This window comes from Streptomyces sp. NPDC005803, from assembly GCF_040630435.1.
Classification (GTDB): domain Bacteria; phylum Actinomycetota; class Actinomycetes; order Streptomycetales; family Streptomycetaceae; genus Streptomyces.
The window spans coordinates 57,454-171,448 of record NZ_JBEXXO010000001.1; the positions used below are offsets into that span (position 1 = coordinate 57,454).

At 70.7% G+C, this 113,995-nt stretch carries 101 protein-coding genes, 1 tRNA gene and 3 pseudogenes (1 of these 105 cut by a window edge); 43 read left to right on the forward strand and 62 right to left on the reverse strand.

The window, feature by feature from the left end:
- The first annotated feature begins 32 nt into the window (after nucleotides 1–32).
- Both ABZ454_RS00255 and ABZ454_RS00260 read left to right on the forward strand, forming a co-directional pair.
- Nucleotides 33–998, forward strand: coding sequence for an ROK family protein (locus ABZ454_RS00255; RefSeq protein ID WP_359535171.1), 966 nt, complete (start codon nucleotides 33–35; stop codon nucleotides 996–998).
- 446 nt (nucleotides 999–1,444) lie between these two features.
- Complete coding sequence (locus ABZ454_RS00260; RefSeq protein ID WP_359535173.1) at nucleotides 1,445–2,800, forward strand: cellulase family glycosylhydrolase; 1,356 nt, start codon at nucleotides 1,445–1,447, stop codon at nucleotides 2,798–2,800.
- 87 nt (nucleotides 2,801–2,887) lie between these two features.
- Here ABZ454_RS00260 and ABZ454_RS00265 read toward each other — a convergent pair whose 3' ends face one another.
- Entirely contained in the window at nucleotides 2,888–3,919 is a 1,032-nt protein-coding gene (locus ABZ454_RS00265; RefSeq protein ID WP_359535175.1) for a LacI family DNA-binding transcriptional regulator, read from the reverse strand.
- Between the two features lie 439 nt (nucleotides 3,920–4,358).
- Entirely contained in the window at nucleotides 4,359–5,663 is a 1,305-nt protein-coding gene (locus ABZ454_RS00270) for a sensor domain-containing protein (protein ID WP_359535177.1), read from the reverse strand.
- A gap of 436 nt (nucleotides 5,664–6,099) precedes the next feature.
- Between ABZ454_RS00270 and ABZ454_RS00275 the strand changes: the two genes are divergently transcribed.
- The gene (locus ABZ454_RS00275; RefSeq protein WP_356321453.1) at nucleotides 6,100–6,726 is read left to right on the forward strand and encodes a precorrin-8X methylmutase; all 627 of its coding nucleotides are present in this window, start codon (nucleotides 6,100–6,102) and stop codon (nucleotides 6,724–6,726) included.
- 12 nt (nucleotides 6,727–6,738) lie between these two features.
- On the opposite strand, the gene ABZ454_RS00280 is transcribed toward ABZ454_RS00275, so the two are convergent.
- On the reverse strand, nucleotides 6,739–7,494 hold the full coding sequence (locus ABZ454_RS00280; RefSeq protein WP_359535179.1) for a cobalt-precorrin-6A reductase: 756 nt from the start codon (nucleotides 7,492–7,494) through the stop codon (nucleotides 6,739–6,741).
- An 11-nt stretch (nucleotides 7,495–7,505) separates the two neighbouring features.
- Here ABZ454_RS00280 and ABZ454_RS00285 point away from each other — a divergent pair, with 11 nt between their 5' ends.
- Nucleotides 7,506–8,621 (forward strand): cobalt-precorrin-5B (C(1))-methyltransferase, encoded by a 1,116-nt coding sequence (locus ABZ454_RS00285; RefSeq protein ID WP_359535181.1) that lies wholly within the window; start codon nucleotides 7,506–7,508, stop codon nucleotides 8,619–8,621.
- Nucleotides 8,622–8,888: 267 nt separating this feature from the next.
- Nucleotides 8,889–9,683, forward strand: coding sequence for an SGNH/GDSL hydrolase family protein (locus ABZ454_RS00290; protein ID WP_359535183.1), 795 nt, complete (start codon nucleotides 8,889–8,891; stop codon nucleotides 9,681–9,683).
- Between the two features lie 182 nt (nucleotides 9,684–9,865).
- On the opposite strand, the gene ABZ454_RS00295 is transcribed toward ABZ454_RS00290, so the two are convergent.
- Nucleotides 9,866–10,255: a nuclear transport factor 2 family protein gene (locus tag ABZ454_RS00295; RefSeq protein ID WP_359535185.1), complete on the reverse strand. Its 390-nt coding sequence runs from the start codon at nucleotides 10,253–10,255 to the stop codon at nucleotides 9,866–9,868.
- Between the two features lie 75 nt (nucleotides 10,256–10,330).
- On the reverse strand, nucleotides 10,331–11,179 hold the full coding sequence (locus tag ABZ454_RS00300) for a methyltransferase domain-containing protein (RefSeq protein ID WP_359535187.1): 849 nt from the start codon (nucleotides 11,177–11,179) through the stop codon (nucleotides 10,331–10,333).
- A 62-nt stretch (nucleotides 11,180–11,241) separates the two neighbouring features.
- Here ABZ454_RS00300 and ABZ454_RS00305 point away from each other — a divergent pair, with 62 nt between their 5' ends.
- Together ABZ454_RS00305 and ABZ454_RS00310 are read left to right on the forward strand one after the other, a co-directional pair.
- A complete protein-coding gene (locus ABZ454_RS00305; protein WP_359535189.1) occupies nucleotides 11,242–13,089 on the forward strand; it encodes a prolyl oligopeptidase family serine peptidase in 1,848 nt (615 codons plus the stop codon).
- A 104-nt stretch (nucleotides 13,090–13,193) separates the two neighbouring features.
- Complete coding sequence (locus tag ABZ454_RS00310) at nucleotides 13,194–14,048, forward strand: SURF1 family protein (protein WP_359535190.1); 855 nt, start codon at nucleotides 13,194–13,196, stop codon at nucleotides 14,046–14,048.
- 225 nt (nucleotides 14,049–14,273) lie between these two features.
- On the opposite strand, the gene ABZ454_RS00315 is transcribed toward ABZ454_RS00310, so the two are convergent.
- The 7 genes from ABZ454_RS00315 to ABZ454_RS00345 all read right to left on the reverse strand — a co-directional run bounded on the left by ABZ454_RS00315 (nucleotide 14,274) and on the right by ABZ454_RS00345 (nucleotide 20,887).
- Nucleotides 14,274–15,467: a hypothetical protein gene (locus ABZ454_RS00315; RefSeq protein WP_359535191.1), complete on the reverse strand. Its 1,194-nt coding sequence runs from the start codon at nucleotides 15,465–15,467 to the stop codon at nucleotides 14,274–14,276.
- A gap of 98 nt (nucleotides 15,468–15,565) precedes the next feature.
- Nucleotides 15,566–16,141: a SigE family RNA polymerase sigma factor gene (locus tag ABZ454_RS00320; RefSeq protein ID WP_323178042.1), complete on the reverse strand. Its 576-nt coding sequence runs from the start codon at nucleotides 16,139–16,141 to the stop codon at nucleotides 15,566–15,568.
- A gap of 359 nt (nucleotides 16,142–16,500) precedes the next feature.
- A complete protein-coding gene (locus ABZ454_RS00325) occupies nucleotides 16,501–17,565 on the reverse strand; it encodes an aspartate-semialdehyde dehydrogenase (RefSeq protein WP_359535193.1) in 1,065 nt (354 codons plus the stop codon).
- Nucleotides 17,562–18,833 carry an aspartate kinase gene (locus ABZ454_RS00330; protein ID WP_356321473.1) on the reverse strand — a complete coding sequence of 424 codons (1,272 nt, stop codon included), beginning with the start codon at nucleotides 18,831–18,833 and terminating at the stop codon, nucleotides 17,562–17,564. Before ABZ454_RS00330 ends, ABZ454_RS00325 begins: the two co-directional genes overlap by 4 nt.
- 257 nt (nucleotides 18,834–19,090) lie before the next feature.
- Nucleotides 19,091–19,750, reverse strand: coding sequence for a DUF5063 domain-containing protein (locus ABZ454_RS00335; protein ID WP_359535196.1), 660 nt, complete (start codon nucleotides 19,748–19,750; stop codon nucleotides 19,091–19,093).
- Between the two features lie 101 nt (nucleotides 19,751–19,851).
- Nucleotides 19,852–20,451 carry a recombination mediator RecR gene (recR, locus tag ABZ454_RS00340; protein ID WP_266780167.1) on the reverse strand — a complete coding sequence of 200 codons (600 nt, stop codon included), beginning with the start codon at nucleotides 20,449–20,451 and terminating at the stop codon, nucleotides 19,852–19,854.
- Nucleotides 20,452–20,551: 100 nt separating this feature from the next.
- Nucleotides 20,552–20,887, reverse strand: coding sequence for a YbaB/EbfC family nucleoid-associated protein (locus tag ABZ454_RS00345; protein ID WP_356321499.1), 336 nt, complete (start codon nucleotides 20,885–20,887; stop codon nucleotides 20,552–20,554).
- Between the two features lie 376 nt (nucleotides 20,888–21,263).
- Here ABZ454_RS00345 and ABZ454_RS00350 point away from each other — a divergent pair, with 376 nt between their 5' ends.
- Nucleotides 21,264–22,058: an SLATT domain-containing protein gene (locus ABZ454_RS00350; RefSeq protein ID WP_356321478.1), complete on the forward strand. Its 795-nt coding sequence runs from the start codon at nucleotides 21,264–21,266 to the stop codon at nucleotides 22,056–22,058.
- A gap of 188 nt (nucleotides 22,059–22,246) precedes the next feature.
- Here the strand turns inward: ABZ454_RS00350 and ABZ454_RS00355 are convergent, their stop codons facing one another.
- The 3 genes from ABZ454_RS00355 to ABZ454_RS00365 all read right to left on the reverse strand — a co-directional run bounded on the left by ABZ454_RS00355 (nucleotide 22,247) and on the right by ABZ454_RS00365 (nucleotide 25,310).
- Complete coding sequence (locus ABZ454_RS00355) at nucleotides 22,247–22,897, reverse strand: hypothetical protein (protein WP_356321480.1); 651 nt, start codon at nucleotides 22,895–22,897, stop codon at nucleotides 22,247–22,249.
- Between the two features lie 177 nt (nucleotides 22,898–23,074).
- Nucleotides 23,075–23,866, reverse strand: coding sequence for a GntR family transcriptional regulator (locus ABZ454_RS00360; RefSeq protein WP_359535198.1), 792 nt, complete (start codon nucleotides 23,864–23,866; stop codon nucleotides 23,075–23,077).
- An 82-nt stretch (nucleotides 23,867–23,948) separates the two neighbouring features.
- Nucleotides 23,949–25,310, reverse strand: coding sequence for an aspartate aminotransferase family protein (locus ABZ454_RS00365; protein WP_359535200.1), 1,362 nt, complete (start codon nucleotides 25,308–25,310; stop codon nucleotides 23,949–23,951).
- Between the two features lie 286 nt (nucleotides 25,311–25,596).
- Between ABZ454_RS00365 and ABZ454_RS00370 the strand changes: the two genes are divergently transcribed.
- The 3 genes from ABZ454_RS00370 to ABZ454_RS00380 all read left to right on the forward strand — a co-directional run bounded on the left by ABZ454_RS00370 (nucleotide 25,597) and on the right by ABZ454_RS00380 (nucleotide 29,112).
- Entirely contained in the window at nucleotides 25,597–26,190 is a 594-nt protein-coding gene (locus ABZ454_RS00370; RefSeq protein WP_359535203.1) for a DJ-1/PfpI family protein, read from the forward strand.
- Nucleotides 26,187–26,681 carry a MarR family winged helix-turn-helix transcriptional regulator gene (locus ABZ454_RS00375; protein WP_359535205.1) on the forward strand — a complete coding sequence of 165 codons (495 nt, stop codon included), beginning with the start codon at nucleotides 26,187–26,189 and terminating at the stop codon, nucleotides 26,679–26,681. Before ABZ454_RS00370 ends, ABZ454_RS00375 begins: the two co-directional genes overlap by 4 nt.
- A gap of 109 nt (nucleotides 26,682–26,790) precedes the next feature.
- Complete coding sequence (locus ABZ454_RS00380; RefSeq protein WP_359535207.1) at nucleotides 26,791–29,112, forward strand: protein kinase; 2,322 nt, start codon at nucleotides 26,791–26,793, stop codon at nucleotides 29,110–29,112.
- A 99-nt stretch (nucleotides 29,113–29,211) separates the two neighbouring features.
- On the opposite strand, the gene dnaN is transcribed toward ABZ454_RS00380, so the two are convergent.
- A complete protein-coding gene (gene dnaN / locus ABZ454_RS00385; RefSeq protein WP_359535209.1) occupies nucleotides 29,212–30,336 on the reverse strand; it encodes a DNA polymerase III subunit beta in 1,125 nt (374 codons plus the stop codon).
- Between the two features lie 338 nt (nucleotides 30,337–30,674).
- Between dnaN and ABZ454_RS00390 the strand changes: the two genes are divergently transcribed.
- The gene (locus ABZ454_RS00390; protein ID WP_359535211.1) at nucleotides 30,675–32,321 is read left to right on the forward strand and encodes a helix-turn-helix domain-containing protein; all 1,647 of its coding nucleotides are present in this window, start codon (nucleotides 30,675–30,677) and stop codon (nucleotides 32,319–32,321) included.
- A 73-nt stretch (nucleotides 32,322–32,394) separates the two neighbouring features.
- Here the strand turns inward: ABZ454_RS00390 and ABZ454_RS00395 are convergent, their stop codons facing one another.
- Both ABZ454_RS00395 and ABZ454_RS00400 read right to left on the reverse strand, forming a co-directional pair.
- Nucleotides 32,395–33,291 carry a glycoside hydrolase family 19 protein gene (locus tag ABZ454_RS00395; RefSeq protein ID WP_359535214.1) on the reverse strand — a complete coding sequence of 299 codons (897 nt, stop codon included), beginning with the start codon at nucleotides 33,289–33,291 and terminating at the stop codon, nucleotides 32,395–32,397.
- A gap of 116 nt (nucleotides 33,292–33,407) precedes the next feature.
- Nucleotides 33,408–34,310: a glycoside hydrolase family 19 protein gene (locus tag ABZ454_RS00400; RefSeq protein ID WP_359535733.1), complete on the reverse strand. Its 903-nt coding sequence runs from the start codon at nucleotides 34,308–34,310 to the stop codon at nucleotides 33,408–33,410.
- Nucleotides 34,311–34,543: 233 nt separating this feature from the next.
- Between ABZ454_RS00400 and ABZ454_RS00405 the strand changes: the two genes are divergently transcribed.
- Complete coding sequence (locus tag ABZ454_RS00405; RefSeq protein ID WP_359535217.1) at nucleotides 34,544–36,079, forward strand: substrate-binding domain-containing protein; 1,536 nt, start codon at nucleotides 34,544–34,546, stop codon at nucleotides 36,077–36,079.
- A 189-nt stretch (nucleotides 36,080–36,268) separates the two neighbouring features.
- Here the strand turns inward: ABZ454_RS00405 and ABZ454_RS00410 are convergent, their stop codons facing one another.
- Nucleotides 36,269–37,552 (reverse strand): adenylosuccinate synthase, encoded by a 1,284-nt coding sequence (locus tag ABZ454_RS00410; RefSeq protein ID WP_356325533.1) that lies wholly within the window; start codon nucleotides 37,550–37,552, stop codon nucleotides 36,269–36,271.
- A gap of 185 nt (nucleotides 37,553–37,737) precedes the next feature.
- Between ABZ454_RS00410 and ABZ454_RS00415 the strand changes: the two genes are divergently transcribed.
- Nucleotides 37,738–38,598 carry a diacylglycerol kinase gene (locus ABZ454_RS00415; RefSeq protein ID WP_356325535.1) on the forward strand — a complete coding sequence of 287 codons (861 nt, stop codon included), beginning with the start codon at nucleotides 37,738–37,740 and terminating at the stop codon, nucleotides 38,596–38,598.
- Nucleotides 38,599–38,731: 133 nt separating this feature from the next.
- Here ABZ454_RS00415 and ABZ454_RS00420 read toward each other — a convergent pair whose 3' ends face one another.
- Nucleotides 38,732–39,307 (reverse strand): MarR family transcriptional regulator, encoded by a 576-nt coding sequence (locus tag ABZ454_RS00420; protein WP_359535220.1) that lies wholly within the window; start codon nucleotides 39,305–39,307, stop codon nucleotides 38,732–38,734.
- A 197-nt stretch (nucleotides 39,308–39,504) separates the two neighbouring features.
- Here ABZ454_RS00420 and ABZ454_RS00425 point away from each other — a divergent pair, with 197 nt between their 5' ends.
- On the forward strand, nucleotides 39,505–40,419 hold the full coding sequence (locus tag ABZ454_RS00425; RefSeq protein ID WP_359535222.1) for an ABC transporter ATP-binding protein: 915 nt from the start codon (nucleotides 39,505–39,507) through the stop codon (nucleotides 40,417–40,419).
- Nucleotides 40,416–42,041, forward strand: a complete 1,626-nt coding sequence (locus tag ABZ454_RS00430; RefSeq protein WP_359535224.1) for an ABC transporter permease — start codon at nucleotides 40,416–40,418, stop codon at nucleotides 42,039–42,041. Before ABZ454_RS00425 ends, ABZ454_RS00430 begins: the two co-directional genes overlap by 4 nt.
- Before the next feature lie 126 nt (nucleotides 42,042–42,167).
- On the opposite strand, the pseudogene ABZ454_RS00435 reads toward ABZ454_RS00430, so the two are convergent.
- The 16 genes and pseudogenes from ABZ454_RS00435 to ABZ454_RS00510 all read right to left on the reverse strand — a co-directional run bounded on the left by ABZ454_RS00435 (nucleotide 42,168) and on the right by ABZ454_RS00510 (nucleotide 59,265).
- Nucleotides 42,168–43,404: pseudogene (locus ABZ454_RS00435) on the reverse strand (cytochrome P450).
- Nucleotides 43,405–43,718: 314 nt separating this feature from the next.
- A complete protein-coding gene (locus ABZ454_RS00440) occupies nucleotides 43,719–44,396 on the reverse strand; it encodes a response regulator transcription factor (protein ID WP_359535226.1) in 678 nt (225 codons plus the stop codon).
- Nucleotides 44,393–45,697, reverse strand: coding sequence for a histidine kinase (locus tag ABZ454_RS00445; RefSeq protein WP_359535227.1), 1,305 nt, complete (start codon nucleotides 45,695–45,697; stop codon nucleotides 44,393–44,395). The genes ABZ454_RS00440 and ABZ454_RS00445 overlap by 4 nt, the downstream gene beginning before the upstream one ends.
- A 107-nt stretch (nucleotides 45,698–45,804) precedes the next feature.
- Nucleotides 45,805–46,680: an alpha/beta hydrolase gene (locus ABZ454_RS00450; protein WP_359535228.1), complete on the reverse strand. Its 876-nt coding sequence runs from the start codon at nucleotides 46,678–46,680 to the stop codon at nucleotides 45,805–45,807.
- 354 nt (nucleotides 46,681–47,034) lie between these two features.
- A complete protein-coding gene (kynU, locus tag ABZ454_RS00455; protein WP_359535231.1) occupies nucleotides 47,035–48,231 on the reverse strand; it encodes a kynureninase in 1,197 nt (398 codons plus the stop codon).
- Nucleotides 48,224–49,072, reverse strand: coding sequence for a tryptophan 2,3-dioxygenase family protein (locus ABZ454_RS00460; protein WP_359535234.1), 849 nt, complete (start codon nucleotides 49,070–49,072; stop codon nucleotides 48,224–48,226). The genes kynU and ABZ454_RS00460 overlap by 8 nt, the downstream gene beginning before the upstream one ends.
- Before the next feature lie 158 nt (nucleotides 49,073–49,230).
- On the reverse strand, nucleotides 49,231–49,644 hold the full coding sequence (locus tag ABZ454_RS00465) for a DUF3151 domain-containing protein (protein WP_356322280.1): 414 nt from the start codon (nucleotides 49,642–49,644) through the stop codon (nucleotides 49,231–49,233).
- 65 nt (nucleotides 49,645–49,709) lie between these two features.
- Nucleotides 49,710–51,215, reverse strand: coding sequence for an MFS transporter (locus ABZ454_RS00470; RefSeq protein ID WP_356322281.1), 1,506 nt, complete (start codon nucleotides 51,213–51,215; stop codon nucleotides 49,710–49,712).
- 172 nt (nucleotides 51,216–51,387) lie between these two features.
- Entirely contained in the window at nucleotides 51,388–52,554 is a 1,167-nt protein-coding gene (locus tag ABZ454_RS00475; RefSeq protein ID WP_359535238.1) for a MalY/PatB family protein, read from the reverse strand.
- Nucleotides 52,555–52,648: 94 nt separating this feature from the next.
- Nucleotides 52,649–53,671 (reverse strand): class II fructose-bisphosphate aldolase, encoded by a 1,023-nt coding sequence (gene fbaA / locus ABZ454_RS00480; protein WP_356322283.1) that lies wholly within the window; start codon nucleotides 53,669–53,671, stop codon nucleotides 52,649–52,651.
- Between the two features lie 200 nt (nucleotides 53,672–53,871).
- On the reverse strand, nucleotides 53,872–54,411 hold the full coding sequence (gene pyrE / locus ABZ454_RS00485) for an orotate phosphoribosyltransferase (protein ID WP_311311598.1): 540 nt from the start codon (nucleotides 54,409–54,411) through the stop codon (nucleotides 53,872–53,874).
- A 128-nt stretch (nucleotides 54,412–54,539) separates the two neighbouring features.
- On the reverse strand, nucleotides 54,540–55,337 hold the full coding sequence (locus tag ABZ454_RS00490) for an aldose 1-epimerase (protein ID WP_359535241.1): 798 nt from the start codon (nucleotides 55,335–55,337) through the stop codon (nucleotides 54,540–54,542).
- Between the two features lie 21 nt (nucleotides 55,338–55,358).
- Nucleotides 55,359–56,354, reverse strand: coding sequence for an SRPBCC domain-containing protein (locus ABZ454_RS00495; protein ID WP_359535243.1), 996 nt, complete (start codon nucleotides 56,352–56,354; stop codon nucleotides 55,359–55,361).
- Nucleotides 56,355–56,438: 84 nt separating this feature from the next.
- Nucleotides 56,439–58,037 (reverse strand): polyamine aminopropyltransferase, encoded by a 1,599-nt coding sequence (locus ABZ454_RS00500; protein WP_359535246.1) that lies wholly within the window; start codon nucleotides 58,035–58,037, stop codon nucleotides 56,439–56,441.
- Between the two features lie 84 nt (nucleotides 58,038–58,121).
- Nucleotides 58,122–58,646, reverse strand: coding sequence for a DUF2617 family protein (locus ABZ454_RS00505; protein WP_359535249.1), 525 nt, complete (start codon nucleotides 58,644–58,646; stop codon nucleotides 58,122–58,124).
- A 334-nt stretch (nucleotides 58,647–58,980) separates the two neighbouring features.
- Nucleotides 58,981–59,265, reverse strand: coding sequence for a hypothetical protein (locus ABZ454_RS00510; protein ID WP_356322288.1), 285 nt, complete (start codon nucleotides 59,263–59,265; stop codon nucleotides 58,981–58,983).
- 137 nt (nucleotides 59,266–59,402) lie between these two features.
- Here ABZ454_RS00510 and ABZ454_RS00515 point away from each other — a divergent pair, with 137 nt between their 5' ends.
- Entirely contained in the window at nucleotides 59,403–60,581 is a 1,179-nt protein-coding gene (locus ABZ454_RS00515; RefSeq protein WP_359535251.1) for a pyridoxal phosphate-dependent aminotransferase, read from the forward strand.
- A gap of 66 nt (nucleotides 60,582–60,647) precedes the next feature.
- On the opposite strand, the gene ABZ454_RS00520 is transcribed toward ABZ454_RS00515, so the two are convergent.
- On the reverse strand, nucleotides 60,648–61,208 hold the full coding sequence (locus ABZ454_RS00520; protein ID WP_356322290.1) for a YbjN domain-containing protein: 561 nt from the start codon (nucleotides 61,206–61,208) through the stop codon (nucleotides 60,648–60,650).
- 151 nt (nucleotides 61,209–61,359) lie between these two features.
- Nucleotides 61,360–63,954, reverse strand: coding sequence for an ATP-dependent chaperone ClpB (gene clpB / locus ABZ454_RS00525; protein ID WP_359535253.1), 2,595 nt, complete (start codon nucleotides 63,952–63,954; stop codon nucleotides 61,360–61,362).
- A gap of 243 nt (nucleotides 63,955–64,197) precedes the next feature.
- Here clpB and ABZ454_RS00530 point away from each other — a divergent pair, with 243 nt between their 5' ends.
- Nucleotides 64,198–64,602: a pyridoxamine 5'-phosphate oxidase family protein gene (locus ABZ454_RS00530; protein ID WP_356322292.1), complete on the forward strand. Its 405-nt coding sequence runs from the start codon at nucleotides 64,198–64,200 to the stop codon at nucleotides 64,600–64,602.
- Here ABZ454_RS00530 and ABZ454_RS00535 read toward each other — a convergent pair.
- The 6 genes from ABZ454_RS00535 to ABZ454_RS00560 form a co-directional block, all read right to left on the reverse strand.
- The gene (locus ABZ454_RS00535) at nucleotides 64,571–65,692 is read right to left on the reverse strand and encodes a caspase family protein (RefSeq protein WP_359535256.1); all 1,122 of its coding nucleotides are present in this window, start codon (nucleotides 65,690–65,692) and stop codon (nucleotides 64,571–64,573) included. The genes ABZ454_RS00530 and ABZ454_RS00535 overlap by 32 nt on opposite strands.
- Nucleotides 65,693–66,055, reverse strand: a complete 363-nt coding sequence (locus ABZ454_RS00540; RefSeq protein ID WP_359535258.1) for a hypothetical protein — start codon at nucleotides 66,053–66,055, stop codon at nucleotides 65,693–65,695. It lies immediately after the preceding gene.
- A gap of 109 nt (nucleotides 66,056–66,164) precedes the next feature.
- Nucleotides 66,165–67,349 (reverse strand): hypothetical protein, encoded by a 1,185-nt coding sequence (locus tag ABZ454_RS00545; protein ID WP_359535260.1) that lies wholly within the window; start codon nucleotides 67,347–67,349, stop codon nucleotides 66,165–66,167.
- Entirely contained in the window at nucleotides 67,346–68,218 is an 873-nt protein-coding gene (locus ABZ454_RS00550) for a hypothetical protein (protein ID WP_359535262.1), read from the reverse strand. The genes ABZ454_RS00545 and ABZ454_RS00550 overlap by 4 nt, the downstream gene beginning before the upstream one ends.
- 202 nt (nucleotides 68,219–68,420) lie before the next feature.
- A complete protein-coding gene (locus tag ABZ454_RS00555; protein WP_136326604.1) occupies nucleotides 68,421–68,741 on the reverse strand; it encodes a (2Fe-2S)-binding protein in 321 nt (106 codons plus the stop codon).
- Nucleotides 68,738–68,992, reverse strand: coding sequence for a hypothetical protein (locus ABZ454_RS00560; RefSeq protein ID WP_356322298.1), 255 nt, complete (start codon nucleotides 68,990–68,992; stop codon nucleotides 68,738–68,740). The genes ABZ454_RS00555 and ABZ454_RS00560 overlap by 4 nt, the downstream gene beginning before the upstream one ends.
- Before the next feature lie 131 nt (nucleotides 68,993–69,123).
- Here ABZ454_RS00560 and ABZ454_RS00565 point away from each other — a divergent pair, with 131 nt between their 5' ends.
- Entirely contained in the window at nucleotides 69,124–70,107 is a 984-nt protein-coding gene (locus ABZ454_RS00565) for a helix-turn-helix transcriptional regulator (protein WP_356322299.1), read from the forward strand.
- Nucleotides 70,108–70,288: 181 nt separating this feature from the next.
- The gene (locus tag ABZ454_RS00570; protein ID WP_359535265.1) at nucleotides 70,289–71,269 is read left to right on the forward strand and encodes a LuxR C-terminal-related transcriptional regulator; all 981 of its coding nucleotides are present in this window, start codon (nucleotides 70,289–70,291) and stop codon (nucleotides 71,267–71,269) included.
- 118 nt (nucleotides 71,270–71,387) lie between these two features.
- Here ABZ454_RS00570 and ABZ454_RS00575 read toward each other — a convergent pair whose 3' ends face one another.
- From ABZ454_RS00575 to dnaK, 4 genes are all read right to left on the reverse strand, one after another.
- Nucleotides 71,388–71,834, reverse strand: a complete 447-nt coding sequence (locus tag ABZ454_RS00575) for a helix-turn-helix domain-containing protein (protein WP_356322301.1) — start codon at nucleotides 71,832–71,834, stop codon at nucleotides 71,388–71,390.
- A gap of 1 nt (nucleotide 71,835) precedes the next feature.
- Entirely contained in the window at nucleotides 71,836–73,023 is a 1,188-nt protein-coding gene (dnaJ, locus tag ABZ454_RS00580; protein WP_356322302.1) for a molecular chaperone DnaJ, read from the reverse strand.
- Between the two features lie 69 nt (nucleotides 73,024–73,092).
- Nucleotides 73,093–73,743 (reverse strand): nucleotide exchange factor GrpE, encoded by a 651-nt coding sequence (gene grpE, locus ABZ454_RS00585; RefSeq protein ID WP_356322303.1) that lies wholly within the window; start codon nucleotides 73,741–73,743, stop codon nucleotides 73,093–73,095.
- A complete protein-coding gene (gene dnaK, locus ABZ454_RS00590; RefSeq protein ID WP_356322304.1) occupies nucleotides 73,740–75,602 on the reverse strand; it encodes a molecular chaperone DnaK in 1,863 nt (620 codons plus the stop codon). The genes grpE and dnaK overlap by 4 nt, the downstream gene beginning before the upstream one ends.
- 339 nt (nucleotides 75,603–75,941) lie before the next feature.
- On the opposite strand from dnaK, the gene ABZ454_RS00595 reads away from it, so the two are divergent.
- From ABZ454_RS00595 to ABZ454_RS00610, 4 genes are all read left to right on the forward strand, one after another.
- Nucleotides 75,942–76,640: a sugar transferase gene (locus tag ABZ454_RS00595; RefSeq protein ID WP_359535270.1), complete on the forward strand. Its 699-nt coding sequence runs from the start codon at nucleotides 75,942–75,944 to the stop codon at nucleotides 76,638–76,640.
- 104 nt (nucleotides 76,641–76,744) lie between these two features.
- The gene (locus ABZ454_RS00600; protein WP_359535271.1) at nucleotides 76,745–79,012 is read left to right on the forward strand and encodes a (Fe-S)-binding protein; all 2,268 of its coding nucleotides are present in this window, start codon (nucleotides 76,745–76,747) and stop codon (nucleotides 79,010–79,012) included.
- A gap of 224 nt (nucleotides 79,013–79,236) precedes the next feature.
- Complete coding sequence (locus ABZ454_RS00605) at nucleotides 79,237–80,406, forward strand: VCBS repeat-containing protein (protein ID WP_359535734.1); 1,170 nt, start codon at nucleotides 79,237–79,239, stop codon at nucleotides 80,404–80,406.
- Nucleotides 80,407–80,539: 133 nt separating this feature from the next.
- A complete protein-coding gene (locus ABZ454_RS00610; RefSeq protein ID WP_359535274.1) occupies nucleotides 80,540–81,460 on the forward strand; it encodes a Yip1 family protein in 921 nt (306 codons plus the stop codon).
- 139 nt (nucleotides 81,461–81,599) lie between these two features.
- On the opposite strand, the gene ABZ454_RS00615 is transcribed toward ABZ454_RS00610, so the two are convergent.
- Nucleotides 81,600–82,100: a phosphoribosyltransferase gene (locus ABZ454_RS00615; protein WP_356322308.1), complete on the reverse strand. Its 501-nt coding sequence runs from the start codon at nucleotides 82,098–82,100 to the stop codon at nucleotides 81,600–81,602.
- 6 nt (nucleotides 82,101–82,106) lie between these two features.
- Nucleotides 82,107–82,682, reverse strand: coding sequence for a dCTP deaminase (gene dcd, locus ABZ454_RS00620; protein ID WP_356322309.1), 576 nt, complete (start codon nucleotides 82,680–82,682; stop codon nucleotides 82,107–82,109).
- 530 nt (nucleotides 82,683–83,212) lie between these two features.
- Here dcd and ABZ454_RS00625 point away from each other — a divergent pair.
- The 3 genes from ABZ454_RS00625 to ABZ454_RS00635 all read left to right on the forward strand — a co-directional run bounded on the left by ABZ454_RS00625 (nucleotide 83,213) and on the right by ABZ454_RS00635 (nucleotide 84,882).
- Nucleotides 83,213–83,283, forward strand: a tRNA-Gly gene (locus tag ABZ454_RS00625).
- Between the two features lie 314 nt (nucleotides 83,284–83,597).
- Entirely contained in the window at nucleotides 83,598–84,338 is a 741-nt protein-coding gene (locus tag ABZ454_RS00630) for a hypothetical protein (RefSeq protein WP_359535277.1), read from the forward strand.
- A 46-nt stretch (nucleotides 84,339–84,384) separates the two neighbouring features.
- The gene (locus ABZ454_RS00635; protein WP_359535280.1) at nucleotides 84,385–84,882 is read left to right on the forward strand and encodes a hypothetical protein; all 498 of its coding nucleotides are present in this window, start codon (nucleotides 84,385–84,387) and stop codon (nucleotides 84,880–84,882) included.
- A gap of 438 nt (nucleotides 84,883–85,320) precedes the next feature.
- Here the strand turns inward: ABZ454_RS00635 and ABZ454_RS00640 are convergent, their stop codons facing one another.
- The 3 genes from ABZ454_RS00640 to ABZ454_RS00650 all read right to left on the reverse strand — a co-directional run bounded on the left by ABZ454_RS00640 (nucleotide 85,321) and on the right by ABZ454_RS00650 (nucleotide 87,836).
- Complete coding sequence (locus ABZ454_RS00640; RefSeq protein WP_359535282.1) at nucleotides 85,321–85,881, reverse strand: hypothetical protein; 561 nt, start codon at nucleotides 85,879–85,881, stop codon at nucleotides 85,321–85,323.
- A 27-nt stretch (nucleotides 85,882–85,908) separates the two neighbouring features.
- Nucleotides 85,909–86,364 carry a hypothetical protein gene (locus tag ABZ454_RS00645; RefSeq protein WP_359535284.1) on the reverse strand — a complete coding sequence of 152 codons (456 nt, stop codon included), beginning with the start codon at nucleotides 86,362–86,364 and terminating at the stop codon, nucleotides 85,909–85,911.
- Between the two features lie 794 nt (nucleotides 86,365–87,158).
- Complete coding sequence (locus ABZ454_RS00650) at nucleotides 87,159–87,836, reverse strand: hypothetical protein (RefSeq protein WP_359535287.1); 678 nt, start codon at nucleotides 87,834–87,836, stop codon at nucleotides 87,159–87,161.
- A gap of 666 nt (nucleotides 87,837–88,502) precedes the next feature.
- Between ABZ454_RS00650 and ABZ454_RS00655 the strand changes: the two genes are divergently transcribed.
- The gene (locus ABZ454_RS00655; RefSeq protein WP_359535289.1) at nucleotides 88,503–90,179 is read left to right on the forward strand and encodes a hypothetical protein; all 1,677 of its coding nucleotides are present in this window, start codon (nucleotides 88,503–88,505) and stop codon (nucleotides 90,177–90,179) included.
- Nucleotides 90,180–90,181: 2 nt separating this feature from the next.
- On the forward strand, nucleotides 90,182–90,562 hold the full coding sequence (locus ABZ454_RS00660) for a DUF5955 family protein (RefSeq protein ID WP_359535292.1): 381 nt from the start codon (nucleotides 90,182–90,184) through the stop codon (nucleotides 90,560–90,562).
- A gap of 54 nt (nucleotides 90,563–90,616) precedes the next feature.
- Here the strand turns inward: ABZ454_RS00660 and ABZ454_RS00665 are convergent.
- Nucleotides 90,617–91,285, reverse strand: a pseudogene (locus tag ABZ454_RS00665) (tyrosine-type recombinase/integrase); the annotation flags it as partial.
- Between the two features lie 90 nt (nucleotides 91,286–91,375).
- Between ABZ454_RS00665 and ABZ454_RS00670 the strand changes: the two are divergent.
- Together ABZ454_RS00670 and ABZ454_RS00675 are read left to right on the forward strand one after the other, a co-directional pair.
- Nucleotides 91,376–91,933: a hypothetical protein gene (locus ABZ454_RS00670; protein WP_359535294.1), complete on the forward strand. Its 558-nt coding sequence runs from the start codon at nucleotides 91,376–91,378 to the stop codon at nucleotides 91,931–91,933.
- On the forward strand, nucleotides 91,930–92,718 hold the full coding sequence (locus tag ABZ454_RS00675) for a hypothetical protein (protein ID WP_359535296.1): 789 nt from the start codon (nucleotides 91,930–91,932) through the stop codon (nucleotides 92,716–92,718). The genes ABZ454_RS00670 and ABZ454_RS00675 overlap by 4 nt, the downstream gene beginning before the upstream one ends.
- Before the next feature lie 537 nt (nucleotides 92,719–93,255).
- Here ABZ454_RS00675 and ABZ454_RS00680 read toward each other — a convergent pair.
- Nucleotides 93,256–94,662, reverse strand: a complete 1,407-nt coding sequence (locus ABZ454_RS00680) for a RelA/SpoT domain-containing protein (RefSeq protein WP_359535298.1) — start codon at nucleotides 94,660–94,662, stop codon at nucleotides 93,256–93,258.
- A 1,141-nt stretch (nucleotides 94,663–95,803) separates the two neighbouring features.
- Between ABZ454_RS00680 and ABZ454_RS00685 the strand changes: the two genes are divergently transcribed.
- Both ABZ454_RS00685 and ABZ454_RS00690 read left to right on the forward strand, forming a co-directional pair.
- Complete coding sequence (locus ABZ454_RS00685) at nucleotides 95,804–96,553, forward strand: SDR family oxidoreductase (protein ID WP_358672615.1); 750 nt, start codon at nucleotides 95,804–95,806, stop codon at nucleotides 96,551–96,553.
- A 289-nt stretch (nucleotides 96,554–96,842) separates the two neighbouring features.
- Nucleotides 96,843–96,986 carry a hypothetical protein gene (locus ABZ454_RS00690; RefSeq protein WP_359535300.1) on the forward strand — a complete coding sequence of 48 codons (144 nt, stop codon included), beginning with the start codon at nucleotides 96,843–96,845 and terminating at the stop codon, nucleotides 96,984–96,986.
- Nucleotides 96,987–97,541: 555 nt separating this feature from the next.
- Here ABZ454_RS00690 and ABZ454_RS00695 read toward each other — a convergent pair.
- Nucleotides 97,542–98,825, reverse strand: coding sequence for an FG-GAP-like repeat-containing protein (locus tag ABZ454_RS00695; RefSeq protein ID WP_359535302.1), 1,284 nt, complete (start codon nucleotides 98,823–98,825; stop codon nucleotides 97,542–97,544).
- A gap of 338 nt (nucleotides 98,826–99,163) precedes the next feature.
- Entirely contained in the window at nucleotides 99,164–99,865 is a 702-nt protein-coding gene (locus tag ABZ454_RS00700; protein WP_359535304.1) for a hypothetical protein, read from the reverse strand.
- 309 nt (nucleotides 99,866–100,174) lie between these two features.
- Here ABZ454_RS00700 and ABZ454_RS00705 point away from each other — a divergent pair.
- A pseudogene (locus ABZ454_RS00705) lies at nucleotides 100,175–100,400 on the forward strand (NUDIX hydrolase); the annotation flags it as partial.
- Nucleotides 100,401–100,418: 18 nt separating this feature from the next.
- Here ABZ454_RS00705 and ABZ454_RS00710 read toward each other — a convergent pair.
- Nucleotides 100,419–100,892 (reverse strand): hypothetical protein, encoded by a 474-nt coding sequence (locus ABZ454_RS00710; RefSeq protein WP_359535306.1) that lies wholly within the window; start codon nucleotides 100,890–100,892, stop codon nucleotides 100,419–100,421.
- Nucleotides 100,893–101,178: 286 nt separating this feature from the next.
- On the opposite strand from ABZ454_RS00710, the gene ABZ454_RS00715 reads away from it, so the two are divergent.
- From ABZ454_RS00715 to ABZ454_RS00725, 3 genes are all read left to right on the forward strand, one after another.
- A complete protein-coding gene (locus tag ABZ454_RS00715; RefSeq protein WP_359535309.1) occupies nucleotides 101,179–101,463 on the forward strand; it encodes a hypothetical protein in 285 nt (94 codons plus the stop codon).
- 526 nt (nucleotides 101,464–101,989) lie between these two features.
- Complete coding sequence (locus ABZ454_RS00720; RefSeq protein ID WP_359535311.1) at nucleotides 101,990–102,565, forward strand: hypothetical protein; 576 nt, start codon at nucleotides 101,990–101,992, stop codon at nucleotides 102,563–102,565.
- Nucleotides 102,566–102,837: 272 nt separating this feature from the next.
- Complete coding sequence (locus ABZ454_RS00725) at nucleotides 102,838–103,089, forward strand: DUF6243 family protein (RefSeq protein ID WP_359535313.1); 252 nt, start codon at nucleotides 102,838–102,840, stop codon at nucleotides 103,087–103,089.
- A 221-nt stretch (nucleotides 103,090–103,310) separates the two neighbouring features.
- Here ABZ454_RS00725 and ABZ454_RS00730 read toward each other — a convergent pair whose 3' ends face one another.
- Nucleotides 103,311–105,506, reverse strand: coding sequence for a VCBS repeat-containing protein (locus ABZ454_RS00730; RefSeq protein WP_359535316.1), 2,196 nt, complete (start codon nucleotides 105,504–105,506; stop codon nucleotides 103,311–103,313).
- A 137-nt stretch (nucleotides 105,507–105,643) separates the two neighbouring features.
- Nucleotides 105,644–107,305: a serine/threonine-protein kinase gene (locus tag ABZ454_RS00735; RefSeq protein WP_359535318.1), complete on the reverse strand. Its 1,662-nt coding sequence runs from the start codon at nucleotides 107,303–107,305 to the stop codon at nucleotides 105,644–105,646.
- A 323-nt stretch (nucleotides 107,306–107,628) separates the two neighbouring features.
- Between ABZ454_RS00735 and ABZ454_RS00740 the strand changes: the two genes are divergently transcribed.
- On the forward strand, nucleotides 107,629–108,471 hold the full coding sequence (locus ABZ454_RS00740; RefSeq protein ID WP_359535321.1) for an EamA family transporter: 843 nt from the start codon (nucleotides 107,629–107,631) through the stop codon (nucleotides 108,469–108,471).
- Between the two features lie 285 nt (nucleotides 108,472–108,756).
- Complete coding sequence (locus ABZ454_RS00745) at nucleotides 108,757–109,590, forward strand: PIG-L family deacetylase (RefSeq protein ID WP_359535323.1); 834 nt, start codon at nucleotides 108,757–108,759, stop codon at nucleotides 109,588–109,590.
- Nucleotides 109,591–109,729: 139 nt separating this feature from the next.
- On the opposite strand, the gene ABZ454_RS00750 is transcribed toward ABZ454_RS00745, so the two are convergent.
- Nucleotides 109,730–110,518, reverse strand: coding sequence for an SDR family oxidoreductase (locus ABZ454_RS00750; protein ID WP_359535326.1), 789 nt, complete (start codon nucleotides 110,516–110,518; stop codon nucleotides 109,730–109,732).
- A 99-nt stretch (nucleotides 110,519–110,617) separates the two neighbouring features.
- Nucleotides 110,618–111,532: an SDR family NAD(P)-dependent oxidoreductase gene (locus ABZ454_RS00755; RefSeq protein ID WP_359535329.1), complete on the reverse strand. Its 915-nt coding sequence runs from the start codon at nucleotides 111,530–111,532 to the stop codon at nucleotides 110,618–110,620.
- 150 nt (nucleotides 111,533–111,682) lie between these two features.
- Here ABZ454_RS00755 and ABZ454_RS00760 point away from each other — a divergent pair, with 150 nt between their 5' ends.
- From ABZ454_RS00760 to ABZ454_RS00775, 4 genes are all read left to right on the forward strand, one after another.
- Nucleotides 111,683–112,306 (forward strand): TetR family transcriptional regulator, encoded by a 624-nt coding sequence (locus ABZ454_RS00760; protein ID WP_359535332.1) that lies wholly within the window; start codon nucleotides 111,683–111,685, stop codon nucleotides 112,304–112,306.
- Nucleotides 112,307–112,565: 259 nt separating this feature from the next.
- Nucleotides 112,566–113,066 carry a hypothetical protein gene (locus ABZ454_RS00765; protein WP_359535335.1) on the forward strand — a complete coding sequence of 167 codons (501 nt, stop codon included), beginning with the start codon at nucleotides 112,566–112,568 and terminating at the stop codon, nucleotides 113,064–113,066.
- Nucleotides 113,067–113,216: 150 nt separating this feature from the next.
- On the forward strand, nucleotides 113,217–113,801 hold the full coding sequence (locus ABZ454_RS00770) for a TetR/AcrR family transcriptional regulator (protein ID WP_359535337.1): 585 nt from the start codon (nucleotides 113,217–113,219) through the stop codon (nucleotides 113,799–113,801).
- A gap of 183 nt (nucleotides 113,802–113,984) precedes the next feature.
- Nucleotides 113,985–113,995, forward strand: partial view of an SDR family oxidoreductase gene (locus ABZ454_RS00775; protein ID WP_359535340.1) — the beginning only. 748 nt of this gene lie beyond the right edge of the window; the window shows 11 of its 759 coding nt (coding positions 1–11); the start codon lies at nucleotides 113,985–113,987; the stop codon falls past the right edge of the window.

Genomic DNA, 113,995 nt, shown 5'->3' on the forward strand with positions numbered 1-113,995 from the left:
GAACCCGCCTCCTTCCCGAAAGGTGTGGTGACGTGACGGTGTACGGAGCACTGGACATCGGCGGCACGAAGATCGCCGGCGCGCTCGTGGACGACGCGGGCACCGTGGTGGTGCGCGCGCAGCGGCCCACTCCGGCGCGGGAGTCCGCGGCCGTGCTCATGGCGGCGGTGACCTCGGTCCTCGGCGAACTGGCAGTCCACCCGATGTGGGACCGGCTGACCTGCCTCGGCATCGCCAGTGCCGGGCCGGTCGACACCGCGGCCGGCACCGTCAGCCCGGTCAACATTCCCGCATGGCGGCGCTTCCCCCTGATCGCGGAAGTGGCGGCGCATCCCCGGCTGCCCGCGGGGCTTCGCCCGGTGCTCGTCGGCGACGCGGTGGCCATGGCCGCGGCGGAGCACTGGCGGGGCGCGGCGCGGGGGTTCGAGAGCGCGCTGTGCATGGTGGTGTCCACCGGTGTGGGGGGCGGACTGGTCCTCGACGGCCGGCTCCGCACCGGCAGAACGGGAAACGCCGGCCACATCGGGCACATCACGGTCGACCTGCACGGTTCGGTGTGTCCGTGCGGAGCTCCGGGGTGCGTCGAAGGACTCGCCAGCGGTACGGCGATCGCCGCGCACGCCCGGGCGGCCGGGTGGTCCGCGCCGCCCGGGGTGGCGCCGACGGCGGCAGCGGTCGCGGACGCGGCACGGGCGGGCGACCCGCGGGCCCAGGGGGCGTACGAGCGGGCCGCCCAGGCGCTGGCCGCTGCCATCGCCGCCACGGCGGCACTCGTCGAACTCGATGTCGTGGTCATCGGCGGAGGGGTGGCACAGGCCGGCGACACGCTCTTCGATCCCCTGCGCCGCCACTTGGCCGACTACGCCGTTCTGGACTTCACCCGGGGGCTGCCCGTCGTGCCGGCGCTCCTGGCCCTCGACGCCGGGCTCATCGGCGCGGCCGCCGTCGCCTCCTCACGGGCCGGCGCTCCCCCGCTCGCTGCGGTGATCCCCTCCTGAGCCTTGCGCCTGGCGTTTCAGCCCTGCCGTCGAGAAGGCAGGGGGTCAGGGTCAGGCGTACTGCGTCCCCGTCCATTAAACGGCTACTAAACTTAACCGGTTTGGTTCCCATGGTTGTCTCCTGGTTTCCTTGCCCCTAATCTCTCTCCCAGTCGCCCGCACCGAATGTGAACCGGTCGCGCTCACCACCCCATTGAGCGCGCGTCAACGCGGGGCGACGCCTGTCCTCGTCGACCGGCCAGAGCCGCGATCCACTTCCGGCCGACGAGCATTTCCCTCACCCCGGCCGCCTTTCTTTCTTCGTGGAACACACCTCGAAAGGCACACGTTCGTCACGCCTTCCGGCGGCACGGGGCGGAGGGAAACCGCCACATACGGCAGAGCGTGACGCGCCGGACGGCCATCCGTTCCGGTCCGTGGGCACGCCACCACACTGGGAGCGACAGATGAGAAGGATTCTGGCCACCGCCGCGGGAGCGCTGCTGGCCGTCACCGCCGCCGTGCTCACCGCACCCCACGCGGCCCAGGCCGCGGCGGCCTCGCCGGGGTTCCACGTCAGCGACGGCCGCCTGCTCGACGCCAACGGCGACGACTTCGTCCTGCGTGGCGTCAACCACGCGCACGCCTGGTACACGGCCAGGACACCGCAGGCCCTCAAGGACATCAAGGCCCTCGGTGCCAACTCGGCGCGGGTGGTGCTGAGCACCGGCGACCAGTGGACCAGGAACGACGCCGCGGACGTCGCGGCCATCGTCGAACAGTGCAAGGCCAGCCGGCTGGTCTGCGTGCTCGAGGCCCACGACACCACGGGGTACGGCGAGGCCGGCGCCGCGGTCCCCCTCTCGCGCGCGGTGGACTACTGGAAGGGAATCAAGAGCGCGGTCGAGGGACAGGAAAAGTACGTCATCCTGAACCTGGGCAACGAGCCGTACGGAAACACCGGATACGCGGACTGGACCTCCGGTACCACCGAGGCAATCAAGAGCATGCGGTCGGCGGGATTCAAGCACACGATCATGGTGGACGCCCCGAACTGGGGACAGGACTGGTCCTTCACCATGCGGGACAATGCGGCAGGAGTATTCGCCGCCGACCCCGACAGGAACACCGTCTTCTCGATCCGCATGTACGGCGTCTATGACACGGCCGCCGAAGTGCAGGATTACCTGAACCGGTTTGTATCGCAGAAACTGCCGATCGTCGTCGGTGAATTCGGTGATGCGCATTCGGACGGCAACCCGGACGAGGACGCGATCATGGCGACCGCCCAGCAGCTGAAGCTCGGCTACCTGGGGTGGTCCTGGAGCGGCAACGGCGGCGGGGTCGAGTACCTGGACCTGGCCACTGGCTTCGATGCCGGCCGGCTGACGGCGTGGGGCCAGCGCCTCTTCAACGGCGCCAACGGGATCAAGGCGACCGCGCACGAGGCCGGCGTGTACGGCAGCGGCAACCCCGGCGGTGACGGCGATGGCGAGGGCCAGACCGGCACCTGCCAGGTGACCTACCGGCTCAGCGACTGGGGCAGCACCTTCAACGCGGACGTCACCATCGGCAACACCGGCACCACAGCGGTCAAGGGCTGGAAGCTCCAGTTCTCCTTCCCGGGGGACCAGAGGGTCAACTCCGCCTGGAACGCCAAGGTGAGCCAGCAGGGAAAGACGGTCACCGCGACGCACGAGTCCTGGACCGAGACCATCGGGGCGGGCGGTTCGGTGAGCTTCGGCCTCAGCGGTTCCTCCGCCTCCGCCAACAGCGCACCCAGCACCTTCGTCCTCAACGGCGCTTCCTGCACCAAGGCCTGACCCGCACGGCATCCTGCCCACCTGCAAGAAGCGCGGCCTCTCCGCCCGGTCGGGCGGAGAGGCCGCGTCGCCTGCCGACCGCGTCGTTCAACCGCGGCGCGGAGCCTGGGCGGTGGAACCGCGCGGGGTGAGGGACGGAGTCGGCACCTGCACGGAACCGGTGTACCGCCCTTCTATGACCGAGAACAGCGTGCGGGCCACCTGCGCACCGAAGTGGTGCACATCGTGGCTCATGGCGGAGAGCGTGGGGTGAGTGATCCGGCAGAGCTGCGAGTCGTCCCAGGCGAGCAGTGACACGTCGTCGGGGACCACCAGGCCCATCTCGGCGGCGACCCCGGCTCCCGCGACGGCCATGATGTCGTTGTCGTAGACGATGGCCGTCGGACGGTCGGCCGACGCCAGGAGGGAGCGGGTGGCCCTGGCGCCCTCGCTGCCGTCGAAGCCGGTCGCGACCTGCCGGCCCTCCTCCAGCCCCAGTTCCCGCATGGTGGCCGCGAAGGCCGCGGCCCGGATGGCGCTGTGCCCGAGGCCGACCGGACCGCCGACGCGGGCGATGCGCCGGTGCCCGAGCGCCGCCAGATAGCGGACGGCCTCGGCCGCGGCCGTGGCGTCGTCGGTCCACACGGCGGGAAACGAACCGGTGAGGGACGGATGCCCGACGGCCACCGCGGGCAGCCCGATGGACTGCAGCGACGGGATCCTCGGATCGTTCTCCTGGAAGTCGACCAGAATGGCGCCGGCGATCGTCTGGCTGCGCCACCAGGACGTGTACTGCTCGGTCTCCTCGTCGAGATCCCGCACCAGCCTCAGGAGCAGGGAGTACGACCGGTCGGCCAGGACGCTCTCGATCCCGGAGATGAAATCCATGTAGAACGGTTCGAGCCCGAGCAGTCGGGCGGGGCGGCACAGGGCCAGGCCGATGATGTCGACCCGCTGGCTGGAGAGGCTGCGCGCGGTGAGGTTCGGCGCCCAGCCCAGTTCGTTCGCGGCCTCGAAGATCCGTCGGCGGGTGGCATCCGAGACGCCCGGCTTCTGGTTGAACGCCAGCGAGACGGCCCCCTTGGAGACGCCGGCGCGGGCGGCGACGTCCCTGATCGTCACACGTGCGGGAGTGTTCACCTCGCGTCCGCGCGGAAGCGGGCCGACCGCGCCCTCCTCGCGTCAACGGAACCGCGGCCGGTCACGCGGAACCGGGCCTGCTCGCCGGGCAGCAGCGTCCGCAGGCCCTGATCGGCCGCGGCGGGCGGGGCCAGGCGGTCGGCGTGAAGGAGGGGGTCAAGGAGGGGGTCTCTCAGCAGAGTGTGCGCACTTACCACGACGCCGACTGTATCTCTCCTGCCCGCCCCTGCCTCCGCGGTGACGTAGTACGCCGGCCGCGGAGGAGGCGAAGTCCTCGTCCGGCACGGGGAAGTGGAGGGCCCGCGGGCCCTCCGCCTCCGCGACGAGGAGCACCTCGGCGGACAGCCCGAGGGGACCGACCGGCTACGGAGACCGCAGAACGACCGAAGCGGCCGGCCTGCCCGAGCCGGCCGAGCAGGTCCTCCCGGAGCAGCCCGCCTCACCCCGGCCTCGACTGCGCGGGGCGCTCCGCCGCCTCGCACGGGATCTCCACGCGCAGCAGGGTCGGCCCGCCGGCGGGGCTGGACAGGGCGAGCGTTCCGTCGAGCACGGACACCCGGTCCGCGAGCCCCGTGAGGCCACTGCCCCGTCCGGCGTCGGCGCCGCCGCACCCGTCGTCCCGCACCTCGAGGACGAGCCGCCCCTCCGCGTGGCGGCCGGCCACCTCGGCACGTCGCGCCCCGCTGTGCTTCGCGACGTTCGCGAGCGCCTCGCAGACCACGAAGTAGGCGGCGGCCTCGACCGCTTCGGGCAGCCGCTGCGGCAGGTCCACCGAGACGTCCACCGGCACCGCCGACCGGTCGGCGGCGTCGGCGACGGCCGCGCCCACGCCGAAGTCGGCGAGGACCTTCGGGTGGATGCCCTGGATCAGCTCCCGCAACTCGGCCAGCGCCTTGCCGGCCTCGTCGTGGGCCTTGGCGAGCTGGTCGGCCAGGGCGCCGGGCGGGGCGTCGAGACGAGCCAGGCCGAGCATCATGGTCAGGGCGACGATGCGCTGCTGCGCGCCGTCGTGCAGGTCGCGCTCGATCCGGCGGCGTTCCGCCTCGAAGGCGTCGACCAACCGGGCTCGGGAGCGCACGAGTTCGGTGACCTCCCGCCCCGGACCGGTCTCGCGGGGTGCGAGGAGGAGCCGGGTGAGTCCGGCGCGGGCCGCCGCCACGGCCCCGATCGCGTACCCGCTGACGGCGAAGAGCAGCAGGCCGGGGACGGCGGTGGCGAGCGCCTCGGGCCAGCTGGTCGCCGTCCACATCTTCAGCACCGGCGCCTCCTCCCCGTCCCCGACCGTCGCCATCATGACCGGAGTCGCCGCCAGCCCCACCGGCACGACGAGCGCCATGCCGAGCGCCAGCAGGTCGAGCGGCCACAGCACCGTGGCGAACGCCAGCGTGTAGCCGAGCTCCCGCCAGGTCGCCTGCTCCCGGAAGCGGGTCCGCCCCCAGGCCAGCAGCCCCGGCTCGTCCGGCACCCGGTGCGGGGTGGAGGCCGGACGCCGGTCGACGATCCGCAGCCGCCGCCGTTCCACGGCCGCCACCGGCAGCCCGGACAGGGCGATCAGCGCGAGCAGTGGCAGGCCGATCAGCGCGACGGCCAGCACACTGCCGACCGCGGTCCCGAGGACGATCACCAGAAGCACCACGACGCCCACGGGGGCACTGCTGAGGAGGTAGCCGGCGGCCCGCCAGGGCCAGTGGGAGAGCAAGTAGCCGGAGCGGGTCAGGGCTTGCCACACGTGGTGTGAGCGCATGGCCTCACGGTAGAAGGCCGCTCTCCCCCGGAGCCACCCTCCTGGACCGAGCGCGGGAGCCGGTGCTGCCTCGCCGCCGGCCCTCGTTCCGGGACCGGGCCCCCGCCCCCCGCCCCCGACCCTCGTTTCAGGTCCGGGCCCGGGCCCCCGGTCCCCGACCCTCGTTTCAGGTCCGGACCCGGGCCCCCTGCCCCCGGTCCGAGACTGCACTCGCCGCCCTCGGTCCGGGATCGCGCCCACCGCCGGCCCTGGTTCCGGACCGGCCCTGCCCCCCGCTCTCGGTCCGGAGAACTGCCGGGTCGCCGCTCCGGGGATACTGCCGGTGCGGTGTCCCTTCGGTGCGCGCGGGGACGGTGCGGTTCGCGGGGCTCCAGGGGCTCGCGGCCACGCCCGTACGGCCGTTCCCCGACGCAGAGACGAAGAGAGCGACAACACGGTGCACCAGTACGAGAAGGACGGACCGGCCATCTATCGCCAGTCCTTCGCCACCATCCGGGCGGAGGCGGATCTGACAGGCCTGCCGGCCGATGTGAGTCAGGTCGCGGTCCGGATGATCCACGCCTGCGGCATGGTCGACCTGGTGCGCGATCTCGCCTTCACCCCGGACGTGGTCGGCCGGGCCCGGGCGGCACTGCGGGGCGGTGCGCCGATCCTGTGCGACGTGGCGATGGTGGCCAGCGGCATCACCCGGCGGCGGCTGCCCGCGGACAACGAGGTGGTGTGCACCCTGTCCGACCCGGCCGTTCCCGGCCTCGCCGCGGAACTCGGTACGACCCGCAGCGCCGCCGCACTGGAGCTGTGGCGCGACCGGCTGGACGGTGCGGTCGTCGCCGTCGGCAACGCGCCCACCGCCCTGTTCCGGCTGCTCGAACTGATCGAGGAGGGGGCGCCGCGTCCCGCCGCCGTCATCGGGGTGCCGGTCGGGTTCGTCGGCGCGGCCGAGTCCAAGGACGCCTTGGCCGCGCACCCGTCGGGGCTCGCGCACCTGATCGTGCGGGGCCGCAGGGGCGGCAGCGCCATGGCCGCCTCGGCCGTCAACGCCCTGGCCAGCGAGGAGGAGTGAGCCGTCGGCCGGTCAGCGCGCGTGCCCGAGGTGTGCGCGCAGCCAGGTGACGGCCTCCTCCGGGGAGCCGGCCACCGCCACGCCTTCGGGGACCGGCGGGCGGCGCACCACGACCACCGGGATCCGTGCCTCGCGGGCCGCGGCGAGCTTGGGGGCGGTGGCGGCCCCGCCGCTGTCCTTCGTGACGAGGACGTCGACCCGGTGGCGGCGGATCAGCTCACGCTCCCCGTCGAGGGTGAACGGCCCCCGGCCCAGCAGCGTCTCCATCCTGGCCGGGAACGGCGGTTCGGGTGCGTCCACCGACCGGGACAGGAACCACAGACCGTCCAGCCCTGCGAACGCCGCCAGGCCGAGGCGTCCCGTCGTGAGGAACACGCGCCGGCCCAGGGCGGGGAGCACCGCCGCGGCCTCTTCCAGGGAAGCGACCGGGCGCCAGTCGTCGCCCGCGCCGGGCACCCAGCCGGGGCGGCGCAGAGCGAGGAGAGGAACATGGGCGGCAGCGGCACCGGCGGCCGCGTGGAAACTGATCGTCCCGGCGAAAGGATGGGTGGCGTCGATGAGCGCATCCACCCGGTGCGTGCGCAGCCATGCGGACAGGCCGTCGGCTCCGCCGAAGCCTCCGACGCGCACCTCACCGGGCGGGAGCCGGGGGCCGGCCACCCGCCCGGCCAGCGAGCTGGTCACCCGGGCGCCCGCGGGCGACTCCGCCACCAGCAGTTCGGCCAGCCGGCGGGCTTCCGTCGTGCCGCCGAGTACGAGCACGTGCATCGGGTCCCTCCATGGGTGAGGCGGCGGGCGGGCGCAGCGCCCAACTCAAACACACCGGTCTGCGCCCCGGCTGGACCACCGGCGCCTGCGCGACCGCGGCCGCCACGGCCGCGTACACGGCCCTGCTGACCGGCGACTTCCCCGACCCGGTGACCATCGCCCTGCCCGGCGGGCAGACCCCGGCGTTCGCGCTCGCGGTGGAGGAGTTGCACGACGGGCGGGCCACGGCCGGCATCGTCAAGGACGCGGGCGACGACCCCGATGTCACGCACGGGGCTCTCGTACGGGCCACCGTGCGGGTTCTGCCGCCGGGTTCGGGTGTGGTGTTCAGGGCCGGGCCCGGCGTGGGCACGGTCACGCTGCCCGGTCTCCCGCTCGATGTCGGTGAGCCCGCGGTCAACCCCGTGCCGCGCCGGATGATGCGCGAGCACGTCGAGCGTGTCGCGGCGGCGCACGGGGGCGCGGGGGACGTGGAGATCACGTTGTCCGTCGACGACGGCGAGGAGATCGCCCGCTCCACCTGGAATCCGCGTCTGGGCATTCTGGGCGGCCTGTCCATCCTGGGCACGACCGGTGTGGTGGTGCCGTACTCCTGTTCGGCGTGGATCGACTCCATCCGCCGCGGTGTGGACGTGGCGCTGGCCGACGGGCAGACCCATGTGGCGGGCTGCACCGGGTCCACCTCGGAGAAGACCGTGGTGGCCGAGTACGGACTGCCGGAGATCGCCCTGCTGGACATGGGCGACTTCGCGGGCGCGGTACTCAAGTACGTACGCCGTCATCCGGTGGAACGGCTGACTGTCTGCGGGGGGTTCGCCAAGCTGTCGAAGCTCGCCGCCGGTCATCTCGACCTGCACTCCGGGCGTTCCCGGGTCGATCCGTCGTTCCTGGCCGGGCTGGCCCGGCAGGGCGGGGCCGACGAGGCTCTGGTCGCCGAGGTGGCCGCGGCCAACACCGGGCTCGCCGCGCTCCGGTCCTGCCTGGCGCGCGGGGTCCCGCTGGGGGATCTGGTGGCCCGTGCGGCGCGGGACGAGGCGCTGTCGGTGCTGCGGGGCGCCCCGGTCGCCGTCGACGTCCTCTGCATCGACCGGGCGGGCGTGGTGGTCGGGCGCAGCAGCGTGCGCTGAGGTCGCGCGAGGGCGCCCCGGCGCATCCGTTCACCTCGCAAAGGCCGCGCCCGTACCTGCGAAGTGATGAGCTCTGCACTCTCAAACCTTTGTTTCAGGGGGAGTTAGAGGTTTATCTACGCGCGGAGCTATGCCTACCGAACGATCATTCAGGCAATTCCGGCGCGTTCCCGCATGGCTATTACCGGTGGGTACCGGGAGCTGCTACAACAGGTGACGCCTCATCAACCCCCCACCCACCCGCCACACTTCGGAGGGCTGACAGTGATGTCAGTACGGAGATTCTGGGCGTCCGCATCCACTCTGCTCCTCGCCGCCGCGGCTGCTCTCGGCATGGCACATCCGGCCTCGGCCGCCACGGGCGGATACGTCGCCCTGGGCGACTCGTACTCGTCCGGCGTCGGCGCCGGGAGCTATCTGTCCGACAGCGGTGACTGTCGCCGCAGCACCAAGGCCTATCCCTACCTGTGGGCGGCGGCGAACTCCCCTTCGTCGTTCGCCTTCGCCGCCTGTTCCGGGGCCACCACGAGCTCCGTGGCGAGTGGCCAGCTCGGTGCGCTGAGCTCGTCCACCTCGCTGGTCAGCGTCACCGCGGGCGGCAATGACGTCGGGTTCGCGGACGTCATGCAGGACTGCGTGCTGTCCAGCGAGGCCACGTGCGTCGCCGGTGTGAACTCCGCCGTCGGGCAGATGAACACCGCCCTGCCCTCCCGGCTCGACTCGCTCTACGCGTCGATCCACTCCAAGGCCCCGCAGGCACGCGTCGTGGTGCTGGGCTACCCGCGCTTCTACAAGATCGGCGGCAGCTGTATCGCCGGCCTGACGGAGAAGGAACGCACCGCCATCAACGACGCGGCCGACGTGCTGAACGGCGTCGTCGCCAAGCGGGCGGCGAATGCCGGATTCGCCTTCTCCGGCGTCGCGGACGAGTTCACCGGGCACGAGCTGTGCTCCGGTGACCCATGGCTCAACAGCGTCACGATCCCGGTGTACAACTCGTACCATCCCAAGGCCGTGGGACAGTCGAACGGCTACCTGCCGGCCTTCCGTTCGGCCGTGTAACGCCTCCCCCGCCCGCCTGCCGTTCGGCCGTGTAAACGGCTCCCCGCCCGCCTGCCGTTCGGCCGTACAAGGTCCGGTCCGCAGGGCAGCGCAGGCGCGGCATCGCCTCGGAGTTCCCGGCTCCGGAGCGGTGCCGCGCGCCGGTGCGCGGGCCGGGGCCACGGCCGGGCCACAACCGCCTCTCAGTACCGCTCGACCAGGTGCTCCCGGCCTGTCGGCGGCTCGTACGGCTCGGGCCAGAAGTCGGTGATCTCGCTGATCCGCCCCTGCGCGTCGAACGTGAAGAAGTGCACCGCGTGCGACTCCTGGCCGCCGTCCGTGAACAGCGTCCGTACGGCGACCTGCCGGCCGTCCTGGTCGGCCACGATCCGCTCGACGCGCACCCGCCATCCGCCCGGGTATGCGCGGTTGAACGCGGTGTACCGCTCCTTGCCTCGGATGCGCTCACGGGTCTGCGGCAGGTCGTACAGCACCTCGTCGGCGAGTGTCGCCGCGAAGGCGTCCCAGTCACGGAGGTCGGCGGCGGTCCAGTAACGCTCGACGGTGGCGCGCAGATCAGCAGTCGTGGTCATGGGGCGAGTCTGGACCCGGCCACTGACAATCGGCCCCGGCCTGGGGAAACGGCCCCGGCGGACCATTCCGTCGCGCTAACGGCCCCTGCCCGGGACATCCGGCCGGGTCGCCTTGACCGAGTACATCAGCGGGATCCGCGGGCGATCCGCCGGGAAGCGGTAGTAACCGTCCGCCTGCCGCTCCAGCACCGGGAAGCGGGCGAAGAGCGAGGCGTCGTGCTCGTGCAGGAACTCGATCCGCAGACCGGCCGCGGCCAGCGCCGAGACCACGCTGCCCACCGGGTGCTGCCACTCGACGCTGCGGTTGTGGACGGTCGGCGCGTCGAAGTCCGCGTACGTGCCGGGTGTCTCGTCCACCCACGCCTCGCGGCTGAAGTAGTCGTGCACGATCTCCGCACCGGTCGCGTCGTCGAGGCAGTCGGTGAGCGGATGGAACTCCGCCAGGTAGAGGAAGCCGCCGGGCGCGACGAGCGAGGCCGCCGTCTCGGCCCAGCGGTCGATGTCGGGCAGCCAGTTCAGCGCGCCCAGGCCGGTGTAGACGATGTCGTACGAGGAGTCGGGCACGGCTTCGGCCGCGTCGTGGACGTCCGCGGCCACGAACGCCGCCCGGTCCGGGCCCAGGCCCAGCTCCCGGGCCAGCGAGCGGGCGGTGTCGACGGCCGGTTCGGAGAAGTCGAGGCCGACGACCTGCGCGGCGCCGCGCCGGGCCCACGAAAGGGTGTCGACCCCGATGTGGCACTGCAGGTGCAGCAGCGTGCGGCCGGTCACGTCCCCGACCTCCGCCAGCTCGAAGTCCCGCAGGGAGTCCTTGCCCGCGCGGAAGGAGTCGAGGTCGTAGAAGTCGCTTTCGGCATGGATGGGCACACGCTCATCCCACATCGCGCGGTTGGCTTCGCGCCAGTCGGCGGGCATCGGAGCATACATGCCGGCGAGGTTATCCACAGGCTGCGGACGACGCGAACGGATTGTCGGCGGCCCGGCGCAGAATGGGGGACATGACTGAGACCACTGGTTCGACCACCGATTCCGTCCCGGCGTGGGAGCAGCGTTTCCGGGCTCCCCGGGTGTCGCTGCCCGACTGGGCGGAGGACGCGCCGGACCGCGCGCTGTTCGTCTCCAACGCGACCGGGACGTACGAGCTGTACGCATGGGACCGGTCGACGGGTGAGCAGCGCCAGGTGACCGACCGGCCGAACGGGACGACGGACGGCGTGCTGACACCGGACGGCGAGGCCGTGTGGTGGTTCAGCGACACCGACGGGGACGAATTCGGGGTGTGGATGCGTCAGCCGTTCCGTGCCGAGGGCGAGGAAGCGGGGGACGAGCCGGCGGCGCCGGGGCTCGACGCCTCCTATCCGGCCGGGCTCGCGATCGGCCGCGACGGGACCGCGGTGATCGGCCGTTCGACGGACGAGGACGGGACGACGGTCCACGTCGTACGGCCCGGGGCGGCGCCCGTGGAGATCTACCGCCACCGCGAGTCGGCGGGGGTGGGCGACCTGTCGCACGACGGTTCGCTGATCGCGCTGGAGCACACCGAGCACGGCGACGCGATGCACTCCGCACTGCGCGTGGTGCGGCCCGACGGGACCACGGTCGCGGAGCTGGACGACACCGAGGGGGGCACGAAGGAGCTCGGCCTCGCGGTCCTCGGCTTCGCGCCGGTCGCCGGGGACACCCGGCTGCTGGTCGGCCACCAGCGGCGCGGCCGGTGGGAGCCGATGATCTGGGACCCGGTGGCGGGCACCGAGACGGACCTCGCCATCGACCTGCCGGGCGATGTGGGCGCCGAGTGGTATCCGGACGGTTCGGCGCTGCTGATCGAGCACGGCTTCGAGGCCCGCAGCGAGCTGTGGCGGTACGAGCCGGCCACGGCCGGCGGGGCCCTGGTGCGGGTGGAGACGCCCGCCGGTTCGGTCTCGGGAGCCACGGCCCGGCCGGACGGCACGGTCGAGTACCTGTGGTCGTCGGCCGCCGAGCCGCCCGTCGTCCGCTCCACGACCGGTGCGGTGGTGCTCGATCCGCCCGGCGCGAAGGCTCCGGTGTCGGTCCCGGTCGAGGACGTGTGGGTGGACGGGCCCGGGGGCCGTATCCATGCGCTCGTCCAGCGCCCCGCCGCTCCGGCCGAGGGCCCGTTCCCGACCGTCTTCGAGATCCACGGGGGACCGACCTGGCACGACAGCGACGCCTTCGCGGCCGGACCGGCCGCCTGGGTGGACCACGGCTACGCCGTGGTCCGGGTCAACTACCGCGGCTCGACCGGATACGGGCGGGCGTGGACGGACGCGTTGAAGCACCGGGTCGGCCTGATCGAGCTGGAGGACATCGCGGCCGTGCGGGAGTGGGCGGTGAAGTCCGGTCTCGCGGACCCGGCGAAGCTGGTCCTGGCCGGCGGCTCCTGGGGCGGCTATCTCACCCTGCTCGGTCTCGGGACGCAGCCGGGCGACTGGGCCGTGGGCCTGGCCGCCGTCCCGGTCGCGGACTACGTCACGGCGTACCACGACGAGATGGAGGCCCTGAAGGCGATGGACCGCACCCTGCTGGGCGGAACCCCCAAGGAGGTGCCCGAGCGGTTCGAGGCCTCGTCGCCCCTGACGTACGTCGACGCCGTGCGCGCTCCCGTCTACATCTCGGCGGGCGTCAACGACCCGCGCTGCCCGATCCGCCAGGTGGAGAACTACGTCGACCGGCTCAAGGGCCGCGACGCCGTGCACGAGGTCTACCGGTACGACGCCGGACACGGCTCGCTCGTCGTGGAGGAGCGCATCAAGCAGGTGCGGCTGGAACTCGACTTCGCGCGCCGCCACCTGGGAGACCCGGCGGGAGGCGCGTAAGGCCGGGCCGAGGGCCGCGCGGCCCTGCGTAGGAGCCGGATAAAGGGGGCTTCCCGGGTGCCCCCGCTCCGGAGGGCCGGAGCGGGGGACCGTACCGTGGAGGGGTGTACCGGTTCCTGCTGACCCCGCGATGGTGGGGGATCAACCTCTTCGTCGTGCTGGCCATCCCGTTCTGCGTGTTCATGGGCACCTGGCAGCTCGGCCGCTTCGAGGACCGCGTGCAGACGCACGAGGCCGCGGAGAAGCGGCCCGCACCGGGCACGATGGCCGCCGAGCCGCTCGACGCGCTGCTGCCCGTCGACACGGTGACCTCCGGCCGTCCGGCGACCGCGAGCGGCCGGTACGCCGACCAGTTCCTGGTGCCCGGCCGGGAGCTGGACGACCGCAGCGGCTTCTACGTACTGGACATGCTGCGCACCGACAGCGGCAAGGCCCTGCCGGTGGTGCGCGGGTGGCTGCCCGGGAAGGCCGGACGGACCCCGGTCCCGGCCGCGCCCGCCGGCCGGGTCACCGTGACCGGCGACCTCCAGGCGTCCGAGACCGCGGGCACCGCCGGGGTCGACGCGAAGGGCGGCCTGCCGGACGGTCAGGTCGGCATGATCAGCGCGGCGTCGCTGGTCAACCTCGTGCCGTACGACGTCTACGACGCCTGGGTGACGCTCCAGGACACCGACGCCCACACGGGTGCGTCCGGGACCGACGCGTCCGGGACCGCCGGCGCCGCCCTCACCGATACCCCGGGCCAGGGCGGCGGTGCGCTGCGTCCCGTACCGGCCGCCGCGCCCCAGGGCAGTGGGCTCGACCTGAAGGCGTTCCAGAACCTCGGCTACACGGGTGAGTGGTTCGTCTTCGCCGCGTTCGTCGTCTTCATGTGGTTCCGGCTGCTCCGGCGCGAGGCCGAAGCCGCCCGCGACCTGAAGCTCGGTCTGATCGCCGACGAGGGCGCCCCCGCGAGCTGACCGCCCGCGCCCCGCGGCGCGTGGCCGCCCGAGCGGACGCTCCGGCCGGAGCGCCCGGAGCGGCCCGGCGGTACTCCGCCGCACCGCGCCCTGCCCCGTTCCTACGACGCCGCACCGCGCCCTGCCCCGTTCCTACGACGCCGCACCGCGCCCTGCCCCGTTCCTACGACGCCGCACCGCGCCCTGTCCCGTTCCTGCGAGGCTGCACCGGGCCCCGCCCCGTTCCTACGACGCCGGTTCGAGCACGCCCGTCCGGTAGATCGTGCCCGCGCAGGCGTTGGAGATCGTCGTCGCGGCGACCGGCGCGCCCGGCTCCGGTGTGTGCGTCACGGACACGGTGCCCTGGGCCGCGCCGTTGCCCTCCGCGCTGCCGAGCTGCGTCTCCGTACCCGCCTCGTTGTCGCCGGTCCCCGTGCCGGTCGTGGACCCGGCCGCGCCCCCGCCGCCGGCCACCGCGTCCGTGGGGGTCGGGGACGGTGAGCCGCCGGTGGTCGGGCAGGTCTCCTGGGGCACCCAGGCAAACCGCACCTCATAGGCCATGGCCGGCTTCAGGAGCACCGTCCCCTCCTCCCGGGCAGGGTCGGGCAGTCCGGACGCCGGGTCCCCGTGGGTGTGCCGGACGACCACGATCCTGGCCGGGTCGGCCGCACCCGCCGCCGCGAAGCCCACCGTGCCGCCGCTGCTCACCGAGCAGTTCTTGCCGGACACGTTGGCGATGCGGAAGCTTCCGTACACCGTTCCGTCGGCACCCGCCGCGCCGGTGCTCGCCGAGGCGACTCCGAGCTGCTCGGGGGAGCAGGCCGGCACGGTCGTCTGGGCGCTGGCGCTCGCGTCGTCCGAGGAGCCGCCGACGACCTCCTCGTCCGCGCCCTGGCCGCTGCCGTCGGACGGGGTGGCCGTGCTCTCCGGGAGCCCCTGCACACCGCTCGGCTGCCCGTCGCCGTCGCCGGTGCCACCCCCGTTGCCGGTTTCCGCACCGGGGTCCTCGCCGTTGCCGCCCTGCGCCTGCTCGCCGTGACCGGCGATGGCGGGGCTGGCGGTGCTGGAGCCCTCGGAGTTGGCGACGTGGACGAAGGCGGGGACCGCGGTGCCGATGAGCAGCGCGGCCGCCGCCATCCCGACGAGGGCCTGGCGACGACGCGCCCGCCGGGCGGGCACCGCGCGGTACAGGTGGTCGAGGGTGCCGTCGCTCGGTTCGAGACCCCGCACGGCGCCGAGCATCATCCGGCGCAGCGCGGCCTCGTCGAGGGGGTCGCCGCCGAGGGGGCCGGGGCCCGGTCCCGAGAGGCCCCGGGCACCACCGGAGGAAGCGGCGCCCTCAGCACCATCAGTCCCGCCGGCGCCCGCCTCGCCACCCAGGTGGGCGCCCTCCCGCGCGTCGCGGTCCGTGGGCGGGGTGTTCTCCGGGCCGTGGTTCACAATTCCGTTTCCAGTCCGGTCAGGTCGATGTCCGCGAGCAGGCCGGCGCCGGAATCCGCTCCCGTCCTCGCGCCCGTGATCGTCGTCGTGGCGCCTGGTCATGCCTGCGCCTCCATCACCACGCGCAGTGCCGCGATGCCGCGGGAACCGTACGCCTTCACCGAGCCCAGGGATATCCCCAGCGTCTCGGCTACCTGCGCCTCGGTCATGTCGGCGAAGTAGCGCAGCACCAGCACCTCGCGCTGGCGCCGTTGCAGACCCCGCATCGCCTTGATCAGCGCGTCCCGCTCCAGCTGGTCGTACGCCCCCTCCTCCGCGCTCGCCATGTCCGGCATGGGCTTGGAGAGCAGCTTCAGTCCGAGGATGCGGCGGCGCAGCGCGGAGCGGGAGAGGTTGACGACGGTCTGGCGCAGGTACGCGAGCGTCTTCTCGGGCTCCCGGACGCGGTTGCGTGCCGAATGCACGCGGATGAACGCCTCCTGCACGACGTCCTCGCAGGAAGCCGTGTCGTCCAGCAGCAGGGCGGCGAGGCCGAGCAGCGAACGGTAGTGGGCGCGGTAGGTCTCGGTGAGATGGTCGACGGTGGTTCCGGCTGCCACGCTCTCCTCAGCGCCCTCGCGCTGTGACGGCAGCCCCGCAGGCCGCGCTGCGGGCATGGGCGCGATCACCGGCATACCACCGGTCGCGCGGGGCCGTCTGAGCGGTAGCACCGAAGCGCCGCGCAAGGGGCCCACCACTGTGATATCGAGAACCTCTGCCACGCCAGTTGGACACGTTTCCCCCCGTCAGGGTTGTACGCATCCGGCACCGCGTTCGACACCCTGCGATATGCCGTCATGCGTACCCGTTCTTCCCCGAATGCCCCGAATATGCGCCCCGCCGCGCAAGAAGTGACCGCTGAGACGCCCGCCGGCCGGCCGGCGGTTGCAAAGGGCCGAAGGTTCATCGTCGGCCACCGCGATACCCCAGCTCAAGAGGTTCAGACCAGCAACTTGCTCACAGGGCATTCACAGAGCGTACAAAACAGGTTCGATCAGGACCGGGGAAATTCGGCGGCCACCGTTTCGGCGATCTGAGCCACGTTCAGCGCCGCCCCCTTGCGGAGGTTGTCGCCGCAGACGAAGAGTTCCAGCGCCAGGGGATCGTCCATCGAGCGACGGACCCGGCCGACCCAGGTCGGGTCGGTGCCCACCACATCGGACGGGGTGGGGAAGTCGCCGGCTCCGGGGCTGTCGTAGAGGACCACGCCCGGCGCGGTGGCCAGGATCTCGTGGGCCCGGTCGACCGCGACCTCGTTCTCGAAGCGGGCGTGCACGGACATCGAGTGCGTGGCGATCACGGGCACGTACACGCAGGTCGCCGACACCTTCAGGGCAGGCAGATCGAGGATCTTGCGGCACTCGTCGCGGATCGCCAGTTCTTCGGACGACCAGCCGTCGCCCGCGTCCGTGCCGGCCCAGGGCACGACGTTGAGGGCGACGGGTGCGGCGAACGGGCTGCCCTCCGTATCGCCCACGACCCGGCGCACGTCGCCCGGCTTCGTACCGAGTTCGGTGCCGGCCACCATCGACAGTTGTTCGCGCAGCACGGCGACGCCGTCGCGCCCGGCCCCGCTCACGGCCTGGTAGGACGAGACGACCAGTTCCCGCAGGCCGAACTCGGCGTGCAGGGCCCCGACGGCGACGATCAGCGAGAGGGTCGTACAACTCGGGCTCGCGACGATGCCGCGCGGCCTGATCCGTACGGCATGGGGGTTGATCTCGGGGACGACCAGCGGGACGTCGCCCTCCATCCGGAAGGCGGAGGAATCATCGATGACGACGGCGCCCTTGGACGCGGCGATCGGCGCCCAGCGTGCGGACACCTCGTCGGGCACCAGGAAGAGCGCCACGTCGACGTCGTCGAAGACGTCCTCGGTGAGTTCGAGGATCTCCGCCTCCTCACCGCGCACGACCAGCTTGCGGCCGGCGCGGCGCGGTGAGGCGATCAGCTTCACCTCGCCCCAGACGTCCGCGTGTTCCGAGAGGATCTGGAGCATGACGCCGCCGATCGCCCCGGTCGCGCCGACGACCGCGAGCGAAGGGCGGCGTGCGGTCATCGGCCGGTGCCCCCGTACACGACCGCCTCGTCGGAGTCGCTGTCGAGACCGAAGGCGGTGTGCACGGCGCGCACGGCCTCGTTGACGTCGTCGGCACGGGTGACGACCGAGATGCGGATCTCGGACGTCGAGATCAGCTCGATGTTGACACCGACGTTGGAGAGCGCTTCGAAGAAGCCCGCGGTGACGCCGGGGTTGGTCTTCATACCCGCGCCGACCAGGGAGATCTTGGCGATCTGGTCGTCGTAGCGCAGCGACTCGAAGCCGATGCCGGCCCGGCTGCGCTCCAGGGCGTCGATGGCCTTGCGGCCCTCCGTCTTGGGCAGCGTGAAGGTGATGTCGGTCAGACCGGTCGCCGCGGCGGAGACGTTCTGCACCACCATGTCCATGTTGATCTCGGCGTCCGCGATCGCACGGAAGATCGCTGCCGCCTCGCCCGGCTTGTCGGGCACGCCGACGACCGTGACCTTGGCCTCGGAGACGTCGTGGGCGACTCCGGAGATGATGGCGTGCTCCACCTGCTGGTCCCCTTGCGGCTCGTTGCTGACCCAGGTTCCGCGCAGCCCCGAGAAGGACGAACGGACGTGGATCGGGATGTTGTAACGGCGTGCGTACTCCACACAGCGGTGCAGCAGCACCTTGGAACCGGACGCGGCCAGCTCCAGCATGTCCTCGAAGGAGATCCAGTCGATCTTCCGGGCCTTCTTCACGACCCGCGGGTCGGCGGTGAAGACACCGTCCACATCGGTGTAGATCTCACAGACCTCGGCGTCCAGCGCCGCCGCGAGCGCCACCGCGGTGGTGTCCGACCCGCCACGGCCGAGGGTCGTGATGTTCTTGCCCTCCTGGCTGACTCCCTGGAACCCGGCGACGATGGCGATGTTGCCCTCGTCGATCGAGGTCCGGATGCGGCCGGGCGTGACATCGATGATGCGCGCCTTGTTGTGGACCGAGTCGGTGATGACACCGGCCTGGCTGCCCGTGAACGACTGGGCCTCGTGGCCCAGGTTTTTGATCGCCATCGCCAACAGGGCCATGGAGATCCGCTCTCCGGCGGTCAGCAGCATGTCGAACTCACGCCCGGCCGGCATCGGAGATACCTGCTCGGCGAGATCGATCAACTCGTCCGTCGTGTCACCCATCGCCGACACCACGACAACCACCTGGTTGCCGTTCTTCTTGGCGTCGACGACTCGCTTGGCGACCCGCTTGATGCCTTCGGCATCGGCTACGGAGGAGCCTCCGTACTTCTGCACGACAAGGCCCACGTGCGCTCCTCGCTCAATCCAATATCGCGGTCAGCTCAGTTTAACGAGCAGTCCGGAAACGCCCTGTCGAAATCACATGCTGAGATGTCCTGCTCAGCAGGTGATCAGCGGCGCGGCGTCCGGGCTGCTCGTACGAGGCTGCTGCCCGGCGATCGCCCGCCCACTCCCAATGTGCTCCAGCCCACATGCCGCCCGGAGCCGGGGCCCGCCGACTCGTACGAGGGCTTCGCGAGCGGCCCCGTACCGGCGCACAGGCCCTATTTCACCGGACGCAGCCCGAGCGGGCCCGCGATCTCCGCGACCATGACGCGGCCCGCCTCCTCGGCCAGGTCGTCGTCACCGGCGTCCTGGTCGGTGTCCAGGCCGTCGAGCTCCTGGAGCGGCTGGTTCAGCCGGATGTGCGCGATCAGGGACTGGAGGGCGCGCAGGGCGGCGGAGGCGGTGGAGCCCCAGTTGGAGAAGTAGGAGAACTGCCACCACCACAGGGCCTCCGTGGTGCGGCCCTCCTCGTAGTGGGCCAGCCCGTGGCGCAGGTCCGTGACCAGGTCCGCCAGGTCGTCGGAGATGCGGGCCGCGACCGGGGCCTTGCGGGGCTCGTACGGGTCGAAGACCTCGGAGTAGACGTCGATCGGCTCCAGCAGGGCCGCGAACCGCTCGCGCAGGCCGTCCGCGTCCGGCTCGGCGCCCAGGTCCGGCTCGTAGCGCTCGTCGGGAAGGATGTCCTCGTACGCGCCCAGCCGGCCGCCGGCCAGCAGGAGCTGGGAGACCTGGAGGAGCAGGACCGGGACGGCCTCCTCCGGCTCCTCGACCTTGGACACCTCGGCGACCGCGACGATGAACGTCTTGATCTGGTCGGCGATCTGGACCGCGAAGTCGTCGGGATCCTGGGTGACAGAGTTCAGCGTGGCGTCAGACATCGAGGAGACCTCCCGTGGGCACGGTCGCAGACGGTGGGTAGAAGATAACGGCGCTGAACGTAAAGCCGTCGTGAGACCGCCGGACGGCGGAGCGGGGACGATCAGACATCGAGCAGACGCCTCCCCTCGAAGGCGCGGCCGAGGGTCACCTCGTCCGCGTACTCCAGGTCGCCGCCCACCGGCAGGCCGCTGGCCAGCCGGGTGACGCGCAGGCCCATCGGCTTGACCATCCGCGCCAGGTACGTCGCGGTGGCCTCGCCCTCCAGGTTGGGGTCGGTCGCCAGGATCAGTTCGGTGATGGAGCCGTCGGCGAGACGGGCCAGCAGCTCGCGGATGCGCAGATCGTCCGGGCCGACGCCCTCGATCGGGCTGATCGCCCCGCCCAGGACGTGGTAGCGGCCCCGGAACTCCCGGGTCCGCTCGATCGCCACGACGTCCTTCGGCTCCTCGACCACGCAGATGACCGTCCGGTCGCGGCGCGGATCGCGGCAGATCCCGCACTCCTCCTGCTGCGCCACGTTGCCGCAGACCGCGCAGAAGCGGACCTTGTCCTTGACCTCGAGGAGGGCGTGGGCGAGGCGGCGCACGTCCGTGGGCTCCGCCTGCAGGATGTGGAAGGCGATCCGCTGCGCGCTCTTGGGACCGACGCCGGGCAGCCTGCCCAACTCGTCGATGAGGTCCTGAACCACGCCTTCGTACAACGGAACGCCTTTCGGGCCGGGTCGGCTGCGTCGTGGTACGTACCGTAGGGGGTACGTACGGTCTTGGGTACGGCCGCGGACGTGCGCGGTACGTCCAGGGTCAGAAGGGGAGGCCGGGCATGCCGCCCAGGCCCTGGGTCAGCGGGCCCAGCTTCTGCTGCTGGAGCTGCTGGGCGTTCTCGTTCGCCGCCTGCACGGCCGCCACCACGAGGTCCGCGAGCGTCTCGGTGTCCTCCGGGTCCACCGCCTTGGGGTCGATCACCAGACCGCGCAGTTCGCCGGAGCCGGTGACCGTCGCCTTCACCAGGCCACCGCCCGCCTGGCCGTCGACCTCGGTCCTGGCCAGTTCCTCCTGCGCCTGGGCGAGGTCCTGCTGCATCTTCTGAGCCTGCTGCAGCAGCTGCTGCATGTTGGGCTGCCCACCACCGGGAATCACGGTCACTCCAGGCATTTCGACGACAAATGTTTCGGTAAGCCGAGCCTACGTGTTCCCCGGGCGGCTCGCCCCACCCACTGGTGAGCAACTCTTTCGAGTGAGTTCGAGCGAACCGTGGCGAGGCTCCTATACCTGACCAGAGGCCCTGTGCACCCAGGAATACTGCGATTTCGACCCCACGGCCCACCATTCGGCGGTAGGAAGGGGTACGCCCCGGTACGCGCAGCGCAACTCCCGTCACGCAAGGTTACGTCCGGGGTCTGCGGGTCGTACCGAGGCCACTGAGCAGCGAGTGCCCAGAGAGCAGAGATCCGCCCACCGTCGAGTACGCGGTCGAGAACACGCGTCGCTATGCAGCATGCAGAGGAGTACCCCGGTGAGTCAGCCGGAGATGCAGCCCGAAGGGCCGCCCCGCAACGAATCCGGTGCGCCCGGTCCGGCCGTCTCTTCCGGTGCGGGCTCCGGCGCTCGAAGTCCGGAGGCGCAGGGCAGAGACCTGACCGGGGCCCCCTTCCCCCTCGGCGACTGGGGCGAACCCGCCCAGCGGCTCGACGAGCTGTACCGATGGGTCGAGGCCGACGCGCTGCGCACCGCCGACTGGTATCTGGGCGACCGGGTGTGGAAGCGGCGCAGCGCCAGGGCGCTGCGGGTGGGGACCGCGGCCGGGGCGGTCGCGGGCGCGGCGCTGCCGCTGCTGGACCTGACGGGGGCGCTGCACGGCGCGGCCGGCTGGGGGTATCTGTCGCTGCTGCTGGGCGCCGCGTGCATGGCGTGCGACCGGTACTTCGGCCTGACGTCGGGCTGGATAAGGAATCTCGCCACGGCGCAGGCGGTACAGCGGAGGCTTCAGGCGCTCCAGTTCGACTGGGCCTCGGAGTGCGTGCGCGAGGTGCTCGGTCCGACGGAGGGGACGGCGAGCGAGGCGGCCGAACGGTGCCTGGGGGTGCTGCGGCGCTTCTCGGAGGACATCACGGAGCTCGTACGGTCGGAGACCGCGGACTGGATGGTGGAGTTCCGGGCCGGTCCCGCGCCGATGGGGATGCAGGCGCTGATCTCCGGCGGTTCGGGCGGCGGGCGCGCGGAGGCCGGGGCCCAGCAGGGGAGGTTCCCGCTGCAGTCGATGGGCCGGCCGAACATGCCCCGGCAGCGGCCGCCGGAGTCCCCGCGGTGACCGGCCACCGGTGAGCACCGCGGGGGCGTCGGGCCTGCGGACGCGGGAGGCTGCCGGGTGGCCTCGGGCCGGACGCCCGCGCTCCTGACGCGCACGCTTCCCGATCCGAGGCCGCCGACCGCCGGACCCCGAGCGCCGGACGCCGACTGCCGGCTGCAGGGGTGCGGCAGCCGGACGCCGGACGCCGCTCAGCTGAAGATGATCATCGAGCCCTGGGCGAGACTGCGGGTGGCCGCCGCGTGCAGGCCGAGCCAGACGTGGCGCTCCCGGGCGAACGGGCTGTCGTCGTACGGGATCGGCCCCGCGGGTTCTTCCAGCGAGGTGGGCGCGACGGGCGGCAACGGGGCGGGCGGAGGGTTGGCCGGGTCGATGCCGATGGACGGGGCGACGAACTGCAGCTCCCGCAGCAGTCCGTGTGCCGAGCCGAGCGGGCCGCCGCCCTCCAGCAGCGCGTCGGTGGACAGCGGCACGGGGAAGTCCAGGGGGACGTACGCGCCCGCGTGGTCGTAGTGCCACACCAGGTGCGACTGCTGGGCCGTCGGTTCGAACATCTCCAGCAACTGCTCGTAGTCCCCGCCCAGTTCGTCGACCGGGGTGACGGCGAGGCCGCTGAGGTGGAGGAGGTGGGCGCGGCGCAGGAAGTGCAGCGCGTCGTAGTCGAAGCCCGCGACCGGGGCCACGTCACCGGTCAGCCCGGGCATGTACGCGTAGACGGGCACGGGCGGCAGCCCTGCCTCGCCGAGCGCTTTGTCGTAGACGGCTATCTCTTCGGCGAAGGGGTTGTCGGGGCTGTGGCACAGCACATCGACGAGGGGGACCAGCCACAGGTCACAGGCCACGAAGTCTCGCTCTCATGCGGGGATGCGTGCGGTGGTGCGATGGTCGGAACAGCGTAATGCGGCCGGGACGTCGCGGACAGTGGCCTCTCATGACCGGCTCGCCCGGCCCGTGCCGGCTCGGCCGCTCGCCCGGACGTCAGGAGCGGGATGGGGGCCGGTCGAGACCGGCCGGGCCGGTCAGGGCTTCGTACGCGACCGGGCCGCGGGGCCGTTCGGCTCGTCCGGTCCGTCCGGTCCGTCCGGTCCCTCCGGCCGGGCTGCGTGGCCTGGGTGGGCCGGGTCTCCGGCCGCCAGTCGGTCCGCCCAGCTCAGGGCGTGGTTGTTGTAGTCCTCGACGGCTCTGAGCAGGGCGTCGCGGTCGCGGTGGCTGATCGCGGCGACGATGTCGGGGTGCCCGTTCCACAGCCAGTCCCGTACGTCGGCGTCGCCCCGCAGGTACGGCACCGCGAACACCCAGGCCTGGACGCGCAGCCGGTGGAGGAAGTCGGTGATGTAGCTGTTGCCGACGAGAGCGCCCAGTTCCCGCCAGAAGCGCAGGTCGTAGCCGATGAGGATGTCCAGGTCGCCGGCGCGGGCGGCCCGGGAGGCCTCCTCGGCCCTCCGGCGTACGGAGACGAGCGCGTCCCGGTGGGCGGCCTGCTGTACCGGTCCGGGGGGCGGCCCTGCGAAGACGTCCCGGATGACGCCGTTGATGACCAGGGCGCGGGCCTCCACGATCGCGCGGTAATCCAGCACGGTGAACTCGTAGACCCGGAAGCCGCGGTGCTGGTCGGATTCGAGCAGACCCTGCGCGGAGAGGTCGAAGAGCGCCTCGCGGACGGGCGTCGCGGAGACGCCGTACTGCTCGGCGATCTGTTTGACGGTGAACTCCCGTCCCGGCTGCAAACGCCCGGCGAGCACCTCGTCGCGCAGCGCGTCCGCGATCTGCTGCCGCAGCGTACTGCGGGTGACAGCTCCGCTCGCGCGCATGGCGCCCCTCCCCATTTCGGCCTCGGGTCACCTTAGACGAGGGGGAAGGGGAGGGGCGGCGCGCCGTCGCGCGCGGACGGCGTTACGCGGTGTGCCGGTCGGCCACCGACAGCGCTGCGTCGAGCGCGGCCAGGCCCTCCTTGGCCTCGGCCTCGGTGACGTTGCAGGCAGGAACGGCGTGCGTGCGGTTCATGTTGATGAAGGGCCACAGGCCGTTCTTCTTCGCGGCGGCGCCGAAGGCGGCCATCGGCGCGTTGGCCTCGCCCGTCGCGTTGTACGGGACCAGCGGCTCGCGAGTCTCCTTGTTGCGGACGAGCTCCAGCGCCCAGAACGCGCCGAGGCCGCGGACCTCCCCGACCGACGGGTGGTTCTCGGCGAGTTCACGCAGGCCGGGACCGAGGACCGTCTCGCCGATGTGGGCGGCGTTCTCGATGACCTTCTCGTCCTCCATCACGTGGATGGTGGCGACGGCGGCGGCGCAGGCCAGCGGGTGGCCGGAGTAGGTGAGGCCGCCCGGGTAGGGGCGGGTGTCGAAGGTGGCGGCGATCTCGGCGGAGATGGCGACGCCGCCGAGCGGGACGTATCCGGAGTTGACGCCCTTGGCGAAGGTCATCAGGTCGGGCGTCACGCCGAAGTGGTCGGCGGCGAACCACTTGCCGGTCCGCCCGAAGCCGGCCATGACCTCGTCGAGGACGAAGACGATGCCGTACCGGTCGCAGATCTCGCGGACACCGGCGAGATAGCCGGGCGGCGGCGTCATGATGCCGGCCGTGCCCGGGATGGTCTCCAGGATGATCGCGGCGATGGTCGACGGGCCCTCGTAGGCGAGGGTGTCCTCCAGGTGCTGGAGCGCGCGGGCGCACTCCTCCGCCTCGGTCTGCGCGTAGAACGGCGAGCGGTAGAGGAACGGGGCCCAGAACCGGACGACGCCCGCCGAGCCGTTGTCGGACGCCCAGCGGCGCGGGTCGCCGGTCAGGTTGATCGCGGTGGAGGTGGCGCCGTGGTACGAGCGGTAGGCGGACAGCACCTTCGTACGGCCGGTGTGCAGCCGGGCCATCCGGACGGCGTTCTCGACGGCCTCGGCGCCGCCGTTGGTGAAGAAGATCTTGTCCAGGTCGCCGGGGGTGCGCTCGGCGATGAGGCGTGCGGCCTCGGAGCGCGACTCGATCGCGAAGGCCGGCGCGAAGGTCGTCATCTTCGCCGCCTGCTCCTGGATGGCGGCGACGACGGTGGGGTGCTGGTAGCCGATGTTGGTGTAGACGAGGCCACTGGTGAAGTCCAGGTAGCGGTTGCCGTCGTAGTCCCAGAAGTACGCCCCCTCGGCGCCGGCGACGGCGAGCGGGTCGATCAGGCCCTGGGCGGACCAGGAGTGGAACACGTGCGCGCGATCGGCGGCCTTCACGGCCGCCCCGGCGGCGGAGTCGGGCGTGGGATGAGGGGTCATGCGACGAGCGTAGGCGGCGGTGGGAGGCCCCCGGTATGGCCATCCTGTATGGCGTGGGGCGCGCGAATCGGCAGGGTGTCGGGTCATGACGGGACTGCCCGGTGCGGGGGGTGGTACCGGGGTGCGCGGAAGGCCACGCGGAGTCGCAGGAGGCCGCAGCGGGGCACGGCGGGAGCAGCCGTACCACCAGGGAGCCGGGACACGCGTGCACGAGCAGCCCTTTGACAACATGCTGTCGAAATGACAGCATGTTGTCATCAGTGTTCTGCTCGCCGAGGAGGCCGCCATGACCCGCGGGACCGCACACCTGGCCGTGTACGACACCTTCGCCGACTGGGAGACCGGGCACACGACCGCCCACCTCACCCGGAACGGCTTCGCCGTCCGGACGGTCGGCCTCACCACCACGCCCGTCACGAGCATGGGAGGACTGACCGTCCGCCCCGATCTGGCTCTCACGGAGCTGCGCCCCGAGGACAGCGCGCTGCTGGTCCTGCCGGGCGCCACGCAGTGGGACGCCGGCGACGAACTCGCCCCCTTCGCCCGCACCGCGCGCGCCTTCCTGGACGCGGGTGTGCCGGTCGCCGCGATCTGCGGGGCGACGGCGGGGCTGGCCCGCGAGGGGCTGCTCGACGACCGGGCGCACACGAGCGCTGTCTCCTTCTACCTGGCGGCCACCGGCTACGCGGGCGGCGCGCACTACACCGACGCCGATGCGGTCACCGGCCGCGACCTGATCACCGCGGGACCGACCGAACCGGTCGCGTTCGCCCGCGAGGTCTTCGGCCGCCTCGGGGTGTACGACGAGAAGAAGCTCGACGCCTGGTACCGCCTCTTCCACGACTCGGACGCGTCCGCGTACGAGGTGCTGCAGGGATGAGCCACGCGGACCAGGACAGGCTGAGCCGGACCGCCCTCGGGGTCTTCCACCTCAACGGCCGCTTCCTCGCCGTGGCGGACAAGCTGGCCGCTCCGGCCGGGCTGACCGCCGCGTGGTGGCAGGTGCTCGGCGCGGTGATCAGCGAGCCGCTGCCGGTCGCCGGAATCGCCCGGTCGATGGGCATCACCCGGCAGGCCGTGCAGCGCATCGCCGACCTGCTGGTGGACAAGGGCCTCGCGCAGTACGCCCCCAACCCGGCCCACCGGCGCGCGAAACTGCTCCGACCCACGCAGGAGGGCCGCACCGCGATGTCCCGGATCGGTCCGGGACACGCGGCGTTCGCGGCCCGGCTGGCACGGGAGTTGGGCGACGAGGGCTTCACGGAGACGGTACGGGTGCTGGAGCGCCTGTCCCGGGCGATGGAGACCCTCGGGCTCCCGGATCCGTCCGACGCCCCGGCCCGGCCCGGCTCCCGGGCCGCGGGGACATGACCCACGCCCCGCGCTGACGGCCCCCGCCCACCGGCCCGCGCCCGGCCGGCCCCGCGCGGCTATTCTCGACCCGTCCGGCGTGTCGTCGTACGGGGGAGGACTGCACACCATGGAGAAGCTCGGGTCCGTCGACCCGCAACGCATCGGCGCCTACCGCCTGCTGGGCCGGCTCGGCGCGGGCGGCATGGGCCAGGTGTACCTGGCCCGTTCGGACCGCGGCCGCGTGGTCGCGCTCAAGCTGGTCCGTGAGGAACTCGCCGAACAGCAGGAGTTCCGCGACCGGTTCAGGCAGGAGGTGCGGGCCGCCCGCCGGGTCGGCTCCACCTGGACCGCTCCCGTGCTGGACGCCGACACCGAGGCCGCCGTGCCGTGGGTCGCCACCGGTTACGTCGCCGGCCCCTCCCTCCAGGCCACCGTCTCGGGGCGCGCGAGCACTTCGGCCGGTCCGGCCCCGGGGGCGTACGGACCGCTGCCCGACCGCTCGGTCCACATCCTGGGCGCCGGCCTCGCCCACGCCCTGCGGGCCATCCACGCCGCCGGCCTCATCCATCGCGACCTCAAACCGTCCAACATCCTGCTGACGATCGACGGCCCGCGCGTCATCGACTTCGGCATCGCCCGGGCGCTCGACACCATCGTCGACGGCGGCCTCACCCGCACCGGCGCTCTGGTCGGCTCCCCCAGCTTCATGGCGCCCGAGCAGGTGCGCGGCGAGCGCGTGACCACCGCGTGCGACGTGTTCTGTCTGGGGTCGGTACTGGCGTACGCGTCGACCGGGCGGCTTCCGTTCGGCGCCGCGACCAGCGGGGTGCACGCGCTGATGTTCCGGGTCGCGCAGGAGGACCCGGACCTGACGGGGGTGCCGGTCGATCTCGTGGAACTGGTCCAGGACTGCCTGCGCAAGGACCCCGGCGCCCGTCCGTCGACGGACGAGATCCTGGAACGGCTGGACGAGGGCGACGCCGCTGAGCCCTGGCTGCCGGGTGCCCTCATCGCCCAACTCGGCCGCCATGCCGTCGGCTTGCTGGACTCGGAGGACCCGATGGACGCGATCCCGGACGACGCGGCTCCGGATGACGCGGCGCCGACCGACGCGGTTCCGGCCGACGCCATGCCGGGTGACGCCGTGCCGGGTGCTGCGGCGCCGAGCGATGCGACCCCGCGCGATGCGGTCCCGGACGACGCGACCCCTGTCGCCGTACCGCCGCAGGACGCGGCACCCGGCGACGCGACCCCTGTCGCCGTACCGCCGCAGGACGCGGCACCCGGCGACGCGGCCACCGGGCACACACCACCGCCCCCCGCCGCGCCGACGTCCGCGCCCGCCCCGGTGGCGCCGCCGACGCCCCCCGTCCCCCCGCAGTACCCCGCGGCCGGCACCGCGCCCGCGGCCCCCACCCTGGTCGGGCCCCCCGCGCCCACGCCCGCCCCCTCCCCGGCCGAACCGCCCGCTCCCGGGACGCCCTCCGGTCCGTACGGCTCTCCGCACCCGCCGGCCCAGCCGCATCCGGGGCAGGCGTACGGCTACCCGCAACAGCCCGCACCCCACCAGGCGTACCCGTACGGCGCGCCCCAGCAGCCGGACCCCAACCAGGCCTACCCGTACGGCTATCCCCAGCACCCGGACCCCCATCCCGGTCACCCCGGTGGCCATCCCCAGCAACCCGCACCCCACCAGGGCGACGGGTACGGCTATCCGCCGCAACCAGCACCCGAGAGCTACCCCTCCGGCCAGCAGCAGCCCATCTCCCCTCAGGGTTACGCGTACGGCTACCCGCAGCAGCCCGGCTTCGGCCCCACGTCCCCGTCCGGCGCCCAGATGCCCGCCCCCGCGCCCACGCGCCGCAGCGCGGGCTCGACCGTCTTGCTCGTCGTCATCGCGGTGCTCGTCGCGATCGGGGCCGGCGGGTCCGTCTACGCCCTCATGAACGACCGTGACACGAACGCCACGGCCTCCCCCACCGACTCGGCCGACTCCTCCCCGGCGGACGACCCCTCCCGCTCCCCTTCCTCCGACAGCTCCACGGACCCGTCGCCCGCAACCGACGAGGGACAGGAGCAGAACGGCGACGGCGTCATCCCGGAGGCCTACGTGGGCACCTGGTCCGGCAGCATCGACAACGCCACCGGCCACTCCACCCGTGAACTCGTCATCCAGCAGGGCAAGGTCGGCGACGCCGTCCTCACCCTCACCGCGGAGGGGCCGCTGGACACCGGCGGCACCTACCACTGCGTCTTTGAGGCGGACCTCGCGTCCGAGCCCTCCGACGGCGAACCGGTCAGTCTCGGCCCGTCCACGGTGACCCGGGGCGAACCGATGACGTCCTGCACCCCGGGCAGCGCCACCACGCTCACCCTGCTCCCGGACGGCACCCTGAGCCGCGTGAACACGGACTCCGGCGAGAAGCTCACGTACACGAAGACCGGCTGACCCCCACCGGCCGGAACGGACGGGGCGGGCCGGGGCCGAAGGCGCCGGCACAGGCCCGCCCCCGCGCCCTCCCCTGCACCCCGCCCCCGCACCCCGCGCTCACACCAACGGCTTGACCGACATGAGCAAGTGCTGGTGGTCCCCCTCGGCCGGGCCCACCGCGTCTTCCCGGTCCGGGTGCCCGGTGAGCATGGCGCGCTGCCCCGGGCCCATCATCCTGAACCGGACGACCGGGGAGTCGAAGGAGGCCAGCGCGTCCATCAGGTAGGAGGGGTTGAACGCCACCGTCAGCTCGCCGGGGCCCCACAGCTCCGCGGGCAGCCGCTGGGACGCCACGTCGTCCTCGTAACCCGCCTGGAGGAGCACCGAACCGTCGGCGAAGGCCAGTTGGAGCGGGCTGTCGCCGTCGGCCACCACCGAGACCCGCTTCACGGCCTCGGCCAGCGGCTCGCGGCCGGTCACCGCCGTGACCGGGTCGGTCAGGGTGAACAGCTTGTCGTGGCGCGGCAGTCTGCCGTCCAGAAGCCGGACGGTGGTGCGCATGCCGTCCATCTCGAAACCGGCCGACCCGCTGTCCAGGGCCAGCTGGACGGTGCCCCCGCGGCCGAAGGAGCGGGCGATCTCGGTGAGCCGGCGAGCCGAGACGACGACATCCGCCGCGACGTCCGCCGCAGCCGGCTTCCAGGCGAGACGTCGGACCGCGAAGCGGTACCGGTCCGTGGCCGCCAGGGTCATCCGGTCCCCGTCGAGCCCCAGCCGGATGCCGGTGAGCGTCGGCAGGGTGTCGTCCCGGCCGGCGGCCACCGACACGTCGGCGACGGCCTCCGCGAACTCCTGGCCGTCCACCGTCCCGAGCACCTCGGGCAGCGGCGGCAGGGCCGGATAGTCGTCGAGCGGCAGGACCGACAGCCCGAATCCCGCGCCACTGCCCGTCACCGTGAAACGGGACCCCTCGACCGCGCACTCCACCGCCCCCTCGGGCAGCACCCGGCACACGTCCAGCAGCCGGCGGCCCATGACCAGCACCCTGCCGGGCCGTACGGTCTCGGCCGGCACCTCGATGCGGGCGGACGCCTCGTAGTCGAGGCCGGAGATGCGCAACCGGCCGTCCGCCGCCTCCAGCAGCAGGCCGCCCAGCACAGGAACGGGTGACCTCGTCGGCAGCACCCGGGCCGCCCAGGCCACGGCGTCCGCGAGTTCGCCGCGTTCGATCCGGAACTCCATCGTGGTGACCTCTCCCCGTGCGTCGACCGTCTCTGGTCTCCGACGCTACGGGTCACCACTGACAACGCTGAGGACAGTGGCGGTTGCGGCGACGACAGCGGCCACCCCCGTGAGCCGATGCCGTCGTCCCCCGCACCTCTCCCCCGAAAGGCCCGCAACCGCGTTCGGACTGTAGGTCGCGGGGTAGGTGAACGAAAGCTTCAGATCGCACGGTGTGGCCGGGCGGAGGTATCAGTGCGCACAGCCGCACTCGATACGCTGCACGCCGGTTTCCGGCAGGAGCGGCGGACGGGGGCGCAGGAGTGCACGCGCGGGGGCGGGCGGACGATGTCATACGGATGCACGGCCTTGCCCGGTCGGGTGGCTCTCAAGAGCTGCTGCGCTGGTTGTCGGGGCGTGCGGACGGCTGGGCGGGGCTCCTGAGCCGCGACGGCACCGTCCTGTACGGCGTCGCCCGGGCAGCCCCTGACTCCACGGGCGGCGGACCCGCTGCGCTCGCGGCCGCGTGCGCCAAGGAGCTGACCGCGCTCGGGGCCCACTCCTCGGCCTTCGACAAGGGGGCGCACACCGCGCTCCTGTTCTCCCTGGACGCGCCGTCGGACGCCCCCGCGCCGGTGCTCGGCGTGGTCGGCCGGCGCCCGCTGCCCGACGGGCTGTCCACGCTTCTCGCCGACGCGGCCCTGCCGCTGGCCATGTGCTGGGCGGCCGAGACCGTCGAGCGCAAGCGCCGGCGCGTCGACCTGGCGGAGTCGCGCGGCAGGGAAGCGGTGCTGCACCTGTTGATGACCGGCCAGCTGTCGATCGCCCACCAGGTGGCGGGCGCCCTGAAGCCGAGCCTGCCGGACCCGGTCCGGGTCTGCGTCGTCGAGTGCTCGGGCCGCGACCGGGACGCGGTGGCCCGCGTCTGCATGGAGTTGTCCGACGGCCGCTCCTGGGTCGTGCGCTGCCCGGTGTACGCACGCCATCTGATCCTCGTCGTGCCCGCGAAACCCGGGCAGGCGGACGGGCGGCTCGGCCCTCGGGTGGCGTCGGCGGTGGACGACTGCGTCGTCGGCATCAGCGAGGACGTGACGCTGGCCGACACCGCGACCGCCTACCGCCAGGCGTTCCACGCGCTCGCCGTGGCCCGCGGGCTGCCCCAACGGCACGCCCACTTCGGCGCGGCTCCCGAACTCGCGCTGGTGGCCGGAGCCGAGGGCGCGCGGTGGGCGGACGCGCTGCTGGCACCACTGCACGCCTACCGACCCCGGCGCGGCCAGGACCCGGGCAGCCAGGAACTCGCGGCGACCCTCGCCTCCTGGCTGGCGTTCTCCTCGCACGCGACCGACCACCTGAAGATCCACCGCAACACCCTGGCCGCGCGGCTGCGGCTGACCGGCGAGCTGCTGGGTCTGGACCTGGCCGTGCTCGCCGACCAGTCGGCGGTCGACCTGGCGCTGCGCATCCGTGCCACACCCGCCCTCCCCCGGCCGCCGTCGGGGCCGGCCGGCGGCGGGGCGGGGAGCGCGCACCGGCCGGCGGTGCGGTCGCGGACCGGTGTCGGCCCCGGCCGCACCGAGACGACGGCGGCGCACTCGCCGGAGTCCGCGCACCCGCGTGAGCCGGTGCACTCCACGATGCCCGCGCACGCCCCGACGCCCGTGAACCCGCCGGAGGGTGCGCACTCCCCTGACCTCGGTCACTCGCTGGACGACATCCTGCGCACGGCCGCGGTCCGTTCCTGGGCCGTGCAGCAGCTGCGGCCGCTCGGGGGCCCGGGGCCGGCCGACGGTCCCGCCGATCCGTACACCACCCTGCGCACCTGGCTGGAGTGCGAGGCCCAACTCGCGCCGGCCGCCGCCGCGCTCGGCCTCTCCGTGCCCGGGGTGCGCAAGCGGCTCACCCGGCTGGAGACCGTGCTCCGGCGTTCACTTCTGCGGACGCCCAGCGCCCGTTACGACCTGTGGCTGGCGTTCCGGTCCCTGCACCTCGCCGACGGCGGATGACCCGGACAGGGACAGGGGGGTGTGTCAGGGCTGCCGCCCCTGACACACCCCCCTTCCCGGTCAGTGCCGCCGGTCAGCAGCCGAGGTTCGATCCGGCCGTGGTGCCGAGGATCTGCACGAACGCCTGGTACTTGGCGATCCGGCTCTGGACCTGCGCGGGGTTGCCGCCGTTGCACTCCAGGGAGCCGTTGATGGAGCGGATCGTCTCGCCGAAGCCCGCGCCGTTCACCATGGCGTTGTGGGCCGTCATGGTGCCGGGGCCGTTCTGGGTGTTCCAGTACCAGAGACCGGTCTTCCAGGCCACGGACGCGTCCCGCTCGACCAGGTAGGGGTTGGCGAGCAGGTTGATGCCGAGCGCGTCGCCGGCGGCCTTGTAGTTGAAGTTCCAGCTGAGCTGGATCGGACCGCGCCCGTAGTACGCGGCCTGACCCGCGGGGCACCCGTAGGACTGACTGGTGTCGCAGTAGTGCGGGTAGTTGGCCGTGTTCTGCTCGACCACGTACACCAGACCGCCCGTTTCATGGCTGACGTTGGCCAGGAAGGCCGCCGCCTCCTGCTTCTTCACCGTGTCGCTCCCGGTGTTGGCGAAGCCCGGGTAGGCGCTCAGGGCGGCGGTCAGACCGCTGTACGTGTAGAAGGAATTGCGGCCCGGGAACATCTGGTTGAACTGGGCCTCGCTGACGACGAAGCCGGTGGACGAACCCGGGCCGCCCGGGTCCGTACCGCCGCCGCTTCCGCAACTGCCCTGGTCGGCCCAGACGTCGGAACTGCCGGGCCTTTCGTTCTGGGTCCACCACTTGGCGGTCCAGTTGTGGCCGTTGTACGAGGCGGCGCCACCGCCCGTGTAGACGGCTGAGGAGTTCCAGGCAGCCGCACACGTGGCCGCCGAGGCGGTGGTGGCGGGCAGGACGACGACCATCGCGACGACCGCGCCCAGCGCGGCGAGCAGGCCCATGATGCGTTTGATCATGCGAGCACTCCTTCGGCGCGGCGCACCGAGCTCATCGGTGCGCCGCCATGGGGGGTCCTGCCACTCAAGCGTTATTGGCCTGGACCTGTCAAGGTCTAGACCAAGGGCGACACTCCTCAACACGTAAGCCTGGAGCCGGGGTTCGTGCCGATCACGCCCGTGATTCGTTCGTACGCGGCCACCCGCGCCCGCACCGAGGCGGGGTTGCCGCCGTCGCACTCCAGGGCCCCGTTGAGCGACCGGATCGTCTCGCCGAAGCCCGCGCCGCCGACCATGGCGTCGTGCGAGGTCATGGTGCCGGGGCCGTTCTGGGTGTTCCAGTACCAGAGCGCGGTCTGCCAGGCGACCGAGGGATCGCGTTCCACCAGCCACGGGTCGTTCAGCAGATCGAGGCCGAGCGCGTCACCGGCCGCCTTGTAGTTGAAGTTCCAGCTGAACATGATCGGGCCGCGCCCGTAGTACGCGGACTGTCCGGCCGGACAGCCGAACGGCCGGCCGTAGTCGCACTTGATCCAGTAGTTGGCCTCGTTGATCTCCTTCACGTACCGCAGGCCGACCGATTCGAAGTCGGCATGCGTCAGGAAGGCCGCGGCCTCCCGGCTCCTGGTCTCCTCGGTTCCCGTGTTCGCGAAGCGCGGGTAGGCGTGCAGGGCGTCGATCAGCCCCTGGTACGTGTAGAAGGGGGCGCGGTCCGGGAAGATCGCGTCGAACTCCGCCTCGCTGATGACGAAGTCCGAGCCCCCGCCCACGCAGGCCCCGCGGTCGGCCCAGACGGTGGCGGCGCCCGGATTCTCGTCGCGTGTCCACCACTTCGCCGTCCAGTTGCGGCCGTGATGCGCGACAGTGCCGCCGGCCGAGTAGGCGGTCGAGGAGTTCCAGAGGGGGGCGCACGAGGCCGGGGCGTCCAGGATGGCCGGGGCGGCCGGGGTGGGCGGGGCGGCGCTCGCGGGAACGGCCAGGAAGCCGGCCGTCGCGACGACGGCACTCAGGACGGTCAGAAGGCTCTTGATGCGGTTCAGCGCTGCTCACTCCTTCGACAGGGGGCCCGAACGGGCTCCGGCATGCCGTCCGGACATCCCGACACCCAACCTCGATTGGTCTGGACCTGTCAAGGTCTGGACCTGTCACCGCCCTTGTCCGAACGAGAGGCGAACACCTGGCGACAGGACCCGGTACCCGCCCTCGCCTCCGCCTCCGGGTGCATACGGTGACCCGCACCCGTACAGCCGTCCGACAGCCAGGGGAGCGGACCGTGGAGTGGTTCAGCGCCGAGAACATCGTGGCCGTGCTCACCGCCGTGCTGGGCGTCCTCGCCTCCGTGGGCGTGCTCTGGTACGAGCGCCGCGTGCCCCGACGCAAACGCATCGGCTACCGCGTGCAGATGGATACGCCGATCGGCAGCGACGCGGGGCAGGCGCGGGCCAACGTGCGGCTCGGCCTCTTCGGGGAGACCCCGGCCATGGCCGACGCCACCCTCGTCCTGCTGCGCATCGAGAACGACGGCTCACAGTCCATCGCCCGCGGCGACTACACCGGCCCGGACGAACAGCTCCACGGGCTGGTCGTCGAGTTCACCGAACGCAGGGTGCGCGGGATCGCCGTCACCCACTCCCCCGGCGCCGACCACCTCATGGACCACTTCACCCCGTCCGCCGGACTCCGCGACAGCGGGTCCCTCATCCGGCTGCCGCGCGTCCCGCTCAACCGGGGCGAGCACTTCAAACTCCTGGTCCTGCTCACGGGTTCACACGTGGGCAGCCCCATCCGCATCACCGGTGGCATCCGGGACGGCGAGGTCCGCACGAACACCGCCGCCCGCCCGGACGAGAAGCCCCCGCTGTTCGGCCGGGCCGCCCGTTTCATCACCGTGGCCCTGACCGTCTGCGTCGTCACGCTGGCCTCCATCATCCTCGTGCGGGACGCCACCCCGCCCCCGATCGGCTGCGCCCGCGGCGAACTGACCGTGACCGGCTCCACCGCCTTCGAGCCCGTCCTGGAGGAGCTGGCCGAGAAGTACGCCAAGGCGTGCGACGGAGCCACCGTCACCGTGGACCCGCACGGCAGCACCGCCGGGATAAGGGAGCTGGCCGAACGGGGCGGCCAGGCCGGGAAGTCGGGCTCGCCCGCCCTCGTCGCCCTCTCCGACGGCCCGAAGCCGAGCGGCTTCCCGCAGCTGCGCGAGAACCGCGTCGCCGTCTCGCTCTTCCGCCTCGTCGTCAACGACACGGTCCCGCTGAACAACCTCACCCGTGACACGATCCGCGGCATCTACCGCGGCGACATCCGCAACTGGAAGCAGCTCGGCGGCCCCGACCTGCCGGTCCTCCTCGTCAGCCGCGACGCCAACTCCGGCACCCGCGAGGTCTTCCAGCGCCGCGTACTGGGCCGCAACGAACCCGCCCAGTCCTCCCGCGACTGCGCCACGAAGGACGACCCGCAGGCCCCGGTCATCCGTTGCGAACTGGACTCCACCGACCAGGTCCTGGCCGAGGTCGGCCGGCTCGACGGCGCGATCGGCTACAGCGAACTGCGCACGGGGACCGAACCGCCCGGGGCACACCAGATCACCATCGACGGCGCCGCCCCGTCCGTCGACACGATCGGCACCAGCAGCTACCCGTACCGCGAGATCGAGTACGCGTACACCTACGGCAGCCCGCCCGCCGACTCGCTGGTCTCCAGCTTCCTGGCCTACCTCAGCCGGGGCAGCGGCCAGGACGTCATCCGCACCCACGGCCACCTGCCGTGCGCGACCCCGGAGGGGCTGCGGATCTGCGGAGAAAACTGAGGGCGGCCAGGCGGCCGGGCGGCCAGGAGTGAGGCATGCGGGAGGCATGCGGGAGGCATGCGGGAGGCATGCGGGAGGCATGCGGGAGGCATGCGGGAGGGCCGGGGCGATAACGCCACCCCGGCCCTTCCGCGCGCACTTCCGGCTGTCTGCTACCTACCTGCTGCCTAGCCGCTGCCTAGCCGCTGCCTACAGGAACGAGTTGATCTCAATCGTCTCGGTGCGGCCGGGGCCGACACCGATCGCGGAGATCGGGGCGCCGGACATCTCCTCCAGCGCCTTCACGTACGCCTGCGCGTTCTTCGGCAGGTCGCCGAAGGTCTTGGCCTTCGTGATGTCCTCGGACCAGCCCGGCAGCATCTCGTAGATCGGCTTCGCGTGGTGGAAGTCGGTCTGGTTGTACGGGAGCTCCTCGACGCGCCGGCCGTCGATCTCGTACGCCACGCAGACCGGGATCTGCTCCCAGCCGGTGAGGACGTCGAGCTTGGTGAGGAAGAAGTCGGTCAGGCCGTTGACCCGGGTCGCGTACCGCGCGATCGGGGCGTCGAACCAGCCGCAGCGGCGGTCACGGCCGGTGGTGACACCGCGCTCGCCACCGATCCTGCGCAGCGCCTCGCCGTCCTCGTCGAGCAGCTCCGTGGGGAACGGACCGGCGCCGACGCGGGTGGTGTACGCCTTGAGGATGCCGATGACCCGGCTGATCTTCGTCGGGCCCACGCCGGAACCGGTGCAGGCGCCGCCCGCGGTCGGGTTCGACGAGGTGACGAAGGGGTACGTGCCGTGGTCGACGTCGAGCAGCGTGCCCTGACCGCCCTCGAAGAGGACGACCTTGCCCGCGTCGATGGCGTTGTTCAGGATCAGCGTCGTGTCGGCGACGTACGGCTTGATCTGCTCCGCGTACTGGAGCATGTCCTCGACGACCTTGCCGGCCTCGATGGCGCGCCGGTTGAAGACCTTGGCCAGAAGCTGGTTCTTCTGCTCCAGGGCCGCCTCGACCTTCTGCTCCAGGATCGACTCGTCGTAGAGGTCCTGGACGCGGATGCCGACCCGGTTGATCTTGTCCGCGTACGTCGGGCCGATGCCGCGCCCGGTCGTACCGATCTTGCGCTTGCCGAGGAACCGTTCCGTCACCTTGTCGACCGTGACGTTGTACGGGGTGATCAAATGAGCGTTGCCGCTGATCAGCAGCTTGGACGTGTCCACGCCGCGGTCGTTCAGCCCACTCAGCTCGGAGAGCAGGACCGCCGGGTCGACGACGACACCGTTACCGATGACCGGGGTACACCCCGGTGAAAGGATTCCGGAGGGGAGGAGATGAAGTGCGTACTTCTGGTCACCGACGACCACCGTGTGGCCGGCATTGTTGCCGCCTTGGTAGCGCACCACATAGTCCACGGATCCACCGAGGAGGTCGGTGGCCTTTCCCTTGCCCTCGTCACCCCACTGAGCACCGAGCAGCACAAGTGCGGGCACAGGCGTACACCCCTTCCGGGCGGGGCATGTCCAAGGTCAGGGGGCGTACGTAAACGCGTACATGCCGCACGACGTTGTACGACAAGGCCTGAACCGTCGAACCGGGTGCCCCGGAATAGACGAAGCCCCTGGCGCAATAGCGCAAGGGGCTCTTGCACCAAGATGCTACCCGAGGAAGGACCGAGGTGTCGGCTGCCCAGCCCCCCGGTAACGGTGCGCCCCATCTGCTGGTGGTGATCGATCCGGTCGCCCGCAGGACGGACGGCGAGTCCGTCCGGATCGCAAAAGACGTGTTGAGCGCCGGTTCGCACGCCAAGTTCTGCCTCCCGGACGGCCCCGAGGAGTTCGCCCGGGCCCTGTCCCGGCGGGGTGCCCGGAGGCCGGTGGTGATAGGCGACGACCGGGCGCTGCGGCGTGCCGTGACGCTGCTCCATCGGGAGCGAGAACCAGCCATGAGCGCCCTTTCGCTCGTCCCGGTCGGGGCGGCCGCGGCGCTGGAACTCGCGCATTCGCTCGGTGTGCCGATGGGCGCGGTGGCGGCGGCGCGCACGGCGCTGGACGGTGCGGTGCGCCGACTGGACCTGCTGGTCGACGACAGCGACGGCGTCGTCCTGGGCGCGCTGCGCATCCCCGCCCTCAGCGGCGCGCCGGGCACCCAGCCGGCCCACACGGGCGTCACCGCGGTCTGGGACACCTGCCGCTCCCTGGTCCGCACCCTGGTACGCCCGGCACCCGCCACGTCGCACGTGCCACCGGCCACGCACCGGCTGCGCGTCGAGGCGGACGGCGTGGTGCTGAGCGATCTGGGCCGCCCGGTCGAGTCGGTGACGGTGACCTCGGGCTGCGGCGACGACGGCATCGCCGAGGTGACGATCCACGCACCGGGCGGTGAGCCGATGACCACCGGGGCGAAGGCCGTCACGGTCTCCGGCGCGGACTTCCGCTATCGGGCGGACATACAGGTGGGCGGCCCGGTGCGGACCCGGACGTGGACCGTACGGGCGGGGGCCTGGGGGCTGATGCTTCCGACGGTGGCCGAGGCGTAGCGCGGACCGCTCCGCCACGGCGGACGCGGCCCGTCAGGCCTCGTCGTTCCGCCCCGCCGTCCACATCGCCGCTCCGCCCCGCCGTCCACCTCGCCGTTCCGCCCCGCCGTTCCGCCACGGCGGGCGCGGTCCGTCAGGCCTCGCGTGAGCCCTTGGCCGTAGGCAGGTCGAGGGTCTTCCGGTGGGCCTCCCAGCGGTCCATCATGGCGCCCAGCTCCGACTGCACGAACTCGAAGAACGCCGCCGTCTCGGCGATCCGGGCTCCCGCCGGCGTGTGCTCCCCCAGCGTGCGCGCGCCGTCCCTGAGGGTCTGCTCCCAGCGGGTGAGCACCCGGTCGCGGCCCGCGAAGGTGGTGTACCAGACCTCGTTGTGCAGGCGGTAGCGGTCCCGGCGGGAGCCCGGCTCGCGTTCCCGGCCGACCATGCTGACCTGGGTGAGGTAGTTGATCGCACCGGACACCGCGGCGGGGCTGATCTGCAGGGCGAGGGCGAGCTCGGCCGAGGTCATGGAGGCGTCGTCGTCGGCGAGCAGCGCGGCGAAGACGCGGGACGCCATCCGCTGCATCCCCGCCTCGGTCATCTCGGACGCGAACCGCTCGACGAACCGTGAGACGGCCTCCGCGTCCCGCTCATCCCGCTCGTCGCGATGTTCATCCCTCTGCACGGCACCCTGCCCTTCGCGCGCGCCTTCTGCGGTCTCGCTGCCCATCGGCCCCTCGTCCTCCGTGCATCCCCGCGCACCCCGGCACGCGGTCCGGCATGCGGCCTGGCACGCGGTCCGGCGTGCGCGGCACGGCATGCAGTCCGGCACGCGGCCCGGGCATGCAACCCGGTCGCTGTCACTCATCCGAGTTTATACACTTCCTTAACTTCACAAGTTTGTGAAAGTAGCGTACGTTCAAAATCATGACGAAGGCAATCACCGTGGCCGGACTGCACAAGTCGTTCGGCCGGACACAGGCGCTGGACGGGCTGGACCTGACCGTCGAGTCCGGCGAGGTCCACGGCTTCCTCGGGCCGAACGGGTCGGGGAAATCCACCACCATCCGGGTCCTGCTGGGCCTGCTGCGGGCCGATTCCGGCGCGGCCCAGCTGCTCGGCGGCGATCCCTGGCGCGATGCGGTGGAGCTGCACCGGAGAGTGGCGTACGTCCCGGGGGACGTGACGTTGTGGCGCAACCTCTCCGGCGGCGAGGTGATCGATCTGTACGGGCGGCTGCGCGGCGGACTCGACGACGCCCGGCGCGCGGAACTCGTCGAGCGGTTCGAGCTCGATCCGACGAAGAAGGGACGGACGTACTCGAAGGGCAACCGGCAGAAAGTGGCTCTGGTCGCCGCGTTCGCCTCCGATGTGGACCTGCTGATCCTGGACGAGCCGACCAGCGGACTCGACCCGCTGATGGAGGAGGTCTTCCAGAGCTGCGTCGGAGAAGCCCGCGACCGGGGACGGACGGTGCTGCTCTCCAGCCACATCCTCAGCGAGGTCGAGTCGCTCTGCGACCGGGTCAGCATCATCCGGCAGGGCAGGACGGTGGAGACCGGCTCGCTGGCGGGCATGCGCCATCTGGCGCGCACGAACATCACCGCCGAGCTGACGGCCGCCCCCGAAGGCCTGGCGCACCTGCCCGGCGTGCACGACCTCGACGTCCGGGGGAGGCAGGTCTCGCTCCAGGTCGACACGGACCAGCTGGACGCCGTCCTCAAGTCGCTCTCCGCGTCCGGAGTCCGGTCGCTGACCAGTGCGCCGCCCACCCTGGAGGAGCTCTTCCTGCGGCACTACGCGGCGGACGCGGAGCAGGGCGCGGGGGTGGCGGCGCGATGACCGCCCTGACCATAACCGCGACGGCCGGCGCGGGGCGCCGGGCCGGGACCGGGCAGCTCGCGGGGACCTGGACCTTGCTGCGGCTCGCCCTGCGGCGCGACCGGATCATCATGCCGGTCTGGGTGATCGTGCTCGGCGGGTCGTTCTCCTCCGTCGGACAGTCCATCGCCTCGCTGTACGGGACGGCCGCACAGCGCGCCGAGCTCGCGACGTCGATGAACGGCAACAGCTCGGTGCGCGCGATGTACGGGCCGGTGTTCGGCGACTCCGTCGGCGGACTCGTCAGCTGGCGCATGACCGCCTTCGGCGCCGCGCTGGCCGCGGTGATGAGCCTGGTCGTCGTCGTGCGCCATACCCGGGAGGAAGAGGAGACCGGGCGTCAGGAGATGCTCGCCTCCGCCATGGTCGGGCGACGGGCTCCCCTCACCGCCGCGCTGCTCGCCGCCCTGGTCGCCGACGCCGCACTGGGCCTGGTGATCGTGGTGGGGATGGCCGGAGCGGGCGCGGGCGGAGCCGGGGCGGTGGCGCTCGCCTCGGCCGTCGCCGGAGTGGGTGCGTTGTTCGCCTGCACCGCCGCGATCGCCGCCCAGTTCACCGAGAGCGCGCGGCTCGCGAAGGGGCTGACTGCGGCGGTGATAGGCGCCGCGTTCGTCCTGAAGGCGGCGGGCGACTCGACGGCGGACGACGGCTCGTCGGTCCTCACCTGGCTCTCTCCCCTCGGCTGGGCGGAGAACGTCAGGGCCTACGCGGGCGAGCGGTGGTGGGTACTCCTCGCGATGGCCGGTGCCGTGGCGGTGCAGTGTGCCGTGGCCTATGCGCTGACCGGGCGCCGCGATGTCGGCATGAGCTTCCTGGCGACGCGTCCCGGGCCGGCCCGGGGCCGGATCACCACCGCCTTCGGTCTCGCGGTGCGTCTCCAGCGTGGTGCGCTCCTGGGGTGGACGGTGTCGTTCGCGGTGGTGGGCGTCGCCTTCGGCGGGCTGACCGGTGGAGCGGCCGATCTCGTCGGGGACAACGAGAGGACCAAGGAGATCTTCGAGCGGATGGGCGGACAGTCGGGTCTGACCGACGCGTTCCTCGCCTCGATGGTGTCCGTGCTCGGCACCGTGGCGGCGCTGTTCATCGTCTCCTCGGTGCTGCGGCTGTACGGCGAGGAGACCGCCGGGCGGGCGGAACCGGTGCTCGCGGGTGGGGTCGGCCGGACCGGCTGGGCCGCCGGCCACCTGCTCATCGCCTTCGGAGGGGCGGCCCTGATCATGACGGTGGGCGGCCTCGGGCTGGCAGCGGGCTACGGCCACGAACTCCCCGCCGTGCTCGGCGCCTCGCTGGCACAGCTACCCGCCGTCTGGCTGCTGGGCGGGGTGACGTTCCTGCTGTACGGGGCGCTGCCGAAGGCCGCGGCGGCGGGGTGGGGACTGGTCGGTCTCTGCTTGGCACTGGGCTGGATCGGCCCTGCCCTGGACCTGCCCCAGCCGGTGATGGACGTGTCACCGTTCACGCACCTGCCCAAGCTCCCGGGGGCGGCCATGGACTGGGCACCGATAGCAGTCCTCACCGCGGCCGCGGTGGCGCTGATAGCCGGCGGCCTGGCGACGCTGCGGAGGCGCGACATGCTGAACTGAGCGCCACCCCGGCGGGGGTCGGGCGGGGCAAGGTAACCGGAGGCCCAGGCGCGCCCGGAAGCGCCTGGAAGCGCCTGGGAGCGACCGGCGGGGCCGCCCCGCCCCCGTTCCTCGTCGGGTCAGAGGTCAGAGCTCGACGAGCAGTTCCTTCACGCCCCTGATGACGTAACCCGGGTTCCACTCCGGTTCGGCGGCCAGCCGCATGCCGGGGGCACGGCGCAGCAACTCGCCGAACGACGCGGCGAGTTCTGCCCGGGCCAGTGGCGCACCGAGACAGAAGTGGATGCCCGCGCCGAAAGTGATGTGCGGGTTCTCCCGCCGGGAGAGGTCCAGCGTGTCCGGTGCGGTGAAGCGGGCCGGGTCGCGGTTGGCCGAACCGAAGAGCAGGGCCAGCTCCGAGCCGCGCGGAATGACCGTTCCGTCGATCTCGATGTCGTCGAGCACCCAGCGCTCGAACATCTGCAACGGTGTGTCGTACCGCATCAGCTCCTCCACCGCGGTGGGCAGCAGGGCGTGGTCGGTCCGCAGCGCGGCGAGCTGCTCCGGGTGGCGCAGCAGCGTCCACCAGCCGTTCACGGTGGTGTTGACCGTCGCCTCATGGCCCGCGTTCAGCAACAGCACGCAGGTGGAAACCATCTGCTGCTCCGTCAGCCGCTCGCCCTCGTCATGCGCGGCGATGAGCGCGGAGATCAGATCCGCGCCCGGGTGTTGGCGTCGTGCAGCGATCAGCTCGCGCAGATAGGCGGAGAAGTCGAGGGAGGCGCGGACGGCGGCGCGGGCGGTTTCCTCGGACGGGTTGAGCTCGAACATGCCGCAGATCGCCGCGGACCAGGGCCGCAGCGGCGCACGGTCGGACTCCGGGATGCCGAGCATCTCGGCGATCACCGCGACCGGTAGCGGCTCCGCGACCGCCGTGAGCAGATCGCCCCCGCCCTGCGCGAGGAAGTCGTCGACGAGGCCGGCGGCCAGCCGCTGGACGGTCGGGACGAGCTGTTCGACGGTGCGCGGGGTGAACGCCTTGGAGACAAGCCGCCCGGATCCGCGTGTGGTCCGGCGGTTCGAGGTCCAGCAGCCCCTGCCCGTTGAGCGTCTCGAACGGCTCGTGCGCCGCGGGCGGCGGTGTCCGGCCGAACTCCTCGTGCGTGAACCGGTGCAGATACGTCCGGCCCAGCCGCCGGTCGCGCAGCAGTGCCGAGACGTCGGCGTAGTGCGGGACGAGCCACTGACCGGTCGGCTCGAAGAAGTGCGCCCGGCCGGTGGCCCGCAGTTCGGCATAGGCGGGGTACGGGTCGGCGACGAACGCCGCCGACCACGGATCGAAGGGGGCGGCGGAACCGGAGTCGGAACGCGGGGACTGGTCCATGCACCGACGCTAACCCGCCGCCGTGCGCGTCCCGACGCGGACCCGCCTCCCGGGCCCGGGCCCGCGCAGACCCCGCCCATGCCGGCCCGACGCACACCCACCACCCAGCCGCGAGCAGACCCACACCCACACCGGGCCCGCCACCCACGCCCGCCCTCACCCGGCCCGACGCAACCCCACGACCCACACCAAGCCATGAGCAGGGCCGCCACCCACACCCAGCCGCGAGGGGGCCCACCGCCCACACCCGGGCGGCCCGACACACCCCGCACCCTGCCCCGCCCCGCCGGGCGCCGCCCCGGCAGGGGCCCGCCTCACGACGGTGTGACCAGCCGGGCCTCGTAGGCGAAGACCGCTGCCTGGGTGCGGTCGCGCAGGCCCAGTTTCACCAGGATGCGGCTCACATGGGTCTTGATGGTGGACTCCGCGACCACCAGGTGCGAGGCGATCTCCGCGTTCGACAGGCCCTGCGCGATCAGGACGAGCACCTCCGTCTCGCGCTCCGTGAGATCGCCGATCTGGGCGAGGGCCGGTGGCCGCGGGGCCGCCGCGAGCTTGGAGAACTCGGTGATCAGGCGCCTGGTGACCGTGGGCGCGAGGAGCGCCTCGCCGGACGCCACCACCCGTACGCCGTCGGCGAGCTGACGGGCCGAGGCGTCCTTGAGGAGGAAGCCGGACGCCCCGGCGCGCAGCGCCTGGTAGACGTACTCGTCGAGGTCGAAGGTGGTGAGTACCAGAACCTTCGCGTCCGCGTCGGCGGCGACGATCTCACGGGTGGCCTCGATGCCGTTGAGCTCCGGCATCCGGATGTCCATCAGCACCACGTCGGGACGGAGCGCCGCGACCTGGGCGACGGCCTGGCGCCCGTCGACGGCCTCGCCGACGACCTCGATGCCCGGCATCGCGTTGAGCAGCACCGAGAAACCCTCGCGGACCATCATCTGGTCGTCGACGATCAGCACCCGGATCGGTGTGCCGGCCGTGGCCGTCATGCCTGTTCCCCGGCGGGGGTGTCGGACGGGGAGGCCTGCACGGGGATGAAGGCGGTGACCTCGTAGCCGCCTTCCGTGGTCGTCTCGGCCGTCATCTCACCGTTCAGCATCGCCACCCGCTCCCGCATGCCCGTGATCCCGTGTCCGGCGCCGGGCGAGGGCTTCACCGGACCGGTCGGCGGACCGTTGACGACACGCAGCCCGAGCCCGCCCAGCACATAGCCGATCTCGACCTTGGCGGTGGCGCCCGGCGCGTGCCGCAGGGTGTTGCTGAGGGCTTCCTGAATGATCCGGTAGGCCGACAGCTCGACGCCCTGCGGCAGCTCGCGCACCGCGCCCGTCACGGTCTTCTCCGTCAGCAGCCCGGCCTCCCCGACGTTGGCGAGGAGCCCGTCCAGCTCGGCGAGGGTGGGCTGCGGGGCGTCCGGCGCCTCGTAGTCCTCGGCCCGTACGACGCCGAGGACGCGGCGCAGTTCGGTGAGGGCCGCGACGGCGTTCTCGCGGATCGTCACGAAGGCCTGTTCCAGCTCGGGCGGCGGGTTCTCCACCCGGTAGGGGGCGGCCTCGGCCTGGATGGCGACGACCGACATGTGGTGGGCGACCACGTCGTGCAGCTCACGGGCGATGGTGGTGCGCTCCTCCAGCAGGGTGCGCCGGTCGCGTTCGACAGCGGTGACGGTGCGCTGCACGGTCACCTCACGCTCCGCCTCCCGGCGGACCTGCACCACGGTGACCAGGAGCAGCGCGAAAGCGGAGGCCACCGCCATGGCCGCGGTGGACGGCGCGGAGTCCCAGCCGGCGGCGTTCTCCAGGACCGTGCCGAACGCCACGGTCAGGCCCCACATCCAGGCCGCGGTGCGCGGTCCGGTCCGCGCCGCGACGACGGCCAGCACCACCAGGTGCGCGAAGAAGGTGCTCGGCCCCCACGGCCCGTCGGCGCTACCGACGACCACGCTCACCGGGACGAGCGCCATCGACATCCAGAACGCCCCGACCGGCCGGACCAGCGTCATTCCGACGCAGGCGGCGGGCAGCAGCCCCGACAGGAGGACACCGGCGTTGCCGGTGCCGGAGAACCCCACCATGAACGTGAGCAGCGCGGCCGCCAGGACCACCGCGTGCGGAGTCCACTCGGCACGCGCCCGGAGCCGCTCCGGCAGCCTGCGGGTCAGCACCCCGTCGGTCCGCATCGGCGGCAGCGGGCGGTAGGCGAACGCGTCGTGGATGAGGTCCTGGCGCAGGCCGCCTATCGCCCCTGCGGCCACCCGGAGCTCGGGGCTTCTGGTCTTGGTCTCGGTCACGCTTCCACGGTAGGGGGAGCGTCGCCCCGGGTCGTCAGCAGCGATACGGATCCTGAACCGTCCGTCGTAAGTACTACCCGGGTCCGCCGCGCCGCCACGGCACGGCCCTACCAGGCCAGCTGGGCGATCTCCTCGGCGACCACGGCGCACGCGTCGGCCGCCGGATCGATCAGCGGGAAGTGCCCGACGTCCGGCAGCAGCGTCAGCCCCACCGTCTCGCCCTCCTTCGCCGCCGCGTCGACGAACGCCTCCGAGACGGCCTGCGGCACGGTCAGGTCGGTGGTGCCCTGCACCACCACCGTCGCGATACCGGTGGGCAGCAGCAGCGCCGGGTCGGCGTGCGCGCTCCGTTCGGCGAAGTCCTCCGCGCGCCCCAGGAACTGCCCGATCGCACCGGAGCACACGTCCAGAGCGACGGCCGACGCGAAGTCGGCGATGGGCGCGAGCGCGACCACCCCGCGCAGCGCCGGCGCGCGCGGGAGGCGCCACGGCGAGCCCTCCGGCAGGACGTGCCGGGCGGCGGCCCAGAGCGCCAGCTGCCCGCCCGCCGAGTGCCCGGTGACCACGATCCGCCGGGCGTCCGCCGCGGGCATGTGCAGCGCCAGCAGCTCCGGCAGCGCGTCCATCGCCGCCGCGACGTCGTCGAAGGTCTCCGGCCAGCGGCCTGCGACGGGGCCGGAGCCCCGCTGCTGCGGAAGCTCGCTGCCGCGCCGGTACTCGACACTGGCGACGGCGAAGCCGCGCCGGGCCAGGAAGCCGGCGAACGGCGACACGTGGAGCCGGTCGTACGGCGCCCGCCACGCACCGCCGTGCAGGACGACCACGACGGGGGCGCCGGAGCGCCCGTCGCGCGGGGCGTAGAAGTCGATCACCTGGTCCGGGTGGCTGCCGTAGGCGGCCGAGACATCGGGGGCGACCACCGGATGCGAGAACGCCGACTCGGTCTCGGCTGCGTCCTGATCACGCGCGGCAGAATCCGACATGCTGCTCCAACCGTCCCTGTGCCATGGCCAACTGGCGTGACCTGCGGGGACGGTATCAGTACGGAGGCGCCGACTGCCCGGTGGCGGGCAGTGCGGTCCCCTGACGGGCGAGCCGGTGGCAGTACACCGCGTCCGGCCCGTCCCGGAGGTCACCGGAGAAGGGGCTCCCCCTCGCAGGAGACCACCGGGTCGAGGCGGTCGCGCCGCCCCTGTGTCCCGTCGGACGGCCCCTGTGCCCCGTCGGCCAAAGGGGGAGCCCGGTGCACGCCGGGCTCGGGTCGTGGCCGCGCTCCTTGCGGGCCCGGGACCCGTCCGGCGACCGGGGCGAGCCGGTCGCCGGACGGACCCGGAAGCCTACGCCGCCGAGGCGGTCAACACGTCCGCGAGCACGCGCGCCGCACGTTCCACGTCCGCGAACCCCACGTACAGCGGTGTGAAACCGAACCGCAGCACATCCGGCCGGCGCAGGTCCCCCACGACACCGCGCGCGATGAGCTCGCCCATCACGGGTTCGGCGTCCTCGCACCGCAGCGCGACCTGGCTGCCGCGTTCCGCGTGGGCGGCCGGGGTGACCGGGGTGACCCGGCCCTCGGGGGCGTACGCGGCGACGCACTCCAGGAAGAAGTCCGTCAGCGCCAGGGACTTGGCCCGCACCGCTTCGATGCCGACCCCGTCCCAGACGTCGAGGGAGGCCTCCAGCGCCAGCATGGACAGGATGTCGGGGGTGCCGACCCGGCCCCGGACCGCGCCGTCGGCCGGGGCGTACCCGGGCGTCATCGCGAAGGGGTCGGCGTGCGAGGTCCACCCCGGCAGGGGCGAGTCGAAGGCCGCCTGGTGCCGCTCGGCGACGTACAGGTACGCGGGCGAACCGGGGCCGCCGTTGAGGTACTTGTACGTGCAGCCGACCGCCAGGTCCACCCCGTGGGCGTCCAGCCCGACGGGCAGCGCGCCCGCGCTGTGGCACAGGTCCCAGACGGCGATCGCCCCCACGGCGTGCACCGCGGCGGTGAGGCCGGGCAGGTCGTGGAGCCGGCCGGAGCGGTAGTCGACGTGGTTGAGCAGCACGGCGGCGGTACGCGGGCCGAGCGCGCCCGGCACGTCGGAGGGGGCGACCGGGACGATCCGGTGGCCCGTCATCCGGGCCGCCGACGTGGCGATGTACCCGTCGGTCGGGAAGGTGGAGGCGTCGACCAGGATCTCGTCGCGGCCCTGAGGCGCCAGCCGGGTCGCGGCGACGACGGCCTTGAAGACGTTCACGCTCGTCGAGTCGCCGACGACGATCTGTCCCGCGGCCGCCCCCACGATCGGGGCGATGCGGTCACCGATCCGCTCCGGCGCCGTCCACCAGCCGCTCTCGTCCCAGGACCGGATGCGCAGCTCGCCCCACTCGCGGGTGAGGACCTCCTGCAGCCGGGCGGGCACGTGGCGGGGCAGCGCTCCCAGGGAGTTGCCGTCCAGGTAGACGGTGTCGTCGAGGGTGAACAGCGCGCGCAGCGGCGCCAGTTCGTCCGCACGGTCGAGCGCCTCTGCGCGCTCCTGCAGGTCAGACATGGCTGCGGGCCGTCCAGAGCTCGGGGAACACGCTCTTCGTGGCGCGCTTCTCCAGCCAGGCGACCCCGGCGGAGCCGCCGGTCCCGGTCTTGGAGCCCATGGCCCGCCTGGTGGCGACGAGGTGGTCGTTGCGCCAGCGCCACACCAGTTCGCCGACGTCGGTGAGCACCTCGCCGAGGCGGACCAGTTCGTCGTTCTGGTCGGGGTTGGCGTAGATCTCCGCCCAGACGGCCTCGACCTCGGGCGACGGCTCGTACTTCCGGGTCAGGTCCCGGCCGAGCACGGCCTCCGGGATCGCGTGGCCGCGCCGGGCGAGCAGGGCCAGCGTCTCGTCGTACAGACCCGGCTCGGCGAGCGCCTTCTCCAGCTCGGCGTGGACGCGGGGCGCGCCCCGGTGCGGCACGAGCATGGACGCGGACTTGTCGCCGAGCAGGAACTCCATCCGCCGGTACATCGCCGACTGGAAGCCGGAACCCTCGCCGAGCGCGGACCGGTAGGAGTTGAACTGGGCCGGGGTGAGCTGGGCCAGGGGCGTCCAGGAGGCGTTCAGCGCCTCCAGCTCGCGCAGCGAGCGCTTGAGCGCGTCCTGCGCTGCGTCCAGCCGGTCCTCGCGCAGGGCGTGCGCCGCGGTCTCCCACTCATGGACGATGACGGTGAACCACAGCTCCATGACCTGGGTGGTGACCAGGAAGACCATCTCGCCGGGATCGTCCGAGCGCAGGTGCTGGAGGTGGGTGAGAACGTCCGCCTGGACGTAGTCCTCGTAGGGAGTCGTTCCCGCGAAGTCGAGGTGCGGGGTCTGCGCACCGGTGGCTTCGGGGTCGGGGTGAATCGTCGACATCGCTGTCTCCTCGACACGAGCTTCCGGGTAGCGGTCCGCCCCCACCGTGAGGTGGTGGAGCTCCGGTCCCCTGCCCGCATCCTAAACGGCGGCCGCTCCACGCGCGCAGGCCCCGCGGACGGTGATCGTCCACGGGGCCCGGCAGGGGTGCGCGTCGGCTAGCCGAGCGTCTGGGCGGCGGTCGGCGAGGAGTCGCGGAGGAACGTCGAGCAGCGCTCGTACTCCTCCTGCTCCCCGATCGACTGCGCGGCGCGCGCGAGGGCGTGCAGGGCGCGCAGGAAGCCACGGTTCGGCTCGTGCTCGAACGGCACGGGGCCGTGGCCCTTCCAGCCGGCCCGGCGCAGCGCGTCCAGGCCGCGGTGGTAGCCGGTGCGGGCGTAGGCGTACGACTCGATGACCCGGCCGCCCTCGAACGCCTCGTCGGCGAGCTGTGCCCAGGCCAGCGAGGAGGTCGGGTACTTCGCCGCGACATCGGCCGGCGCGGTGCCGGCGGCGAGCAGTTCCCGCGGCTCCGGGTCGTCGGGCAGGTGGGTCGGGGCAGGGCCCCCGAGCAGGTTCTCGTGGATCGACATGGGTTCAAGTGTGCCTGGCGCCGGCGCCGCCCGGGGCATCCGGTGCGGACAATGCCGCGAAACGTTCAGGACCTGTCCGGGGCGGGTTCGAGCGGGGGGCTCGTGACGCCGCAGTGCACCGTGCACTCCGGCTGCGCGGTGTCCTGCGCGGCGGCCGGCGGCGTACGCACGGTCGCCCAGGCGATGAGGGCGCCGAGGACGAGCAGCCCGGCGCACATCGGCATGGCGCGCCGGAAGGTCGCGGCGAACTCGCCGGCGTCCCGGTAGGCCTCCGGCCCCATGCCGGCCAGCAGGGGCAGCGCTGCCACCGCGATCAGCCCGGCGGCGCGGGCCGCGGCGTTGTTGATCCCGCTGGCGAGGCCGGCCCGGCCGGTGTCCACGGAGGCCAGGACGGTCGCGGTGAGCGGTGCGACGAGGGTGACGAGCCCGACGCCGAGGACGGCGACGGCGGGGAGGACGTCGGTCAGGTATCCGGTCACGGAACTGGACCCAGGCCCGACGCGCAGCATGAGCAGCATTCCGGCGGCGGCGGTCAGCGGACCGACGGTGAGCGGGATGCGGGGGCCGATGCGCCGGCCCAGCTCGCCCGACGAGGCCGAAAACAGCAGCATCAGGACGGTGGTCGGCAGCAGGGCGGTGCCCGCGCCGAGGGCGGAGTACCCCGCCACGACCTGGAGCTGGATGGCGGAGAGGAAGAAGAAGCCGCCGAGCGCCGCGTACACGCAGAGGGTGACGATGTTGACGACGGTGAACTGCCGGGACGCGAACACCGACGGCGGCAGCATGGGGTCCCGCCGCCGCCGTTCGACCTGGACGAACGCGACGCCGAGCAGCACTCCGCCCACCGCCCCGCCGATCACGGCCGGGGAAGCCCCCTGCCCCGGCGCCTCGATCAGCGCGTACGTCACCAGCGCGAGCGCGAGGGCCCCGAGCACCGCCCCCAGGACGTCGAAGCGGCCGTGCTCGTACGGGTCCCGGGACTCCGGTACGTGGCGCAGGGCGACGGGTACGCAGATCGCGGCGAGCGGCAGATTGAGCAGGAACACCCATCGCCAGCCGGGCCCGTCGACGAGCCACCCGCCGACGAACGGCCCGACGGCGGCCCCGACCCCGCCGAACCCCGACCACAGTCCGACCGCGCGGGCCCGGTCGTCCGGGTGGAAACTCGCCTGGATCAGGGCCAGCGACCCCGGGGTGAGCAGGGCCCCGCCGACGCCCTGCAGGGCACGGGCGGCGATGAGCACGTTCGCGTCGGGCGCGACGCCGCAGAGCAGCGAGGCGGCGGCGAACCACACCACGCCGACGACGAAGACCCGGCGTCGCCCGTATCGGTCGCCGAGCGCTCCACCGAGGAGGATCAGCCCGGCGAGGGTCAGCATGTAGGCGTTGACGGTCCACTGGAGCGCGGCCAGGCCGGTGCCGAAGTCCTCGCCGATGCGGGGCAGGGCGACGTTGATGACGGTGGAGTCGAGCATGGCCATGCTCGACCCGAGCACGGTCGTGAGGACGATCCAGCGGCCGGTGGGGGAGGCGACACGGATGCCGGTGGGGTCTGCTGCTTGCTCCGCCATGGGCTCAGCATCGTCGTCCCGGGGGCCGGGGGCCAGTGGAGATCAAGCCCGGCCGGGCCCGTTCAAGCCTGTCGGCGAGCGAGGAGCGGGGCCCGGGGGCAGCGCCCCCGGAACCGGCCGCGCCTCGCGCCGCCGCGCCCGCCCCGTGCCCGCCCCGCGCCCGCGAAACCGGCTACGCGGCGCCCCGCACCGCCTCCACCGCCCGGATCAGCGCCTCCACCCCCGCCTCCACCTTGCTCCGCGCGCACCCCACGTTCAGCCGTACGAAGCCCGCCGCCCCGTACACGCTCCCCGGCATCACCGCGACCCGTTCCCGCTCGACCAGCACCCGCTGGAGCGCCTCGTCGTCCGCCACGCCCGCCCGTCGCAGGTCGATCCAGGCCAGGTACCCGGCCTGCGGCGGCTCCCACTCCAGACCGGGGAACGCCGCGTTCAGCCGCTCAGCGACCAGGGCCAGGTTCCCGGCGACGTACGCGCGCACGGCGTCCAGCCACGCCGCGCCCTCCCGGTACGCGGCGATGTGCGCGGTCAGCGAGAGCACCGCCGGCGAGGCGAGGCCCTCCGCGGTCTCCATCCGGCGCAGGAACTCCGTCCGGTCCTCGGCACGGCCGATGATCCCGTAGGAACCGGTCAGCGCGGGGAAGTTGAACGCCTTCGAGGCCGACGTGACGAGCGCCCAGCGCCCGTCGCCCCCCACCCGCGTCCACGGCACGTGGACCCGCCCGTCGTGCACGAAGTCCGCGTGGATCTCGTCGCTGATCACGGCGACCCCGTGGCGCGCGGCGAGCGAGGCCATCTCCGCGAGCTCCGCCTCCGTCCACACCCGCCCCGAGGGGTTGTGCGGGGAGCAGACCACGAGGACCTTGCTGTCCTCCCGCGCCAGCTCCCGCTCCAGCGCGTCCGTGTCCCCCAGCGCCACGCCGCGCAGCTCGCGGCCGAGCCCGGTGACCGCCTTGCGGAAGCCGTCGTACGTCGGGGTGTGCACGACGACGCCGTCCCCCTCGGCCGTCCACATCTGGAGCAGCTGGGACAACTGGCTGAGCACGGACGGCCCGTACACCAGCCGCCCGGTGTCGATCGTGGTGCCGTACCGGGTCGCGAACCAGTGCGCCACCGCCGCGCGGAAGTCGCCCAGCCGCCAGTCGGTGTAGCCGAACACGCCGTGACCGAGCCGGGCCCGCAGCGCGGCCAGCACCTCGGGGGCCGTCTCGAAGTCCATGTCCGAAATGGTGAACGGCAGGAGCCCGTCCACCCCGAAGCGGTCCGCGACCCCGTCCCACTGCACGCTCCAGGTGCCGCGGCGGTCGATGACGGTGTCGAAGTCGTAGGACGTACTCACAGCTGTTCCCTCACATCATTCCTGCCGGGTACGGGCATGCCACGGGCCCGGCACCCCCGAGGGGTACCGGGCCCAGGCGGACATCCGTACGGGGTTACTTCAGCTTGGTGCCGGTGGACCGCAGGTTGGCGCAGGCCTCCGTGACGCGCTTGGCCATGCCGCCCTCGGCGGACTTGCCCCAGCTGCGCGGGTCGTAGACCTTCTTGTTGCCGACCTCGCCGTCGACCTTCAGCACACCGTCGTAGTTACGGAACACGTGGTCCACGATCGGGCGGGTGAAGGCGTACTGGGTGTCGGTGTCGAGGTTCATCTTCACGACGCCGTTCTCCAGCGCGGTGGCGATCTCCTCGGCGGTGGAGCCGGAGCCGCCGTGGAAGACGAAGTCGAAGGGGGACGTCTTGCCGTACTTGGCGCCGACACCCTCCTGGAGGTCCTTGAGGAGCTCCGGGCGCAGGACGACGTTGCCCGGCTTGTAGACACCGTGCACGTTGCCGAAGGACGCGGCGAGCAGGTAGCGGCCCTTCTCGCCCAGGCCGAGCGCCTCGGCGGTGCGCAGCGCGTCGTCGACGGTCGTGTAGAGCTCGTCGTTGATCTCGTGGGTGACGCCGTCCTCCTCGCCGCCGGTCGGGGTGATCTCGACCTCAAGGATGATCTTGGCGGCGGCGGCCTTGGCCAGCAGCTCCTGGCCGATGGCCAGGTTGTCGGCCAGCGTCTCGGCCGAGCCGTCCCACATGTGGGACTGGAACAGCGGGTTCAGACCCTTGGCGACACGCTCCGCGGAGATGTCGATCAGCGGACGGACGTACGTGTCCAGCTTGTCCTTGGGGCAGTGGTCGGTGTGCAGCGCGACCGTGACGTCGTACTTGGCGGCGACGATGTGCGCGAACTCGGCGAGGGCGACGGCGCCCGTGACCATGTCCTTGTTGTACTGGCCGCCCAGGAACTCCGCCCCACCGGTGGAGATCTGGACGATGCCGTCGCTCTCGGCCTCCGCGAAGCCGCGCAGCGCAGCGTGCAGGGTCTGCGTCGACGTCACATTGATGGCCGGGTAGGCGAACTTGCCTGCCTTCGCCCGGTCGAGCATCTCGGCGTAGACCTCGGGGGTTGCGATGGGCATCTGTCCGCTCCTTGGGATGTGCGGTGTGCGTTGCGGGTTCCCTGACCTGGGGGCGACGTCATCGTCGCCCCCATCCTCCCAGACTCTGGTCCCGGCTCCACCCGGTGTACTCCCCCAGCGTTCCCGGGCTCGCGCTGCGGAGATACGACAAGGGGGGCCGGTTTCACGTGAAACCGGCCCCCCTTGAGGGAAACCGCAGGTCAGGACAGGTCGAGGTCCGGGACCGAGTAGACATGGACATACGGCAGGCCCGCCTCGGCGATGGCCGGAGCCGCTCCCCGCTCCACGATCACGGCGACGGCGACGACCTCGCCACCCGCCTCACGCACCGCCTCGACGGCGGTCAGCGGCGAGCCACCGGTCGTCGAGGTGTCCTCGACGACCAGGCAGCGGCGGCCCTTGACGTCCGTGCCCTCGATGCGGCGCTGCATCCCGTGGGCCTTCTGCGCCTTGCGCACCACGAACGCGTCCAGCTCCTGCCCCCGGGCGGCGGAGGCGTGCAGCATCGAGGTGGCGACCGGGTCGGCACCCAGCGTCAGCCCGCCCACGCAGTCGTAGTCGAGCTCCGCGGTGGCGTCGAGCATGACCTGACCGACCATGGGAGCGGCCTTGCCGTCCAGCGTGATGCGGCGCAGATCGATGTACCAGTCGGCCTCGAGCCCGGAGGAGAGCGTCACCTTGCCGTGAACTACGGCCTTGTCCTTGATCTGCTGCAACAGCTCAGCACGTACGTCAGTCATGGCTACGAGGATAAGGTCCCCGGTACCGCCCCGTGCCCGCACGCGGAACCCGCACCGGCCCCACGCCGTGCGTGCCCGCGGAACCGCTCGGGCCCGGAACCCCCACCGGCCGCACGCCGTGCCCGTCCTCAGAGCCGGCGCCAGCTCCAGGTCGTGCCGATCTCCAGGGGCTCGATCGGGGTGACGTAGCGGGGCGCCGTGTTCAGCCCGTTGGGCGGGCCCGACTGCGGCTCCACGCAGACCGCCTCGTCCTGCTCGTCGTAGATCACGACCCACTCGGTCCGGCTCTTCACGGACAGCTCCAGCTGCTCCGGCCAGGTGAGGGTCACATCGACGCCGTCGGGCATGCCGAAGCAGTCGTCCCACGGCCCGGCCAGGGGAGGGATCCGGCGGCCTGTCGGCAGATGGTTCTCGCCCCGCTCCTCCTGCCACGCGGCGTCGAAGTCGATCCGGACGTCCTCGCCGCTGCCGAGGTTGCGCCGGAACCACGGATGCCAGCCGGCCTGTGCCGGGAAGGAGTCCCCGTACGTCTCGACACCGAACGCCAAGGTCAGGGAGGACTCGGTCAGCTCGAAGGTCTGCGTCACCCGCCCGGGGTACGGCCAGGGGTCGGTCAGGTCGTAGTAGAACGCGGCGTCCGTCCCGCTCGCCCGCGCCGTGCGCCAGGCCGTGTCACGGCCCGTGCCGTGGATGGCGTGCGGCGGGGCGGTCAGCGGCATCTGGTGCAGCACGTCGCCGTTGTGGAACTGCCCGTTCTCGGTCCGCCCGCACCACGGCACCATGGGGAAGCAGCCGTACCGCTCCCCCTGCCGCAACACTTCGGTGCCACCGATCCGCAAGCTGCTGATGCGACAGCCGTTGGCGGGGTTCACGGTCAACTCTGCGTCGCCGACGGACAGCCGGACGTCCTTCTCGCTACTGCTCACACGACGACCCTACTGGCGCTGCTACCTCCGGCGCCGCAGCGCCCGGCCGACCACGACCGCGGAGGCGAGGGCGAGGGCCGCCGCGGGGGCCACCCAGCGGAGTGTGGCGCCCGCCCCGGCCGCGTCGGGTGACGGCACCGGGGCGTACCGGCCGCGCGGCGGAGCGTGGTCGACCTCCTCCGCACTGCGGCCGATCATGGTGCGCCGGGCGTGCGCGGCCTCCGCGGGCGGCCCGTCCGGGACGGTGAACTCGATCCCGGCCACCGGGTCCAGCGAGGACGGCGGCACCGGGGTGTCGAAGACGGAGGCCTGGTCCGGCGGCTGTTCCCCGGCCGGCGGCTCGTCCGCGCCCGCGTCGTGCGGGCGTGGGGCCCCCTCGGTACCCGACGTGTCCGCCTCCTCGGCGGCCTCCTCGATGGCCTGCTCCACCGCTTCGCCGACGGCCTGCTCCTCGGGGTCGACGGCCGCCCCGGGCTCGGCCACGGCCTCGCCCGCGGTTCCCTGCCCGGCGCCCTCACCCACGGCGTCGCCCTCGTAGCGCTGCCCGGTGTCCCGCGCCGCCGCCCCCGGCTGGGCGAGGGTCTCCGTCACCAGTTGCTGCGCGAACCGGTCGAGCAGACGGTGGGCCGCCGACAGCGCGGCCGCCGGGTCCAGCTCCAGCAGACGTCCCTCGCCGCTCACCGTGCCCTCGAAGGCGATCGCCGTACCGTCGTCGCGTGCGGTGAGGCGTACGGTCAGGGCCAGCTTCGCCGAACCGCTGCCGCGCGCCTCCGCTCCCTCGCCCGCCACGGTCACGCCGTACGCGGCCTCCCCGCCCTCCAGCGGGGTGAGCCGCAGCGTGCCCCGGTAGGTGATGGTGTGGCCGCCGGCCCGGACCTTGAGCCGGCCGGTCAGCGGGCCCGCGGACGTGTCGGCGTCCTGCTGGAGGCCCGGCACGCAGCGCGCGACCCGGGCGGGATCGCCCAGCGTCCGCCGAAGGGCCGGGACCGGAACCGGAACGAACACCTCATGCTCCATGGAAACCGAGCCTACTCAGCCCCGGCCACCGCGTCAGCGCTTCCGCGTCGCCGGCAGCCGCCACCGCGGCCCCGGCCGCGCCGCTCACCCCTCCTCCCAGTACCGAGGACGCACCAGCGTCGACGGCTCCTGGCCGCTCAGCCGCCCGGACTCCGCCCGCCGCCCCGCGTCCCGCAGCACGGGGCCCGTCAGGGACCGCAGCCGCGGCGCCCCCGGGTCCAGGCCGAGCGGCGGCGCCGCACCGGCCGCCGCCAGCACGAAGCCCCAGCCGTGCACCTCCGCCGTCCGGCCCGTGGACCGGTCGGGGCCGGCCGCGAATCCGGCGTACCGCCCGGTGATGCGGTACGGGCGGGTGTGCAGCCCCGCCGCACGCATCGATGCCTCGACCGTCCAGTACGTGCGCGGCCGGGTCACCGCCGGGCCCCCGTGCACCGCCAGCCGGCCGCCCGGTGCCAGCGCCTGGGCGGCCAGTCCGTAGAACTCCGCCGAGTAGAGCTTCGTACTGGTGGAGATCCCCGGGTCCGGCAGGTCCGTGATCACCACGTCGTAGCGGTCGTGCGCCGTCCGCAGCCAGCTGAACGCGTCCCCGGTCACGGCCGTCAGCCGCGGATCGCGGTAGGCGTGCGCGTTCAGCGCGGAGAGCGCGCGGTCGGTCCGGGCCAACCGGGTGACGCCGGGGTCCAGCTCCACCACGGTCACGCTCCGCACGTCGGGGTAGCGCAGCACCTCGCGGGCGGCCAGCCCGTCCCCGCCGCCCAGGACCAGCACCCGGGCGTGCGGCCCGTTCATCGCCGGGTGCACCAGCGCCTCGTGGTAGCGGTACTCGTCCCGGGAGCTGACCCGCAGCCGCCCGTCCAGGTAGAGGTCGAGGCGGCCGCGGTCCGCACCGGTCAGCACGACCTCCTGGACCTCCGTCTGCACCGCGACCCGCACCTGGTCCCCGTAGACCGCCCGCCGGGCCGCCCGCTCGAAGTCGGCGGCCAGCACCGCGGCCGCGGCGAGCGCGACGATCACCGTGACGTTCACGGCGACCAGCAGCCACCGGGAGCGGCCCGTGAGGTCCCGCCGGAACACCCACAGGACGAGCGCCCCGCCCGCCGCCGCGTTGACCGCCCCGGTGAACAGCGCACCCGTGAGCTGCCCGAGCATCGGCAGCAGCAGGAAGGGGAACGCCAGCCCGCCCACCAGCGCGCCCACGTAGTCGGCGGCGAAGAGATCGGCCACCGCCCCGCCCGCGTCCTGCCGGTCCACCCGCTGGATCAGCGTCATCAGCAGCGGGATCTCCGCACCGATCAGGACTCCGATCGCCAGCGAGAACCCGACGAGCGCGTACCGCGACTCCCCGATCCAGGCGAACGACGCGTAGAGCACCATCGCGGAGAAGCCGCCGACCAGGGCGAGCGCCGCCTCGATCAGCCCGAAACCGACCGCGGCGCGGCTGCGTAAACGTTTCGCGAGCAGCGAGCCGATGCCCATGGCGAACACCATCACGGAGAGCACGACGGACGCCTGGGTGACGGAGTCACCGACCAGGTAGGAGGCGAGCGCGACCAGTTCCAGCTCGTACACCAGCCCGCAGGCGGCGCAGACGAAGACGGTGGCCAGCACGAGGTACCTGCCGGTCCTCGGTCGCACGGGAAGCCGCGCCGCGCTCCGTCGCAGCGGCACCTGCTGGTCGATCATGCCGCGAACGCTACGTCACGGAAACGTCGCCGCTTGTCACCCACACGGGTGTCATCGGCGCACTCAGCGCACCGGGGAGGCCGGTCACAACGCCGCCGCCGCCGGCTTCCGCACCCCCACCCGGGTCCGTGTCACCACGAGCCGGCCCTCCTGCGGGTACGCGTGCCAGGTGCGCCACCGCACCTGGCCCTCGGTCCGCTGGGCGAGCATGGCGGTGAAGGCGTGCGGGCTCCCGGGGAACGTGCCGGCCAGCCCGTGGGGGTGGTCGGCGACGAGCGCCAGCAGCTCCTGCGCGCGCCCGGCGAAGGAGCCCGCGCCAAGCGTCTCGACGCGCGCCGCGAACTCGTACTCCCAGTCCCCCAGCCGCTTGGAGACGCCCAGGGGCAGCGGGGTGCTGCTGCCGGGGATGCAGGCGACGGTCTCGGAACAGCTGCCGCGCTCCTCCTCCAGCAGCACCTGGTGGGAGGCGCCGAGCAGCCGCAACTGCAGTTGCGCGCCGGCGAGCTGGAGGTCGAGGACGGCCAGAGCCGGGAGCGGTTCACGCCCCAGCGCCCAGGCCAGGTCGGCGGCGCGAGTGTCGGAATAGGCCGTATGGAGGGTCGTGAGCATGGGTCGGCTCCGCAAACACACATGGACACGTGGACAGGGGGCGCCCCGACGCGGTGGACGTGGGAGGTGGGAGGCGCCCGGTCAGGTCCAACTGGGGTCCGAGGGCTGGATGTTCTCTTAACCGAGGGAATCACGAACTACGCCGCACTCGCAGCGTTTTTACCCAACTTGGCGTGGTTTCCATCCCCCCGGGGGCCTGCCGGTTCAGGTGTCCACCGCAGACGCGCTTTACCGCCCAACAAAAAGGTGTCCGGCGGGACTTAGGGGATCTCCCCCTCGTCCCGCCGGACACCGGGCCGGCTGCCTTGCCCGGCCGCGGACCAGCTGCCCCGTGTCAGCTGCCTCCGCCGCATCCGCCCCCGCCACCGCACGACGAACCGCCGCCGCACGAGGAACCACCGCCGCACGAGTGACCACCGGAGTGGCCGCCGCCGCAGGACGAACCGCCGTCCCCGTTGCTCACCCACCAGCTGCCACCGGCCGCCGAACCGCCGGCCGCCGAACCCCGCCGCCTGCCCCGGCCGCTCAGCGGCTTCCCGTGGCTCCCGGCCCTCGCCATCATCACGACGAGCGCCACGACGCCCACGATCACCACCACCCCGATGACCACACCCTTCACGGACCCCACGTCCTTCCGTCCCCCGAAGCGAAGCCCCCCGCTCCGTACCGAATCCCGCGTGCCAGGGAGATGCCCAAGCCCCCGTACGGCCAAAGCAGACTTGAGCAACTCCAGAGCTTGCGCGCAGGATGGCGGTCATGACACAGGGACGACCGCTGCTCAACCGCCGCCTCGCCGAGTTCGGCACGACGATCTTCGCGGAGATGTCCGCGCTGGCCGTCCGCACCGGCGCCATCAACCTCGGCCAGGGCTTCCCGGACACCGACGGCCCCGAGGAGGTCCGCGAGGCGGCGGTCCGTGCCCTGCGCGCCGGGCACGGCAACCAGTACCCGCCGGGGCCCGGCGTCCCCGAACTGCGCACCGCGATCGCGGCCCACCAGCAGCGGCGCTACGCCCTCGCGTACGACCCCGACACCGAGGTCCTCGTCACCGCCGGCGCCACCGAGGCCATCGCGGCCTCGCTGCTGGCCCTCCTGGAGCCGGGGGACGAGGTCGTCGCGCTGGAGCCGTACTACGACTCGTACGCCGCGTGCATCGCCATGGCGGGCGCCACCCGGGTCCCCGTCACCCTGCACCCCGAACCCTCCACCGGCGCCTACCGGCTGGACCTCGACGAACTGCGCGCGGCCGTCACCCCCCGCACCCGGCTGCTGCTGCTCAACACCCCGCACAACCCCACCGGCACGGTCCTGACCCGCGAGGAACTCGGCGCGATCGCCGAGCTGGCGTGCGCCCGCGATCTCCTCGTCGTCACCGACGAGGTCTACGAGCACCTGGTCTTCGAGGGCGAACACCTGCCGCTCGCCGGCTTCCCCGGGATGCGCGAGCGCACGGTCACCATCGGTTCGGCCGGCAAGACGTTCTCGTACACCGGCTGGAAGATCGGCTGGATCACCGCGAGCCCCGCCCTGGTGACCGCGGTGCGCTCGGCGAAGCAGTACCTGACGTACGTCTCCGGCGGGCCGCTCCAGTACGCCGTCGCGGAGGCCCTGCGGCTGCCCGACAGCTTCTTCGAGGGGCTGCGCGCCGATCTGCTGGCCAAGCGGGACCTGCTGTGCGACGGGCTCGCCGAGGCCGGTTTCGGGGTCTACCGTCCGGCCGGCACGTACTTCGTCACCACCGACATCCGCCCGCTCGGCAGCGGCGGCGACGGCATCGCGTTCTGCCGGGAGCTGCCCGTGCGGTGCGGGGTGGTGGGGGTTCCCAACGCCGTGTTCTACGACCACCGGGAGCAGGGGGCGCCCTTCGTCCGCTTCACCTTCTGCAAGCGCACGGAGGTGCTCGCGGAGGCGGTCGCCCGGCTCAAGGGGCTGTGACGGAGAACGGCGCGGTGAGCGGTCCGCAGGGACCGCTCACCGCGCCGTTCGCTCGTCGCGTGGGGCTCAGGCGTCCGGGGCGGCCTGCTCCGTGCCTTCCGCCTTGTCGTCGGCCGGGGCCAGGCCCAGGCGCTCCAGGAGCCACTTGTCGAACTCGATGGAGGCGCGCACCCAGCTGACCGTCGAGGAGACGAAGTGCTCCAGGGAGACGCCGGTGCCGATGAGCATCTGCGCCTCACCGATCAGCCGGACCGAGGAGCCGGTCTCCTCGGAGCCCTCCTCGGCCTCGTGCGTGTGCGTGTAGACCTTGGGCCACAGGGTGCGGCGGTTCCAGTCGTCGATCGCGTCGAGGAGGACCGGGCGCTGGTCCGTGTCGTGCGGGCGGTCGTAGAACGTGCGGACCGAGAAGACCTGCTGCTCGCCCTCGCCACGGAACATGAAGTACGTGCGGAACTCTTCCCACGGCGCCGCGAGGTCGCCCTCGTCGTCGACGACGTACTTCAGCTCCATCTGCTCCAGGAGCTGCTTGACGAGGTCCTGGTCAGGGACGACGGGGCCCTCCGGTCCTGCCGCCTGCGGTTCGGGCTGGCCCCCGAAGTTAGGAATCGAGGACGGATCGATGCTCACCGTAATTTCCCTTCGTGCGGTTGGCTGCCATCCTCTCCCATGGCGGGCGGGGCATGGCAAGCCCGGACGGCCCCGATCCGCCACAAGCTGATATCCAGCTGGTGGGGACCGGGGCCGCCGAGGGGTTCCGGTTACGCCACACGGGCTCCGGTCAGGTCGCCGCGCCCACGATCAGGCCGTCGCCGGCCCGGTCGACGCGGACGGTGTCGCCGTCCGTGATCTCGCCCGCGAGGATCTCCTTCGCGAGCCGGTCGCCGATCGCCGTCTGGATCAGGCGGCGCAGCGGCCGGGCGCCGTAGGCCGGGTCGTTGCCCTCCTCCGCCAGCCAGGCCAGGGCGGCCGGGGTGACGTCCAGGGTGAGGCGCCGGTCCGCGAGGCGCCGGGCGAGCCGGTCGATCTGGAGCCCCGCGATGTGGGCGAGCTCGTCGCCGGACAGGGCGGAGAAGACCACCAGGTCGTCGAGCCGGTTGAGGAACTCCGGCTTGAAGGAGGCCCGCACGACCTCCAGGACCTGCCGCTTCTTCTCCTCGGGCTTGGTCAGGGGGTCGGTCAGGTACTGGCTGCCGAGGTTGGACGTCAGGATCAGGATGGTGTTGCGGAAGTCCACCGTCCGGCCCTGGCCGTCGGTGAGCCGGCCGTCGTCGAGGACCTGGAGCAGGATGTCGAAGACCTCGGGGTGGGCCTTCTCGACCTCGTCCAGCAGGACGACGGTGTACGGGCGGCGGCGGACCGCCTCCGTGAGCTGGCCGCCCTCCTCGTAGCCGACATATCCGGGCGGGGCGCCGACCAGCCGGGCCACGCTGTGCTTCTCGCCGTACTCGCTCATGTCGATGCGGACCATCGCCCGCTCGTCGTCGAAGAGGAAGTCCGCGAGCGCCTTCGCCAGCTCGGTCTTGCCGACGCCGGTCGGGCCGAGGAAGAGGAACGATCCGGTGGGCCGGTCGGGGTCGGCGATACCGGCCCGGGTGCGGCGCACCGCGTCCGAGACGGCCTGCACGGCCTCGGTCTGTCCGATGAGGCGCCTGCCCAGCTCCTGCTCCATGCGCAGCAGCTTCTGGGTCTCGCCCTCCAGGAGGCGGCCGGCCGGAATGCCGGTCCACGCGCCGACGACGTCGGCGATGTCGTCGGGCCCGACCTCTTCCTTGACCAGGGTCTCCTTGGGCTCCTTCGCGGCCTCCTGCTCGGCCTCGGCGGCCTCGGCGAGCTCCCGCTCCAGGTTCGGGATCTCCCCGTAGAGCAGCTTGGACGCGGTGTCGAAGTCGCCGTCGCGCTGCGCCCGTTCGGCCTGTCCATGCAGTTCGTCGAGGCGCTCCTTGAGCTCACCGACGCGGTTCAGTCCCTGCTTCTCCTTGTCCCAGCGGGCGTTGAGCCCGCGCAGCTCCTCCTCCTTGTCGGCGAGGTCGCGGCGCAGCTTCTCCAGCCGCTGCTTGGACGCGGGGTCCGTCTCGTTCTTGAGGGCCAGTTCCTCCATGTGCAACCGGTCGACGGCGCGCTGGAGTTCGTCGATCTCGACGGGCGAGGAGTCGATCTCCATGCGCAGCCGGGAGGCCGCCTCGTCGACGAGGTCGATGGCCTTGTCGGGGAGGAAGCGGGAGGTGATGTAGCGGTCGGAGAGCGTCGCCGCGGCGACCAGGGAGGCGTCCGCGATCTGCACCTTGTGGTGGGCCTCGTAGCGGCCCTTGAGCCCGCGCAGGATCGCGATGGTGTCCTCGACGGACGGCTCGGCCACGAGCACCTGCTGGAAGCGGCGCTCCAGGGCGGGGTCCTTCTCGATCCGCTCGCGGTACTCGTCGAGCGTGGTGGCGCCGACCATCCGCAGTTCGCCCCGGGCCAGCATGGGCTTGAGCATGTTGCCCGCGTCCATGGCGGAGTCGCCTCCGGCGCCCGCGCCGACGACGGTGTGGAGCTCGTCGATGAACGTGATGATCTGGCCGTCGCTCTCCTTGATCTCGGAGAGGACGGTCTTCAGCCGCTCCTCGAACTCGCCGCGGTACTTCGCGCCCGCGACCATGGCACCCAGGTCGAGCGAGACGAGCCGCTTGTTCTTCAGGGACTCGGGGACGTCGCCCTTGACGATGCGCTGGGCGAGCCCTTCGACGACGGCGGTCTTGCCGACGCCGGGCTCACCGATGAGCACCGGGTTGTTCTTGGTGCGGCGGGAGAGCACCTGGACGACGCGGCGGATCTCCTGGTCGCGCCCGATGACGGGGTCGAGCTTGCCGTCCCGCGCGGCCGCGGTGAAGTCCGTACCGAATTTCTCCAGGGCCTTGTACTGACCCTCCGGGTCGGGTGTGCTCACCCGGCGCCCTCCCCTGCTCTTCTCGAATGCGTCCAGCAGCCTCTTCGCACTGGCGCCCTGTCCGTCGAGGATCTCACCGGCGCGGCCGCCCTCGGCGGCGATGCCGATGAGCAGGTGCTCGGTGGAGAGGTAGTCGTCGCCGAGCTCCTTCGCCCGGCGGGCGGCGTCGTTGATGACGGCGAGCAGTTCGCGGTTGGGCTGCGGCGGCGCGACGGTCGAGCCGGTCACGCTGGGCTGAGCGCCCAGGAGCCGCTCGGTCTCGGTGCGTACGGCGATCTGGTCCGCCTCGACGGCGGCCAGCAGATCGATGAGGTTCTCGTTGTCCTCCCCCGAGAGCAGCGCGAGCAGCAGGTGCCCGGGGGTCAGATCGGGGTGCCCGTCCTTCACGGCCCTGCTGGTGGCCGCGTTGATGGCGTCCCGGCTCCTGTTGGTCAGCTCGGCGTCCACGTGCGCTCTCTCCTCCTTGCGATGACTGGCCCGTTCTCACTACTGACACGATCAACGTGCACAAAGTTGAGTCTATTCCACTCAAGGCAAAAAGGGACGGCCTTCCGGGCCCCTGTTCCGGGCCCTCGTCCGGGTCGCGCCCCTCCCGGCGCCCAGCCCCGCCCCCAGACCCTGTTCCGAGTGAACCGGCCGGTCCGGCCGCCCGCCACCGCAGGGCCGACGCGGGCTGCCTACGCTGACCCCATGGCAGTCGACGTACGCAACCCCGGCCCGGAGTACCTCGCCTTCTGGCGCGAGTCCCACCTGAGCACCCTCACCACCCCCCGCCCCGACGGCACCCCGCACGTGGTGCCGGTGTGCGTGACGTACGACCCCGAGGCCGGGCTCGCCCGCATCATCACCAACAGGAACAGCCGCAAGGTCGCCCACATCCTGGCCGCGGGCCCGGACGGCGCCCGCGTCGCCGCCTGCCAGGTGCACCGGGCGCGCTGGGCGACCCTGGAGGGCGTCGCCCGGGTGCGTACGGAGCAGGACAGGGTCGACGAGGCGGTACGCCGCCACATGGAGCGCTACGAGCGCACGCCCTCGCCCAACCCGGACCGGGTCGTGATCGAGATCAGCCTGGACCGGGCGCTCGGCCGGGGGTGACCGCATCCGCCCGGGCGCTCCAGTGCGCCAGGCTCGCGCGGGCGGCGCGCAGATCGTCGTCGTCCCCGGCCGGCCCGGCCCCCCTCCCGTCCTCCGGCAGCCCGGCCTCCAGCCGCGCGACGACCGCTTCCAGCAGCGCGACGGCTGCGCCGGGGTCGCCGGCCGCCCCGGTCCAGGCGGCCTGCGCGCGCCGGTAGCGCAGCAGCTCGCGCCCCGGCGGCAGCACCTGCGAGGCGTCGTCCGCGATGAGGCCGAAGAGCTCTGCCGCCCGGCGCGCGTGCCCGGCCCGGCCGGTCCGCTCGGCCTCCCGGGCCCGTACCGCCAGACCCCGCACGGTGCGGCCCGTCCCGTACGCGGGATTGCGGGCCAGGGCCAGATCCCCGCTCAGGTCCACCGCGCGCTGGAGCGGACGCGGCGGCCCCAGCGGTGAGCGCCCCGGCAGCATCTCGGCCAGCCCCCGGTAGAGGTCGCCGAGCAGGAGGTGGGAGGGCCCGTCCGGCGCCCCCTCCGTCAGCCGGCGCAGGAGCTCGGCGGTGAAGTGCGTGGTGCCCTCACCCGACGGATCGGTGCTCGCCTTGCTGGTCCGGTCGCACGCCAGCAGGAGGTGGACGTCGGCCGCTCCCGGCGCGTCCAGGGCCCGGCCCGCGTAGCAGCAGTCCAGGATCACGACGCGGTGGCGGGCCCGCACGGTGCCCATCACGGCGACCACGTCGTCCACCGGCAGCGAGGTGCGCCGCGCCGCCTGCGGGAGGTCGACGGTGCCGGGCAGGGCGAGGCACAGCCGCTTCGCCTCGTCGTTCACCCCGTGGCCCGCGTAGTAGAAGAGCAGCAGGTCGAGCGGGTCCGTGAGCTCCGCGTACGAGGCGAGGGGACCGAGCACGTGCGCGGCGTCCACGGGATCGGTGAGGGTGGTCAGCGAGGACGGGTCGAAGAGGCCGTCGGCGCCCGTGAGGGCCTGCGCCAGATCCCGCACATCGGCCGCCGCCGCGGGCAGCGGCGGCAGTCCCCGGACGAAGGACGACGCACCCACCAGCAGCAGGCGCGCGTTCATCCCGTCGGGGACCACCGGTTCGGGCGACAGCCGGCTCACTCATTCGTCCCCGGTCACGTCCAGCGCGCGCCGCACCTCGCCGAGCAGCCGCGCGGCGTCGTCCGCGTCGCCCGCCTCGATCTCCTGCTCCGTGCCGTCGGGGCGCACCACCCGGACCGTGACCCGGCCCGCCTTGCGCCGCTCGACGAGCCAGTTGAAGAAGGGCACGTACAGCGGCGTAGCGGCCGCCAGCACCATGACGGCGTCGGCGGCCCCGCCCTGCTCCCCCGGCCGGGCGGGCACCATGCGGACCCGGGAGGCGCCGCGCAGCTCCCCGCTGTCGTCCAGCCAGCCGGCCAGATCGCGGGCGTGCGCGTCGGCCTCGGCGCCGGTACCGGGGAACTCGATGACGTACTCCTGCACGGACGGCCTTCTTTCTCGTGACGATCGTGGACGGTCATGAACAGGGTTGTGGACGGCCTCAGCCGGTCTCGGCCGTGGTGGGGAACAGGAGGTCCGCGCGCGCCTCGGCTCAGCCGTCGAACCGTGGCGCGCCCGGGTCCCCGCCCGGCGGCACCGGCTGCCGGGCCGGGGCCGGGCCGGGCTCCGCCGGACGCGGCCCCGGCACCCGCCCCGGGGCCGCGAACAGCGGGTGGTGCCCCGGCACTTCGTACGGGAGCCGGAACGCGGCAGCCGCCTCCGACGCGTCCAGCAGGTCCGTCAGCAGCCACTCCACCGGATTGAGGGCGTGCGCCGGAGCGCCCTGCGCATAGGTCAGGGGCAGCCGGTTCCGGTTGAGGCCCGCCGTGTTGGCCCAGGCGGCCGCCCACTCCCGCGCCGGCGGGCGGCACACGACGGCTCCGCCCGCGGCGGCGGCGAACTGCTCGGCGAGGCCGGGCGGCAGCGCCTCGGCGCAGGCGAGGGAGACACGGGACCGGTAGGCCCGCCCCGCGTAGCGGCGCACCGCGTCCTGGAGGAGCGGCAGCGCCTGGCCCGCGAACACGTCCGGGGGCGCGGCCACGTTCCAGGTCGGGCGCACCGACCCCGGGGCGGCGAGCCGCGCGTACTCGTCGGCCAGCGCGCGGAAGGCGTGCCGCACGTCCTGCGGCACGGTGTACGGCTCCAGGCAGACCCCGGCGACGGCGGGGTACGGCAACCGGCCGAGTTCGGCCCAGAACGGCTCCCGGGAGTGGGCGGCCCACCGCAGCGGTGACACGGCGAAGGAGTCGGTGCGCCCGGTGTCACGCCGGGCGCACGGTGCGTGGGCGAGCGGCTTGCGCAGCTCCGCGAGGCCGTCGGGGTGCGGGGTGAACGGCGCGAGCCAGTCCCGCACCTCGTCGGTGTCGGACACCGGCTCCGCCCGTACGTGGCGCGGGGCCGCCGTGAGCCGGTCGCGCAGGGCGAGCGCGGCCCGTACCGCCGCGTCGTGATCCGCGCCGCGGGCCTGCCCGAGCAGCGCGCCGCGCAGCAGCCGTGCGGACGGGTCGTTGCGCAGCCGGAGTTCGAAGCGGATGCCGGGGCCGGACGCGAGGAGTGCCTCCAGCCAGGCCAGTTCCTGGCCGGCGGCCTGGGTCCTGCGCTGTTCCTCGGGGACGTCGGCGTACCCCCGGTGCGCGTCGAGCGCGGCGGCGGGTGCGAGCCGCACCGCGACCCACGCCCACACGCCCTGCGGCGAGGCGGCCGTCAGCACCCCGTCACGCGGGCCGGGTGCCGTCAACGGCCGTCCTCCTGCCAGGGCTGCCGGGGCGGCACGGGCGGCGGCGGCATCGGCAGGGGCGGCTGCGCCTGCGCCGGGAGGGGGGCCGCGACGTCCTCCTCGATGTGCGGGAGGCCGTGGGGGAAGGCCAGTTCCACGGAGACGGTGCGGCCCTCGACGGCGACGTGCAGCCCTTCCCGGGCGGCGGCGTGCAAGGCCTCCCGCATGGCGCGCGGCGGCTCGGTCCGCATCATGACCTTCTCCATGTCGGTGCCGCCGAAGCCCCGGAAGAAGTCGGAGAAGAACTGCCCGACGAGCTCGGTGCCCCGCCGGTTGCGCCACATCACCCAGCCCATGTAGAGGCTGGTGCCGTAGGCGAACACCGAGAGGTAGGCGACGTAACTCCCCTCCTGGAGCACCATCCGGTGGGTCACGTGGGGATGCCGGCCCCCGGTGCGGATGCGGCGGAACACGGGGACGATCGGCAGCCGGCGCTCCTGGACGACCCGGGCGATCTCGGTGTAGGCGGATTCGGTGTGCGTCCACTGGTCGGCCAGCAGGACCCGCCACTCGCCGATCGGTTCGGTGATCCTCGACGCGAGGAAGACGACGACGAAGGCGAGCATGGAGATCTGTGCGCCGATCCCCATGACCCCGAGACCGCTGTCCGGATCACTCGCCAGGGCGATGAGCCCGATGAAGCCGAAGAAGAGGAACACGGCGAACGCCACGGCGGCCGCCCTCAGCCACAGCGTCAGGAGCACCTTCCAGTTCACCGAGTCGTCGAAGGCGATCTCGACGTCGTGATGGCGCAGCGTCTTGTCGAGGTACGCGGCGTTGCCGTCGCCTCCGCGCCAGCCCGGCAGATTCTCGACCTCGTGTCCGCTCATGAACGACCCTTGGAATGGAGGGGAGGAGCCTGGAAACATGTGACATTGCCCACGTCGGCGAGGAAAGTCAATTCGGTTTCCCGGGCCGGCTCCCGGCCGGTACACCTGGCCTGGAGATGCACAACGGCGCCACCGTGTTCAGGTCACGGTGGCGCCGTTGTGTGGGGGAGTGACTGAGCGACGTGGAACGACGGGGGATCGCTCAGGCACTGCGGGGGGTGGCGGAGATGGTTTCGGGCTCGAACAGCTGGTGGTCACGCTGGGCGAGGTTCACAAAAATCATGTCGTACCGAATGGCACAGCGCACGGGCTGCGGCGCCCCGCGCGGCTTGCGCAGGCACCGGTAGGCGCGCAGCTCACCGTCGTCCTCACGGGCGACGACGACCGGGTCGCCGAACAGAGTGACCATCAACGAATCACCACGGTGGGGGAGTGCCGTGACGAGGTCGATGAAATGCCACCCTGAGCGGTAGGCAGTTGCCATTTCGCGCCGGAAGGTCCGGTCGTCCGGTGGGGTGGTCACGGCTGCGCCGGTTTCGTCGGCACGAGATCCCAGGCGAGGTCGGATGCGGCCATGCTCCGGGCCTGGCCGGCCGGCGCGTCGGCAGGGATGCTGTCCCACGCGAGATCGGGCGGCGGAGCGGCCTGAAGCTGCCGGCTCGTCGATCCTGCGGGCTCACCGTCCCCAGCAGATCCCAGGGTGCTGATCGCCCCGAACATCAGCCCGGCGGAGAAGGCCGCAGCAAGCACCGAGCGAAGCATCTTGTTACTCATGGTCGGCTTCGTCCTCACTTCCAATGTGTCCTCTCCCCCGCATCACAAGACGATTGCCTATTCAGGCACGTCAATGCCACAGAACCGATGCATCATGTTCCTGCAGATTCATGTTCCTGGGGGGTGGGCAAATGGTCACAAGTAACACAAAAGCGACACATCCCCATTCTATAAGCGCTCTGTGTGACGAAGGGGCACGGCTGTACGCCAGCGCGCTGAGCGTCGGGAAGATAGCCCGGACGGAGGCGGAACTAGCCCCCTGCCTGCTGGAATTCGCTCTGCTGCATCCCGATCCCGACGATGCCACATGGCTCCGGCCCGTGCCCCCGTCGGCCGCTCTGACCCAACGGCTCCATCCCATCGAGCGCGAGATCCAGGACCGCCGGCGTCTGTCGGTCGAGCTGACCGAGGCGTTCGAACCGTTCATGGCCATCAGCGCCCAGGTTCCGCCGACCACGCACGCGATCACGGTCCTCGAGGGGATCGACCGCATCAACGCGTCCATCGAGCTCGCCATGACCGAATGTCACTCGGAAGTGCTCACGATCCAGCCCGGCGGCGGACGCAGCGAGGACGCGCTGAACACCGCGATGGAGCGGGGGAACGTGCTCACCCAGCGTGGCGTCGGGATGCGGACGCTCTACCAGCACACCGTCCGGCACAGCCACGGAACCCTCACCTACGCGGCACGCATGTCGGAGAGCAAGGTGGAGATCCGTACGCTCGAAGAGCTCATAGAGCGCCTCATGATCTTCGATCACACCGTTGCCTTCATCCCCGCCACCGACGACCGGAGGGTGGCCCTCGAACTGCGGCACCCCGGCATCGTGGAGTATCTCGTCACCGTCTTCGAGCAGTTCTGGCGGCGCGCCGTCCCGCTTCAGGAGCAGATCCCGTACGACCCCACGCCCGAGGGCATCTCCGGTGTGCGGCACTCCATCGCGAAGCTGCTCGTCGAAGGCCATGTCGACGAGGCGATCGCCCGCCGCCTCGGCATGAACGTACGCACGTGCCGCTCCCACATCGCCAAGCTCAGCGCAGCGCTCGGGAGCAACAGCCGTGCCCAGCTCGGCTATCTGATCGCCCGGTCAGGAATCCTGGAACAGGACTCCTGACCGGGCAGTCCCGAAGCCCCCCGCCTCGGGCCGGGAGCGCGCCCACGCAAAGGGGGAGAGCGTGGCCGTGCCCTGCGTCGGCCGAGGGAGTTCCCGGCTCCCCCGACAGGTCAACACTCCCTCGGCCGCTAGGGTTTCACCACCGTCATCTTGTTGCAGTGCAGAGAATGAGGGGGCCTAGATGGGCATGGACCCGGGCATACCGAACCACCCGCACAGCACGACCGAACTGTGCGAGCCGGCCATCCGGCTCTACTCCGAATCCCTGCGCCGCGGCCGCCTCCCCCGCGCCGAGACCGCACCGGCCCCCTGCCTCATCGAGATGGCCCTGCTCCACCCGGATCCACGCGATCCGACGATGTTGTGCCCCGCCACGCCCTCGGCCGCACTCGCCCACCTGCTGCAGCCGATCACGCGCGACGTGTACGAACAGGTGCGCCGCAGCGCGGCCCTCGTCGACTCCCTGGCGCCCCTGGCCGCCATCGCGAGCGAGGACCCCAACCTCTCCATCACGGTGCTCGAAGGCAAGGGGCCGATCGGCTCCGCGCTCAAGGAGGCGGCCGCCGTCGCCGAGACGGAGGTCCTGACGGCCCAGCCGGGCGGTCACCGGTCGCCCGAACAGATCCAGCAGGGTCTGGCCAACGGCCTGGCGGCCGTGCGGAGGGGAGCCCGCCTCCGCCACATCTACCAGCACCCGGCCCGCTACAGCGCCCCCGTCAGGTCCTACCTGGAGCAGATGCCACCGGGCCGGGTCCAGGTCAGAACGATGGAACTGACCATCGACCGGCTCATCATCTTCGACCACGCGGTGGCGTTCATCCCCGCGACGGCCGCCCGCGATGTGGCCCTGCAGATCCGTCACCCGGCGCTGGTCCGCTACCTGGCGCAGGTGTACGAGGTCCTGTGGGCGCAGGCCACTCCGATCACCGAGCACCTGCAGACGGCCGCCCCGGGCACCCCCGTCACCGCGGTGCAGCTCAGCATCGCCCGCCTCCTGGTCGAGGGGCACCACGACGAGGCCGTCGCCCGCGCGCTGGGCTTCAGCGTCCGCACCTGCCGCACCCACATCGCCAAGCTCATGCAGGCCCTCGACGCCACCAGCCGCACCCACCTCGGCGCACTCCTGGTGCAGTCCGGGATCACCGGACCTACGCGGACATGACGGCGGCGCCCGTGCACACGCACAGCGCCCCCGGCCCCCGCCGCCACACAGCACGAAGGAGCCCGCCACCCCCGGCGTTCCGGGGTGACGGGCTCCTCCTGCGGGAAGGCGTCCCCGCTCAGTCCTTCGGCCGCTTGGGCCGCCAGACCACCAACGCGCTGGTCTGCTGCACGTCCTGGTACGGCACCAGGTCGCGCCGGTAGGACGCGTGCACCTGGGCCTCGCGCTGCTGCATGGCCACCGCCGCCCCGTCCACGGCCGCCGAGAGCTCGGCGACCCGCTGCTGGAGGGCAGCGACCTGGTTCTCCAGTTCGATGATGCGCTTGATGCCGGCCAGGTTGATGCCCTCGTCCTGCGACAACTGCTGCACGGTGCGCAGCAGTTCGATGTCGCGGGCCGAGTAGCGCCGTCCGCGTCCGGCCGTACGGTCGGGCGAGACCAGGCCGAGACGGTCGTACTGGCGCAGCGTCTGGGGATGCAGGCCCGAGAGCTGGGCCGCGATCGAGATCACGTACACCGGTGACTCATCGGTGAGTTCGAACGGATTGCGTCGTCGGCCGTCCACCTCAAGCTCCCTTCGCTGCCTGGAACAGCTCCGCCCGCGGGTCCTGGTCCGCGGTCGCCTTGCGGTAGGTCTCCAGGGCGTCCCGGGCCTCGGAGCCCAGATCCGTGGGGACCGTCACCTCGACGGTGACCAGCAGGTCGCCGCGGGTGCCGTCCTTGCGGACCGCGCCCTTGCCCCGGGCGCGCATGGTGCGCCCGTTGGGCGTGCCGGCCGGAAGCTTCAGGGTGACCGGCGGCCCGCCGAGCGTGGGGACCTTCACCTCGCCGCCGAGCGCCGCCTCCGTGAAGGTGACGGGCACGGTGACCGTGAGGTTGTCGCCCTTGCGGCCGAAGACCGGGTGGGCGTCGACGTGGACGACGACGTAGAGGTCGCCGGCCGGTCCGCCGCGCTCGCCCGGGGTGCCCTTGCCCCGCAGCCGGATCCGCTGGCCGTCGAGGACGCCCGCCGGAATCCTGACCTGCATGGTGCGGGACGACTTCGCCCGGCCGCTTCCCTTGCAGACCTCGCAGGGGTCCTGGGCGATGAGGCCCCGGCCCTTGCAGTCCACGCAGGGATCGGTGAGCGAGAACCCGCCGCCGCTGCCGCGCGAGACCTGACCGGTGCCGACGCAGGTCGGGCAGACCCTGGGGGTGCCGTTCTTGTCGCCGGTGCCGGAGCACGCCTTGCAGGGCGCCTGGCTGGACATCCGCAGCGGGACCGTGGCCCCGTCGACCGCCTCGGTGAAGCTGAGCGTCACCTCGGACTCGATGTCCTGCCCGCGGCGCGGCTGCACCCGGGTGCCCGTGCCACCGCCGCCGCGGTTGAAGAGGCCGCCGAAGACGTCGCCCAGGCCGCCGCCGCCGAACCCGCCGGCGCCGCCCTGGCCCCCGCCCGGGGCACCTCCGAAGAGGTCCCCCAGGTCGAAGTTGAAGTTGCCCTGGGCCCCGCCGGGCCCGGCGCGGAAGCCGCCGTTGCCGAAGAGGGCGCGCGCCTCGTCGTACTCCTTGCGCTTCTTGGTGTCACCGAGGACGTCGTTCGCCTCGGAGATCTCCTTGAAGCGCTCCTCCGCCTTGTCGTCGCCCTTGTTGGCGTCCGGGTGGAACTCGCGGGCGAGCTTCCGGTACGCCTTCTTGATCTCGGCGTCGGTGGCGTCCTTCGGGACGCCGAGAACCTTGTAGTAGTCCTTCTCGACGAAGTCCTTCGTGCTCATCGACGTCCCTCCTTCCGGACGACCGGCCAGGTGGCCGGGCGGTGTACTGCCAGGTGATCGGACGGGATGTCAGACCTCCTCGCCGCCACCGTTCTCCTCGTCGTCTGCCTTCTCTTCCTTCGCGGCCGCGGGCGCCGCCCCCGGCTGGGGTTCGGCCACCGCCACCCGTGCGGGACGGATGGTGCGCTCGCCGATCCGGTACCCGGGCTGCAGGATCGCGACGCAGGTCGTCTCGGTGACGTCCGGTGCGTACGAGTGCATGAGGGCTTCGTGGATCGTCGGGTCGAAGGGCTCGCCCTCCTTGCCGAACTGCTGCAGTCCGAGCTTGGCGACGACCGTCTCCAGCGATTCGGCCACCGACTTGAACCCGCCCACGAGCTCACCGTGCTCGCGGGCCCGGCCGACGTCGTCGAGCACGGGCAGGAGCTCGGACAGGAGACCCGCGACTGCGATCTCCTTGACCGTGACCCGGTCCCGCTCCACGCGGCGGCGGTAGTTCTGGTACTCGGCCTGGAGCCGCTGGAGGTCGCCCGTGCGCTCGGAGAGCGCGGTGCGGACCTGGTCCAGCTGTGCGGTCAGTGCCGTCGTCTGGTTCGCGTCCCCGGCCGGGGCCGCCGCCTCCTCCGAAGAGGGGGTGGCGGCTTCCGGCTCGGCGTCGTCAGGGGTGGCGCCGGAGGGGACGTCGGGCTTCTCCTCGAAGCCCGGAGTCTCCTCGGTCACGCCGCACCGCCCTTGGAGTCCTTCTCGTCGTCGACGATCTCGGCGTCCACGACATCGTCCTGACCGCCGTCGGCCTGGGCCTGTCCGGCGCCCGGCTGCGCGTCACCCTGCGGGCCGCCCTCGGCCTGGGTGTTGGCGTACATCGCCTGGCCCAGCTTCTGGGAGACGGCCGCGACCTTCTCGGTGGCGGTGCGGATCTCGGCGGTGTCCTCGCCCTTGAGCTTCTCCTTCAGCTCGGTGAGCGCGGTCTCCACCTCCGTCTTGACGTCGCCGGGGACCTTGTCCTCGTTGTCCTTGAGGAACTTCTCCGTCTGGTAGACGAGCTGCTCGCCCTGGTTGCGCGACTCGGCGGCCTCGCGGCGGCGGTGGTCCTCCTCCGCGTACTGCTCGGCCTCCTCACGCATCCGGTTGACCTCGTCCTTCGGCAGCGAGGAGCCGCCGGTGACGGTCATCTTCTGCTCCTTGCCGGTGCCGAGGTCCTTGGCGGCGACGTGCATGATGCCGTTGGCGTCGATGTCGAACGCGACCTCGATCTGCGGGACGCCACGCGGGGCCGGCGGCAGACCGGTCAGCTCGAACATCCCGAGCTTCTTGTTGTACGCCGCGATCTCGCGCTCGCCCTGGTAGACCTGGATCTGCACGGACGGCTGGTTGTCCTCGGCCGTCGTGAAGATCTCGGAGCGCTTGGTCGGGATCGTGGTGTTGCGCTCGATGAGCTTGGTCATGATCCCTCCCTTGGTCTCGATGCCGAGGGACAGCGGGGTGACGTCGAGGAGCAGGACGTCCTTGACCTCGCCCTTGAGGACACCGGCCTGGAGCGAGGCGCCGATGGCGACGACCTCGTCCGGGTTCACGCCCTTGTTGGCCTCCTGGCCACCGGTCAGCTCCTTGACGAGCTCGGCGACGGCCGGCATACGGGTCGAGCCACCGACGAGAACGACGTGGTCGATCTCGGAGAGCTGGATACCCGCGTCCTTGATGACGTTGTGGAACGGGTTCTTGCAGCGGTCCAGGAGGTCCGCGGTGAGCTGCTGGAACTGCGAGCGCGTGAGCTTCTCGTCCAGGTGCAGCGGGCCCTCGGCCGACGCCGTGATGTACGGCAGGTTGATCGAGGTCTCCGTCGAGGACGACAGCTCGATCTTCGCCTTCTCCGCGGCCTCGCGCAGACGCTGGAGAGCCATCTTGTCCTTGGACAGGTCCACGCCGTGGCCGTTGGCGAACTGCTTCACCAGGTAGTCGACGACGCGCTGGTCCCAGTCGTCACCACCGAGGTGGTTGTCACCGTTGGTGGCCTTCACCTCGACGACGCCGTCGCCGATCTCCAGGAGGGACACGTCGAAGGTGCCGCCACCGAGGTCGAAGACGAGGATCGTCTGGTCGTCCTTGTCGAGCCCGTACGCCAGCGCGGCGGCCGTCGGCTCGTTGACGATGCGCAGGACGTTCAGGCCCGCGATCTCGCCGGCCTCCTTCGTCGCCTGACGCTCGGAGTCGTTGAAGTACGCCGGGACGGTGATCACCGCGTCGGTGACCTTCTCGCCCAGGTAGGACTCGGCGTCACGCTTCAGCTTCTGCAGGATGAAGGCGCTCATCTGCTGCGGGTTGAAGCTCTTGCCGTCCAGGTCGATCTTCCAGTCAGTGCCCATGTGGCGCTTGACGGAGCGGATGGTCCTGTCGACGTTCGTCACTGCCTGGCGCTTGGCGACCTCGCCTACCAGAACCTCGCCGTTCTTCGCGAAGGCGACGACGGACGGCGTGGTCCTGGCGCCTTCGGCGTTGGTGATGACGGTGGGCTCGCCGCCTTCGAGAACGCTGACGACGGAGTTAGTCGTGCCCAGGTCGATGCCGACCGCACGTGCCATTTCAATTCCTCCAACTGACTACTTGAGTGGATCTGGCTCAAGGATGCATGACGCCCGCCTCAGAGTCAACAGACCTGAGTCGAGCCGACTCAACTAACGTGCAGGCACTCGCACCACCAGCAAGGCATCCCGCCTGCTGTGACGGTGGACACATCTACACATCCGGGCCATCAGCGGCATATCCGGCCCGCGTACGGGCGACACCTGCCCGCCCCCACGGGTCACACACCCTTCCCATCTTCACCTCATGGGATCGTTCTGTCACAAAATGCCGTGAGCCGCGCAAAACCGGCAAGCGATCCGCCGACTCCAGTCAGCCGACCCAAGCAGGTGCGAACGATGCAGACGCAGTGGCAGAGGCAGGGGTACGGGCCGCGGCGGCGGCCGAGACCCGCGAGACGCACCTGGGAGCCGCCGCGCCCACCCCGCCTCCCAGCCGCCCGCAGGGCCCTGCGGTCGCTGTCGCCCGCGAACCTGCCCCGCCCCACCGCCAAGCGCGTCCTGGACCTGGTGCTCGGCTCGGCCCTCCTGCTCCTGGCCGCCCCCCTGCTCGCCGCGGCCGCCCTCGCCCTCGCCGCGCAACGCGGCCTCGGGGGCGTACTGACGCGCTCGGCCCGGGTGGGAGCGGACGGAAGGCCCTTCGTCCTGCGGTCGCTGCGCACCCGGCGGCTGCGGCTGCACGTGATCTCTCGCCTCCCCCATGTCGTACGGGGCGAGCTCTCCCTCGTCGGCCCGGCCCCGCTCGCACCGGGCGACGTACGCGCCCGGCCGGCCGGTGCGAGAGACTGGCGGCGGGAACTGAAGCCCGGCCTCACCGGCCTGGCCCAGGTCCGCCACCGCTCGGTGATGCCGTGGGACGAGCGGGACCTCCTCGACCAGCACTACGCCGAGCACCACCGGCCGGGCCTGGACCTCGCGATCCTCGCCGAAGCCGTCGGCGCTCCGCTGCTGCGGGCGGCCCGGAGCCTCGCCCGGCACGGCAAGGCAGGCCTGAGCGACACAGATCACCGCCTGCCCGGCTACAGGACGGTGGAATAAGTGGATAGTGTCAGCACAGACTGATTAAGTTACTGCTTAGTAAGCATCTGAGTAATCAGCGATCATCGCTGGATCCCACCCTCGCAGGCCCGAGGAGCCCCGAAATGCAACTCGCCGCGATCATCGTGTCGCTGGTGCTGACCGTCGTCGGCGTTGCGCTCATCGCCCGAGCGGTCGCACAGATCTACCGGTTCGTCCGCCTCGGACAGCCGGTACCGGCAGGCAGCCGCACCGACGACCCCAAGCAGCGCACGATCACCCTGGTCAAGGAGTTCCTCGGCCACACCCGGATGAACCGGTGGGGCATCGTGGGCTTCGCGCACTGGTTCGTCGCGATCGGCTTCCTGACGCTGCCGCCGACGCTGCTCCAGGCGTACGGACAGCTCTTCAAGGCCGACTGGGTGCTGCCGATCATCGGTGAGTGGCTGCCCTTCGAGCTCTACATCGAGTTCATCGGCCTGATGACGACGGTCGGCATCCTCGTGCTGATCGCCATCCGGCTGCTGAACCTCCCCTCCCGGGCCGGCCGCAAGTCGCGGTTCGCGGGCTCGAAGGCCTGGCAGGCGTACTTCGTCGAGTACGTCATCCTCGTCATCGGCCTGGCGATTCTGACCCTGCGCGGTCTCGAGGGCGCGATCCACCACGTCGGCGGCTACGAGGCCGCGTACTTCGTGTCGTACCCCCTGGTCCTCGCCTTCAAGGGACTCGCGCTCGGCACGCTGCAGAACCTCATCTACTTCGTCGCGATGATCAAGATCGGCGTTTCGCTGATCTGGATGATCACGGTCTCGCTCAACACCAACATGGGTGTCGCCTGGCACCGCTTCCTCGGCTTCCCGAACATCTGGTTCAAGCGGAACGCCGACGGCGAGGTCGCCCTGGGCGCCCTCCAGCCGATGACCTCGGGCGGCCAGGAGATCGACTGGGAGGACCCGGCGGAGGACGCCGTCTTCGGCGTCTCGCAGGTCGAGCAGTTCTCCTGGAAGGGCATCCTCGACTTCTCCACGTGCACCGAGTGCGGCCGCTGCCAGTCGCAGTGCCCCGCCTGGAACACGGGCAAGCCGCTCTCCCCCAAGCTCCTCATCATGTCCCTGCGCGACCACGCGCACGCCAAGGCCCCGTACCTGCTGGCCGGCGGCGGCAAGGACATGGAGGGCAACGAGAAGGCGACCGAGGAGCAGCTCAAGGACGTCCCGGCCGCCGCCCTCGCGGAGGCCGAGCGCCCGCTGATCGGCACGGTCGAGGAGAACGGCGTCATCGACCCGGACGTGCTCTGGTCCTGCACCACCTGCGGTGCGTGCGTGGAGCAGTGCCCGGTCGACATCGAGCACATCGACCACATCGTCGACATGCGCCGCTACCAGGTGATGATCGAGTCCGCGTTCCCGTCCGAGGCGGGCACGATGCTCAAGAACCTGGAGAAGAAGGGCAACCCCTGGGGGCTCGCCAAGAAGCAGCGCGTCGAGTGGACCAAGGAGGTCGACTTCGAGGTCCCGATCGTCGGCAAGGACGTCGAGGACCTCACGGAGGTCGACTACCTGTACTGGGTCGGCTGCGCCGGCGCCCTGGAGGACCGGGCGAAGAAGACCACGAAGGCCTTCGCGGAGCTCCTGCACATCGCGGGCGTCAAGTTCGCGATCATGGGCGGCGACGAGAAGTGCACGGGTGACTCGGCCCGCCGCCTGGGCAACGAGCCGCTGTTCCAGCAGCTCGGCCAGGAGAACGTCGCGATGCTGAACATGGCCTTCGGCGAGGACGACGAGGACGACTCGACGAAGAAGGCGAAGGCGACGAAGAAGATCGTCGCGACCTGCCCGCACTGCTTCAACACGATCGCGAACGAGTACCCGCAGCTCGGCGGCGAGTACGAGGTCATCCACCACACCCAGCTGCTCCAGCACCTCATCGACGAGGGCAAGCTGATCCCGGTGACGCCGGTCGAGGGTCTGATCACGTACCACGACCCCTGCTACCTGGGCCGTCACAACAAGATCTACACGCCTCCGCGCGAGATCATCGCCAAGGTCCCGGGTCTGCGGAACGAGGAGATGCACCGCCACAAGGAGCGCGGCTTCTGCTGCGGCGCCGGTGGTGCCCGGATGTGGATGGAGGAGCGGATCGGCAAGCGCATCAACAACGAGCGCGTCGACGAGGCCCTCTCCCTCAACCCGGACATCGTCTCCACCGCCTGCCCGTTCTGCCTGGTCATGCTGACCGACTCGGTCAACGGCAAGAAGAACGACGGCAAGGCGAAGGAGTCGATCCAGGTGGTCGACGTGTCGCAGCTGCTGCTCGACTCCGTCAAGACCCCGGCGGACCCCGCGGGCGAGCCGGAAACGGCTGACGCGCCGGAGCCGGAACCGGTGAAGTAACCGGAACCGCGCCACCGCGTTGCACAAGCGGCCGGACCTGCCTCGGGGGCAGGACCGGCCGCTTCTGCTTGACGGCTCCGGTGACGCATCATGTGGGGCGGCCCGGACGAAGGGGACGGCCGGAACGGCAACGACGTGCGAGGTATCCCTGCGGGGCTACGCATCGGAGGTATCCCGTGCGGATACGCGGCGCAAGAGCGCGAGTGACAGCGCGAACCGGACGAATCCCCGGCGCGGCGGCCACCGCGGCGGCCTGCGGCCTCTGCGCACTCCTGCTGACGGCCTGCGCGGGCGCCCCCGCCCCCTCGGCCGCCAAGAACGGCGACGCCCCGCCCCCCGCGCTCTCCGGCCTGGCGGGGTCCGAGCGCCACGCGGTCCCGCACGGCGCCGGCAGCCACACCCCCGACGACTTCAACGGCGACGGCCACCGCGACCTCGTCCTCGACGACCTGGTGAAGCCGGCGGCCGACAGCCGCGGTGACGACGCCGGAATCGGCATCGTGTACGGCTCCGCCGCCCGAGGCCTCGACCCCTCGGTACGCCAACTGCTCGGCGGTCGCACGAACGCCGCCAAGAGCGGTGACACCCTCCCGTCGGCGTTCGACGCCGAGGCGTCGTGCGACCTGGACGGGGACGGCTTCACCGATCTGATCGTGGCCACCGACCCCCCGTACAACGGCATCGGCCGCCCGCCCGTGCCGCTGCAGCTCCTCTTCGGCTCCCCCGCCGGCCTCACCGGCAAGGCGGTCACCCTGCGGATACCGGACCGGGCCCGCTTCGGCGACGCCTGGCCGGACCACCCCGTCTGCGGCGACTTCGACGGCGACGGGAAGACGGACCTGGCCGTGCCGGCGAGCTCGGGCCGGATCAGCTTCCTGCGGGGCCCGTTCACCCGCGACGGCCGCCCGCACGCCGCCGGCGGCGCCATCCCGGGCGCGGGCCCGGCCCTGTCCGCCCCCGAGCCCCGGACGGACGCCAACGGCGACGGCTACGACGATCTGGTGTACACCGCCCGCCCCCATGCCCCCGGCACCGCCGGCCGGGGCGCGCTGCTGCTCGGCGGCCCCGGGGGACCGGGGCGCCCGGGCGGCGCGTACCGCTTCGAGGCCCCGGCCGGGGCGCTCCCGGCGGCCCCCCTGCGCAAGCCCGCCGACAGCACCGCCGCCACCGCCTCCGCCTCCGCCCGCGCAGAAACGACCCTTCTCCAGCGGTACGCGGACTTCGACGGTGACGGGAAGCCGGACACGGTGGTCCGCACGCACCGGGGCGAGAGCGCCGACCTGATCGCGCTGTACCCGGCGGCGACGCCGGACCGCCCGCTGATCACGTTCACCAGCGCCCTGTTCACGGCGGACCGAGAAACGAACGGGGGAGCGCGCAGGTGGACGGGCTGATGGGCGGACTGGTGGACGGGCTGAGGACAACCCCCCAGGGTTCCCCTAAGGGATGTCACAGCTGAGCGTCAAAGGCGGTCCAGTTCCCCCGCCCCTCCCACCCGACCCCTGCGGACCAGGTACGTTCGATGACGTGGCTGGATTCAGGATCGGACGCGGCCGGGACAACCGCACCCCGCAGCAAGCGCAGCAGCAACCGCGGCAGCAGCCGTACGGCAATCAGGCACCACCGCCGTACGGACAGCAGCCATGGCCGCCGACGGGAGGCAACGGCGCCCCGCCGCACAACGGCGGCTACAACGCCCCCGGACACGGCGGTGGCTACCCCGCGGGCGGCTACAACGGCGGTGGGGCCGACGAACCCGAGTACTTCGCCGATCCGTACCCGCAGCCCCACCAGGGCGACCCGTACGCGAACAGCCCCGGCCACACCCAGGCCTTCAGCATCAACGAGGACCCGTACGGCGACGGCAACACCTACCGCGCCGGCCAGGCCCCCGCCCAGCCCGCGGGCCCGCGCCTGCACTGGAAGCAGCTGCTGACCGGCATCGTGACGCGCCCCGGGCCGACGTTCTGGCAGATGCGCGACTACCCCGTCTGGGGCCCGGCGCTCGTCGTCACGTTCCTCTACGGCCTGCTGGCGCTGTTCGGCTTCGACCAGGCCCGTGACGACGCGATCAACGCGCCGGTCGGCACCGCCATCCCTTACGTCATCATCACGGGCGTCGGCTTCGTGATCGGCGGTCTGGTGCTCGGCGCGGTCACCCACACCCTGGCCCGCCAGCTCGGCGGCGACGGCGCGTGGCAGCCGACCGTGGGCCTCTCCATGCTGATCATGTCGATCACGGACGCCCCGCGCCTGATCTTCGCGCTCTTCCTGGGCGGCGAGAACTCCCTGGTCCAGATACTCGGCTGGATCACCTGGCTGGCCGCCGCGGCCCTGTTCACGTCGATGGTGAGCAAGTCCCACGACCTGCCGTGGCCGAAGGCCCTGGGCGCGTCGGCGATCCAGCTGCTCGCGCTGGTCTCGATCCTCAAACTGGGCACGATCTGAGCAACCGGACAGCAAACCCCCGGGGCCACCCACGGCCCCGGGGGTTCTCTCACACCCGCACACGCACGGACAATCAACCGCCCGCCCGGTCACCCGACCGCCGGTCATCGGTCACCAGTCACCGGTCACCAGTCATCGGTCAGGCGTCGAGAACCTGCCCGCCGCGGCGCACGACCGGCTTCTCCACGCTCCACGGGAAGTTGATCCAGCGGTCCGTCTTCTTCCACACGTACTCGCACTTCACGAGCGAATGCGACTTCTCGTAGATGACCGCGGAACGCACCTCGGCGACGTGATCGATACAGAAGTCGCGCACCAGCTTCAGCGTCTTCCCGGTATCGGCGACATCGTCCGCGATGAGGACCTTCTTGTCCGAGAAGTCGATGGCATTGGGCACGGGCGCCAGCATGACGGGCATGTCCAGCGTGGTGCCCACACCCGTGTAGAACTCCACGTTCACCAGGTGAATGTTCTTGCAGTCCAGCGCGTACGCCAGCCCACCGGCGACGAAGACACCGCCGCGCGCGATGCTCAGCACCACGTCCGGCTCGTACCCGTCGTCGGCCACGGCCTGCGCCAGCTCCCGCACGGCATGCCCGAAACCGTCGTACGTCAGGTTCTCCCGCACGTCATCGCTCATCGCGCATCACACCTGGGTCCGGTGGAAGTTCATGTACGAACGCGACGCGGTCGGCCCGCGCTGCCCCTGGTACCGCGACCCGTACCGCTCGGAGCCGTACGGGAACTCCGACGGCGAGCTCAGCCGGAACATGCACAGCTGACCGATCTTCATCCCAGGCCAGAGCTTGATCGGCAGCGTCGCCAGATTCGACAGCTCCAGCGTCACGTGCCCGGAGAACCCGGGGTCGATGAACCCGGCCGTCGAATGCGTCACCAGCCCGAGCCGGCCGAGCGAACTCTTGCCCTCCAGCCGGGACGCGAGGTCGTCGGGCAGCGAGACGACCTCGTACGTCGAGGCGAGCACGAACTCACCGGGGTGAAGGATGAACGCCTCGTCCCCGTCCGGCTCGACGGTACGGGTCAGATCGGCCTGTTCGACGGCCGGATCGATATGCGGATAGCGGTGGTTCTCGAACACCCGGAAATAGCGGTCGAGCCTCACATCGATGCTCGACGGCTGCACCATCGACGCATCGAAAGGATCAATACGTACGCGTCCGGCGTCGATCTCGGCCCGGATGTCCTTGTCTGAGAGAAGCACTCACCGAGGATACGCAGAACGCGCGGGCCCACCCCCATCGGGCCGCCCGCGCGCCTGTCGCTCTGCTCCCGCAGACCCTGCCGCTCGCTCCCCTACCGCTCCTCGAACACCACAGGCACGGCATGCCGCAACCGCGCACAACGAGGACAGCGAATGAGCCGCCCGGGACCGATCCGCCCGGACCCGAGCTGCTGCAACGGGAACGAGGCGGTAGCGAAAACGTGCCCTTCAGCACAGCGGACGACGGTGCGCTCCATGGAGTCCATCAAGTCCCTTCCCCATCAAGCCGTGGACGAGAAAGCCACATTAGGGGATGTACAGGACGCCACCGCACGCGGCACTCCGACCCCCCACGCTACGCCCCCAACTCCCGCCCAACACACCCCCGTCCACACCCGCGACCCCACTCCCCCCGACCCCCTCACCCCCCACCACGAACCCACCCCGACCCGCGCCCGGGCTCACGCCTCGGGGGGTCTGCGATGGGGTAGAGTGTGGGACGATGCGTCGCTGGCAAGCCAGTGCGTTACGCGGGTGTAGTTTAATGGTAGAACATGAGCTTCCCAAGCTCAGAGCGCGAGTTCGATTCTCGTCACCCGCTCTTTCACGAACCCCCAGGTCAACGGCCTGGGGGTTCGTCTTTGTCTAGACCTCTCACGACCTGCCGTGCCCTCCACGTGCCCTATCTCCCGGAAATACCCAGCTCGGAGCGCACGCGGCGCACCATCCTGCACCCCCTCAGGCTGCACCCGGGGCCGACGGCGGGACGCTGGTCCGTGATCCGGGCCACTTGCCCGCCTCCCGGCGCGCTCATTGCCGCGGGAAAGGCCAAGGCTCTCCCTTTGGACAGAGGGACGTCGCTGGTATCAGGAAACGCCCCTCAGGCAGCGGGACCAGTGGCTAGCGTTTGACCACATGACTGGTGCCGCACCCGCAGGGGTGGAGCTTCTGACGTGCCTGAATCGTCTGGAGTTACGTTTCGATTCCGCCGCATCTCTTGTCGCATCGGACGCCCACGACGACCCCGCGACACTGGAATGGGGCTGCCGTGCCGTTCTGCCTCTGTGGGAGCCGGACGACGAGGAAGCCCGGGCAGACAACGCCCGCCTTCTCGGCCAGGGCATGTCGCTGGCCCAGGCGTTTCAGGGCCAGCGCCAGGAGTTGACGATCCTCTCCATGTCCGGGCTCACGCTGGACCTGTGGCGCATCGGCCACATCTACGCGTCGCTGGACTCGCGCGACGCCGACTACGAGCACTTCGCCCCCCTCTTCGACAAGTCCGGCGATCTCGGGCTTCATGGCGACCTGGAGGACTGCCTGGTTAACGGCACCCACGTCGTCATCATCGATCGGGCACGGATCGCGCCGGCCTGGCGTGGCCTGGGCGGCGTCGGCCGGCTGTTGATCGGACGCATGCTCCGCTGGGTGACCAGCCAGGCGGCGCTCGTGGCGACGCATCCGTATCCGATCGACATCCCTGTCGACGAACGGGACGACAGGACACGGGAGGCGCGGGAGAAGGCGGTAATCCAACGCACTTGGCAGTCCTTGGGGTTCGAGCCCTTTCGCGAGGACCTGTGGGTTATGCAGCCGCATTTGAACGCCCACGACGATGCCATCGAGCGCTTGGAGACGGCCTTCGGCCTGTACCTCTGAGCTCTCACCCACCCGGCCGACAAACGAGAGGACCACCGGTACCGCGATGCGCGAGTTCACCAACCATAGAGCGCAGCACACGCTCGGCATTCTGCGCGCTTTCCACCTGGAGACCTTGAACTTCTCCGGAATGCACCCTGAGGCGACGCTGGCTGACTTCGAGCACCACTTGCGTCAGCGGGTAAACGTCTTGGAAGCGGAACTGGAGACGGATGAGAAGGCCGCCCAGGCCGCCGTCGTCACCAAACCCCTGTCTGGCCCCCTCGCCGATCCCGGGCGCCAACAAGCGTTCCGTCAGCTGCAAGTCTCGGAGCTGCCGACAACAGGGCCCGAGAGGGAAGCCTGGTGGAAGCAGCGCAGGGCGGTGCTCGACGAGATCAAGGCACAGGGGCTGGCGGAGGCCCTCGACTGGGAGTGCCGCGACTGCGGCGCCCCGGTGAAAGCCGCTTGCCGTACGGGCGGCGGCAGGCCCAAGAAACAGCCCCAATCCCTCCGGGCCGCCGACGCAGAAGCGCCGTACAACCACGCGTACGGTCTGCGTTGACAGCCGGTCTGACGCCTAGACGAGAGACAGCGTCCCCGTCTTCCGACTTCCTCGGTCGTAGGAGCGAAAGCCCTACAGCAGAGTGCCCGCCCACGGACTGGCCCGCGTCCGTCGGCAGCTGGAATTGGCGGACCAGCCGGCAGGCGCTGGGGGGACGCCCCTTCCCCCAGCGCCTCGTCAAACAAACCTCAGTACTGGGCGACTGTCCGACACATCCCTAGCAGCTCACGTACCCTCGCCGGCTTCCACGGGCGAAGACGAGTTCTTCGCCGTGCTCGTTGAGGAAGTAGCCGACGTAATCCTTGCCAGTGATCACGCCACCGCACAGGCGGGCCAGGTCGGCCTGTCGCAGGCCCCTCCCAACATCACTACTCTTCATCCACCTGCGCGCCAGTCGTTGTCGGACCGGTAGCATCCGCCCAAAGCAGCCGCGCCGAACTATCCGTTGCCACTCCCACCGCCGAGCCTGCCGCTCGCGCGTTGCATGAAGCTCTCGAACGCGGCCTCCGCATCATTAAGGCACATTAATGACGCAAAGTTGCGGGCCGCAGCATTGGATACTGCCTCGTCGTTGCCTCGGCCCCAGGCGTACATGTGGGGTCCGACCGCTTGGACAGCCTGTTTGGCGGCTTCAAGTACAGGGAGCGACGGGGCATCTCCACCATCCAGAAGCGAGATCCGACGATGCCGCAGCTCAAGATCGCGACACAGGGAATCTGAGCGATGCACCATGTCCCGGTACTCATGGAAACTCCCCACGATCCAGAGCGAGGTCGCTACTCGCAGGATCTGCCATTGGAGTTCTTCCCACACGGTGCAGAAGTCCTCGTAAGCCTGGTACCGCTCCGAGAGTAGCGCTGAGGTGCTGGCTGTGATCCTCAGTTGCTGGATGTCTCGCGCCTGCACCACAGGCCCGTGCACTGTCGAGTGATCGAGCCTGTTGGCCATTTCAACCGTCTTGTGCTGAACAGCCGCTTGCTCTCTACGAGATGAGTCCACGCTCGGATGTTAAGGCCGGGTACAGAATCACACCTGAGTACTGCCCCAACCATCTTCGGGAGGCGTCCCGAAGCTGAGCGAACCCACACTGCCGACCTGGACCACGGGGCCATGCTGCACGCCCCCACTGATCGTATTGTGCACATCCGCAAACCGTTGACCGCCTCGCCTTGGTGCAAGTTCATCGAGAACTGACTGCAGTTCAGACGCAGCAAGCGGATTGGCCATCAGGGTACGTCGCAGCCGTGTGCGCCATCCCGCCTCGACGTCCAAGACCATCTGCTCGTCACCGGCCTCCAACGCCGCCGTGAGCTCTCCGCGCGAGGTCTCCAGCTCGCCTTCAATCGCGACCCCTTCGCCACCGTCACGGCGCGCAAAGAACAAGGCGATCCGATCACGGGCCTGTGCCCACGAGTCAGTCGCCATCTGCTGAACGAATGCCGTTGCACCCGCAGCAGCGAGTGCCATCAACTCGGCTTCCACGCATCCCCCTTGCTTACAGTCGAGCCAGCCACCGTACCCGTGGCACTCAACGATTGCAGACCGACGACTACCGTAGGTCGCTCGCTCCCCCCACCACACGACAGGTCCTGATGACCGTGGCACGTCCCCGCAAAGATGCGCCTCCCGCACCAGACGCACTGCACCCCTGTGCGCGAGAACCGGCATCCCCCAGGCGACCGCCTCAGACGACGAGTCAATGCTCGTAGGTGGACAGCAAACCGATTCCCGCGAGGCAGGCCGGAACAACGGCTGACCAGACGCCGTCTTCGGTCCTGGCCCACAGAGCTCCTGACAGAATCGCGACGAGGAGGACAACCCAGCACAGACGCCTGAACCTCTTCCGCGAACGGGCGAGCTGAGCAGCTACAACCTCACGCCGGCGCCTCTGCGCATCCTGGGCCGCCCATTGGTCCTGCGTGCGCCCCCGGAGGCGTGCCAGGAACGCAGCATGGTCGGCATCGTGCGCCCCGGCAGGTGACGCAACATTCACGTTGAGGTCTCCACGTACAGTGCCCGCCTGTACGACAGGCCCATCAACGTCCCCACGCAACTCGTTGTGCACATCGGGTTGTTCACTCATCCACTGAAGATACGCGAGCGCCTCAAAAGATCACCATTGGACTGCGCCTGCCTTTGTCTGATCAGACCCACCGGACGACTCTGTGATTCGCCGGGCCGACTCACCTCACCGCACAGCGCACGCCCTACAGGCATCCCCAACACGCACCCACCACCGCGGGGAGACCTTCGCAAGCCGAGACACGACGACTGACTCATGAGTCAACGAGTACGTACGGCTTGCTGCCCGCGTCCCGGGCGAAAAGCCAAGCGAACACGAGGAGCGGGGCGTAAACCACCGCAAGGAAGATGCTGCCCACGGCCACCATCACATGATCCGATCGACTGTATTGGTGCTGCGACCAGCTCAGCACCCAGAGGCCGAGAGCAGCAAGGAGTCCGACCAAGAACAACGCCGGCCACATGTGGCCGCTCTGCATCGAGAGCGCCAAGGACAGCACCACCGTCGACGGACCACGCCACTCCATCGTCTGTCCAAGATCCCACCCCAGGTGCTTCGGCCTTGGCAGTGCCAGCAATCCCACCATCAGCAAGATCTGCGCCACACCTCCGACCAGCCCGGCGTGCTCGGCGATCCAGCTCACAGGGGATTCTGTCCAACTTGACGGAATCGCCAGTGCATCGCAGACGACGGCCATCCCCTCCAGCGGTGTCCCCCAGCGACGGGCTCCGAGGATGGTCGCGAGCGCCGCGAGAGAGGCCAGCGTCCGATAGAGCGTCGCCACGACATTCAGCGAACGGACCTCCTTGATCACGTTGTTTACCGTGCTCGACGGATTCGACATGAACACATCTCTGACCGAGTGCGCCTGCACGGCGGACCCCTCGACGTGGCCATTCAGATCATTGACAACGGATCGATACTCGCCCATGCGCTGGAACCTACGGCAGCGGTGAGAGCACCGCTACCAGGCGTCACAAGCCTGACCGCATCGGCGAGCACACCGGGCCTTGGTCGCGAACGACGGTGTGCCGCCCGTACGTGCTCAACTTCAGGAGGCCGCCCGCCCCCGTGCCCCGACCGTGCCCTCGGGGCGGTGAACAGCGGTCAGAACAGGTCTTCGGAGGCAGGCACAACAAAGGCCGCACACTAGGAGGGTCGCCGACACCCGCTCCGCGGTGACTTGAGTCACGCCGCCCGCCCGTATGTGCTGACTGAACGTGCCAGCACGTCCACGGCCCGCCTTTCAAGACGATGAGGATTCGTAGCGTGTCGGCCGACGCTGAGGTGCTTCTGAGCCAGACGCGGTCATTCACCAGCGAAGCTGATGCCACGTGGCACAGGGTGGGGCCCTCACAAAAAGCGTCCGCGGGGGAGGTGGCAGATGCCGCTGCTGTCATGGAGGACGGTGGCACCCACCGGAAGCCCGCACTGCACAGGTCCGCAGGAGCCGGCCGCTGTCCCCGGGGTCCCAGTGGACAGCGGGACCGGGAAGCCAGTCGCCTACGTACCGGGGCAGCGCCCCACCCGGACCACGTACGCGCAGCGAGATCCGGTGCCGAGCACGAACTCCGTGATCCGAGGAATCGCTGGCTCCGTGCATGAGCGGGTCAACCGGATTGGACAAGCCCGGGACTGGCTCGGGCGATGGCAAGACAAGATGCAGGGGAGGCCCCAACGGCCTATTCGGGAACTGGACGAATGCTCCGGCGAACCCCTCGCGCAGTGGGCCCTGACGAACGTGCTGTACGCGCGCAAGCGGCCGGCACCGTCCTTCGGATTCGGGCTGGCGCCAGTGCTCACACACAGCGTTGCAGCACGACGGCAGCGTCGGCTCCGGGGCGCACTGTTGTTGGCAACCCTGGTCTACCTGGGGGGTTCCCATCCACGAGGACTGGCAGCGATTGTCGCCACCGTGTTGCTGTGGCAGTTCTTCACCGGGCGGTCAGGCCAGGCGATTATGCGCTGGGGCTTCAACGCACTCGTACCGGCTGTCCTTCTCGTTGCGGCGCTGTTCGCCCTCTGGACTGTCGCCAAACCACATCTCCCGCTGCTGCGCGAGGCCGCCCTGGAAGGGCTACTGGTCGCGCCGCGCCTGCTGATCGTCGTCACTGCGCTTCACCTTCTTGACCGCTGGGCGTGTCACGCCTACGTGCAGTCGCTGCGCCTTGGCCGCGGACGCATCGCCACGCGTCCCTTCCTCGCACCGTTCGCCGCCAAGAGAATCACGGCGTGCGAGGTCACTGAGCGTTGGCAAAGCATCGCGTACCGCAGGGAGAGCAGGGTGGATCGCTTCGTCGGAGCCGGCCTCGACTCGTGGCCGAAAGGAGCTACCCGTATCCAGCTCACGTCAGCCCGCACCAGTGAGGACGAAGAAGACGGCCCGCCCCTGGCTACAGCCGACTTGTCCGACCTTGACGCGAGTCAGAAATTCGAGGCGGACGAGCTCCTCGACAAGGTGCGCGACGAACTGGAGGAGCTTCGAGGAGCTCTCGTCGAAACCCATGCCCTGCCCAATTGTGATGTGGCCGAGTTCCTCGGCATCCCCGAGGGCCGATGGAAGAGCTTGGGCCAGAACAGTGGAGGCGGCGGTGATAAGTCAGAGTGGCCGGAGGCCACTGAGATGTGCACCGAAGCTCGGGATGCGCCCACCGGTCACTTCTCCCGGAGATACCTCGCCGCGCAAGTCGTCGCCTGGGACGGCCAAATCGTCGTCACGGTCTTCGCGCATGCAGCCCTGGAAGGCAACACACTGCACTTCGTCACCCGCCCCCACGTCCTGGCACCGCTGCTTCCCTCAGCAAACGTAACGCCCGCCAAGGGCTGGGATCTCGCCAGGAAACTGGCGGAAACACCGCTTCATGCATGCGGAGATACGGTGGCGCTCGCGTCCCGGGTGTACACGACCATCGGACGCGGACTTGGGCTGCTGACTGCTGTGACCATGGCCGCCGCCGCTGTCCGCGAGAAAGACGACGGCCGGCCGGTGAGCCTGAGAGAGCACTGCGGTCGGGAGACAACTGAAGACATGCACCAGACCGAGGACGTGCAGCGCTACGTGTCGATCCTGCAATCGCGGATGTTCAGCACGGTAAGCGCTTTTCTCGCCGACCACGGCCTGGCGACCGGCGAGTTCAAACGTCAGGCCATCGCCATCACCCAGAACTTCATCAGCGGCGACAACAACCAGGTCAACACCGGCAATATGGGCGGCGGCATGCAACAAGGCCCCATGCCTGGCGGTCCGGCAAACAGAACCGAGAAGGCAGGTTGATCATGAGATTCGGTCGAGCAAACGCTGGTGGTGGCACCAACGTCACCGGCAGCGGCAACCAGGTCAACACCGGCAGAGTCGGTGGTGACATGCGCCAAGTCCACGTCTCGGGGACCGCAGCAGACGACCCCAGGCTGCTGGCTGCACAGACCATACTCGCCGAACTGGTAGCTGCCCTCGACACGTACGCAGACGAAGTGCACAGCATCGACAGTTGCCGCCAGGCCGTGGCCAGAATTGACGAGGAGCTACGGGAGCCGACGCCGGACGGGCGCCGCCTCACCGAGACCCTGGAGATGCTGAGCCTCGCGCTCGGGTCCGCCACGTCCCTGACCTCGCTCGCTGGTTCGCTTCGAAGTGCGATCGAGGCACTTCTCGGCTGAAAACCAAGCATCACAGCTACGTGGGCAGGGCCAGCAGGCCCTGCCCACGTCCACCTAATTCTTCCGTGGAACCGAGCGGCGCGCTTCCGCCATTTTCCGACGGCCCTCCTTCACCAGGGCGTCGATGCCCGACGCGACGTCCCGCTGCCGCTCACCATCGGAGTGCTGATAGATCAGCGCCGCCTTCTCCGAGGACTGGCCGGCGCGGACCATCGTGTCCTTGAGCGTGGCGCCCGACTGGGTGGACAGGGTGTGGCCGGTGTGCCGGAGGTCGTAGAAGCGGAAACCCTCCGGCAGGCCGACCTTGATCCGAGCCCTGCGCCACTTGCGGCCGAAGGTGGACCGGCGGAAGGGGGCGCCCCTCTCCCCGATGAACAGGAGTCCGTCGGGTTCCTTCTCGGCGTACCAATCGAGATGTCGCTTCACCTCGATGTACAGGAAGGCCGGGAGGAAGACGGTTCGCCTTCCCGCGGCCGACTTGGTGTCGCCTTCAACGCGACGCCCGGTGGTCAGCTCGGGTGCAGCGTCCCGAACCTTGACCGAGAGGGGGTCGAGCGTGACGTCGGGCCGCCGCAGCGCCGCCTGCTCCTCCGGCCGCATAGGCCCGTAGGCGCCGAAGTAGACCATCAGCCGCCACCTCGGCCCCATGACGTCGGCAAGCGCGTCGACCTGTTCGACGGTGGCCGTCGGGCGTTCCTTGGCCTTCTCGCTGCCTGCGCCCCTGTCAGGTCGCAGGATGGCTGGTCGCCACCGGACCGGTTGTAACCGTACGGAGCCATTCCCTTACGCCCTACCTACTCCTATGATCGCAACATGTTGGGGGCAGGCGATTGCACAGACGAAGTCGCAGAGAAGATCTTGAGTGCGGCCGTAAACGCGCAGCTCAATGCCTCCATCCGGTGGAAGTCAAAGAGTGTGCGTAAGGACGGCAGGCCAGCGCAGGTCGAAGGCAATGTGCCCGTGCGAAGCGATCTGGCCGACCGATTTGATCTCCTCTTTCGCATCAAAGTCGACTTGGCGTGGGAGTACACCCTGATCTTGCGGCATCTTCCCAGTGGTGTGAACGTTCGGCGGCTGGATGTGAGAGGTACGCACAGGGACCGGGCCGGTGAGGACTACATTTGCCGCACCCACAAACATCGTTGGAGCGAAGCTCGAAATAACAAGGATGTCTATGAGCCGACGGACATCCGCCACGATCCGGCAGTACCGTCAGACGCATCACTTGAGGTCCTAGATGAGGAGTACCGTCGAGTTCTGACCGATTTTATGGGTGAGTGCAACATCTCCCTTGGTGCCGGGTACAACTGGACTAGCCCCCCGGCGCCACCCCAGACGCTCCCGCTAGAGGGATTGGAGGAGTACCCGTGATCCGGGACCACCTACTACCCTCCGACGTTCGCGATCAGCTTCCGGGATGGTCGATAGCTCCTGGTGGACGGCCAGGAACTGTCGCCATCACTGGTGGACTCTTCCTCAGCGACGGTGACGGTGTCACAGTGCTGCTCAGGGTGGTCGGTCAAGAAATCCTGGCTAGCGACGCCGGCGTGGCCGCTATGCGCTTGTCGGACGCAGGAGTCGATCTAGGAGCAGGCCGCGCCAGCAAAGCGTGGGCTGAGATCCTGGATGGTTACCATCTCAAAGAGATCCATGGGCGCATCACAGGCCGGCGCTCCATCCAGTGTGCCGGGGCTCTAGTAGCCGACATCGCAGGCGCTGTCCTATCAGTGGACAGCCTGAAGTGGCTGGCGCAAGGTGGACGGGAGAGCCCTCTGGAGAAGTCCCTGTACGCCTTCCTCAGCTCGGCACACCTTGAGTTCCAGAAGCGCCCCTCGGTACGGCTCCCCCGAGGTGGGGAGGTGCGCCCTACCGCGAGAGTGAGCGCGCCGAAGCGCGAAGTCCTCGTCCAGGCGGCGAGCAGCAAGCAAGCGGCGGAGCATGCACTCGTTTTGGTCCAGCAACTCGCTCGTGCCAGCTACTCAACGGAACAGAGGTTCGTCCTGCTCAGCGGCCGTGCCGATGAGTGGAGTCCAGACCAGTTGGATCTTCTGGCCGACAACGCCCCAGTGGGGTTCGCAACCGATATGCGAATGGTCGACCGCTTCCTCAAGGAGGCGAAGGCGCCGCCGCGTCTTTGGGCTCCGGCCAACGACTAACCTACCGATGCACCCGTGCAGGTACCCTGGCCGGTAGGGCGTGGCGCTGCGGTCGTCACGGGTGCCGCGCTCTTTGGCACCCATCTCTGCAGGCCAGTCCCCCGGTGAGGCACAGGGTTGCGTTGATTCCCCAGCCCCAGAAGCGAGTTCAATTCTCGCCGCCAGCTCGTCGAAAAGGCGCGGGTCTCTGCGCCGGAGACCGCTCGCTCCTGCGAAAGGACCGTCACACCGCCGCACACCCCTGACCAGCACTGCTCCAATCAGTCCAGGTCGTCTCCCGCTTCCTCTGACAAGGCAGGCACAAGCGGTTCAGTAGAGCGGTGCAGACGTAGTCCATCCGGGTCCTCCGCCCCGTACCAGTCGAAGTGTCGCCGAAGGTCGGTCTGCAGAAGGCCGACAGGATCACGACCCCGCGCGACCGGTGGTTAGCACGGGCGCCGCGGTGCGGACCCGGATGGTCATCTCGTCCGGGTCTACGTCCCCACTCCGAAACGCCTCTTGTTCCTCCGGTCGCATCGGGGCGTACACAGCGAGGGCTCAGGTAAGCCAGCCCCGCAAGGCGAGCTCATCACCATTTTCGAGGGGGGTGATATCCGCAACACGCTTGATGATCAACGAGGAGTAGATTTCCTTGATTTTGGAGGCAGTCAAGGGGCCGCGAAGATTTTTGGAATGGAGTAGAGCTTTAGATACATAATCCAAATTGGGGCGCGAAACAACAACCTCGACAGTTTGGACTTGGCGCGCCCGTCGAGTCATGTCGTTAACGCGAGCAAAATCCGACATCGGATCCGCCCAGTTCATTTCCTGAGAGGCAAGACAAAGCCTCTCATAAGCAGCGAGCAATTGATCTCGACCGATAAGGGGCAAGCTCTTATCGTTTTCCTTGAGAGCGAGTGCGACTTCCGGGATGCCCAAGGACGATGCCGCTAGTCCCACGGCGGAAGATGCAACAAAATCTGCAGGGATAACGTAAGCGGGCGGCCGATCCGAAATAGTTACATCGGCCGATGATGCTCGCACGAGAGTTTTGAAGGACTCGAACCCAAACCACCCCCGACTCACTTCTTGGCCAAACTCTCGTTGGACCTCCCACGCCAAACTTGCTAGGTCCACAGGATGGTTAAGACCGTCGAGGCGCTCACGCAGATAGCGCATGGCTGCTTCTTTTGAACCGACCTCATCACCGGATCCTGCCCCGACATCCAGCTGGCCTTCATCGACAATTTTGGAGTCAACTGCCTCCGACAGTTCGCCAACAGCTGCGCTGGACAACCTGTCGAGCTCCTCGCGCAGATCTTGCGCAATATCATCAACGGCAGCAAGCAGGTCAGCCATCCTCCTGCTGAGGGTCCTAACTAGCGCAGGCGGCTCACTTCCCGGCTTATAGGTATCTTCATGCGTAAGCTCTCCCCAGCCGTCTTGAAGGAGAGTCCTAACTTGCAATTCACACGTCACGAAGTGCCATTCGACACCCAACGAGACAGCCGTTTGCAAATTCACATGCACGGCACGATAACCGGTCGCTTTAGGGGCGTTAGCGTAATCCTTCCACGACCCTTCCTCCTGAGCCAAAACAGATCCGGCGACTCCATCGGAAACGGGCAATGCTTTGATCAAGTCTCGCACCCTAACAACATCCGACTGATTATTGCAGGTGACCCGAATGCCGACGAGATCATCGATGATCTCTGGAACTTCATCAAGCTGGTGAATCACATCTCGATATTTTGGCAAATTAAGCTTCCGCCAAGTTCGCGCCTTGCTCTTGACACGACCCCCCGTAATCCTGACGCGAGCCCCCTCCATTTCGCTCAACTTATCTTCGAAGTACTCAGACAGGACGCGCATCGCAGCATCACGCGCAGTATCCAGATACTTTCTCTTGTGCGAGTCGTACCAGTCACTAAACGCCTGGTAGGAAAATGGCAACTCATTCGACATCAGGCCCCCCCTGGTCAACATTTGGTCGAGTGCGTGCGAAAGAGATGCACGATTGAATGAAAGCAATCCGAGATAGACGTAGATTACACGAGGGCCGCCCCAGGCATAAGCAGGTTGACTCAATAAGTCGGCGGCACTTGACGGATCGCCCACCACCGCATGTACCGGTTGCGATACCCGAGATCCCGTCGCGTCAGCGACAGCCCTGTATGCGGTCAGCCAGTAAGCCAAGGGGCACCGGATGTGCAGACTGGCACGAGGTTGCGCGGGCCGAGCACAGGCGAGGCCCCCACCGCATGACGGCTCGCCCCGGAGCTCTTCGCGGAAGACTGCTACCGCTGGTCTTGCGGGTGAGCATGCAGGCATCCCCGCCGACATGCCCATGGGTGCGCACCGCGGCAGATATCCGAAGCGACCGCCCGTCGTGCCCCATCCGTGCCCAGCGGAGCGGACAACAGCGGTCAGGTACGGCGTCCGAAGACCATCCCAACCTCGTGCGTCTCAGCCAAACATGCAGGTCAGGGCCAATGCGACCGTTCAGAAACCGTTGATTCCCAAGCTCAGAGCGCGAGTTCGATTCTCGTCACCCGCTCCACGAGAAAGCCCCAGGCCAGCGGCCGGGGGCTTCTTTGTTGTCTGGACCAGTTCAGGCACCTCGTGTCATATCCATGCCAGACACATCGCCGCTCAGCGCGTAGAGGCCCTGCCGGGCCGAGTCGATCGGCCGCGTTCTCGAACTGGTGAGCGAGACAATCGCACGACCTGTCGCACGAGCTGAAATCCACAGGAACCGGCACGCACAACAAAGACAACGGGAGCTCCTGGCACACTCGAGCCTCAGCAACCCCGAACTGCACCAGGGGCCCTGCCTTCATGCACAACAACCGCGGAATCACCGACCTGTCAGCCACTTTCGGTCACACCGCACTCAAGATCGATAGGGCAACAGCCGCTTGCGATCCGTTCCGGATCGGTGGCCTGGGGCGAAGGGGCGGATGTGGGCATGTTGGAGCGGATCTGTGCTCCGTCCTCCGGGTGAAGAGCCTGCGGCACCTGCCCGTTGACGCCGAAGACCGGCGGTCGTACCGTCTCCGTACAGAGATGTGACCATCGTTCATACACGAGGACATGGGGTGGGGGCGTGGGGCAGCGCAAGGTCGTGGTGTCGGGTGGCGGTACGGGAATCGGGCGGGCGGTGGCCGAGGTCTTTGCGGCGGACGGCGACCACGTCGTCCTCATCGGGCGGCGCGAGGAGCCCCTGGAGAAGGCCGCCGGAGAACTCGACGCCGCGCATGGTGCGGGAACGGCCTCCTGGGTCGCCGCCGATCTGAGCGATCCCGGCCAGGCCCGCAGAGCCGTGGAGTTCTGCACCGCGGGCGGCGCGCAGGTCGACGTGATCGTCGCCAACGCCGGCGGCAACGTCGCACCGGCCCACGACGGCACCCTCGAAGGCGTCGCGGACAGCTTCCGCCGCAACTTCGAGGCCAACGTGCTCACCGCCGTGCTGCTCACCGAAGGATTGCTGCCCCACCTCACCCGGCCCGGCGGGCGGATCATCCAGATGTCGTCCATCGCCGCGCTGCGCGGCCCCGGTTCGTACGGCGGCTCCAAGGCCACCGTCAACGCCTACACCGTCGACCTGGCGCAGAAGCTCGGCCCGCAGGGCATCACCGTGAACGCGGTCGCTCCAGGCTTTGTCGCCGACACCGAGTTCTTCGGCGACCGGGCCACGCCCGAGTTCGTCGCCGCCCGGACCAAGCAGTCACTGACGGGCCAGGCGGGCCGCCCCTCGGACATCGCCGCCGCGGTGCACTACGTGGCGTCACCTGAAGCGGCGTACATGACGGCGCAGATCGTGCATGTGAACGGGGGCGCAACACTGGGGCGGTGACGGCTCGTCACTGGTTCGCAGCCGTCCCGCACGCGACCAGCCCGACTCCACACTCGTTGCGCCGGGACCGATGCGAGGCGGCCTGATCCACCCTCCACATCAAGGAGCACGAACCATGCCCACCCCCGCACCCCAATTCGATGGGTACGAGGGGGAACCCCTGCAGTTGCCGCCCATGCCCTAACACACGCCCCAAGCACTCCGGTTGGCCATTCAGGAACACGCTCCTCACCTCCTCCCGGACTCCTACTTCCGGGGGTTCGACGTCGACGCCTCGCTCCCACACTGGATGACCGTCCGACCTCTGGCCTCTACAAGCCCCAGCGGCCCCCACATCGTGGACCTGGCCGGCGGGCGCGGCTGGCTCATCTGCACCTTCATGCCGCGCCACGCCGATCCCCAGATCCTCGTCACCGAAGCCTTCCGGGCCTGACGTCTGCACCACCGGAGCGTCTCCAGCACAGGTGGCCCCCGGTCCGTTCCCGTCACCCGCTCCAACACGGAACCTCAGACTGATGACCCGCTGTCGGCGTGCCCCATCCGTGCCCAGCAGAGCGGACGACAGCGGTCAGATACGACCCTCAGAGGGAATGGCCTTTCCACCTGCCCGCTGCAAAAACCCAGTTTGGAAGCCTGGGAACGCTCCTTCGACGAACTCGCCCACAGTGCCCGGGCCACTTCGTGGATCTCGCCTACCTGCACCGTCGCCGGCTTTCAGACGTGCCCGCCGCAGGCGGCTCCTGCCCCTGGTGCTACCGGCGGCTACGCGGTTCAGGCACACGGCCTGGTCGACCGGCTCACCCAGGCGGTTCGAGACCCGTGGGGACGCCGGCCAACAGGTCGTCTGCAAGCCGGCGTCCCCGCGAAGTTGCTGCGTGTTCGCTCCTGTGCCCCAAGACGGGCTGACTCGGCGAAGCTTGGATGCCTCGCCGGGTGCCCCGGATATGGCGGTGCCCGATGCTCGTTCGGCTGCGATATCAGTGGTTTCCTACAAGGCGGTTTCGCGGTCGTCCCACTGGTAGTCGCTGACGCGGTTGGTCAGGGTGCCCCGACCCGTGCCTCCGTAGAGGTCGAGGGTGCTACGGCCTTCGCCGAAGAGATCGTTGTGGCCGTCACCGGTAGCGTCGCCGACGGAGAAGAGCGACTGGAACCGCTGCCAGCCGCCCGTACCGATCAAGGTGCGGGTGCCGAACCATCCCTTGCCATTGCCGGGGTAGAGCCAGAGCTTGCCGGCGGTGTCACGGGCGATGAGGTCGTTGGTGGTGTCCTTGTTGAAGGAACCTATGCCGACAAGGGCATTGATGCTGTTCCAGCCCGCGCCGATCTTTGCGCGGGTGCCGAACCACCCCTTGCCGTTGCCCGGGTAAATCCACAGCACCCCGGAGGTGTCGGCTGCGAGCAGGTCGCCCTTGCCGTCGCCGTTGAGGTCACCGGCCGCAGTGACGCGGCGCATACTGTTCCAGCCCGCGCCGATCTTGGCGCGGGTGCCGAACCACCCCTTGCCGTTGCCCGGGTATATCCACAACACGCCAGAGGTATCACGGGCGAGGAGATCCTCCTTACCGTCACCGTTGAGGTCACCGTGCCTGGTGAGCGCGGTCATGGAGTTCCAGCCGGCTCCGATGAGGGTGCCGGTGCCGTCACCGCGGAGGAACCACAGTCGGCCGTCGCGGGAGCGGAACAGCAGGTCGCTCCTGCCGTCGGCGTTGAGGTCGCCGAAGATCCGGGCAGGCCGGGCGTCGTAGTTGCTGCTGTTGTACCACTCCATGTAGTCCAGTCCGGTCAGGCAGCTGTGCAAGGTAGCGCCGAGACGGAACGAGCTGACGTTGTTGGACAGGTGACTGTTGGCGTCGTGGAAGCCGGCCAGGTCCAGGCCCTCATGACTCCCGGTCCACATCAGAACGTCGTGCACGTCGTCGATGTACTGGTAAGACGATCTGGTGTAGACGCAGATGTAATCGGACGCCGTGCGGTTGATGAGGGACGAAGCCTTGTTGTCGAAGGAACCCAGGCTCGGCTTGCTGCCGGAGTACGTTGCCATGGCTCCCGCGCCATACCCTCCGTCGAACAGGCAGATCTTCCCCTTCGGGCAGCGGTCGTAGCCCGATGACGCTGCCGCGGCCGGCGCTGTCACCCCAGCGATTAGGCCGATCGCCGCGGCCGCACTGACGAGAGCGGAGCGGAGCGATATACGCATGGTTGACCCCCCAAGATCAGAGGAGGAAACCATAGCGGTGCGTGCCTTGGCCCTCGTCCGGTTCAGCAGTCTCATTCGCAGGCCGGACGACCTCCGACAGCGACGACATGACCAAGCTCTGCGGCAGCCAGGTTCGCATCATCCCCCTCTGACCGGCCGGCCCGCCCGGAGCACGCGTCGCACCGCCGGCTCTCGTGCCCCATCCGTGCCCGGCAGAGCGGACAACAGTGGTCAGATACGGCTCCCAGAGGCCGGGAGCCGCCACCTGACCAATCCGAATTCGCAGGTCAGAGCCCCTGCAACAACCTAGGAACCGTTGATTCCCAAGCTCAGAGCGCGAGTTCGATGCTCGTCTTCCGCGCCACATGAAGGCCCCAGGCCAGTGGCCCGGGGCTTCTTTGTTATCTAGACCTCTAGAGGTACGGCCCTTCGCGTGCCGTACCGTCGTCGCCAGCCACGGGCTTCGAGTAGGCGAGCATGTACTCAAGCAGCCCCCTACTCAGTGAGCCACCCGGCCGCTGAGCCGTCGCAGCACTCACAATGCGGCTGACGCCCAGGTACAGGAGGCCGTCATCGATGCGGATCATGAGGTGAACGGGCAATACCTCGTCATCGGCGCCCCATTTCCATGTCCGCCCCGTGAGCCGTTCAGTAATCGGTGCCGGTGCCGGGCCGAACAGTCGGACTTCCTCCGAGTTCCACACCTCGCTCCTGTCCGGGCCCCTGTCACCCGCGTCGGTGACGATCACGGTTCCCACCGGACCGATCACGACGGTCGCGCCACCGAACGTGAAACGCTCGGTATCCTCAGCACCACCGACCAGCGCAAACGCCTGCGCCTCGTCGGTCAGCACCCCCAGCGGCATTGCAGGAACCTGATCAACCATGTCTGTATCTTCTCTGGCCGCCACAAGACCGACTGCCAGGCCCGCCAGACCTTCGAGGCGGTCGGCGGGAGAACGAGTACCGCGTTCCCAGGTCCGGCCCGTGACAAGGTGGAGCCGGTCGCCGAGCAGGCGGCGAAAGCGGCGAGCGGCCGGGGGCTCCTCCCAGATGGGGCTTCCGGTCACACACACGACACCACACCGCTCGGCCGTGCTCATGTCGCGGATCACCGGGGATCTGCGTAGCCGGTACGGAGCCTGCTTCTGACGCCACCCGCCAGGTCAGCGCGCCCGCGGGCGGCACCGGCGGTGGCCGTGCCACAACGTGCCAGTAGGAGCGGTAAAGAGCGGACATCACAGGTGCCGATACGACGCTCGGATCCGGTAAGCATCAGCCTGTTCCTGCAGGTCAGGCGTCATATTGGCGCTTGAGCGCCGGGTGATTCCCAAGCTCAGAGCGCGAGTTCGATTCTCGTCACCCGCTCCATGAGAAAGCCCCAGGCCAACGGCCGGGGCTTCTTTGTTGTCTGGACCAGTTCAAAGAACACGGCCAGAGGCATCGTCGCCATGGTCTTCCGGTGCAAGCCCCCCACCCGGGGGCACCGAGCGCACGTCAGCCGAATCCACCGCGGTTGACTGGCTCACGCCGGAGCAGATCACCGAGCGGATGTCCGAGGTCTGCGCGATCCGCCTACTCGATGCCCTGGTTGGTGCCGGCCCCCACGTGCGGAGCCACAACGGCACCCGGCTGAACCACACACAGTGACGTCACGCTTAGGGCGGGTCAGGTGAGAGTCTCCTGCGCCCAGCGGGCAATGCCACCGAGCCTGGCTGCCGCCACCTCGATATCGCCGGTTCGGACCGGCTGCTCGACTTCGTAGTCGTAGCCTTCGAGACCGCACTCCTCCTCGACCATCCGTCCGATGCGATACGCCTCCGCCATGATCGGCAACGCTTCGCTTCCTGGGTAGCGGTAGGGGATGTCGATGTTGGCCGAGTCCCCGCCGTAGTCCAGTTGCAGGTGACCAGCAGGCCCGTCACGCCACAGAGTCAGGCTGTTAGGGAACTCTTCGGTGGTGACCGGGCCGACCTCCCGCAATATCCGCTGCATGAGCCTGTCCCAACCGGCACGATCCTCATCAGTAAGGTTCATGGGCTTGAGGTCGGCATCCGGGTCGTAGGCGGAATTGATCTCCTCCAGGGTCTCGCCGAAAGTGCGTCCCGGGAGCACCCGCAGGAACATGATGTCGTAAGTCACTGCCCGCAGCCTACCTGCCCCCGCTCGCTACTTCCCGGGACCGGACACACTCTGACTCACGCAGCGCGGTAAGAGTTTCTCTACTTCATCAAGAGGGCTCTGACATCCCAAAGCTGACATCAACGACGCCGGACGAAGGCGTACGCCAGCAATTCCGTCCGGCCGTTGTGCCAGTTGCCAGCAGCACCCGGAGCGGGCCCGGATCGAACTCCTGAAGCGGGTGTCGCACCGAAGCAGGAGCCCAGGCGCACGTTGCTACCGGCCGCCCAACAACTACCGTGTCCGCGTGGATGAAGAACCGGTTGTCATCAAGCTCACGCGCGATCAGGCGTTCGTCCTGTCTGACTGGCTCTACCAGGCCATGTTCCAGTCCGACGACCTGAGCGCCATCGTGAAGGACCGCTCGGTCTGGTCTGCGATCTACACCATCTCCGGGACGCTCGACAAGACGCTCAGCGAGATCTTCATGCCCGACTACAGCGAACGCCTGGCCACGGCGAAGCAGCGCCTTCGCGAGGCCATGGGTAGCGAGGAAGAGGAAGCGTCGGCCCAAGCCATATCGGAGGACTGACACGGCCCGCCGAGGTCGCACTACAGCGCACCAGATCGGCACCAGAACAGCCGGCCCACAACGGTCACTGCGAGCTAGACGGAGGCGGTTCAACAGAGCCCCTATGGCCTGGTTGCCGCAGGTCAGTCCGCCGCACACCCCCAAACGGCCGGTGATTCCCAAGCTCAGAGCGCGAGTTCGATTCTCGTCACCCGCTCCATGATGAATGCCTTGGGCAGAGACCAGGGCCTTGTTTGTCGTCTAGACCTGCCGACGGGCGGGTTCGATCCCCGCATGTCCTCAGCGCCACCGACGCGGAACTGCCGTACCACCAGGCTTACGGCACCCGCTGCAGTCTTTACGCCCGGCCGCACTGCCTCCCCAGACCTCAGTCAGAGCCGCCCGGCACCCCGGACATTCAGCCGACACCCCGGTGCGGTTCGGGTGGCCCGCAGAAGGGGTGAGGATGGTGATTCGTGTGAACGCCGGCTTCGGAGATTCCTGAAACCCAAGGGCGGCTCACCTGGCCAGTTCACAGAATGCTGACATGGATATGTCTGAGCCCTACGCAACAACTGTCGCAGCAGTGGCACCCGTGGTCTGGGCAATCGGAACGGTCGAAGTGCACCAGGTGATGAAGCGGGTGTGGACGATACGCGACGAGCGGGATCGCCTGGCGGCGGAGTGTCTCGGCGCCATCGCCGTCGTCGACGACGACGCGGGCCTCGCTCAGGCGCGCAGAGACTGGGAGTCCGTCGGTCGGCAGGACCGGCGTGGTCTGCCTTCGGCCCTTCTCTACTTGGCGTGGGTGTACCTCGGGATCACCATGGTCATGTGCGTGATCGACGCGTTGAACTGGTTGGCCGAGAGTGGCGGGCCGGGTGAGATCAGCGGGGCGGACCCGGCAACAGCAAGGTTCTGCCTGCTGGCCATCGCTGCCGGCCTCGTCTTCATCACTCTTCTGCCCGTGGTGGCGGCCACAACAGAGGCGTTCCGCTCTCTTCGACGGGCCCGCACGAAGCGGCGAGAGTTCGCCACGCGCGAGGCAGAAGCCGTCGCACGCCTTGCTGCCCGACGATCAGCCGAATCGACGATGCCGTCAGCCTCCCCGACATCGCCGTAATGCGTACACAACCATCGCCCTACGCAAAGGGACGGGCGAGATCCTGGACCGGACGGCGTGGGGACGGCGGAAGGCTTGGCCTACGTGGGGGTGGCGAAAGGCTTGGCGTGCGGGGCCGACGGAAGCGGGTACCGTCGTTGTCATGTTCTTCCGGACGCCGATTTACGAGTGAGAGCGTGACGAGCCCCTGCTGACGTCCCTCGACGTCGCCCGGCCGCGCCCGTCCTCCACCGACGACTGCGTAGAGCACTTCAATCATTTCGGGAGAACCCATGACCGTGAGCAAGAACATCAACAACCCCGTGGGCATGGGCGGTGGCCAGCGCAAGAGGCTGTCCCGCGCCGAACGGCAGAACAATGGTCCGCACCGCAACCTCGACCGCAAGGGCGCCGCCGACCAGAAGGCGGAGCTGGTGCGCAAGATGCGCGAGAAGGCGGGCACAGCTGAGGGCGTCGAGACCGCCGGGGCCACCGAGACCGCCGAGGGCGCCGAGCAGACGGGCGACGACACCGCGCAGAGCTGACGTACCGCCCTCTCAGGGGCGGACCGGCGGTTCTCCGTCCGGCACACGTCGTACGGGGACCGTGCCCGGTCGGCGGCCGCTGTGACATCTCCCGTCAGCTCGTCGGCGCAGGCGAGGTGCGCGGTCCCGGTTACCCGCCTCATCGCACGAAGCCCCAGGTCAGTGACCTGGGGCTTCGCCGTTGTTCCTGCCTCTCGACCTCCGGCGTGCCCTTCGCCCGGTCAGAGCAGCGGGTCCAGCCTGGTCAGGTGGGCTCCGGGGGGCTCGGTGTCGGGGAGCGGGGCCTTCCACTGACCCGTGCCGTAGTAGAACCTCATGTACGGGGAGGAGTCGTCGCCCGCGGGGACGGTGACCAGGTCGCTCCAACCGTCGCCGTCGATGTCCCCCGGGCCGACGATCCGGTACCCGCTCCAGCCGCCGCTGATCCGCGTCCGGGGCGCGAACGTGCCGTCGCCCTTGCCGAGGTAGAGCCAGAGCACACCGGATGTGTCGCGGGCGACGAGGTCACCGGCGGGGGCGCCGGCGAGGTTGCCCGTCGCGGTCAGCTGGTTGTAGACGCCCCAGCCGCTGCCGACCCTCGTACGAACGGCGAGGGTGCCGTCGCCCTTGCCGGGGTAGAGCCACAGCACGCCGGTCTTGTCCGTGGCGAGGAGGTCGTTCAGGCCGTCCCCGGTCAGATCGGAGCCGCTGGTGAGCTTGTCGTAGATGTTCCAGCCGCCGCCGACGCGCTTGCGCGGGGTGAGGGTGCCGTCGTCCTTGCCTTCGTACGACCAGAGGACGCCGGCCGTGTCGCGGGCGACGAGTCCGGTGGCGGCGGGGACGATCCGGTCGTACATGTTCCACCCGCCGCCGATCCCGGTCCGGTGCAGCGGCTGGCCGTACGTCAGGTGCCCTAGCTGGCCGACGTCGTACAGGGCCAGGACTCCGGTCGAGGAGCGGCTGAAGATGTCCGGCGAACCGTTGTCGTCGAAGTCGTGCGGGCGGGGCGCGCGGGTGGCGGTGAACGAGCCGGTGCGTTCGATGGCCGGGCCGATGCCGTTGAGGGGCTCGGCGCTCATCGTCCACGTGTACGCGCCCCGGTACGCCGGGAACGTGTCGAGGAAACCGTCCCAGTCCACGCGGAACTCCGTCGTGCCCGTCACGGGCTGCGACGTCATGACGAAGCTCGACGTGCCCGTACGGGTGTGGACCAGCTGGAGAATGACACGCGCGTTGGGCCGGCTGAGAGTCCAGCCGGCCGGTACCTTCCCGTCCGCCTGGTCGAGGTCGATCTCGCCGGACGGCGCCACGGGCTCGGACAGTCCGGTAAGGACGGTGGGGACTCCGGTGGTCGCCAGGAGGGACACGGTCGGCCGACCGCCGTCAGCGCCCGGTGTGATCCGGTACAGCCCCTCGCCGTGCTCGATCGTGCCGCCGGTCGCTATCACACCGCCGTCGGTTCCCGGGACTACCGCGCTGGCGTGCGCGAGGAGGGGTATGGTCTCGTCCGTCGTCAGCGATCGGGCGGTCAACCCGGCCGCAGCGCCCGGGGCGATGAAGGCACCGGGTTCGCTGTACACGGCCCAGTCGCCCGCGAGGCCGAACGTCAGCGTCGAGTAGTTCGCCAACTCCAACCACGTGCTGCGGCTGATCGCCTCCGGGGAGTCCCGCCGGGCCACGGCCAGGACGGACTTCCCCTCGGCATCCCGCTCATGCCAGACCACGTGGGTCCGCGACGCGCTGACGGGATGGATGTAATTCTGGTTGTTCAAAATGGCGTACGTCGCCGTCATCGAGGCCGAGGCCAGGTCCACGACGGCCAACCGCTGCTCCCACTTCCCGTCCGTGCGCTTGAAGCCGTGGAGCAGCAACGTGTCCGGATCGGAATTCGCCTCGCTTATCCACACCGAGGCCTCCGGCAGGCCGGTCACCGTCCGGTCCACGACCCGGCCCTGGTCGTCCTTGTCGAACAGGTGCACCTCCTGCCAGGCACCTCCCTCCGCGCGCTTCGACGCGACGAGCGTGGTCCCTTGGCACCGGATCATTGCGTAGACCCCGCCGAGGTCGTATGTGACCAGTTCCTCGCCCGTAGCCATGTCGAGGAAGGAGCGTGTTCTGCCGGCGGTCCGGACGACGGTGTCCGTGTCCGCGTTCCCCTCGTACGGACCGCCTGGCAGCGGGGTCCGGGTGCCGTCGTACCGCGTCCAGGTGTAGACGTCGGTCTCTCCCTCCTTGTGCCGCGACAGGAAACCCGTGGGCCCGGCGGAGACGGCGACCGTGCCGGGCGGCACGGAGATCACCTCCTGCTGGGTCGCGACGGATGCCGTCCCCACCGGGGCGGCCGCGTGGACCGGCAGGGTGAGGGCGCCGGCCGTCACGGCGAGGGCGACGGCGGCGGCGACGGCGAGGCGCCGACCGGCGGGGTTGAGGTGGTTCAAGGAAGTCCTCCCGGGCGATGCGGTCCTGGTGCCTCCAGGTGCCACGACCAGAGGGACTCGCCACAGCCGTGCGGGGTTGTACGGCTGTTCGAAAGATGCGCGGGTCAGGTGAAGGGAGGGGAGGGTCGTCCCACCGTCTAGGCCGCGCCGCGCCAGATCGTCAGGTCGCCCAGGAGGAAACCGATATCCGGCATCGCGGTCGACTTCGTCGCGATCACGAACAGCGCGATGTCCCCCGAGGCGTCCTTGATGCAGATCTCGCTCCCGTTCGCCGCACCGGCGAGCGGGAGGCGGTGGCTCTTCCCGTGACGGAGCAACGTACGGCACTCGTCGAGCGTGCCGCCCGGCTTGCCGTACAGCTGGACGAACACGCTCGTGTCGCTCTCCAGTTCGCAACCGGCCGACCGGCAGCCGAAACGGATGTCCCCCGTGCGGCCCTTCACCTTCGCATCCGGGTTCTTGAGGTTCACCGAGTTCTTCGTCTGCAGCATGACCAAGGGGTACGGTTCGGGCCGCGGATTCCTGGGTGAGGCCGAGGACGAGGACGAAGCCCCGGCCCTCCCCGCACCGGCGCCCGAAGCTGCCGAATCCGCCGAGTTCGACGGGGCGGAGGGGTCCGACGAGGACCCCCGCGTCGAAGCCGGCGAGGGCGCGGCCGGTCCCGTGGCGGACGCCGACGAGCCGGCCGTGTTCCGGTGCTCGACCCGGCCCTTCACGTCCATCACGACCCAGGCCAGTGCCGATACCAGCAACGCGCCTCCCGCCACACCCACGGCCGTGGTCAGCAGGGTGCGCCGCCTGCGGACCTTTCGCTCCGCGGGCGTCCGCTGCACTTCCCCGGCCGGGGGTCGCCGGTAGCCGATCAGCGGCTGCGGCTGCACCGGGGTGGGTTCGGGCACCGGTGCCGGAACCACGACCTCCGGCCCGCTGATCTCCCGCCACACGGCCGGCGCGCCGCCCCCGTCGGCGTCCGCCCCCAACCGCTGCCGGCACCACTCCAGGACCTCGGCCGCGGTGGCCCGTTCGGCCGGATCGGCGGCCAGGCACCGGGCGAACAGCGGACGCAAGGGCTCGGGCAACAGGGACAGGTCGGGCTCGGAGTGCACGATCCTGTACAGCACGTAGACACCCTGGCCGTCGCCGTAGAGCGGTCTGCCCAGCGCCGCGAACGCCGCCGTCTGCGCAAGGGCGAAGACGTCGGTCGCCGCCGTGACCTCGCCCCCGGAGGCCTGTTCGGGGGCCATGTACGCGGGTGTGCCGAGCGTGTGTCCCGTCGCCGTGTACGAGGTCGCGTCGGCCGCCACCGCGATGCCGAAGTCGATCACGCGCGGCCCGTCGGCGGCCAGCAGCACGTTCGACGGCTTCAGGTCCCGGTGCACGATGCCCTCGGCGTGGATGGCCTGCAACGCCTCGGCCATCCCCGCCATCAGCCACAGCAGGGCAGGCACCGCCAGCGGACCGCGCCGTGCCACGGCCTCCGCCAAGGACGGCCCGGGCACGTACAACGTGGCCAGCCAGGGTGGTGCACCGTCCGCGTCGGCCTCGATCAACTCGGCGGTGTACGCCCCTCGGACGCGCTGAGCCGCGCTGATCTCCCGGCCGAACCGTCGCCGGAAGTCCGGGTCGTCCGCCAGTTCCGGCCGTACGACCTTGATCGCCACGGGCCGGCCACCCGGCGTGTGCGAGAGGTAGACCCGGCCCATGCCGCCCGCGCCCAGCCGGGCGGCGAGCCGGTAGCCACCCACCACCGGCGGGTCGGCCGCCTGAAGTGGCTGGAAGACATCCGTCACATGATTCATCGGCCCGCTCCCCCGTGATGACGCATCGGCCAACGGAAGCAGCCTACGTGGCATGACCATGGAAGGGTGCGGGAGATCAGGAGTCAGCACGGGGACGCACGTCCGGATCATCACCATCCACCTGCCGAAGGCCGGGCCGCTCCCCCGCGTCTTCTTCCCGGGCCGCGCTCGTCCCGGGGGTGCCCTGGGACCTGAACAGCCGGTCCCGACCCTGGCGCCCGAGTCACCCGCCAGGGGCGATCCGGGCAGCCGCACCGCTCACCCCCGTTCCGACCACGGCACTTCGAGGACATCCCTGCCGGCCGATCGGGCAGGGGCCTTCCATGGGTGCTCTTCTCGCGCTGGCGTCTGCGGTCTGCTACGGCCTCGTCGACTTCGCCGGTGGTCTCCTCTCGCGACGGGTCCACTTCGCCGTGGTCACGTTCGTGGGGCAGGTGGGGGGCCTGCTTCTCGCACTCGTGGCCGCGCTGGTGATGTCCGCGGAGTCGGTGCGGGCCGTGGATCTGCTCTGGGGTGCGCTGTCCGGCGCCGGCAGCGGCGTGGCCATGCACTTCCTCAACCGTGGCATGAGTCGTGGGGCCATGAGCGTGGTGATTCCCGTCAGCGCGGTCACCGGGGTGGCGCTGTCCGTTCTGTGTGGGGTGTGGTTCCTGGGCGACCGGCCGACCGCGCCGGCGTGGCTCGGCATCGGCGTCACCCTGCCCGCGTTGTGGCTCGTCGCCGGGGGAGGCGCCCGGCGTGGCGGCCGGGTGTCAGGGGGGCAGGCGTCCACGGACGGCCTGATCGCCAGTGTGGGGGTGGCCGTGCAGTACATCGGCCTTGCCCAGGCCGACCCGGTCAGCGGCCTGTGGCCCGTGGCGGCCGGCCGCCTCGCCGCTGTCGTACTCCTGATGCCCAGCGCTTGGCGCCACGCGAGTCATTTCCGGCAACCGTGGCCGCTGCGGGCGCAGGCCCTCGGAATCGGTGCGGGAGCAGCCGGAGCTCTCGTCCTCTACCTGTGGGCGGTCCAGCAGCAGATGCTGGCCGTCGCCGTCGTACTGGCCTCCCTGTATCCGGCCATCCCCACCGTCCTCGGCCTCACGCTGCTGCACGAGAAGGTCACCCGGGCGCAGATGACGGGCCTGCTGAGCGCCGCCGCCGCCATCGTCCTGCTGTCCCTGGGATGACGCGTGCGCCCGGCTCCCGTCGCCTCTCCGATGTCGTCCGGTGCGCAGACGATGCGGGGGCAGGGCGGCGTCCACGGGCCGAAGGAGCCGCCAGGGAGACCGGACGGCCGAGCCGGGAACAGCCGGTCCGGCCCGCGCGGTTGCATGGGACGAGGGGCCGGCGCCGTGCGGGCGGGGAACGCGAAGACCGCGGGGTCGTCCGTCGCGCCAGGATCCGCGCCCCGGGGTCGCGGTACGTCCACCGCGCACCCGAACCGAGACGTATGTCAGCAGGAGGACTTCTTCATGACCGACCGGCCCCTGACGCTCATGGCCGTACACGCCCACCCCGACGACGAGGCCACCGGGACCGGCGGGGTCCTCGCACGGTACGCGGCGGAAGGCATCCGCACGGTCCTCGTGACATGTACCGACGGCGGTTGCGGTGACGGGGCGGGGGGCGCCAAACCCGGTGACCCCGGCCACGATCCCGCGGCCGTGGCCCGGATGCGCGCGGAGGAACTCCGGGCGAGCTGTGACGTCCTGAAGATCAGCGATCTGGAAGTCCTGGACTACGCCGACTCCGGGATGGCGGGCTGGCCGAGCAACGACGCCCCCGGATCCTTCTGGCAGACCCCCGTGGAGGAGGGCGCTGCCCGGCTCGCGGAGCTCATGCGGCATTACCGGCCCGATGTGGTCGTCACGTACGACGAGAACGGCTTCTACGGTCATCCCGACCACATCCAGGCCCACCGGATCACGATGGCGGCGCTGGAGATGACCTCCCTGACGCCGAAGGTGTACTGGACGACGATGCCCCGCTCGATGATGCAGCGGTTCGGGGAGACCATGCGCGAGTTCCAGGAGGACATGCCCGAGCCGGACCCCGCCGAGGCCGCCGCGCTGGCCGAGATCGGCCTCCCCGACGACGAGATCACCACATGGGTGGACACCACCGCGTACAGCGGGCAGAAGTTCGACGCGCTGGCCGCACACGCCAGTCAGGGCGAGAACATCTTCTTCCTCAAGATGGGCAAGGAGCGGTTCGGCGAACTGATGGGCGTGGAGACTTTCGTACGCGTCAAGGACACCACCGGCACGGCTCTGCCCGAGGACGACCTCTTCGCCGGACTGCGCTGATCCGAACCCGTCCGACGGAGGCCCGGGAAGGGGCTGCCTCCGCTCCGCCGCTTCGGCGGGGCGGGGGCGCGCGGCGCCGGTAAGGAGTGGGCACGGCCCACGCCCGGGCCGTCCGTGACCGAGCCGGCCTACGGGTGGGTCAGCCGAAGATGCGCGGCCCGCGGACGGTGGCGTCGGCGCCGCTGTCGGCGAAGACGACCTGCCCGGTGAGGTGCCGGTTGGCGGGGCTGGTGAGCCAGGCGAGGAGTCCGGCGATGTCCTCCGGGTCGGCGGCACCGTTGAGCGGGGAGGGGACCTGCGCGAAGAGACCCTCACGGCCTTCCGGCGTGTCCAGGTAGGGCGCCGTCATGGGGGTGCGGATGACTCCGGGGCCGACGGCGTTGAGCGGGATGCCGGCGCCTGCCCAGGGGGTGGTGATCGCCTGGGTGCGCACCCATTCGGCGATGGCGCGCTTGCTGCTCGGGTAGATCAGACTCCCCTGCCCGTCGGCGGCGAGGGCTTCGGCCCGGGCGAGGGCGCGGTCCTCGTCGTCCTCGCGCAGGGCGTCGAGGAGCTCGGGGTCGGTGTCCTGGAGGGCGGAGAACGAGCTGACCACGAGAGCGCGGGGCGCGGGCGAGCCGGCCAGCAGCGGCCGCAGGGAGCTGAGGGTGGCGGTGGCGCCGAAGTAGTTGACCTTCGCCGTGAGCGCGGTGGGCAGGGAGACCCCGGCGATGGCGTGGACGGCGTCGATGCCGTGGGGGGCGAGGGCGGACACGCGGTCGGCGAGGGTCGCGCGGGAAGCGGGATCGGCGAGGTCGCAGTCGATGTCGCTGCCGCGCAGGTCGACGCCGATGACGTGGTCGCCCTGGGCGAGGAGGGTGTGGCGGGTGGCGGCTCCGATGCCGGAAGCGGCACCGGTGACGACGTGGGTACGCGGGGTTGTGCTCATGGTGGTTCGGCTCCGGTCAGACGGGGCGGCGGGCCGGTCGGCCCGCCTGTGGGACGGGTCCGGGCCCCGCCCCTGCGCGGGGCGGGGACCGGCGGGTGCTCACGGGACGAGCGCGAACTCCTCGACCATGGAGCCGGGGACGTGGTACCCGCTCTGGTCGCGGACGGTGCCGATGTGTGCGGCGATGTCATCGGCGGTGGCCACCGGTGCGTCCGCAGGGACGTGGAAGCCCTCGGTGACGCCGATGAAGACGCGGGCGTAGCGGCCGCGGGCGATGGAGAACGCCTCGTGCGTGTGGGGGTTGTCCTCGCTGGCCAGGTAGACGGCCATGGCGGTGATCATCTCGGGCTCCCCGTGGGCGGGGGTGGTGGGGATGCCTGCCAGCGTCTCGGGGTTCATCGCGGCGGCCATGCGGCTTTCGGCCGCGGGGAGGATGGTGTTGACCTTGATGCCGTGCGGCGCGCCTTCGAGGGCGACGACGTTGGCCAGGCCGAGGACAGCGCCCTTCGCGGCCGCGTAGTTGGCCTGTTCGGCATTGCCGAAGACCCCGGCGGCCGACGAGGTGAAGACGATGCGGCCGTATCCCTTGTCGCGCATGACCGCGAAGGCGGGCTGGGTGACGTGGAAAGCGCCCTTGACGTGCACGGCGAGCAGGGCGTCGATCGCCTCGGGCGTGAGGTCGGTGAAGGGGGCGTTGCGGATGTTGCCCGCGTTGTTGATCAGGATGTCGACGGTGCCGAAGGCGTCGAGGGCGCTCCGCACGATGGCCTTGCCGCCTTCGGGGGTGGCGACCGAGTCGTAGTTCGCGACGGCCTCACCGCCGGCGGCGGCGATCTCCTTGACGACCTGGTCGGCCATCGCGGCGCCGCCGCCCTTGCCGTCGATGCTGCCGCCGAGGTCGTTGACGACGACCTTCGCGCCGCGGGCTGCCAGGTCGAGGGCGTGAGCACGGCCGAGGCCGCCTCCCGCCCCGGTCACGATCGCGACGCGTCCCTCGAATGAAATCTGGGCCATGGTGGACCACTTCTCTCTGTACCGAACTCGTGTCCCGGGGTCGCCCGGAGCACCCGGCCGCAACGGTATGCCTGGATGGCACAATGTGCCAAGTGTGAGTTACGTGCCACACTGGGACGAGCAGCGCGACAGATGGAGGAGTACGCGAACGTGCCCCACGCCCACGGATCGGCCGACCAGCCGGAAGCGACGCCTGACCTGCGCCAACGTCGCCGGACGGCCATGCAGCGCGAGATCGGTCTGCGCGCCGCCCAGCTCTTCGAGCAGCAGGGTTTCGCGGACACCACCGTCGACCAGATCGCCGCGGAGGCGGGCATCTCCCTGCGCACCTTCTACCGGCACTGTCCGGTCAAGGAAGAGACGCTCACCCCGCTGCTGGTCGAGGGCGTCCACGCCCTCGTCGACGCCCTCTCGCGGCGCCCCAGCACCGAGCCGCTGCCCGAGGCCGCCCGGGCCGCCCTGCTCGCCGGCAGCACCACGTCCGACGAAACGCTCCGCATCGCCCGCGTGATGCTCGCCGAACCGGCACTCAAGGCCCGGTGGCTGGCGGCAGGACGTCGCGCTCAGGACCTGTTGGGCCCCGTCGTCGCCGAACGCCTGGGCCTCGCCCCCGACAGCCTCGCCGCCAAAGCGACGGCAGGCATGCTCATCAACGTGGCCACCACCGCCCTCGAACACTGGGCGCAGCACCCCGAGGGCACCACACTCGGAGAGACCACCGCCGCCGCCTACACCGCGGTCGCGGGCTTCAGCCGCCCCGGCCCCACCCGATGACGCTCACGGAACCGGGTACCCGCCGACGACCGGTCCGCAGGCACACGCCCCACCCGGGTTGACGCCCCCGAACCCCTCCCGAACCGATCACCGGCACCTGCGACAGGGAGCCGCGCCCGGGCGACGCGGGCGGGCGCCCGCGCTTCGGCTCGCCGCGCGGGCGGCAGCGCGGGGGAACCGGCCGGGAACAGGGCGGCGTCTGGCACAGGACGACCCTGTCGTCGACAGAGTCGCCGGACCCCCGAGAGGCAGCTGCCGCATGTTCGTCCTGCTGATGTACGGCGCCATGCTCGCCGTACCGGTCTGGGTCATCGCGGTCGCGGTGAAGCTGATATCGGTCGCCGTCCCGGGGCGCCGACCGGACTGGGCCAGGGACCTTCTGCGGTGGAGCGCGGGCATGGCGGCTGTCGCAGCCGTCCTCGTGTACGCGATCGGGCTCGGCTCGGTCCAGTGGGACGCGAGCGAAGCCGAGTCGGGCGCGGGCTCCTCCCCGGCCGCTCCCTGCCGTTCCCTCCCGCCCGGCACGCTCGACCGGCTCGCCGGGCACGAACCGTCCTACTTCCCCTTGGGCTTCGACTGCCTGCTGGACGGTGGCCGCGCCGTCGAGGGCAGCGGTCCCTACGGTCTGCTGAACGCCCTGGCCGCCGCCTTCGCTCTGGCAGCGGTGCTGTCGCTGCTCGCCGTGGGGTTTCTGGACGAGTTCCGGGCGCGGAGGCAGGCGAAGGCCGGGCAGATGGCTGTTCCGAGGGAAACGGCCTGACCGCGCGACGCCCGGGCTGAACCCACTGAACCGGCTGAACCGGCTGAACCGACTGGGGAATTCGCGGCGGCGTGGCGATGATACGTACCGAACGAGGGTGCGGCGAACGGTTATTGACCGTTCGTTCCACATGCGGCTACGGTCTCCCCTGTGGCCAGGACCAAGGAATTCGATCCGGACGCCGCGCTGCAGTCAGCCCTCGAGCTGTTCTGGCGGTGCGGCTACGAAGCCACGTCGATCGCCGACCTCGTCGAACACCTGGGTATCGGTCGCGCCAGCATCTACGCCACCTTCGGCAACAAGCACGAGCTGTACCTGAAGGCCATGGACCGGTACGCGGAGGGCCACGATCCGCTGCTCCTCACGGAGTTGTCCCAGCCGGGGCCCGCACTGCCCGCCGTGCGGGCGGTGGTACGCCGCTTCGCCTCGGAGGCCGCCTCCCCCGACGGCCGGCTGCACGGCTGCCTGATCACCAACACGGCTGCCGAACGGGCCCCGCACGACCCCGCGGCGGCTCGCCGGGTGGAGGCCAGTTGGGAGCACCTGGAGACGCTGCTGCAGTCCGCGCTCGTCCGGGCAGGAGCCCAGGGCGAGCTGCCCGAGGACCGTGATCCGCGCGCGCTGGCCCGCATGCTGCTCGTCCTGCTGCAGGGCGTACGGGTCGTCGGCAAGGCCTCCAGCGATCCCGCCAGGGTGCGGGACGCGGCCGAGCAGGCACTGACCCTGCTGGACTGAATCACCCGCGCCGAAGCCACCGAGCCGTCGCACATCCTGCCTGAATATTGGACCGGTCGATCAAATATGAGGAGGGTCATGGCCGCCGGGGGAACCACCCACCGCGTCCACACGCGGCACCGACGCGCCTTCACCCTCCTCGACTGCCTCGACTGACCCGCTACGCAAAGGAGTTGCAGAGGAATGGACCGCTT

What these genes read in the sequence shown, in the direction of transcription:
- ABZ454_RS00290 (WP_359535183.1), top strand. Translation starts at nt 8,889, where the DNA reads ATGTCAGTACGGAGATTCTGGGCGTCCGCATCCACTCTGCTCCTCGCC.
- ABZ454_RS00285 (WP_359535181.1), top strand. Translation starts at nt 7,506, where the DNA reads ATGGGTGAGGCGGCGGGCGGGCGCAGCGCCCAACTCAAACACACCGGT.
- dnaK (WP_356322304.1), bottom strand. Translation starts at nt 75,602, where the DNA reads ATGGCACGTGCGGTCGGCATCGACCTGGGCACGACTAACTCCGTCGTC.
- ABZ454_RS00765 (WP_359535335.1), top strand. Translation starts at nt 112,566, where the DNA reads ATGTTCGTCCTGCTGATGTACGGCGCCATGCTCGCCGTACCGGTCTGG.
- ABZ454_RS00360 (WP_359535198.1), bottom strand. Translation starts at nt 23,866, where the DNA reads ATGCGCGCGAGCGGAGCTGTCACCCGCAGTACGCTGCGGCAGCAGATC.
- ABZ454_RS00635 (WP_359535280.1), top strand. Translation starts at nt 84,385, where the DNA reads ATGCGCGAGTTCACCAACCATAGAGCGCAGCACACGCTCGGCATTCTG.
- ABZ454_RS00565 (WP_356322299.1), top strand. Translation starts at nt 69,124, where the DNA reads ATGGTCACAAGTAACACAAAAGCGACACATCCCCATTCTATAAGCGCT.
- ABZ454_RS00515 (WP_359535251.1), top strand. Translation starts at nt 59,403, where the DNA reads ATGACACAGGGACGACCGCTGCTCAACCGCCGCCTCGCCGAGTTCGGC.
- ABZ454_RS00280 (WP_359535179.1), bottom strand. Translation starts at nt 7,494, where the DNA reads ATGCACGTGCTCGTACTCGGCGGCACGACGGAAGCCCGCCGGCTGGCC.
- ABZ454_RS00300 (WP_359535187.1), bottom strand. Translation starts at nt 11,179, where the DNA reads ATGTATGCTCCGATGCCCGCCGACTGGCGCGAAGCCAACCGCGCGATG.
- ABZ454_RS00550 (WP_359535262.1), bottom strand. Translation starts at nt 68,218, where the DNA reads ATGAGCGGACACGAGGTCGAGAATCTGCCGGGCTGGCGCGGAGGCGAC.
- kynU (WP_359535231.1), bottom strand. Translation starts at nt 48,231, where the DNA reads ATGTCTGACCTGCAGGAGCGCGCAGAGGCGCTCGACCGTGCGGACGAA.
- ABZ454_RS00380 (WP_359535207.1), top strand. Translation starts at nt 26,791, where the DNA reads ATGGAGAAGCTCGGGTCCGTCGACCCGCAACGCATCGGCGCCTACCGC.
- ABZ454_RS00650 (WP_359535287.1), bottom strand. Translation starts at nt 87,836, where the DNA reads ATGGGCGAGTATCGATCCGTTGTCAATGATCTGAATGGCCACGTCGAG.
- ABZ454_RS00365 (WP_359535200.1), bottom strand. Translation starts at nt 25,310, where the DNA reads ATGACCCCTCATCCCACGCCCGACTCCGCCGCCGGGGCGGCCGTGAAG.
- ABZ454_RS00495 (WP_359535243.1), bottom strand. Translation starts at nt 56,354, where the DNA reads ATGGAGCATGAGGTGTTCGTTCCGGTTCCGGTCCCGGCCCTTCGGCGG.
- ABZ454_RS00560 (WP_356322298.1), bottom strand. Translation starts at nt 68,992, where the DNA reads ATGAGTAACAAGATGCTTCGCTCGGTGCTTGCTGCGGCCTTCTCCGCC.
- ABZ454_RS00595 (WP_359535270.1), top strand. Translation starts at nt 75,942, where the DNA reads ATGCAGACGCAGTGGCAGAGGCAGGGGTACGGGCCGCGGCGGCGGCCG.
- ABZ454_RS00695 (WP_359535302.1), bottom strand. Translation starts at nt 98,825, where the DNA reads ATGAGACTGCTGAACCGGACGAGGGCCAAGGCACGCACCGCTATGGTT.
- ABZ454_RS00670 (WP_359535294.1), top strand. Translation starts at nt 91,376, where the DNA reads ATGTTGGGGGCAGGCGATTGCACAGACGAAGTCGCAGAGAAGATCTTG.
- ABZ454_RS00725 (WP_359535313.1), top strand. Translation starts at nt 102,838, where the DNA reads ATGACCGTGAGCAAGAACATCAACAACCCCGTGGGCATGGGCGGTGGC.
- ABZ454_RS00755 (WP_359535329.1), bottom strand. Translation starts at nt 111,532, where the DNA reads ATGGCCCAGATTTCATTCGAGGGACGCGTCGCGATCGTGACCGGGGCG.
- ABZ454_RS00630 (WP_359535277.1), top strand. Translation starts at nt 83,598, where the DNA reads ATGACTGGTGCCGCACCCGCAGGGGTGGAGCTTCTGACGTGCCTGAAT.
- ABZ454_RS00420 (WP_359535220.1), bottom strand. Translation starts at nt 39,307, where the DNA reads ATGGGCAGCGAGACCGCAGAAGGCGCGCGCGAAGGGCAGGGTGCCGTG.
- ABZ454_RS00295 (WP_359535185.1), bottom strand. Translation starts at nt 10,255, where the DNA reads ATGACCACGACTGCTGATCTGCGCGCCACCGTCGAGCGTTACTGGACC.
- ABZ454_RS00570 (WP_359535265.1), top strand. Translation starts at nt 70,289, where the DNA reads ATGGGCATGGACCCGGGCATACCGAACCACCCGCACAGCACGACCGAA.
- ABZ454_RS00470 (WP_356322281.1), bottom strand. Translation starts at nt 51,215, where the DNA reads ATGGCGGAGCAAGCAGCAGACCCCACCGGCATCCGTGTCGCCTCCCCC.
- ABZ454_RS00270 (WP_359535177.1), bottom strand. Translation starts at nt 5,663, where the DNA reads ATGCGCTCACACCACGTGTGGCAAGCCCTGACCCGCTCCGGCTACTTG.
- fbaA (WP_356322283.1), bottom strand. Translation starts at nt 53,671, where the DNA reads ATGCCCATCGCAACCCCCGAGGTCTACGCCGAGATGCTCGACCGGGCG.
- ABZ454_RS00460 (WP_359535234.1), bottom strand. Translation starts at nt 49,072, where the DNA reads ATGTCGACGATTCACCCCGACCCCGAAGCCACCGGTGCGCAGACCCCG.
- dnaJ (WP_356322302.1), bottom strand. Translation starts at nt 73,023, where the DNA reads ATGAGCACGAAGGACTTCGTCGAGAAGGACTACTACAAGGTTCTCGGC.
- ABZ454_RS00680 (WP_359535298.1), bottom strand. Translation starts at nt 94,662, where the DNA reads ATGTCGAATGAGTTGCCATTTTCCTACCAGGCGTTTAGTGACTGGTAC.
- ABZ454_RS00745 (WP_359535323.1), top strand. Translation starts at nt 108,757, where the DNA reads ATGACCGACCGGCCCCTGACGCTCATGGCCGTACACGCCCACCCCGAC.
- ABZ454_RS00425 (WP_359535222.1), top strand. Translation starts at nt 39,505, where the DNA reads ATGACGAAGGCAATCACCGTGGCCGGACTGCACAAGTCGTTCGGCCGG.
- ABZ454_RS00750 (WP_359535326.1), bottom strand. Translation starts at nt 110,518, where the DNA reads ATGAGCACAACCCCGCGTACCCACGTCGTCACCGGTGCCGCTTCCGGC.
- pyrE (WP_311311598.1), bottom strand. Translation starts at nt 54,411, where the DNA reads ATGACTGACGTACGTGCTGAGCTGTTGCAGCAGATCAAGGACAAGGCC.
- ABZ454_RS00465 (WP_356322280.1), bottom strand. Translation starts at nt 49,644, where the DNA reads ATGTCGATCCACGAGAACCTGCTCGGGGGCCCTGCCCCGACCCACCTG.
- dnaN (WP_359535209.1), bottom strand. Translation starts at nt 30,336, where the DNA reads ATGGAGTTCCGGATCGAACGCGGCGAACTCGCGGACGCCGTGGCCTGG.
- ABZ454_RS00450 (WP_359535228.1), bottom strand. Translation starts at nt 46,680, where the DNA reads ATGTCGGATTCTGCCGCGCGTGATCAGGACGCAGCCGAGACCGAGTCG.
- ABZ454_RS00320 (WP_323178042.1), bottom strand. Translation starts at nt 16,141, where the DNA reads ATGCCGGTGATCGCGCCCATGCCCGCAGCGCGGCCTGCGGGGCTGCCG.
- ABZ454_RS00735 (WP_359535318.1), bottom strand. Translation starts at nt 107,305, where the DNA reads ATGAATCATGTGACGGATGTCTTCCAGCCACTTCAGGCGGCCGACCCG.
- ABZ454_RS00260 (WP_359535173.1), top strand. Translation starts at nt 1,445, where the DNA reads ATGAGAAGGATTCTGGCCACCGCCGCGGGAGCGCTGCTGGCCGTCACC.
- ABZ454_RS00500 (WP_359535246.1), bottom strand. Translation starts at nt 58,037, where the DNA reads ATGATCGACCAGCAGGTGCCGCTGCGACGGAGCGCGGCGCGGCTTCCC.
- ABZ454_RS00660 (WP_359535292.1), top strand. Translation starts at nt 90,182, where the DNA reads ATGAGATTCGGTCGAGCAAACGCTGGTGGTGGCACCAACGTCACCGGC.
- ABZ454_RS00740 (WP_359535321.1), top strand. Translation starts at nt 107,629, where the DNA reads ATGGGTGCTCTTCTCGCGCTGGCGTCTGCGGTCTGCTACGGCCTCGTC.
- ABZ454_RS00390 (WP_359535211.1), top strand. Translation starts at nt 30,675, where the DNA reads ATGCACGGCCTTGCCCGGTCGGGTGGCTCTCAAGAGCTGCTGCGCTGG.
- ABZ454_RS00615 (WP_356322308.1), bottom strand. Translation starts at nt 82,100, where the DNA reads ATGAGCGATGACGTGCGGGAGAACCTGACGTACGACGGTTTCGGGCAT.
- ABZ454_RS00325 (WP_359535193.1), bottom strand. Translation starts at nt 17,565, where the DNA reads ATGACCGCACGCCGCCCTTCGCTCGCGGTCGTCGGCGCGACCGGGGCG.
- ABZ454_RS00395 (WP_359535214.1), bottom strand. Translation starts at nt 33,291, where the DNA reads ATGATCAAACGCATCATGGGCCTGCTCGCCGCGCTGGGCGCGGTCGTC.
- ABZ454_RS00335 (WP_359535196.1), bottom strand. Translation starts at nt 19,750, where the DNA reads ATGTCTGACGCCACGCTGAACTCTGTCACCCAGGATCCCGACGACTTC.
- ABZ454_RS00505 (WP_359535249.1), bottom strand. Translation starts at nt 58,646, where the DNA reads ATGCTCACGACCCTCCATACGGCCTATTCCGACACTCGCGCCGCCGAC.
- ABZ454_RS00720 (WP_359535311.1), top strand. Translation starts at nt 101,990, where the DNA reads ATGGATATGTCTGAGCCCTACGCAACAACTGTCGCAGCAGTGGCACCC.
- ABZ454_RS00690 (WP_359535300.1), top strand. Translation starts at nt 96,843, where the DNA reads ATGACCGTCCGACCTCTGGCCTCTACAAGCCCCAGCGGCCCCCACATC.
- ABZ454_RS00375 (WP_359535205.1), top strand. Translation starts at nt 26,187, where the DNA reads ATGAGCCACGCGGACCAGGACAGGCTGAGCCGGACCGCCCTCGGGGTC.
- ABZ454_RS00600 (WP_359535271.1), top strand. Translation starts at nt 76,745, where the DNA reads ATGCAACTCGCCGCGATCATCGTGTCGCTGGTGCTGACCGTCGTCGGC.
- ABZ454_RS00305 (WP_359535189.1), top strand. Translation starts at nt 11,242, where the DNA reads ATGGGGGACATGACTGAGACCACTGGTTCGACCACCGATTCCGTCCCG.
- ABZ454_RS00430 (WP_359535224.1), top strand. Translation starts at nt 40,416, where the DNA reads ATGACCGCCCTGACCATAACCGCGACGGCCGGCGCGGGGCGCCGGGCC.
- ABZ454_RS00440 (WP_359535226.1), bottom strand. Translation starts at nt 44,396, where the DNA reads ATGACGGCCACGGCCGGCACACCGATCCGGGTGCTGATCGTCGACGAC.
- ABZ454_RS00370 (WP_359535203.1), top strand. Translation starts at nt 25,597, where the DNA reads ATGACCCGCGGGACCGCACACCTGGCCGTGTACGACACCTTCGCCGAC.
- ABZ454_RS00530 (WP_356322292.1), top strand. Translation starts at nt 64,198, where the DNA reads ATGGCAGTCGACGTACGCAACCCCGGCCCGGAGTACCTCGCCTTCTGG.